The sequence below is a fragment of the Stenotrophomonas sp. YJH_SMC_54 genome, from assembly GCF_059368435.1.
The window spans coordinates 112131-227473 of sequence record NZ_JCAFRS010000005.1 but is presented as its reverse complement, the minus strand read 5'-3'; the positions used below and the strand labels follow the sequence as shown (position 1 = coordinate 227473).

Sequence of the window (115343 nt, the reverse complement as noted above, 5' to 3'; positions counted from 1 at the left end):
GTGGATGGTCTCGTTGGCGGTGATGTGCACGTAGGCGGCATCGCGCGACAGCTGCCAGTCGGCACGCGCCGGCAGCTCGCGGTAGCCGTGGGCCTCGCTGCTGGCGGCGATGTTGACGTCGACGTAGACCCCGGCCTGCTTGACCGCGGTCTTGCCCCAGTGACCACTGACCACGTAGTCGGCACGCTGGCCGGGGCTGGCGAAGTTGAGCGGGATCAGCGCCTGCTGGGTGGTGGCGCCACCGGACAGGAACAGCACCGCATAGTCGTCGGGGATGTCGAGCAGGCGACGCAGGTCGGCCTCGGCTTCGGCAGCCACGGACATGAATTCCGCGCCGCGATGGCTCATTTCCACGATCGAAGCGCCGGACCCGTGCCAGTCCAGCATTTCCGCCTGCGCCTGGCGCAGGACCGATTCCGGCAAGGTCGCAGGGCCGGCACTGAAGTTGAACGCGCGCGTCATGTCACACCTGTGGGGCAAGACCCCTAGTATGCCGCAGTGCACCAGCCTTGCGGCCTTGTGGCGCAAGGGAAATTTGGTTTCATTGGAATCCATTGGCGACGCGACCGGGTAGTGCCGGCCGCTGGCCGGCAACCTCATGGATTCGGGGCGGCGGTTGCCGGCCAGCGGCCGACACTACCGTCACCGCGCGACCGTCAGCGCGCGCCGAACCAGAGCAGCAGGCTGAGCACTGCTGCCAGCAACAAGGCGCTGGCCAGCAGCCACGGCCAGTGCCGGACTCTGCGCGGCGTCACAGGCAGCACCGGCGCCTGTTCCGCGTCCTCGCCGGACTCGTCCTCGGCCGGCAACGGCCGCCGACGTGGATCATGCGGCACTTCCAGCACGAAACGATGCTGGCCATCGAACACCACCTGGTCGCCGGCCTGCAGCCAGCAGTGGCGCACGGCCACGCCGTTGACCCGGGTGCCGTCGGCACTGCCGAGGTCGCGCAGCAGCACACGATCACCGTGCACTTCCACGCGGGCGTGCTGTTCGGCGAAGGCCGGATCGTCGATGGCGATGTCGGCGTCGCTGCCGCGGCCGATCAACCGTGCCCGCGACAGCGTATAGCTGCGGCCATGATGCAGGCCGCCGACACCGCGCAGCAGGCGCTGCTGCTCATCGGTGCCATCGTCGTTCTTCGGCGCGGGTGCCTGCAGCAGGCTCTCGACCTCGCCCTGCAGCACCATCTCCACGCCGTCCACATAGACCGCATCGCCTGCACGCAGCAGCGCCATGCGACGCACCGGCCGACCATTCACGTGGATGCCACGGATACCGTTGCCGACCTGCAGCCACAGGCCGCGATCGTCCATGCAGAACTGCGCCAGCAGCAGGGCGCCGTGGCCGGCGTCGCCGAGCCGCACACTGCCGTTGGCCTGGCGCACGATGCGTTGCACCCCGGGCCGCAGCGGCTGGTCGGGCTGTTGTTGTTGACTGAAGTGAACAAGCAGGTTCTGCACGCGGCGCAGCCTAGCAGGTTGGCCGCCAACGAAGAAGAACCTGCGATGAGTGCTTGGCGCGACGGCCCTCGATGCGCACAATGCTCGCCCTCATTGATCATCCCCGCCCGGCGCCAGGAGCCTGCATGTCCACCATCGATGTCCGCCACGCCCACGCCCTGCCCGACGCGCAGGCACGCGCCGCGATCGAACAGGTCGCCGCCAAGCTGTCCGAGCGCTTCGGCCTGAAGTCGTCCTGGACCGCCGACGTGCTGAACTTCTCTGGCAGCGGCGTGGACGGTGCGATCGAACTGCAGCCGGGCGCCGTGCGCGTCACCGCCAAGCTGGGCTTCCTGCTGTCGGCGATGAAGGGCATGGTCGAGGGCGAGATCCAGCGCGTACTGAAGGAAAAGCTGGGCTGAACCCCGGCGGCGGCCGTCACGGCCGTGCAACGCCAGTGCGCGCTACTCTCGGGGGCAGGCCCAACTCCCACGGGAAGTGCGATGAACCAGTACGAAAACGATGACCGCCGCAACGACGACGCCTCGTTCGGTGACCAGGCCGAGCGCTTCTCGCGCAAGCTGAGTGACTCGGCGCAGCAGGTCTGGCTGGCCGGCCTGGGCGCCCTGGGCCGTGCACAGGCCGAAGGCAGCCGCTTCTTCGACGGCCTGGTGAAGGAAGGCGAAGCCTGGGAGGCCCGCCGCCGTGAACGCCACGGCGAACAGGGCCCGGGCTGGCGCGACAACGTGGAATCCTCACTGGATGAGGCCCGCGAGAAGGCCTCTGGCACCTGGAACAAGGTCGAAAAGGCCTTCGATGACCAGGTGCAGGGCGTGCTCAAGCGCCTGCATGTCCCAACTGCGGACGAGGTGACCGCGCTGGAAGCCCGTATCGACGCCCTGCACGCGCGGCTGGCCAAGCTGGAAAACCGTGCGGCCTCGGGCACCGATGCTCCCGCCCCGGGCAGCCATCAGTCGCCAGGCAGCGTGCCCTGACCGGCCATTGTTGCAATGCAATAAAATTTGATTGACAATCGCGAGCAACCCGCCAATCGCTTCGGCTGCCGTTTGTTCCCTCCCCTCACGGCTTCAGGATTGGCGGGTTTTTCGTGCTCGCCGTATGCCGATCTGAGCGTTCCATCACGCTTCCTGTCAGGAACGTCCTGACCCAGCCGGATAGTGCGACCTTTACACTGTCGTCTTCCGCATTCGCCCCTTCCGCGCACCTCCTGCATGCTCCCTTGGATCCTGGCCCTGCTGTCGGCCCTGCTTACCTGTTCCCTGGCTGTTGTCTATCTGTGGTGGATCAAGCGGCGGCAGAAGGAGATGCAACTTGGCCTGCAAGCGCTGGCCGGCATGCACTGGCGCGAGTTCTCGGTACTGGTCAAGCGCATGCTGCGCGAACAGCGCGGCCTGCGTGAACTGAATGACCCGGCGGAGGAATCCCGCGAGCCGAGCAGCGACTTCCTGCTCAGCGACGGCCCCAACCAGTGGCTGGTGTCCTGCAAGCATGGCCTTGCCTACCGTATCGGCACCGCCGCAGTGAACGAGCTGGGGGCTGCTGCGCGCCTGGCCGGCGCCAAGGGCGGCGTGCTGCTGACCGAAGGCCGGATGGAACGCGACGGGCGCAGCGCTGCCGAGAAGCAGGCGGTCGAGGTGCTGGACGGTCCGCGCCTGTGGCCGCTGCTGCAGCCCTACCTGCCGGCGGAAATCGAAACCCGTGTGCGTGCCAGCGCCCGCCATGAAGCCCTGCGCCGGATCGCCATTGCCGCGCTCGGCGCGGTCACGCTGGGCCTGCTGGTGGGATTGAGCCTGCAAGGCTTGCATGTGCAGGACACCGCGCCTGTTGCCGAGGTGGCGGCCCCCCCCGCGCCGGTTGCGCCTGCGGTTGGAGCGGCGCCCGAACCGGCACCGGCCCCCGCCACCACGCCGCCGGCCGCTGCGCCTGCACCGGCCGCGCCCTCAGCCGACGCGCGCAGCAACCCCAACCCGGATGCCGCCACGCTGGAGCGCTTCCAGGCCGATCTGTCCCGCGCCTTGGCCGGCAAGCCCGGTATCGCCAGCGGGGTCTGGCTGACCCGGCAGACGCTGGCGATCAACCGCACGGGCGAGCTGGACGCGGTCTGGCCGCAGGTCTGCGAGGAAGTGCTGCACTACCCCGCCCTGCGCAACGTGCGCATCCAGCTCAACGCCCGCCCCGGCGTGGATGAGCCGGTGCGCTGGCGCCAATGCGCCACGTACTGATGGGGCCGCATCCACGCGTGGCGTGGATCTACTGAACCCCGATGCGCGACCCCTTGGTAGATCCACGCCACGCGTGGATGCCTTTGCAGAGTTGAGCCACGCGCGAACAGCAGCCGAGCATCGGCTCGGCTCCACATGGCGCCAGCTCAGCCCAATGCCGCGAGATGGGCGATGTAACTGGAGCGCGATTCACCCGCCGCTCTGGCCTGCGCATCCAGCCTCGCCAGGATCCGGCGTGGCAGGCTGATATTGACCCGCTCGATGGTATCGTCCAGCAGAGCCGGATCAATGCAGATGTACGCAAGAATCCAACGGATGTCCTTGGATGCCTCGGCGGCGATCTTCTGCGGCGCGGACGGTGTCGGAATCGAACGCCCCTCATCCAGGGCCGCATCAATCCAGGCGAGTGCAGCTTCCTCGGCAGCGCTGAGCGCATCATCAAGCGTATCGGCCGCCGAGAAGCACCCCGGCAGATCTGGAACGACCACACCCCACGCGGTGCGCTCATCGCCTGCCTCGATCAAGACTGGATATCGCATGGGCCCTCCTACGTCAGTCCTGCGAGCTTCCGCAACGCCTGCACCAGCCCTTTCCCCAGATCCTTCCTTTGGGTGAGGAAGGGTGATGATGTGAGGGTGCTGCGGGTGCACGAATACATGATGGGATCCGCGGATCCGACGACAGATCCAACCTGCCGCTTCCAGATCCCGGATGAGGTCCCTGCTCTTCATGCAGGGACGATACACATCGTACACACGCCCCGACAGAGCTCAAGGCGACAGTCGTTCCGGCCCAGTAGATCCACGCCATGCGTGGATGGAATCCCTATCGCGCGCCCGGCGCGAAACGCGCCACCAGGTCCCAGGCATCCCCCAGGAACACCTGGCGCACGCGGGTGATCGGCTGTTCGCCACGCCAGGTAAGGCGTTCGATCACCAGGCAGGCGGTACCGGGCTTCACCTCCAGCAGCTTGGCGGTGGCGGTATCTGCCCCCCAGGCACTGATGCGGTGCTGGGCACGGGTCCACGACACGTTCTGCAGCAGCCAGCTGCCCGGCGCGGTAGTGCTGAAGTCGACCTCCAGTACCTCAGGCACGCCCACCGGGCTGATCAGGCGATGCTCCAGCGCCAGCGGGCGACCATCGGCCAGGTGCAGGCAGCGCATCGCCAGCAGGTTTTCCTGCCCGGCCAGCTCGACTTCACCGGCATTGCCGGCATCGGCAAGGCGCAGGTCGCGCTGCAGCAGGCGATAGGCGTACTGGTGGCCGCGCGAGCCAACCTCCATCGCGATATCGGGAATCTCCAGCGCCACCTGCTCCAGGTGCGGGGGCTGCCGCGCGACGAACGAACCGGCACGGCGACGGCGTTCGATCATGCCGCTCTCGGCCAGCGCGGTCAGCACCTTGTTCACCGTCATCCGCGAGCAGCCGTACTGCTCCATCAGCTCGTGTTCGTACGGAATCCGAAAGCCCGGCGCCCACTCTCCACTGAGGATGCGGCTTTCCAGATCGCTGCGGATACGCTGGTTGAGCGTGGCGGACTTGCTGGCCTTCACGTAATGGGGTCTCGGTGGCGGGAGGCGATCAGCCCAGCACGCCACGCAGGGCGGCGGTAAAGGCGGTGGTGATCGCCTCGCGCTGCAGGTGGCGGCCCTCGGCCACGCATTGGCGGCCATGGCGCCAGACCGATCGCAGCGCGCCATTACGTGCGGCGAACACCCAGCTGTCAAGCCATGCGTCATCCTGTCGCGCCTGCAGCGCCGGGTGCCCGGCATCCAGTTCGACCAGGTCGGCACTGGCGCCGACCTGCAGGCCAGCGGCCACGCCCAGCGCCTGTGCACCACCGTGCAGTGCGCCTTCGAACAGGAAGCGGCCGGTGCTGCGGGTGGCATCCGGGGCCAGCACGTTGCGACCGCGCAGGGTCAGGCGCTGGCCGTATTCGAGCAGGCGCAGTTCTTCGGCCGCATCAATCAGCACATTGGAATCGGAGCCGACACCGAAGCGCCCGCCCTCGCGCGCGAACGCCTGCATCGGGAACAGGCCGTCACCCAGGTTGGCTTCGGTGATCGGGCACAGGCCGGCCACGGCCTGGCTGGCCACGATGGCGACGCGCTCATCGTCGGTGATGTGGGTGGCGTGCACCAGGCACCAGCGCGCATCCACCGGTGCATGGTCGTACAGCCACTGCACCGGACGCTGGCCGCTCCAGGCCAGGCAGGCCTCGACTTCACGCACCTGCTCGGCGATATGGATGTGCACCGGGCCGTCGGTCAGCGGCAGCAACGCACTCAATTCCTCGCCGGTGACTGCACGCAGGCTGTGCGGCGCGATGCCGAGCACCGCATCCGGCAGCGCGGCCAGTGCCGGCTTGGCGGCGTCCAGCAACTGCGCGAAACCGTTCACGTCGTGGATCAGGCGCCGCTGCGCTGGATTCGGCGCCGCCCCGCCGAAATCGGCATGCGCATAGAACACCGGCAGCAGGGTCAGGCCGATGCCGGTCTGCTCGGCGGCGGCAGCAATCCGTGCACTCATCTCGGCGCGGTTGGCATAGGCGCGACCATCGGCGTCGTGGTGCAGGTAATTGAATTCGCCGACGCGGGTGAAGCCGCTTTCCAGCATTTCCATGTAGGCCTGGGCGGCGATGGCCTGCACCGCGTCCGGGCGCAGATGGGCCAGGAAGCGGTACATCAGCTCACGCCAGCTCCAGAAGCTGTCACCGTCGCCGCCGCCGATCTCGGTCAGCCCAGCCATGCCGCGCTGGAAGGCGTGGCTGTGCAGGTTGGGCAGGCCCGGCACCAGGATGTCGACGCGGGTGTCGCCGTGCTGGGCGCCCTGCCCCATGTGGATCGCCGTGATGCGGCCGTCCTGCACCTGCAGGCGGACATCGCGGGCCCAGCCATCGGCCAGCAGGGCGTGGGCGGCATGGAAACAGTGTGGGGAACGCGAATCGGACATGGCTGGACAACCCGAAATGGACGCCTATATTGTATAGACATATAAGCACAGCCGCGTTGTGGATGCCATGCACGTCGATACCCTCTGGTCCAACGTCCACCTGATGACCCTCGATGGCGAGGGGCTGGGTGTCATCCGCGATGGCGTGATGGCCTGCGCCGACGGCCGCATCGTCCATGTCGGCCCGGCCGGCAGCGACGCCCACCTGCAGCCGACCACCCGCATCGATGGCGAAGGCCGCTGGATCTCGCCCGGCCTGATCGACTGCCACACCCACCTGGTCTACGCCGGCAACCGCGCCAACGAATTCGAGCAGCGCCTGCAGGGCGTCAGTTATGCCGAGATCGCCCGTGCCGGCGGCGGCATCGTCTCCACCGTGCGCGCCACCCGTGCTGCCACCCCGGAACAGCTGGCCAGCGAAAGCCGGCCGCGCCTGCTGGCGATGCGTGCCGAAGGTGTGACCACGATCGAGATCAAGTCCGGCTACGGCCTGACCCTCCCCGACGAACGCAAGCAGCTGCAGGTAGCGCGTGCGCTGGGCGAGGAGTGCCGGGTCAACGTGGTGACCACATTCCTCGGCGCACACGCGATTCCGCCAGGCCGCGAGGCGCAGGAATACACCGACGAGGTGTGCAACGTGATGATTCCAGCCATCGCCGCCGAAGGCCTGGCCGAAGCGGTGGACGTATTCTGCGAGAACATCGCCTTCTCGCCGGCGCAGGCGCGGCAGGTCTTCGAAGCGGCGCGCGCCAACGGGCTGGCGGTGAAGATCCATGCCGAGCAGCTGAGCAACCAGCATGGCGCCGAACTGGCAGCCAGCTTCGGTGCCCTCTCGGCCGACCATATCGAACATCTGGACGATGCCGGCATCGCCGCGATGGCCGCCGCCGGCACCGTCGCCGTGCTGTTGCCCGGTGCCTTCTATTTCACCCGCGATACCACCCTGCCGCCGATCGCTGCGCTGCGTGCGGCCGGCGTGCCGCTGGCGTTGGCCACCGACAGCAATCCGGGCACTTCGCCGCTGACCAGCCCGCTGCTGGCGATGAACATGGGCGCCACCCTGTTCCGCCTGACCGTGGATGAGTGCATCGCCGGCTTCACCCGTGAAGCGGCGCGCGCGCTCGGACGCAGCGACCGCATCGGCCGCCTCGCCGTGGGCCTGGACTGCGACCTGGCGATCTGGGACATCGATGCCCCCGCCGACCTGGTCTATCGCATTGGATTCAACCCGCTGCACGCGCGCGTGGTGCGCGGACAGCCCGACCTGCCTGCCTCCTGGAGCAACACATGAGCAACACCCTGGTTCTTCGCCCCGGCCATGTCACTCTCGCCCAGTGGCGGCAGGTCTATCGCGGTGCGCCGCTTGCACTGGACCCGGCCGCGCTGCCGGTGGTGCGCGCCAGTGCTGCGGCGGTGGCCGCCATCGTCGCCAAGGGCGCGCCGGTGTATGGCATCAACACCGGTTTCGGCAAGCTGGCCAGCGTGCGCATCGAGCGCGAAGATCTGGCCACTCTGCAGCGGAACATCGTGCTCTCGCATGCCGCTGGCGTGGGCGAGTCGATGCCGGCCAGCGTGGTGCGCCTGATGATGGCGCTTAAGCTGGTCAGCCTGGCGCAGGGTGCGTCAGGCATTCGCGAGGAGACGCTGCTGCTGCTGGAAGCGATGCTGATCAAGGGCGTGCTGCCGGTGGTGCCCGCACAGGGCTCGGTGGGTGCCTCGGGTGACCTGGCGCCGCTCTCGCACCTGGCCAGCGTGATGCTGGGCGTAGGCGAAGCCTTCATCGGCGGCGAACGCCTGCCGGCGGCCGATGCACTGGCACGTGCCGGCCTGCAGCCGATCGAACTGGGCGCGAAGGAAGGCCTGGCGCTGCTCAACGGCACCCAGTTCTCCACCGCCTATGCGCTGGCGGGCCTGTTCGAGATCGAGACCGTGTTCCAGGCCGCACTGGTCACCGGCGCGCTGTCGGTGGAAGCTGCCAAGGGTTCCGACACGCCCTTCGACCCGCGCATACACGCGATCCGCGGCCAGCGCGGGCAGATCGCCACCGCCGCCACCCTGCGCGCGCTGATGCAGGGCTCGGACATCCGCGAGTCGCATCGCGACAACGACGTGCGCGTGCAGGACCCGTACTGCCTGCGCTGCCAGCCGCAGGTGATGGGCGCGGCGCTGGACATCCTGCGCCAGGCCGCGACCACGCTGGAAATTGAAGCCAACGGCGTGTCCGACAATCCGCTGGTGTTCACCGACACCGGCGAAGCGCTGTCCGGTGGCAACTTCCACGCCGAGCCGGTGGCCTTCGCCGCCGACATGCTGGCGATGGCGGTGTGCGAGATCGGTTCGATCAGCGAGCGCCGCCTGGCGATGCTGGTGGACCCGGCCCTGTCCGGCCTGCCGGCGTTCCTGACCCCGCGCCCGGGCCTGAATTCCGGCTTCATGATTCCGCAGGTGACCGCCGCCGCGCTGGTCTCGGAAAACAAGCAGCGCGCCTACCCGGCCAGCGTTGATTCGATTCCGACCTCGGCCAACCAGGAAGACCATGTGTCGATGGCCGCGCATGGCGCGCGCCGGCTGATGCAGATGGCCGAGAACGCCGCCAACGTGATCGGCATCGAGCTGCTGGCCGCCGCGCAGGGCTGTGATTTCCATGCGCCGCTGCGCTCCAGCGCCGCGCTGGAAACGGTGCGCGCCACCCTGCGTGCGCAGGTGCCGACGCTGGAAGAAGACCGCTATTTCCACCCCGACATGGTGACCGCCACGAATCTTGTGCGCAGTGGCGCGCTGGCGCAGGGCCTGGGCGATCTGTTGCCGACTGTGGAACCGCAGGCATGACGACCCTTCCTGAATGGTTGACGGTGCACGAGGGCGATGCCCCCCTCATCGTCAGCTTCCCGCATACCGGCAGCGAGCTGCCGCACGACCTGATCGGCGACTACCACTCGCCGTGGCTGGCCCGCCGCGATGCCGACTGGTGGGTGCACGAGCTGTACGACTTCGTGCGCGGCATGGGCGCGACCACGGTGCGCTCGGCGATCTCGCGTTCGGTGATCGACCTCAACCGCGATCCCAGCGGCGTGTCGCTGTACCCGGGCCAGAACACCACCGGCCTGTGTCCGCTGACCACCTTCGACAACCAGCCGCTGTACCACGCCGGGCGCGAACCGGACGAAGCAGAAATCGCCCGTCGTCGCGACACGTATTTCCTGCCTTACCACGATGCGCTGGCTTCGCAGATCACGCGCCTGCGTGCACGCCACGGCACCGTGGTGGTGTACGACGCGCACTCGATCCGCTCGCATATCCCGCACCTGTTCGAGGGCGAACTGCCGCAGTTCAACCTGGGGACTGCCGGTCCGTCCGGCGCACCGGACACCTCCTGCGACAACGCCCTGAGCGACGTGGTGGAAAACCTGCTGAAGATCAGCGGCATGAGCCAGGTGCGCAACGGCCGCTTCAAGGGCGGCTGGATCACCCGCCACTACAGCAACATCGCCGGCGGCGTGCACAGCCTGCAGATGGAACTGGCCTGCCGCGGCTACATGCACGAACCCCTGCCGGACCAGGTGGACGAACACAGCTGGCCCACCCCGCTCGACCCCGACCACGCCGCACCACTGCGCCACACCCTGGCGCAGGTGCTCAACGCCTGCCTTGAATTCGCTACGAACCGGAGCGCCGCATGACCCGCAACGACCCGTCCCGCACCATCGCCGCGCCGACCGGCACCACGCTCAATGCCAAGAGCTGGCTGACCGAAGCACCGCTGCGCATGCTGATGAACAACCTGCACCCGGACGTGGCCGAGCGCCCGCAGGAACTGGTGGTGTATGGCGGCATCGGCCGCGCCGCACGCGACTGGGAAAGCTTCGACGCCATCGTCGAAACGCTCAAGCGCCTGGACGATGACCAGACCCTGCTGGTGCAATCGGGCAAGCCGGTGGGCGTGTTCCGCACCCACGCCGATGCACCGCGCGTGCTGATCGCCAATTCCAACCTGGTGCCGCGCTGGGCCAACTGGGACCACTTCAACGAGCTGGATAAGAAGGGCCTGGCCATGTACGGCCAGATGACCGCCGGCAGCTGGATCTACATCGGTGCGCAGGGCATCGTGCAGGGCACCTACGAGACCTTCGTGGAAATGGGGCGCCAGCATTTCGGCGGCGACCTGACCGGGAAGTGGCTGTTCACCGGTGGCCTCGGCGGCATGGGTGGTGCACAGCCGCTGGCTGCCGTGATGGCCGGTGCCTCCTGCCTGGCCGTCGAGTGCCGCAAGAGCAGCATCGACATGCGCCTGCGCACCGGCTACCTCGACACCTGGACCGACAATCTGGACGAAGCGCTGCGCCTGATCGATGAATCGTGCAAGGCCGGTACGCCGAAGTCGGTGGGCCTGCTCGGCAACGTTGCCGATGTGCTGGCCGAACTGCTCAAGCGCGGCGTGAAGCCGGACCTGCTGACCGACCAGACCTCCGCGCACGACCCGGTGAACGGCTACCTGCCGCAGGGCTGGACGGTCGAACAGTGGGATGAGAAGCGCGCTTCCGCCCCCAAGGAAGTGGAGAAGGCCGCGCGTGCATCGATGGCCAACCACATCCGCGCCATGCTCGGCTTCCATGCGCTGGGCGTACCGACCGTGGACTACGGCAACAACCTGCGGCAGATGGCGCTGGAAGAAGGCGTGGCCAATGCGTTCGATTTCCCGGGTTTCGTGCCGGCCTACATCCGCCCGTTGTTCTGCCGCGGCATCGGCCCGTTCCGTTGGGCGGCACTGAGTGGCGACCCGGAAGACATCGCCAAGACCGATGCCAAGGTGAAGGAACTGATTCCGGACAACCCGCACCTGCACCGCTGGCTGGACATGGCCGCCGAGAAGATCAAGTTCCAGGGCCTGCCGGCGCGCATCTGCTGGGTCGGCCTGGGTGATCGTGATCGACTTGGCCTGGCGTTCAACGAGATGGTCGCCAACGGCGAACTGAAGGCGCCGGTGGTGATCGGTCGCGACCACCTGGACAGTGGCAGCGTCGCCTCGCCGAACCGCGAAACCGAAGCGATGGCCGACGGCTCCGATGCGGTGTCCGACTGGCCGCTGCTGAACGCCCTGCTCAACACCGCCAGCGGCGCGACCTGGGTGTCGCTGCATCACGGTGGTGGCGTCGGCATGGGCTTCTCGCAGCACGCCGGCATGGTGATCGTCTGCGACGGCACCGAGGCAGCGGCCAAGCGGATTGGCCGCGTGCTGTGGAACGACCCGGCCACCGGCGTGATGCGCCATGCCGATGCGGGGTACGACATCGCGATCGACTGCGCGAAGGAAAAGGGGCTGGATCTGCCGGGCATCCTCGGCTGATCGCAGGGGTGCCGGCCAGCGGCCGGCACTACCGGAAACGTATGGTAGTGCCGGCCGCTGGCCGGCTCTCCCTGATGCGGGAATCGGTGCCCTTGACCCGCTCTTCCGACGTGACCAACATGCGCCATCACCGCTGATGGATCACCGCGATGTACCGCACCCTGGCCGTTGCATTGCTCTGCACGCTGTTTGCGATCCCACCCGTTTCGGCGCTTGAAACTGCCGGCGATCTTTCCAAGCAGCTCAGCACCCAGCTGCAGACCAACCGCGAGCGCTACGGCATCGCCGGCCAGGCGGTACTGGTCGCCCACAACGGCCAGGTGCTGTACCAGGGCGCCAGCGGTGAAAGTGATCCCGCTACCCATGCGCCCGCCACCGTCGAGACCATCTTCGCCGCGCAGTCGATGGCCAAGCTGCTGACCAGCACGCTGGTGATGCAATTGGTCGACCAGGGCAAGGTGGATCTGGACGCGCCGGCCAGCCACTATGTGCCGGACCTGCCATCAGCATGGCAGACCATTCACGTACGCGATTTCCTCAACCACAGCTCGGGTATCGGCGAGTACTACGACCGGGTGGACAACCGCTGGGTGAGTAAGGGCTACACCGGAGTGGCGCCGGACCTTGCAGCAGCACTGAAGGTGGCCGGCGCGACACCGATGCAGTTCGCCACCGGCAGCCGCGTGCAGTACACCCAGGCCAACTACCTGGTGCTGACCGCCTTGCTGGAAGCGCATTACCGCAAGCCTTACCCAGCCATCGCGCACGAACGCATCCTGCAGCCATTGAAGATGGCCAGCACCTCGTGGGGCGGTGCCAGCGTGCCAGCCACGCGCGCGGCGGTGCCTTACATCGGCAAGGATGGCCAACTGCAGCCGGCCAATGAAGATGCCTGGCCGGACTACGGCTGGGGCCATGCCGACCTGCAGACCACCGTGGGCGACATGAACCGTTTCCTGCAGGCGCTGGCGACCGGCAAGCTGCTGCATACGGCAACCCTGGAAAAACTCTGGCAGCCGCAGAAACTGAGCGGGGGCGGCAGCAATTTCTTCTCCACTGGCTGGGACACCACCCGCGGCGACGGCTACACCCAGGTCGGCCACGATGGTGGCACCCGTGTACGTGCGCGATTGGCCTACAAGGGCACGCTGGCCAGCGGCTACTGGGTGTTCGTGTACCTGACCAACGGCAGCGCCCGCAATGTCTGGTCCAGCACGTTGGTGGAGAGCACGATGGCGGTGGTTGCGCCCGGGGAGTTTCCGCACGCTGTGCTGTCCGAGCGGCTGATCGGCTATGCGCGGGATGACAGCACCGATGCGAAACCGCAGATGCGTAGCTGGCTGCGCGAAAGCAATGGCGTTCCCACCGGCGAACTGGAACGTGCGATCAATGCCGATGGCTACGCCATCCGCGAGAGTCTGGGTGCCAGCAAGGCACTGAAAGTGTTCGCGCTCAACGCCGAGCTGTATCCGGATTCGGCCAACGCGTGGGACAGCCTGGCCGAGTGCCATGCGGCATTGGGCGATGCAGAGATTGCCAAGGCGCTGTACGCGAAGGCCAAGGCGCTGGCGAAGCCCTCGCCCTAAACCCTGCTGCAGAGCCGAGCCCATGCTCGGCTGCTCTTCGTTGCAATCTCAGGAGACCCGCGCTGCGCGCGATAGCCGAGCATGGACTCGGCTCTACATGGATGTTGCGGGCGGCCATACGCCGCCGGTGGGTGACGTGACGCCGCCGAACTGTTAACTTGCGCGCCACTTTTGTGGTTTACAGCATTCCCGCATGCCGCTCTCGTCGTACCGCCCCACCCCCTCGCTGCTGTTCCTGGCCGTTTCCCTCGGCCTCTCTTCCACCGCCGCTGCGGCCCCACAGGCCACCACGCTGGATGCCGTGCAGGTCACCGCTGCCGCCGATGCCAGCGCGCAGGCGCGCGAGGCGCTGAAGCGCGTTCCCGGCGCCAGCAACCTGATCGACGTGGCCAAGGCCGACAGCCGACTGTCCACCAGCGCCGATGTGCTGGCCTACCAACCGGGCATCAGCGCGCAGTCGCCGGGCAATGAGGGCACCAAGATCTCGATCCGTGGCTCGGGCATCAACCGTGGCCCGGGCGCGCACGCCTCGGGCATTGCGGTGTCGATCGACGGCCTGCCACTGACCGGCCCGGGCGGCACGCCCTACGAGCTGCTGGAACCGCTGTGGCTGTCGCGCGTGGAAGTCCTGCGCGGCGCCAACGGCTTCGAGCGCGGTGCGTTGGCGCTGGGTGGTGCCATCGACTACGTCAGCCGTAGCGGTCGTGATTCGGCGGGTGTGCAGCTGCACTACGAAGCCGGCAGCCGTGGCTACCAGAAGCGCGGCATCAGCTGGGGCGGCGTCAGTGGTGATGTCGACTACTTCCTGGCCTACACCGATACCGAGTTCGACGGTTACCAGCGTCATGCGCGCGGCGACGGCAAGGGTGCGATGGCCAACATCGGCTGGCAGATCACGCCCGACCTGCAGACGCGCTTCTTCGTGCGCTATCGCGAAACCAATCATGAAACGCCCGGCCGCCTGACCCGCGACCAGATCCGCAACGATCCGCGTGCCGCGAATGCGGCCAACCTGGCCATCGATGCGCGTCGCCCGCAGCCGGGCAGCACCTGGGTGGGCAACGTCACCACGCTGCAGATCGATGAGGACTCCTCGTTCCAGGCCGGGCTGGTCTATCACAAGTACCCGATGGACTTGAACGAGAGCCTGTACCGGCAGCAGCTGGACTACGCCAACCTCAACGCCACGCTGGACTACCGCCGCCGCCACCGGCTGTTCGGCCTGGACAGCGAGACCACGGTCGGCCTGCGCGTCACCCACGATCTGGACGCCGATGTGCGCGAGTCGCTGCGCTTTGCCAGCAACGGCTATGCCGCGGGTACGCGCACGCGTGACTTCCGGCACCACGGCACCGACAGCACGCTGCACGTCAGCAATACCCTCACCTTCAATGACCGCCTGCGCATGCAGACCGGGCTGGCGCTGATCAACACCCGCCGCGATGTGCAGGTGACCTGGCCAAGCAGCGGTGGCCGCCTGCGCGACCACGACTGGGACTATGCGCCGCGACTGGGCTTCACCTGGCAGCACAGCGCCCAGACCCAGTGGTTCGGCAACCTCAGCCGCTCGGTGGAGGCGCCGCACCCCTGGTCGATGATCTGGGGCTCGAACCAGTACTTCGGTCCAGGCAATGGCCCGTCCAGCGACCGCCAGCGCGCGCCGGTGCCGATGCAGAACCAGACCGCCACCACGCTGGAACTGGGCGCGCGCGGTGACGCGGCGCTGGGCCGCTGGGAACTGACCGGCTACTACGCACACGTGAACCACGAACTGCTGAGCGTCGAACTGCAACCGGTGCCGAACCTGTTCATCGCCGAGAACAACGCCAGCCCCACCGTTCACCGCGGCATCGAGGCCGGATTGGACAGCACGCTGTGGCAGGCTGCACCGGGCCGCCTGTCGCTGCGCCAGGCGTATACCTTCAGCGATTTCCGCTATCGCCACGACGCGCGTTTCGGCAGCAACCGCCTGCCCGGCCTGCCGCGCCACGCCTACCAGGCCGAGCTGCGCTTCGATCATGCATCCGGCCTGTACGCCGCGCTCAATACCGAATACGCCTCGCGCATCGCCGTCGACTACGCCAACAGCTACTGGGCTGACAGCCATGTGATCTTCGGCAGCCGCATCGGCTACGACGCACCCGGTGGCCGCTGGCAGGCCTGGGCGGAGATGCGCAACCTCGGCAACCGCCACTACGCCGCCACGGTCACGCCGGGCTACGACGACGCCGGCAAGGATGTCGCGCGCTCGACCCCGGGCGATGGGCGTGGCGTCTATGCGGGCGTGCGCTGGCGCTTTGACTGATGACCGCAGGCGGCGCCGGGTGTGATCCGGCGCCGTCGTTCCAGGATCAGCCGATACGCCAGGCCGGCAGGCGCTCGCTGCGCTTCCAGATGGAAGGTGCGAAACCAATCAACGCCAGCGCCGCCAGCCACTTCGGTGAGGTGTTGAGCAGTGTCGAGGTAAGCGAACCATCGACAGGGGCGGCCATTTCCTGCCACGGGTTGTAGCCCAGGTAGACGACGCTGCCAGCCCACCACAGCAATGCCACACCGACACCCACCAGCAACAGAGCCAGCGTGCGGCAGGTCCAGCGCTGCGAGGTGGTGCCCCACTCGCGGGACGCCGCTACCAGCAGGCCCACCACCAGCAGCGACACCAGTGCAACCAGCCCGATATCGACCTTGTGCCCGATACGCTCGTAGGTGCAGGCGCGGCATCGCGCCTCTTCCGCGGCAGTGGCGGCTTCGGCGCCATCGGCCTCCCCGGCTGCGGGCTGCGCCAGTGCCGCAAACGGCATCAATACTGCCAGCAGCGTCACCATGATCCAACGAAACAACGTCCTGTTCCTGCGTGCAGCGACATCCATGCGCTCTTCCTCGTCAGTGGTTGTACGTCCAGGGCCGCAGTATGCGGCCGTCCCATACGCCGCCCAGACCCCGTTCCGGGGGTTCGGCCATCCAGCGTTCTTGTTCCCGATGCAGCACGACAAGCTCCCGGTAGACGAAATCGTCGGAACACGAATCCCAGGCGACCGCAATCATAGCCCACTGCCCATCGACGCTGAAAACAGGCCGGGTCAGATAGGCGACGTGGTCGTATGTCCGAGTCGGCCCATGCACCGTTGCCCCGCACCCTTGCTCCCGCAGCGCTCGAAGCCCCGCGCCGTCCATCCGCTGCGCACCGGCCAATGCGGCCGCAGGCACTGGCGTGGACCGGCGATTGACGGGAACCAGGTCCGCCTGCAGCTGCAACCGCAGCGCATGGATGTCCGGCGGCCACCGGTCGTCCAGCGGCAGGACCAGGTCGTCCACCTCCTGGCAGATGGAGGCACTGCTGCCCGGCCAGCAATAGGGCAAGGTCTGCTCCATCACGTAGATGTCCTCCCCCACCGGGTCGGTCAACTGCGGCTGTTCCTGCGGGCGCCATTGATCAACGCGCGTGGACGGTGTCTGCGGTGCGCTGGGCACCTCGCCCGGCGACGATGGCAGAACTGGCGTTGGCTGCGGCACTGGCGGGGGTGGAGGGGGGAATGGGGGGCTCTGCCGGATCGCCAGCGCCATCGCCTCCGCCTGCATCTGCGCTGTTCCCAGGTTGATCGGTAGCCGACCGATCTCCTGCTGCCACCTCGGGCGCAGGCTGCAGATCCCGGCCATGAGCGCCAAGGCCGACAGCGCCGCCGCCAGCGATGCAATGCGTCGCCAGGCGATCCGTTGTTGGCAGTCACGGTTTGGCTTGAACGAGGTATCTATCATCACGACTCCGGCAACGCGGGCCACAGGCCCTGTCCAAAGCTCATATGGCGGACAGGCTCCACTCGAACACGCTCCCAGCCGCCCTTCCTGCGATGCAGAAGGTAGAGGACACGCATCGCCGTTCCTCCACTGCACAGATCCGAGGCGACCGATGCCATTGCCCAGTTCCCATCCAGGCTGAACACAGGACGCTGCAGATAGACAACGCCCAGATCCGGATTGCCCGGGCCACCCGTGCATCCCTCGATACCGCGCGCGCGCCGTTGCTGAAGCTCGTCCCACGTCATCCGTTGCGCCCGCACGTGTGCAAGCTCGAACGCGAGACCGGGTACCCGTGAAGCCCGGCGGTTCGCAACCTGCAGCATCGACTCCAGATGCTGCTGCAGTTGAAAGGACGCCGCACTGTCATCATCGCGCCACTCGACGACGCTGTGACGAACCTGGCAGACCGGGGCGGGATATCCTTCACCGCAGGAAGGCGCAGTCCATTCCATCACAGCGAATGGAATGTCGGGCTCCCAGCCGCGCGGCTCGAAGTGTGCTGGCGCGACGTCTTCCAACCGCACCGCTGCGGTCGCGAACCCACTGTTACCGGCCAGCATCGGGGAGGAGACTCCTCTCATTGGAATCGGTGGAACCGGCGGCTTTCCTGGCGGTGTCGGTCGCAGGTCGATGAGCTCTGCCATCACTTCGGCCTGCATCCGTGCCGTTCCCAGATTGATCGGAGGCGGGCCGACTTCCCGCCGCCACTGCGGGCGCACGCTGACCATCAGCGCTACGACTGCAACCATCGATAGAACGACCGTTGTGGCCAGGACGCGTTTCCTTGCAATGCGCTGTCGCATGAAGATCCTGGAAAAAGTGAAGCACAGAGGAAATCGCCCGGAATTGCAGTACTACCCGGCCAGCACTACCGCCATCGGGTAGCGCAGCGGCATTGCATCGACAGCGGCCGCCCACTGCAGACCCGAGGCATGGAAAACGGTGGCGCCGGTCAACGCGACGATCATGGCCACCGCGTGCGCGGCCAGCCGCACGCACGACTTCACTGCCGCGGCTCCTGGGCAACTTCAATGCACTGATTGAAAAATGGCGCGAGTTCTTCATGCCGCCGCCAGCGGGCGCGTGGCATTGCGGCCAGGGACCTCAGAAACCTGATACTGCATGCGGACATCCTTGCCGGGCACGCGTAGGCGGTGGTGGACGGATTCTAGCGCGATGGGGCCGTGGGTCCATCACCCACAGGCCGCACTGGCGCCGGCCTTGTACCCGCGCGCCGGCGGCTGGATTATGATTTTCCACCAGAAGAGCTATGCGCCACGGCATGCACGCCTCCCAGTTCACCCGCGCCACCGCGCTCGTGATGTTCGTTCCAATGATCGGCCTCGCCGGTTGGGGTTCGTGGTTTGGTAGCCGCTGCTTCAGCGATGGCTGCCTCGGCGTCCTGGTGGCATGGCTTGCCGCCGTGGCCACCTTTGCGGTGCAGGCGTTGCTGGTGCTCCCGACGCATGCCTGGGCCCTCAAGCGGCAGGGATGCCCCGCCTCCCGCAGCTACCTGCGTTGGCTTGGCGCGTCGGCCATCGCTGCCTTCCTGCCCATCGTGCTCGGCTGGGGCTACCTGATGATCTTCCGATGACCTGCTGCGCGTCTTCCGCACACGTATAGCCGGATCAAGGAGGCGCGGCCGCCTTCAGCAACTGCGCTGCTACCCGATCAAACGGAGCGATGTCCTGCAGTGCGCGGCACATCGCCACGGCGCCTTCCACGCTGGCGATCACCAGGCTGGCCAGTCCATCCGCCGCCGCAGGTTCGTGGCCGTCGGCAATGAAGGCTGCGGCCAGATGCCCCTGCCAGCGCACGAACACCTCTGCGGCGGCCACGCGCGGTTGGCTGGTAACCGCCTCGACCGGCTCTTCGACGGCAACGGCCAGCACCGGACAACCCGCGCGGAACCCGGACCGCAGCAGGCGCTCGCGCCACATCGCCAGGAACTGCTGCAGGCCCTGCACGGCCCCGCCCTTCAACAACTCAACGAGGAGCGCCTCCACCTTGTCACCAGCCATGTGGGTGGCGCGCGCCAGCAGCTCCTGCTTGCCGCCGGGAAAGTGGTGATAGGTGGAACCCAGCGGCGCCTCGGCCAGCTTGGTCACCTCACGGATGCTGGTGGCATTGAGACCCACGCGCGCCAGCATCTGTGCCGCAGCATCAATCACGCGTTGTGGCGCATCAGAGGGGCGCGGGCTCACGGCAGGCTCCTTGCCAGGACAGTCGTCATAAATTAGCGTATCGGCGATTCTATAACAGTCGTCATAACCATGAATCTCTGGTTCCGCCTGCTCCACCTGCTGCTGTGCAGCCTGTTCCGGCCGAAGCTGGAGGCGCCGTTCGGGGTCTCGCGGCTGCAGTTCCGGGTGCTGCCCAACGACCTGGACAGCAACCTGCATATGACCAACGGCCGCTACTGGAACATCTTCGACCTGGGCCGGCTGGACCTGATCCTGCGCATGGGCCTGGGCCGGGTGGCACTGCGCGAGAAGTGGGCACCAATCGTCGGCGCCGGCACCATCCAGTTCCGCCGCGAGCTGAAGCCGTTCCAGCGCTTCACCCTGGAAACGCGCCTGGTCGGCTGGGTCGGCTCGCGCGGCATCATGGAGCAGCGCGTGCTGATCGGGCCCGAGCAGAAGATCGCCACCCGTGCGCTGCTGGTCACCGGCATCTACGACCGTCGCGCGCGCCAGTTCCTGGGCATGCCGAAGATGATGGAAGCGATCGGTGTGGTTGCCCCGCCGTCACCGCCGCTCAGTGCAGCCGCCGAGGCGCTGCTGGCTGCCGATGCCGCATTGAAGCAGGACGACGCCTGAGGCACCTCAGCCTACCTTCGGCATGTTCTTGGTCACGCAATGGATGCCGCCACCGCCACCGGCGATCGCATCGATGTCCACCTGTTCGATCACACGACCGGGATACATGTCTTCCAGTAGTTCACGGCAGTAGCCATCGGCTGCGTCGTCACCGAACTGCGGCGCGACCACCGCGCCGTTGATCGGCAGGTAGTTGATGTAGCCCATCGCCAGATCATCGTTGTCGCGGGTATGCACGTTGTCGCGCCCGTCCAGCGGCGGCGGCAGCGTGTGCACCTGCAGACGACGGCCATCGGCATCGGTGGCGCCGCGCAGAATCTCCAGGTGCTCGCGGGTCAGATCGTAGTCGTAGGACTCCGGATCGTCGTCCAGATTGGCGATCACCACGCCCGGACGCACGAAGCGCGCATAGAAATCCACGTGTGCGTCAGTGATGTCCTCGCCGGCGATGCCGGGCAGCCAGATCACCTTCCGCAGGCCGAGGTGGTGCATCAGCTCGGCCTCGATATCCGCGCGCGACCAGCCGGGATTGCGATTGCGGTTCACCCAGCAGCTTTCGGTGAGGATGGCCGTGCCATGGCCATCGACTTCGATGCCGCCACCCTCGCCCACCAGATCGCTTTCCAGCAGCGTGGCACCGGCCACCTGCGCCAGCCACGGCGCCACCGCACCATCGTTCCGTGCGCTCTGCTTGCCGCCCCAGCCGTTGAAGTTGAAATCAACCAGGCCCAGCCCGCCCTTGCCATCGGTGACGAAACATCCGCCGTAGTCGCGCACCCAGATGTCATCCAGCGGCCCCTCGAGGAACTCGATGTTGTCGCGGCCGCAGCGATCCTGCGCCAGCTTCCGCTGCGCCGGGCGGCACAGCACACTAACGGGCTGGTGGCGGGCGATGGTGCGGGCCAGGCGTGCCACGGCGGTGTTCACCGCATCGGCCTGCGCGCCCCACACCCGCGGTTGCGCGGCGAAGGCCAGGAAAACGCGTTCCTGCGGCCCGTGCTCGTCCGGCATGCGCCAGATACCCGCACCCGGCCCCGCTGCGGATACGCGCGTCGGCAGCCCCGTCAGGCCGAGGGCGGCCAGGCCGCCAAGGCCAGCGGCGCCCGCCAGCTGGGTGAGGAAGTGACGACGGCTGCTCATGACGGGCTCCAGGGCCGGTGTGGGATGGACCTATGCTGCGCTTGCGTATCGATAAGCACAAACGATAGATTCAGCCACCAATTGAACAGTTTTACTTATCTGAAATGCTGAAGCATTGGCCACCGCTGAACGCGCTGCGTGGTTTCGAGGCCGCCGCCCGCCTGGGTAGTTTCCACAGGGCGGCCGAGGAACTGCACCTGACCCAGTCGGCCATCAGCCAGCAGATCCGGGGTCTGGAAGCCTCGCTGCAGCAGCCGTTGTTCTTCCGGCAGGGCCGCAGCGTCACCCTCACCGACGCCGGCATCGACCTGCTGGAAACCACCCAGTCCCTGCTGCGGCAGCTGGCCAGCGGCATCCGCCGGCTCGATCAGTACCGCAAGCCGAATCAACTGATCGTCAACACCAGTCCAGCCTTTGCCCGGCATTGGCTGGTGCCGCGCCTGGCCAGCTTCCACCGCCTGCATCCCGACGCCGACCTGTGGCTGCTGACCAGCGAGGAGGCACCGGATATGACCACGCAGACGCTGGACGTGGCGGTACGCGATGACCTCGACTCACAGGCGCAGTGCCAGCATCGCGTGCTGCTGCAGGATCGCCTCTTTCCGGCCTGCCATCCGGCCCTGCTCGCCACGCCGGTGCACGAACGCCTCACCCTGCATGGCGAGCGCGAAATGGACTGGAGCCAGTGGCAGGTACAGGGGGGCGCCGATGTCGGCCAGCGCCGCGAAGGCATGAACTTCTCCGAACCCGGGCAGCTGCTGGATGCTGCCTGCCAAGGGCTGGGTATCGCCCTGGTCAGCGAGCTGCTGGCGGCACGCGCCTGCGATCAGGGGCTGCTGCAGCCGCTGGATGAGGCACGCGTGCGCGGCCCGCGCTGGAGCTGGCTGGTGCATGAGGACAGCGCGGCCGATCCGCTGGTGATCAGTTTCTGTGAGTGGTTGCTGGCGAGTCTGCCCGCAGAAGCTACTTCTGCTGCAGCGCGCGCTTGACCGCCGCCTCGGCCAACGGCGCCATCACCGCATAGCCCTTCGCCGTGGGATGCACGCCATCCTCGGCCAGCTGCGCATCGAGTCCTCCGGCGGCATTGGCCATCGGCGTGTAGTAGTCCAGATAGACCACCTGCTTCGCATCGGCATAGCGCTTCAACGCCGTGTTCAATGCACGCACCTTGGGCGCTGGCGTTGTTCCCGGCAACCAGGGGTAATCGCTGACCGGCAGCACCGATGCCAGCACCACGGCGATGCCATGTGCACGCGCCAGGTCCACCATCGCGTGCAGGTTGTCCTCGATCATCGCCTGCGTGGACGGGCCGGTGTTGCCGGCAATGTCGTTGGTGCCGGCCAGGATCACCACCACCTGTGGCTTCAGTGCCAGCACGTCCTGCGGGAAGCGCACCAGCATCTGCGCCGTGGTCTGGCCGCTGATGCCGCGGTTGAGCCAGCCCTTGCCGGGGAAGAATCCAGCGCTGCCTTCCGCACCCCAGCCTTCGGTGATCGAGTCGCCGAAGAACACCACGCGCGGCTGGCCCGGCACGGCCGCAGGCAGTTGCGCGTTGGCATCACGATAGCGCTGCAGCTCCGGAAAATCGGCCAGGCGCTGCTGCATGAAACGAACCTCGTCTGGGCGCAACTGGTCGATGGGCGTCTGCAGCAGCGGATTGACTGCGACGACTTCGGCGGCACCCAGCGGAGAAGCCAACGCGAGGCCCAACGTCACGACGGTTGCAGCGGCAAGCTCAACAGGTCCACGCATGCGGGTACTCCTGAAATCATCCTGCGCAGTCTAACGCCCTGCCCTGTGCTCAGCGTGCAGCCGTACGCGCCGCTACACCCGTGACTTTCGCCGGCATCCACATGCCCGGCGTCCAGCCGCTGGCGGCCAGGATCGTTTTCGGGTTGTCCTGCTGGATCAGCGCACGCACCGCATCACGCTTGTCCTTGGCCTGCAGGTAATAGGCCTTGGCGATGCGGTAACCCACCCAGTACCCCAGGTCGTAGGGTTCCTGCGAGCCAGGCTTGTAGTTGTACAGCCACGGCGACAGATCGGTGCTGTCCAGATCCAGCGCGAACGCGCTTTCGATATGCACTTCCCGGCCACGGGTCCAGGCCGCGTGACGCCCATTGCCGACGTTGCCGGAAATCAGCTCGGCGATGAACTCGGCGATGCCCTCGCCCAGCGAAACACGCAGCACCGTGGCACGCGGGTCACCCGGCTCGAAGTCGATCAGGCCGGTCTGCTGGATGTGCACGTATTCGTGTGCGATCACATGCACGAAGCGATCCTGCACATTGGCATTCATGAAGTCGGCCGCGCACAGCGCTTCCAGGCCAATGATCACGCCGCTTTTCGAGGTCAGCCCGACCGGCCGGCCGCGGCCCACCGCGATGGTCACCGGCGGGAACCGGGTCTGCGGGTAGATCGCCTGCAGGTTGGAAAACACCTGCGTCAGGCGTTGCTTCACCGCGGGCAGTTCGGCCAGGCAGTTTCGTCCCTGTGCATACAGCTCGGGCTGGCTGGCGATGGACTCGGCAATGCGTTCGGGAGTGACCCGGCGTGCCTTCGCCAGCTCGGCCAGGCCCGTCGAACCCTCGGCCATGTATCCCCGCAACTGCGCAACGCTGGGTTTACCGCCAGCGCTGTCGTAAAGCGCGTAGAAACGACTGACATCCTCGGTGACGATCTGTGGCCCGGCCGGAACCGCTGCCGTGGCCACGCCTACCGCCCCGGCACAGGCCAGGGCCAACAGGCCGCGCAGGATCATGAACATCGCTCCGTCCTTGGTGGAGTGCATGCGAAGCGCGCAATCTATCACTCCGCCCGGCCCACTGCAGCAGGCGGATGCGGGCGCACCGGCGCTGTGCCAGACTCGCTTCGGCACCTGCCATGGAAGATGGAGCACCGCACGATGATGATCGTTCCCGCGTACTGGGCCGAAGCCCGCCTGCAGGCCCGTTTCCGTGGCCGGCCGGTGGTCGTGCGCCGCTTCGGCTGGTCCGACGAAGGCCCTGCCGAGGCGCAGGTGCACGCCGATCGCCGCGCCAACGAAGCCCTCAATGCCATCCTCGCCGGGCAGGCGCTTCCGCGACGCGAAGTGCGCAGCAACTACGGCGTGGAGGGCGTGCCGATCCGCGAGCAGATCGTGCAGCGCGAAGGCGACGTCATCATTACACGCAACAGCTACGGTGCGCTGTGCCTGAACACCCCGGACGTGCTGTTCGCCGACATCGATCATACGCAGCCACCTGCCGGTTGCGTGATGCCTGCAATCATCGCCGCAGTGCTGCTGTTCGCTGGCGCCGTCATCGGCACTCTGCTCTGGCACTGGCTGGTGGGACTGGTGCTGGGGGTAGCAGCGGTGCTGCTGGTCAACACGGCGATGCTGATGCAGCGCAAGCGGCGCCTGGCCGCGGCCGGTGGCGCCGAAGGCGTAGCCCTGCAACGGGTCGGGGCCTTCAGCGAACAGCATCCGGACTGGCATCTGCGTGCGTACCGCACGCCGGCTGGATTGCGCGTGCTGGCCATGCATGCCACGTTCCTGCCCGAAGACGAGCAGCTGCAGGCGTTCTTCAGAACGCTGGGCGCCGACACCCTGTACGCGCGCATGTGCCGGCTGCAGCACTGCTTCCGTGCGCGCCTGACACCAAAGCCGTGGCGCGTTGGCCTGAGGTACCGCATCCGTCCGCCGGTGGCCGCGTGGTCAGCCGAGCAGGCCAACAACCCGGATCGCCTGGCCTGGATTGCCGAGTACGAAAAGAAGAGTGCCGGCTTCGCCGCGTGCGCCTACCTGCGCAGTTTCGGTGATACCACGCGCATCCATGCCAAGGCCGAGCACGTGCGCGAACTGCACGACCGGTTGGCACATGCGCAGGACCGCCTGCCGCTGGCGTGAGCTCGGGTGCTCAATCAGCGCTCTGCACGAACGGCTGCCCTGCCAGGGTAGTGCCCAGCCGCACCGCAATCTGCTGTTCACCCTTCTCGAAGGTCGTCGCGCACTGCTTCCCGCCCTTCTGGCACCCCACTTCCGGAAAGCCCTCCAGCGATTCCGGCGCGCCCTGCGCCGGCTTCACCTGCCATCCCGCAGCATCCAGCAGGCGCTTGGCCTTGGCGTAGGGCATGCCGGCGATGATCCCCAGCTGCGCCAGCTCGGTGGGCAGCGACTGGGCATGGGCGTTTGAAACCAGGACCAACGACAACGTTGCAGCAAGAACGATGGCTTTCATTGCACCGACCCGGGACGAACTCACAGGGTCAGCCTAGCCCATCTGCGTGGCATGCGAATGTGCCGGTAACACGTCGTTACCGAGTCTCCACAGTTGATTGCAGAGCGCGTGCGGCTGGTTACAGCAGGATGCAGGAAGGCCACCCGGAGGTGGCCTTCCTGTTCCTTCACTTGGCGTTCTTCACGTAGGTGTCGAACCAGTTCAGCATTTCCGATACCAGCTGCTCGTTCGACTCCAGCGCGGTGTACCAGTGCGGCTCGTTCGGCAGCATCACCAGGCGGGTGGTACCGCCGTTGCCGCGGATCGCCTGGTACAGCTTGCGCGAGTGGAACGGCTCGGTGCCCGGGTTGGCGTCGTCCTCGCCGTGGACCAGCAGCAGCGGCAGCTTGATCTTGTCGGCATAGAAGAACGGCGAGGCCTTCAGGTACACGTCCTGCGCCTGCCAGACCGAGCGGCGTTCGTTCTGGAAGCCGAACGGGGTGAAGGTCTTGTTGTACGAACCACTGGTCGCCACGCCGGCCTTGAACAGCTTGGTGTGCGCGATCAGGTTGGCGGTCATCAGGCCGCCGTGGCTGTGACCGGTCACGCCGATGCGGTTGCGGTCGACCACGCCCATGTCCACGGCCTTGTCCACCGCCGCCTTGGCGTCGGCTTCCAGCTGCTCCAGGTAGGTGTCGTAGGCGTTCTTCGGGTCACCCACGATCGGGAACGAGGCGTTGTCGATGATCGCGTAGCCGGCCAGCAGCATCAGGCGGTACGGCTGCAGACGGGTGAAGGTCTGCTGCGAACCGGACACCTGGCCGGCCTGCGCGGCATTGGCGAAGTCGGCCGGGTACGCATACAGGATCGCCGGCACGCGCTGGCCTTCCTTGTAGCCCGGCGGCGTGTACAGGGTGAACGACAGGTCCACGCCGTCGGCACGCTTGTAGGTCACCAGCTGCTTCTTGATCTGGCGCACCTCCGGGGTCGGGTCGACCAGCTTGGTCAGCGCGGTCGCGGTGGACGCGAACTGCGCCTCGCCGGTCTTCGCATCAGCCACTGCCTCACCCTGCTGGCGGATGAAGGCGTTCGGGGGATCGATCACCGACTGGTGCCAGGTCAGGTAGCGACCCGGCGTGCTGCTGAAACCGAGGAACTGTTCGTAGGCGTCGGCACTGCTGCGGAACAGGCGCTCGCTCTTCAGGGTGCCCAGGTCCAGGCGGTCCAGGAACGGACGGTCGCCCTGCGGCGACGCGCCACGGCCGCTGAGGAACACATGGTTGCCCTCACGGCGCACCACCTGCGCGCCATTCGGCAGGCGGGTAAAGACCAGGTTGCCGGGGTTGCCATACAGCTCGTCGCTGGACATGTCCCACAGCAGGCGGCCTTCCTTCTTCGGCTGGTCCACATCGACGATGCGGGTCTGCATCCAGTGGCGGTTCTCGTCGTTCTCGTACTGGAACGCCACGGCCGGATCGGCGGTCCACGCGAAGCCCTCAAATCGCTGCGCGGTACGGGTGATTTCGGTCGGCTTGCCGTTGAACGGGGCCTTCAGCATCAGCACGCGGTCGCGGTGCGGCACGTTGACCTTCCAGTCGCCCTTGTCCAGTGCCTCGGCATAGACCAGGGTAGCTGGATCGGTGGCACGCCAGTCGAAGCCACGCGGGCCTTCCGGCACGCCATGTACCGGCACGCGGTCGGCCAACGGCAGGCTGGCAATCTTCGTGGATTTGCCGCTGGCGATATCCAGCACGGCCACGTCGTTGGCGAAGCGCTGGTAGGTCACCGCATGCGAGTATGGCGCCTTGATCGATTCGGTCAGCACGTGCACGCCATCGGGTGCAGCGCTGACTTCGTTGAACAGCGCCGGCTGCCCGACCGGACGCACGCTGTTGGCGGCGGTATCGACCACGGCCAGCTGCGAGGCACCGTAATAAGCGAACAGCTTCTCGTCATGCACGCTGGTCAGCGTGTCGCGGGCCTCGTAGGTGCTGCTCTCGCCACTGCTGCCCAGCGACTCCTGTGCATCCGGGCCGGTCGGTACGCCGCCGTTGGAAGGTGCCGGGCCCTGGTTGGCCGGTACCAGTTTCACCAGCAGGTTCTGGCTGCCGCCCAGCCACTGCACGGTGTAGCCGAAGATCGGGTTCAGCTGCACGTTCGGCACCTGCTTCACCTGCCCGGTGGCCGCATCGCCCACCCACAGCTGCACGCTGGTATCGATCGCATTCTGGAAGGCGAAATGGCTGCCATCGGCCGACCACAGCGCGCCGGTGGCGCAGCCCTGCGGCAGGTTGACCTTGGTTTCCTTGCCGCTGCCGATGTCGACCAGGGTGAAGTCGGCCACGCAGGCCGGAATGCCGTAGCCACCTGGGGTGTCATGGCGGCTGCGGTTCTTCGGCTCCAGGCGCACACCCGCCAGCTTCAGGTACGGCTGGGCAACGCGGCTGATCGACGGGTAGGTCTGCGCGGTGGTCAGCAGCAGGCGCTGGCCACCCGGGGCCACGTTCGGCGCCGGCGGCGGCGGTGCCTTCAACACCTTGAGCAGGTGTTCCGGCGGCTTCGCGTAATCGGCAAGCGCCGGGCCAGCGGCCAGCAGGCCGACGGTGGCAACGGCAACCGCCGCTGCCAGAGAGGTTCGACGGATGAGCATCCTTATCCCCTGAGGTGTGAATGGGCGCCCGGAATCGGGCATGGACCCGAATCTAGCACCGCAGGGGTTGTCGTGAATGGGCCGGAAGGGCTAGTGGCCGGATGGGGCAAAGTGCGGCTCCGGGAGGTGCCGGGGAACTGCCGGCACCTGCCAGGCATGGCCTGGCACTACTGCTGCGCGTGCAGGTCCCAGGTGGCCAGGTAGTCGGGGTCGACCACGATCATGCCGCTGGTGCGCATGCGGTACTCGCCGGGTTCGGCTGGTTGGTACTGGTCCAGCATCGGTGGCAGGTAGCGCTCGTGGCCATCATTCTCGTCGGCCAGCACCACGCCCTCGTCGGCGCTGATGCGCAACACCGTGCCGGCGTACTGCTCCAGCCCCTTCACCTGGCCGTCGCCGCCATAGCGGGTGACCCCGACCAGGACGACCTTGCCGATCATTTCTTCCGCCTTGGCATCGTCCAAGGTCGGCAGAATGGGAGTGAATTCGTCGCTCATCGGTGCACCTCCGTAGCCTGCAGGACATCGTGGATGAGGTTTCCGCTTCGCAGTGCGCGTCGCTGGCAGCCGAGCAGGTACCCAGCCTGGAGCCTCTGCATCGAGAGTGCCAGTACGCCCATGAACCCAAGGGTTCCTGTAGCAGGATGCTGCCATCGCAGGCGGAAGGTACAGGTGAAGGCCGAAATCGGTCCTCGCCGGTCAGAGGGTTGCGCCTGCACCCACGCTAGAATGCACGCATGCGCACCGTACATGCCCTCCGCTACATCACGCCCTTGCGGGAAGGTGGCTCCCTGCCGGCCGTGGTCGAGACCGACGACGACGGCATGGCCGTGCTGAAGTTTCGTGGCGCCGGCCAGGGCCCGAAAGCGTTGATCGCCGAGCTGATCGCCGGCGAGATGGCACGCACGCTGGGCCTGCCGATTCCGGAAATCCTGTTCGTCGAGCTGGACCGCGAGTTCGCCCGCACCGAGCCCGACCCGGAAATCCAGGAGCTGATCCGCGCCAGCGAAGGCCTGAACCTGGGCCTGGACTACCTGCCCGGCGCGATCAACTACGACCCGGCAGCGATGCCGGTGGATGCCGACCTGGCCTCGCGCATCGTCTGGTTCGATGCGTTCACCAGCAATGTCGATCGCACCACGCGCAACCCGAACCTGATGGTGTGGCATCGAAAGCTGTACCTGATCGATCACGGTGCGGCCATGTACTTCCATCACGACTGGGCCAACGCCGGCGATGCGTGCGAAAAGCCGTTCGTGCTGATCCGCGACCATGTGCTGCTGTCGTTCGCCAGTCGCATCGCCGAGGTGGATGCCGAGCTGGCCGCGCGCCTGACCGATGCCGAGATTGAACGCATCGTCGGCCTGGTGCCGGACAGCTGGCTGGTCCACGAGCCGGCGTTCGACAGCCCCCAAGCCTACCGCCAGGGTTACATCGATTATCTCAAGCACCGCCTGAAAGTGCGTGCGGTGTTCGTGCAGGAGGCCATCCGTGCCCACGCTGCACACGTATGACTATGCGGTCATCCGCGTGGTACCGCGGGTGGAACGCGAGGAGTTCATCAACGTCGGGGTGATCGTCTCCTGCCCTGGCGCGCGCCATCTGGAAGCGGCCATCGAGATCGATCCTGCGCGCCTGCGTGCCTTCGCGCCGGCGTTGGACCAGGAGGCGCTGCAACCATGGCTGGATGCGATCGTGGCCATCTGCCGCGGCGACGCCAGCGCCGGACCGATCGCACAGCTGCCTGCGCGCGCCCGCTTCCACTTCCTCACCGCCAAGCGCAGTTCGGTCGTGCAGATGTCGAGCACGCATGTGGGCCGCGCGGCCGACCCGGCGGGTGTGGTGGAACACTTGATGACGAAGATGGTGCGGGTGCCGGCACCTAACGCGTAGCGGCGACTGGTAGAGTCGACTGTTAGTCGACTAACGCACGCAGTGCGGGCTCTTCGGCGGCATTGATTAAGGCAGGCGACTAACAGTCGACTCTACCGGGTCGACTCTACCCGGTCGACTCTACCCGGTCGACTCTGCCCGGCTGACTCTGCCCGGTCGGTTCCATCACCATGCGCGTTCGCCTGCCGACTCAAGCTCGCTCAACGGCCAGCGGCACCATCCGTACGGATGGTCACCGATCTGCGCGGCAAGACCGGCTCGAACGGGATTTGCCAGAATGTAGCAAGCGTGCCTGTGCAGCGACGCGTCACTGCGGATCGCATGATCGTGATAACCCGCCTGCCAGATTGCACCCTGGCTCCCTCGCCGCCGGTTGATTAGAAAGCTGCTGCGCGCCTTGAAGCGCTGCACGCAGTAGCCCAGCGAATGGCCACGAAGTTGAGCCAGCCAGTGGATGTGATCCGGCATGATCACCCAGGCAAACGATGCAGTCAGGCCTTCCCGATCCATCGATCCGAGGAGCTGCATGGCAAGGTCGGCATTGGCAGGGCTATCGAAAACACGATGGCGGTTCCGGCACACCATGGTGATGGTGTAGACGTTGCCGACTATGGATCGGCGGCCGGCAAGCAGTTGAGGGCTGGGCATGAGTTCGAGAATGCCCGCCAGGATGGATGCTCGACATCGGTTCACTGCCAACGTCAGGATCAGGGATCATCTTGATGCAGCGTCCGGGGATGTGGAGTCGCCTGGGTAGAGTCGACTGTTAGTCGACTATCGCGCGAAGCGCGGGCTTTCCAGCATGGGAGAGAAGAGCAGTCGACTCTACCCAGTCGGCTCTATCCAGTCGGCTCTATCCAGTCGGCTCTACCCAGCCGGTTCTACCCCGTCGGCCCTACCTGGGCAACGCAAACGCAATCACGTAATCGCCGTTCGGGGTTTCCATGAAATGGTGGCCGCCGGCCATGATCACCACGTACTGGCGCCCGCCCTGCTCGTACACCATCGGATTGGCCTGGCCGCCGGCAGGCAGCTTGGCGTGCCAAAGCTCCTTGCCGGTCTTCAGGTCGATGGCGCGCAGCAGGTCATCGGTGGCGGCGGCGATGAAGATCAGGCCGCTGGCGGTCACTACCGAACCGCCGTTGTTCGGCGTGCCGATCTCGATCGGCAGGCCGGAACGGATGCCGAACGGTCCGTTGCCGCGCGCACTGCCAAACGGACGGTCCCACAGCAGTTTGCCGGTGCGCAGGTCGATGGCACGGATACCGCCATAGGGCGGCTGCTTGCACAGCAGGCCGGTGAACGGCAGCCGCCAGCCGGCGTTGACCTGGATGGCGTAGGGCGTACCCACCTGCGGGTCGCCCGCGCCTTCGGCACCGCCCTTGTCGAACCGGACCTTCTCGCGCGGCAGCCAGCCCAGCCGGTCGGCCTCCGCGCGTGGCACCAGCCGGTTGTAGTTGGGCATGTCGTTGTAGTTGGCCACGATCACGCCGCGGCGCGTATCGATGGATACGCTGCCCCAGTCCGAGCCGCCGTTGTAGCCGGGGTACTCGATGGAATGTCGCTCGCTGCTCGGCGGCGTGTAGAACCCTTCGTAGTACGCCTTGCGGAACTGGATGCGGCAGACCAGCTGGTCAATCGGGGTGATGCCCCACATGTCACGCTCGGTCAGGTCATGTTCGCGGCGCAGCGTGTGGTACAGCGAAAACAGCTGGGTGGGAGAACGCTGCTCGGGTTCGACGCCGCCGACCGGCACCTTGCGCTCTTCGGCGGCAGTCAGGAGCTGGCCGTTGCGGCGATCGAGGATGTACATGTCACCCTGCTTGGTCGGCAGCAGGATCGCCGGCACCTTGCCCGCCGCCGTCGGGTAGTCGATCAGTCTGGCCTGCGAACCCAGGTCGTAGTCCCACACATCCTTGCGCACCGCCTGGAAATGCCAGGCCGGCTTGCCGGTGGCCACGTCGATCGCCACCAGCGAGGTGGAATAGCGGTTCTGGTTTTCCGTGCGCGAGCCGCTCCAGTAGTCGCCCGCGGCATTGCCCAGCGGCAGGTAGACCAGGCCCAGCGCTTCATCACCGGTGGCGGTGGTCCACATGTTGGGGGTGCCGCGCGTGTAGGTCTGCTCGCGCGGCGGCAGGCCGCTGCGCTCGGGCTGGTCCATGTCCCACGCCCAGCGCAGCTTGCCGGTGATGGCGTCGTACGCCTGGATCACGCCCGACGGCGCATCGCGGCGCTGCCCGTCCAGCACCTGATGACCGGTCACGATCACGCCGCGCACGATGGCCGGCGGCGAGTTGATCGACACGTAACCCGGTGGCACCTCGCCCATGCCCAGGGTGATGTCGACCTGGCCGTTGTTGCCGAAGTTGGCGCAGGGGCGGCCGCTGTCCGCGTCCACCGCGATGATGCGACCGTCCAGCGTGCCTTCAATGATACGCGCCCAGCACGCCGGTCGACTGCCCGGTGCAGCACTGCGGGTGACACTGGGCGGCGGCTCCGGCAGGGCCAGATCGGCAGCGACATCGGCCAATGCCACGTCGGCAAGGGTCGGCGTGCTGGGCTGCTCGTAATAGCTCACACCACGACAGGCAGCGGTATAGGGAATCGAGGCATCCTTCACCTTTGGATCGAACCGCCACAGTTCCTTGCCGCTGGCAGCATCAAGCGCGATCAGGCGGTTGCGTGCGGTGCACAGGTACAGGCGGTCGCCGATCTTCAGCGGCGTGGTTTCGGCACCCCAGCGCTTCTTCGGCATATCCCCGGTACGGAACTGCCAGGCCGGTTGCAACGTGGCCACATTGGCCGGGGTGATCTGCTGCAGCGGCGAATAGCGGGTGCCCGCATTGCTGCGGCCCCACGCCGGCCAGTCGCCCTCGGCGGGCTGGTCACCCGGCTGCAGGCCCGTGGTATCGCGCGTAGGTTCCAGTCCGGCGCTGACCGCGCCTTCCGGGAACGGCTGATGCCCATCCACTTCACCATGCGGCGCGAAAGCTAGGCCGAAGGCGGCCACGAACACCAGCATCAGCACGCCCGCCACGCTGCGCGACAGGCGTTTTGAAACCGGCTCGCGCAGTGTCGGCGCCAGCAGCGCCAGCACGATGCCGAGCGCAGTCACCAGCCCGAGCCGCGGTACCCAGCGCCAGTAGTCGCTGCCCGATTCCCACCAGGTCCACAGCAGCGTGCCGACGAACACCAGCGCATACAGCAGCGCGCCGCTGCGGTGGTTGCCGAACAGCAGGATTCCGCTGGCCAGCAGGCCGAGTCCGGCGATGGCGTAGTACGCCGAGCCGCCAAGGCTGAGCAGCCACGCGCCGAGCCCGCCGATGACCAGGCCGAGCACGACCAGCAGCAGCGACAGCACGGTGACGAGGGGATGCCGGGAGGCGCGGACAGGAGCAGGAGCGGACTGCGGCGTGGCGGACATCGTCGATCTCCGGGGGCAGCATGCGCCGTTATCCCACCGCCTGCGTGAAGCGCGCGCGTATGCGTGGCACCCGGATACGACGACGCCGGCACAGGGCCGGCGTCGTCGGTACCTCAGGCTCGCGGCAGGATCACTCCTGCGCGGCGTCCTCGCTGCTGGCAGCAGCCGGTGCGCCGTCGGTCGTGGCCGGGGCGGCGGCAACCACCTCGTCCTCGTCCTCGTCGATCGAGGCATCCATGCGCTCCACCGCCTGCAGCTTCTCGTCCTTGGAGAGGCGGATCAGGGTCACGCCCTGGGTGTTGCGGCCGACGCGGCTGATTTCCGAGCCACGCGTACGCACCAAGGTGCCACCATCGGAGATCAGCAGGACTTCGTCGCTGGAGCCCATCAGCACCGCGGCGACCAGCTTGCCATTGCGCTCGGTGGTCTGGATGCCGATCACGCCTTGGGTGCCACGGCCCTTGCGCGGATAGTCCGGCAGCGGGGTGCGCTTGCCATAGCCGTTCTCGGTCGCGGTCAGGATGTACTGAACGCTGGCGTCGTCGGCGCCTTCGATCACCGCATCGCCATTGGCGGCGGCTTCCTCGACACCGCTGTCGTCCTCGTTCTCGTCCTCGATGCCACCGGCACTTTCGGCCACGATCAGGCTGACCACCTCCTCGCCGGCCGGCATCTTGATGCCCCGCACGCCGGTGGCGGTACGGCCCATTGAGCGGACCTTGTCCTCGCCGAAGCGCACGGTCTTGCCGTTGGAGGCGAACAGCAGGATGTCGCGCTGGCCGTCGGTCAGGCCGACGCCGACCAGCGCGTCGCCCTCATCGAGGTTGATCGCGATCTTGCCGCGCGCCAGACGGAAGGCGAACTCACCCAGCGGGGTCTTCTTGACCGTACCGTTCTTGGTGGCGAAGAACACGAACTGGCCATCGGCGTAATCGCGCACCGGCAGTACGGCCTGCACGCGTTCACCCGGTTCCAGCGGGATCCAGTTGATGATCGGACGGCCGCGGGCGTTGGAGCCCGCTTCCGGCAGCTGGTAGACCGGCAGCCAGAACACCTTGCCCGAACTGGTGAAGGTCAGCAGCGTGTCATGCGTGTTGACCAGCCACAGCTGTTCGATGAAATCCTCTTCCTTGGTCGCGGCCGCACTACGGCCACGACCACCACGGCGCTGCGCGCGGTACACGCTCACCGGCTGGCGCTTCACGTAACCGGCATGCGACACGGTGACCACCACGTCTTCCGGCGCGATCAGGTCGAGGATGTCCAGGTCTTCTTCGCTGTGGCGGATCTCGGTACGACGCTCGTCGCCGAATTCGGCCTTCACACTGACCAGCTCTTCGCGGATCACCTGCAGCAGGCGGTCGGGATCTTCCAGGATGTGGATCAGCCCGGCGATCACTTCCAGCAGCTGCTTGTACTCATCGGTCAGGCGGTCCTGCTCCAGCCCGGTCAGGCGGTGCAGGCGCATTTCCAGGATCTGGGTGGCCTGGATCTCGGTCAGCTGGTAGCCGCCCTCGATCAGGCCCACGCCCTTGGGCAGGTCTTCCGGGCGCGAGGCTTCGGCGCCGGCGGCACCCAGCATCGCACCGACCAGGCCCGGCTCCCACACGCGGGCCAGCATGCGTTCGCGTGCTTCGTTCGGGTTCGGCGAGGTCTTGATCAGTTCGATCATCTCGTCGATGTTGGCCAGCGCGACGGTCAGGCCTTCCAGCACGTGGGCACGGGCGCGCGCCTTGCGCAGCTCGAACACGGTACGGCGGGTGACCACTTCGCGACGGTGGCGGACGAACGCCTCCAGCATCTGCTTGAGGTTCATCAACTGCGGGCGGCCATCGACCAGCGCCACCATGTTGATGCCGAACACCGATTCCATCTGCGTCTGCTGGTACAGGTTGTTCAGCACAACCTCGGCAGATTCACCGCGCTTGATCTCGATGTAGATGCGCATGCCGTCCTTGTCGGACTCATCGCGCAGCTCGCTGATGCCTTCGATCTTCTTTTCCTTGACCAGCTCGGCGATCTTCTCGATCAGACGCGCCTTGTTCACCTGGTAAGGAATTTCAGTGACGATGATCGATTCGCGGCCGTTGTCGGCCACTTCGATATCGGCCTTGGCACGGATGCGCACGCGGCCACGGCCGGTGCGGTAGCCGGCGACGATGCCGGCGGTGCCGTTGATGATGCCGGCGGTCGGGAAATCCGGGCCCGGGATGTACTCCATCAGGCCGTCGACGTCGATTTCCGGGTTGTCGATCAGCGCGATGCAGGCGTTGATCGATTCGCTCAGGTTGTGCGGCGGGATGTTGGTCGCCATGCCCACCGCGATACCGGCCGAACCGTTGACCAGCAGGTTCGGGAACCGGGTCGGCATGACCGTCGGCTCCAGTTCCTTTTCGTCGTAGTTGGGCTGGAAATCGACGGTTTCCTTGTCGATGTCCGCCATCAGCTCATGCGCCAGGCGCGACATGCGCGCTTCGGTGTATCGCATTGCCGCGGCGGAGTCGCCATCGATGGAGCCGAAGTTACCCTGGCCATCGACCAGCATGTAACGCAGCGAGAACGGCTGTGCCAGGCGCACCAGCGTGTCGTATACCGACTGATCGCCATGCGGGTGGTACTTACCGATGACGTCACCGACGATACGCGCCGACTTGAAGTAGGGCTTGTTGCTGTGCGCGTTGAGTTCATTCATCGCGAACAGCACGCGGCGATGCACCGGCTTGAGGCCGTCGCGCGCATCCGGGAGCGCGCGGCCCACGATCACGCTCATGGCGTAATCGAGGTAGCTCTTGCGCATCTCGTCTTCCAGGTTGACCTGGATGATTTCCTTGGCGGTTTCTGCCATTCGGGTTCCGTTGTCTGGTAGCGGTCCAGTCCGGCGCAGCCCCCTGCGGGAGGGGGTCGTGCCGGAACCTCGATTCAACCTGCGGATATTACCACAACAGGCCGTTTTCCGCCTCCCTTTACGGGTATTTTACCTGCACAAATCAGGAACTTAGGGGGTTGCCGGCCCGCGGCCGGCACCACCGGGGGCGGAGGTCACGCGGCCCCTCCCCCCGCGCGTCAGCCGCCGAAGGCGGCGCGCATGTTCTCCGGGGTCGGGTTCAGGATCACGCCGCGCTCGGTCACGATGGCGTCGATCAGCTCACCCGGGGTGACGTCGAACACCGGGTTCCAGGCAGCGATGCCCTCTGCCACCGTGCGGGTGCCGCCCACGCCGTACAGCTCGCCCGGATCGCGCTGCTCGATCTCGATCTGGCTGCCGTCCACGGTCTCCATGTCCACCGTCGAGGACGGCGCCACGACCATGAACTTCACGCCGTGATGGCGGGCGGCGATGGCCAGCTGGTAGGTCCCGATCTTGTTGGCGGTATCGCCGTTGGCGCAGATGCGGTCGGCACCGACGATCACCCACTGCACAGCGCCGGTCTTCATCAGGTGCGAGGCGGCTGAATCGGCGATCAGCGTGGCGTCAATGCCATCCTGCTGCAGCTCCCACACGGTCAGGCGCGCGCCCTGCAGCCACGGACGGGTCTCGCCAGCGAACACGCGGGCAATGCGGTGCTGGGCCATGCCGGCGCGGATCACGCCCAGCGCGGTGCCGAAGCCGGCGGTGGCCAGCGAGCCGGTGTTGCAGTGGGTCAGCACGCCGCTGCCGGCTTCGATCAGGCCTGCGCCCAGCGCGCCCATGTGGCGATTGGCGGCCAGGTCTTCCTCGGCGATGGCCTGCGCTTCGGCCTCCAGCTTCGCCTTCCAGTCAGCACCGGCGGCATTCAGGCAACGGCGCATGCGCGCCAGCGCCCAGGCCAGATTGACGGCGGTCGGACGCGAAGCGTTCAGACGCTGCAGCGCCGGTTCCAGCTGCTGCAGCGCGTGCGCACCGTCTGCGGCCTGCACGTCACGTGCGGCCAGCACCACGCCCCAGGCGGCGGCGATGCCGATGGCCGGCGCACCGCGCACGGTCAACGCGTGGATGGCCGCAGCCACTTCGTCACTGTCATGGCAGACCACATGCTCGACCACGAACGGCAGCTTGCGCTGGTCCAGCAGTTGCAGGGCATCGCCGGTCCACAGGATCGGGCGGATATGGTCGTAACGGGCGTAGTCGATGTCGGAGGCAGTGTTCATGGGCCCATTGTAGGGCCACGCCCCCCGGGGTTGGAGCCCGCCCGGGCTCAATTCACCGAGAACTCGGCGCGGCAGCCACCGTCCACCCAGATGCCGTTGCGGTTCCAGCCCCAGGTGTTGCCTTCCTCGCACGGGGTGCTGGACAGCTGCTCGGAGACGGCGGCACCGACCGAGATGCTGGCGCCGCAGAAGCGGCGCTTCTTCGACTTCGATTCACAGGTCAGCCGGCGTGGTACGTCAACGAATCGGCCGTCCTCGTCAGCCACTTCGAAATCCCCCTGGCAACCGCGGCTGGTCCAGACTTCATTGCGCTTGTAGCCCCAGCCCTGCCCTTCGCGGCATGGCAGCGCCGACAGCTGGCGCAGCAGGCGTACTGGCGCGCCATCCAGGCGCACCGGGCAGCTCTGCGGGCGACCATTGGATTCACAACGCACCACGCGACGGACCAGGCGCTTGCCCTCGCTTGCTACCGGCGCAGCACCCGCAGCGCGGCGTGCGCGGAACTCGGCGCGGCAGCCCAGCGTGACCCACACGCCACTGCGGTCGGTGCCCCATTCGCTGCCACGGATACAGCTGCTGTTGGAAAGCTGGCGCACCAGGTCGACGCCGTTGCTGACATCGATATCGCAATGCACCCAGCCCATGTCGCGTGATTCGCAGGTCACCACTTCACCGTCGTAGCCGGCCTGCTGGGCAGATGCCGATGACGGCAACCAGGCACCCCAGAGCGCGATGGAGTAAACCGGTGCAGCGACAACCGCAAACCACTTGACCAAAGCCTTCCCCAGCAGGAATGGATGAACTGCGTGCCAGTGTCCGGCATCTGCCGTGATAAGAGCATCATCCTGCTTACCGAAGCAAGCGCGGAATCGCGGAATTCCGTTCAGTCTTTGACGTTCAGGAACGCAGGTCGCTCATGCGTGGGCAAAGTCGTAGGCCAGCACGTCGGCGATGCGCGGCGTGCGGTTCATCGCCATCAGGAGGCGATCGACCCCCACCGCCACGCCCGCGCACGCCGGCATCGATGGCAGCGCGGCCAGCAGCGCCTCGTCCAGCGCCGGCTGCACCTGGCCACGTTCATGGCGTCGCTGCAGGTCACGCTGGAAGCGCGCGCGCTGCTCGTGGGCGTCGTTCAGTTCGTGATAGCCGTTGGCCAGCTCCACCGCGCCCAGGTACAACTCGAAACGCTCGGCCAGGGGTGGTGTACCGGCACGGATGCGCGCAAGCGCCGCCTGGCTGGCCGGCCAGTCATGGACCACGGTCATCACTGTGTCATCAAACTGCGGCTGGATGCGATGGGTCATCAACAGGTCCAGCCAGTCGTCGCGGGTCAAACCGACCGGATCGATGTGCACATCATCCATCGCGGCCCGCAATGCAGCCTCATCGGCCTTGAACGGGTCAACGCCCACATGCTGCTGGAACAGCTCGCGGTAGCTCAGCACGCGCAGGGTCGCACTGCGCCCGACCAGCGCCAGCGCCTGGCCGACCAGCTCGGCGGTCTCCTGCACCAGGCGATGATGATCCCAGCCAACCCGGTACCACTCCAGCATGGTGAATTCCGGGTTGTGGCGGCCGCCCGCCTCGCCATTGCGGAACACCCGGCCCAGTTCGTAACAGTCACCCACGCCCGCCGCCAACAGGCGCTTGAGCGGATACTCCGGCGAGGTGCGCAGCCAGCGGCGGCGTCCGCCGGCATCGACATGGCCGGTGAAATCGGTATGGAAGCTGTCGATGTTCGGCTCGGTGTTGCCGGCCACCGACAGGATCGGCGTTTCCACTTCCAGCACATCGCGTTCGGCGAAGAAGCGGCGGACCAGCGCATTGAGCGCGGCGCGCTGCTGCAGCGCGCGCAGCAGGGCCTCGCTCACAGGATGCCCTCCGGGCGCGGGTGGTCCAGCGGCAGGGTCAGCAGATCGCGGGTGTCATCGATGTAACCGCTCGCCAGATAGAGGCGACGGGCCAGCTCGTTGTGATGGTTCACTTCCAGGCGTAGGCGGCTTACGCCGCGGCCCCGTGCCCGCTGTTCGCAGATGGCCAGCGCCTGCTTGCCGCGGCCGCGACCACGCGCACGATGGCTCAGGTACAGCTCGTCCAGCAGCATGAAGTGGCCGCCCTGCTCCAGGCTGAAGCCCATCGCGATCACCGCGTAGCCGACCACCTCGGCCGCCTCGTCCAGCCACAGCAGCACTTCGCCGTTGCGTGGGTCGGCCAGCAGCGCATCCACGCCGCGACGCACGCGCGCGTCGTCGAAGTCGATCCTGTCTTCGGCATAGAACTCGCGCATCAACGCGATCAACAGTTCTTCGTCGGCACGGGTGGCCAGGCGGAAATCCAGTGGGGCAGTCTGCATCGGTGTTCCTTTGTGCTTCATGCCGGGTGCCGGGCACCCGGCGGCGTCATCATTCGTGTTCGGCAAGATAGGCCAGCAGGCGGTCCTCATCCCACACCGGCACGCCCAGCGACTGTGCCTTGTCCAGCTTGGAGCCGGCCTCGGTACCGGCCACCACGAAGCTGGTCTTCTTCGACACACTGCCGGAGACCTTGGCACCCAGCGCTTCCAGGCGTTCCTTGGCGGCATCGCGGGTGAGCTGGGCCAGGGTGCCGGTCAGCACCACGGTCTGCCCATCCAGCGGACCCGCCACGATCTCGGCCAGCGCCGGCGCCTTGGCCAGGATCTCCCGCATCGCGTTCTCGGCGGCCAACAGCATCGCACCGTGGCCATCAGCGTCCAGCCATTCGGCCAGACCGCGCGCGGTGTCATCGGGCAGGCCGGCGTTGACGAACTGGCCATGCTCGGCATCGAGCACCGCCTGTGCGCCGGGAAGCGCAGCCACCAGCTTTTCGGCGCGCAGACGGGTGATGCCGGGGATCTCCGACTCGACCAGCAACTGCGCCAGATCCAGCCCGTCGCGCAGCTTGGCACTGGGCGCATGCACGTCGCTGATGCGCACCTGGCCGACCTGCAGCAGGTCATCGATGGCCTGCTGGTTGCCCTGCTGCTCGAAGAAGTGGCCAAGCGAACGCGCCACTTCGCCACCGATGTCCGGCACACGCTTGAACAGCGGCCACGGCAGGTGGCGGATCAGCTCCAGGTCACCGAACCACTGCGCCAGCGCCTTGGCCGTGCTCTCGCCCACGTGCTCGATGCCAAGCGCGAACAGCACGCGCTCCAGCGTGGCCGCACGGCTGGCGTCGATCGCTGCGATCAGGTTGTCGGCCCACTTGGTGGCGATCTTCTTCGTGTTCCATTCGAAGCTGGCCGGCTGCGCCAGCGCCTGCGCGCGCCAGCCCGGATCGTTGCCGTCCAGCTTGAGCACCGCATTGAGCACCGCACCACTGCCCTCGGCGGGAAGGTGCAGCTTCAGCGCCGCTGCCAGCGCCGACGGCTCCTCGGCGTCCAGCACCAGCTTCAGGTGCAGCAGCGTATCGCGGCTGAGCCGGTACAGGTCGGCCACGCTCTTGACGATGCCCGCGTCGACCAGGGTTTCGATGTACTTGTCGCCGAGACCGTCGATGTCCATGGCACGGCGCGAGGCGAAATGGGCAATGGCTTCCTTGCGCTGCGCCGGGCAGGACAGTTCGCCCGAACAACGCCACGCCGCCGCCCCCTCCTCACGCACGATCTCCGAGCCGCACACCGGGCAGCGCGTCGGCATCTGCCACGGCGTGGTGCCCTGCGGGCGGCGGTCGAGAATGACGCTGACCACCTCGGGAATCACGTCGCCAGCGCGGCGCACGATCACGCTGTCGCCAACGCGCACATCGAGACGCGCGATCTGGTCGGCGTTGTGCAGGGTGGCGTTGGACACGATCACGCCAGCCACAGCCACCGGCGCCAGTCGCGCGACCGGCGTGGCAGCACCGGTGCGGCCGATCTGGATCTCGATCGCCTCCACCGTGGTGCTCTGTTCCTGCGCAGGGAACTTGTGCGCGATGGCCCAGCGCGGCGCACGGGAGACGAAGCCCATCGCCTGCTGACCCGCACGGTCATCCAGCTTGTAGACCACGCCATCGATATCAAACGGCAGGCCGTCACGGCGTTCACCGATAGTGCGGTAGTAACCGAGCAGGCCGTCGGTGCCCTCCACCACTTTGCACAGCTCACTGACCGGGAAGCCCCAGGCGCCGAGCTGGGCGAGGGTGCCCGAATGGGTGTCCGGCAGCTCGCCGCCCTGCACTTCGCCGGTGCCGTAGGCGAAGAAACTCAGCCTGCGCTGCGCACTGATCTTCGGGTCGAGCTGGCGCAGCGAACCGGCCGCCGCGTTGCGCGGATTGGCCAGCACCTTGCCGCCCTGCAGGCGCGCACGTTCGTTGTAGGCCTCGAAGTCGGCGCGGGCCATGTAGACCTCGCCGCGCACCTCCAGCACATCCGGCCAGTCCTTGCCGTGCAGGCGCTTGGGAATGTCACCGATTTCGCGCAGGTTGGCGGTCACGTCCTCGCCGGTACTGCCATCGCCACGGGTCGCGCCGAGCACGAAATGACCGTCCTCGTAGCGCAGGCTGATCGCCAGGCCGTCCATCTTCGGCTCGGCCGAGAACCGCAGGCTGCGACGCCCCAGGCGCTCATCGATGCGGCGCACGAAATCGGCCACTTCCTCGTCGCTGAAGGCATTGGACAGCGACAACATCGGTACCGCATGGCGCACTTCCGGGAAGCGGCCAGAGGGGCGCGCACCGACCTGCTGGGTCGGGCTGTCGGCACGGGCCAGTTCCGGGTGCTCGCGCTCCAGCGCTTCCAGCTCGCGCACCATCCGGTCGTAGTCGACGTCGGGAATCTCCGGCGCGTCCAGCTCGTGATAGGCGCGGTTGGCCTGGGCGATCTGCCGGCGAAGGTCTTCGGCGCGTTCGGCGGGGCTGGGGCTCATCGGGATCCGGTGGTTCTGGGATGGCCGGGGATTCTACCGCGCCCAGCCGTCAGGCCCTGTAACGCCTCCGCCTTTGCAGCGTCGAGCGTGCTCGACGGGCACTCTCCGCTCCGGCAGGTGCCAACCTTCTCCCTCGTTCCGGTAGGTGCCAACCTTGGTTGGCACATCTGCATGGCGCGACGCCCCAAAAAGCAGCTTGCCGCCCACCCTCGCCGGCGCTAGCGTGCGACGGTCTGCCCTTCGGAATCCTGCCCGTGACCCTGCCCGCTTCCCGTCGACGCTTCCTGCAACTGGCCGGAGCCGGCCTCGCCGTCGCCGGCAGCGGGCTGCCGCGGCCCGGCCATGCCCAACCCGCGACAGCCGTCGCCCCGGGCCCCGCCGAAGGTGCGGTGCTGCTGAATTTCAACGAATGCCCCTACGGCCCCTCGCCCGCAGCCCAGCAGGCGGCACGCGACAGCATCGCCGGTTGCGGCCGCTACCGTTTCGCACTGGCCGGTCAGGTGCGCGACGCCTTCATCGAACAGGCGCGCATTCCGGCCGATCACGTGCGGCTCTATCCGGGTTCCAGCGAACCGCTGAACCGGGCCGCCGTGCTGTGGACAAGCCCGCAGGCGGGACTGGTGGTGGCCGACCCGACGTTCGAGACGCTGGGCGAGGTCGCCGCCGCACACGGTGCATACGTGCAGAAGGTGCCGCTGCGCAACGATGGCGCACATGACCTGCGCGCGATGGTTGCCGCCGCACACGCGCGCCCGACCGGGCTGCTGTATGTGTGCAACCCGAACAACCCGACCGGCTCGATCAGCCCGCCGGATGAGCTCGCCTGGCTGCTGGCCCACAAGCCTGCGTCCACCCGCGTACTGGTCGACGAGGCCTACCTGCAGTACAGCGAGCAGCCGAGTCTGATCGCGCAGGTGGCGCAGCGCGATGACCTGATCGTGTTGCGCACGTTCTCCAAGCTTTATGGCATGGCCGGCCTGCGCCTGGGCGTGGCGGCCGCGCATCCCGACCGCCTGCGCGAACTGGCCAGCCTGGGCGACAACCCGCTACCCGTGCCAGCACTGGCCGCGGCACTGGCCAGCCTGCAGGATCCTCAGTTGATCGCGCAGCGGCGCCTGCAAAATGCCAAGGTGCGGCAGGCCACCATCGGGTGGCTGGGCAAGCGTGGTTTCAGCTGCGTGCCGTCGGAAGCGAACTGCTTCGTGGTGGATGTGCAGCGCGACGGTGCCGCCTTTGCCAAGGCGATGGCAGACAACGGCGTGATCATTGGCCGCAGCTGGCCGATCTGGCCGCAGCGCGTGCGCGTGACCGTCGGCACCGAAGATGAAATGGCCGCGTTCCGCAGGGCATTTGCCAAGGTCGCCGGCGTACCGGCCTAACCCTGTTGGTGGGGGCGAACCTTGGTTCGCCCCATCCACGCATGGCGTGGATCTACTGTTGTGGGTGCCGACCGCTGGTCGGGGTGGGTGCCGACCGCTGGTCGGGGTGGGTGCCGACCGCTGGTCGGGGTGGGTGCCGACCGTTGGTCGGCACACCATGGCGCTCACCAGCGCGGGGTCTTGGTCAGCGGCGGCGCCTGGTGCTGGCGATCATAGGCACGCAGTTCGTCACGGATGTGCGCGATGCGCTGCCGGCCGAGAGCGTTGCGGCTGTCGTCCAGCACCACGCCGTCGAGCAGCTCGGCCATGCGCTGCACGGTGGGCAGCATCTTCTCCCAGGCATCCAGCGCGGTCAGCGGCGCCGGCAGGGTCAGGAAGAAGGCGATGGCCGGGGTCTCCATGGCGCGGATGTTGGCCATGTCGAAGCTGCCCGGCTTCATGATGCTGGCCATCGAGAAGATCGGGCCGCGCTCGGGGTGGCCTTCCACCAGGCGGTGGAACACGTTCATGTGGCCGAACACCAGGCCGGTCTTCTCCGCCGCCACCACGATGTCTTCACCACGCAGCTGTTCGCCGGCGCGAGCGGCCACGAACAGCGACACGATCTTGTCGAAGTCCTGGGTGGCGCGCTTGCCAAGGTCGCTGGCCGCGCCGGCGTCGGTGTCGGCCAGGCCAAGCTCGGCCTGCTCGCCTTCCGAGCCCATGCCCGGCTCTACGCGGCCATCGGCCACAGTGACGCCATCATCGCCCAGCACCGGCTCGCGACGCTCGCCGCCGGTCGGTTCCGCGCTTTCCACGCGACGCCCCTGGGGCTTCTTCTTCGGACGGCCAAACAGGAAGATCGCAGCGATCAACAGCAGGCCGGCGGCCAGGATGCCGATGCGCAACAGTGCCGTGTCGGACATTCGATAGGTTCTCCGGCTAGTTCATTCAGGTAATTAGGATGGCACGTCAGGCCGCGCCCGCCAATCGTGCGGCTTCTTCCAGGTCCACGCTGACCAGGCGGCTGACGCCCGGTTCGCGCATGGTCACGCCCGACAGCTGGTGCGCAGCTTCCATCGTCGCCTTGTTGTGGCTGACGAACAGGAACTGCACCTTCTCGCTCATTTCCTTGACCATGTTGGCCAGGCGACCGACGTTGGCTTCATCCAGCGGTGCGTCCACCTCGTCCAGCAGGCAGAACGGTGCCGGATTCAACTGGAAGATGGCGAACACCAGCGCAACTGCGGTCATCGCCTTTTCGCCGCCGGACAGCAGCGAGATGCTGGACACGCGCTTGCCCGGTGGGCGCGCCATGATGGTCACGCCGGTGTCCAGCAGGTCTTCACCGGTCAATTCCAGGTAGGCGTGGCCGCCACCGAACAGGCGCGGGTAGAGCGCCTGCACGCCGGCATTGACACGGTCGAAAGTGTCCTTGAAGCGGCCGCGGGTCTCGCGGTCGATCTTGCGGATGGCATCTTCCAGGGTTTCCAGCGCTGTGGTGAGGTCGGCGTGCTGCGAATCCAGGTAGTCCGAGCGCTGCGAGGCCTCGCCATACTCGTGGATCGCGGCCAGGTTGACCGGCTCCAGCCGGCGCATGCGGCCATCGATCTGGTGCACGGCCTGCTCCCAGTCGCCCAGGCGGGCGTCCTCGGGCAGTGCATTGAGCACGTCCTGCAGCACGAAACCGGCCTTTTCCACCGCCGCCTGCAGGGTATCCGCGCTGAGCACCAGCGCCTGCTGGTCAAGCTTGCGCTGCGAAATGCGCTCACGCTGGGCCAATGCCTGTTCGTCGCGCTGGTGGCGGGTCTGTTCGTAGTTGCGCAGCTCGGCGTCGATGCCGTCCAGCAGCGTGCGCGCCTCGGTCAGCACGCGATCGGCCCGAACGCGCTCTTCCAGCGCATTCTGGTGCTCGGCCTGCAGCGCTTCGACCGGCGAATCACCTTCGTCCAGCTGCGAATGCAGCTCGCCCAGGCGCGAATCCAGCTGCCCGCGCTGGGTGCCCATGCGCTCCAGCGCCTGGCTCAACGAGGCCAGCTGCGCACGCTGCGATTCCAGGGTCAGGGCCAGCGAGTGCGCGCGCTCGCGTACCGCGCGGGCGGCGTCGCGAGCCAGGTCGCGCGCCTCGGTCAACTGGCGGCGCTCGCCCTCCAGCCGCTGCCGGGTCGATTCCAGGTCGCCCATGCTGCTGACCGCGTTCTCCAACCGCGAGCGCGCTTCACGCGCTTGTTCGTTGTTGGCTTCAATGGTTTCCTGCAGCTGCTTCAGCTCGCCTTCGATGCGATCGATGCGCGTGCGCGCTGCCTCCACCTTGCCCTGCTGGCCCTGCAGCTGGCCGGCCAGTTCGGACACCGCACGATGGGCCTGGTACAGCGCACGCTGCGCGTCTTCGCGCTGCTGTTCGGCAGCCTGCAGCTGCTCTCGGAAGCCGGCCAGCTGTTCTTCCAGTTCGGCCTCGCGGTCCTGCAGCTGCTCGATCTGCTCACGCAGCTCCTGGATCTCACGTTCGCGCAGCAGCGCGCCCTGCGCGGCGGCACCGGAGCGCGATACGCGCAGCCAGCCCTGGCCCAGGCGCTCGCCACTCTGGGTGATGATCGAATCGCCTTCCGGAAGGCTGGCCTGCAGCGCCTTGGCCTCGGACAGATCCCTGGCACCGTGCAGGTGCGCCAGCAGGCGCCGGATCGCTGCCGGGCCACGCACGCGTGCAGCCAGCGAGGTCGGCGCGACCTTCAGGTCCGCGCCATCGTTGGCGACCAGCGCAATGTGGCCCTCGCCCAGTTCGCCCAGCGCGTCGACCAGGCTGGCCGGGTCATCGACCAGCACGCCTTCGATCAACTGGCCGAGCGCGCTTTCCACCGCGTTTTCCCAACCGGCATCGACATCCAGGCGTTCGCCGACACGCGCCGCCGAATCCAGCCCACGCGCCTTCAGCCAGGCCACGGCGGCGCCCTGCTCCTGGCCCAGCGCAGCCTGCTGCAGGGTTTCCAGCGAAGCCAGGCGACCGCGCAGGCCATTGGCCTGCTTGCGCAGTTCGGCCAGTTCGTTCTGGCCATTGCGCTGCTGTTCCTGCACCGCCGCCACGCCCTGCTTGCGCAGCTCAACGTCTTCGCTCAGTTCATCCAGCGCGGTCTTCTGCGTGTCGTGCTGCAGGTGCAGCTGCTCGAAGGCTTCTTCCAGCGCGTCCACGTCCAGCCCGGCGCGCTCGGCGGCCAGGGCTTCACGACGCCGGTCGGCATCGAGGATCTGTTTGTCCAGGTAGTCCACGCGCGTGCGCTCGACGTCGCCGGCGCGCGAGGCTTCCGAACTCTGCGAGGTGTGCTGTTCCCAACGCTGCTGCCAGCTGGCCAGCCGGTCTTCAGCCTCGCGCAGGCTTTCCTGCTTTATCTCGTTTTCTTCCTGCAGTTCTTCCAGCTGCGGGGTCGCGGCCTCTACCGCCTCCCGCAGCACCCTCAGCTTGGCCTCGTCGCCACTGATGTGCTGCCCCAGTTCGGCCAGGGCCTGCTGGGTTTCGTCGCGCGCCTTGTGCAGGCGCTGCGACAGCTCGCGCTGGTGCTGGATCTGCTGCTCCAGGCGGGCCAGGGTGCTGCCGACCTGATAGACCGCCGCCTGCGCGGTGTTGAGCGCATCGGCGGCCTCTTCGCGACGCACTCGCGAGGTTTCGATGCGGGCCTCTGCGTCGCGCTGATCGGCGATCAGCTGCTGCAGCTTGGTCTCTTCCTGCGACAGGCCTTCGCGCAGCTTCGACAGGCGCCCATCGAGGCCACGGAATTCCAGCGCCTTCCACTCGGCATCCTTGATCCGGCGCTCTTCCTGCAGGGCCTGGTACTGCTCGGCCTGCCTGGCCTGGCGCTTGAGGTGTTCGAGCTGCTTGCTGATCTCGTCGCGCAGGTCACCCAGCCGGTCCAGGTTCTCACGGGTGTGGCGGATGCGGGTCTCGGTCTCCTTGCGGCGCTCCTTGTACTTGGAGATGCCGGCTGCCTCTTCCAGATACACGCGCAGGTCTTCCGGGCGCGCCTCGATGATCTGGCTGATCATGCCCTGCTCGATGATCGAGTAGCTGCGCGGGCCCAGGCCGGTGCCGAGGAACAGGTCGGTGATGTCGCGGCGACGGCACTTGGTGCCGTTGAGGTAATAGTTGCTGGTGCCGTCGCGGCTGACCGTGCGCTTGACCGAGATCTCGTTGAACGAGGCGTACTCGCCGGAAATCGTGTGGTCGGAGTTGTCGAAGATCAGCTCGACCGTGGCCTGCGACACCGGCTTGCGGGCATTGGACCCGGAGAAGATCACGTCGGTCAGCGAGTCGCCACGCAGGCGGCTGGCCGAACTCTCGCCCATGACCCAGCGCACGGCGTCGATGATGTTCGACTTGCCGCAGCCATTGGGCCCCACCACGCCGGTCATGTTGGTCGGCAGGTGCAGGGTGGTCGGATCGACGAACGACTTGAAGCCGGACAGCTTGATCGTGGAAAGACGCATAGGGGTTCCGGACTGGGGCCGGCAAGCGGCCTGCGTTTACCCTCCAAGCCATTGATCCTGTTGGGATCGATGCTCGTGGAACGGGTGTGACGCCCTGAGTATACCGATGTGGACGTGTTCTACGAATGGGCGTGGAACATTGCCCACCCCCACCCCGTCGGACGGACCTGGCCCGACACCGCGGAACGGCGCCAAAAACAAAACGGGCACCCTTGCGGGCGCCCGTTCTGCGGTGATGCCAGGCCTTGCGGCGTGGGATCAGGCTTCGGCGACGACGACGACCTTGACGGTGGTCTCGACGTCGGCGTGCAGGTGGACCAGCACGTCGTATTCGCCGATGTTGCGGAAGGCGCCTTCGCCCAGGATGACTTCGCTCTTTTCCAGCGGCAGGCCGGCGGCGGTGAAGGCCTCGGCGATGTCGCGCGGGCCAACCGAGCCGTACAGCTTGCCTTCGGTCGAAGCGTTGGCGGCGATGGTCACGCTCGCGCCTTCCAGCTTGGCCTTGCGGCCTTCGGCGTCAGCGTGGATGGCCTGGGCCTTGGCTTCGTATTCGGCGCGCTTGGCTTCGAACTCGGCCTTGTTGCTCTCGGTGGCCGGCACGGCCTTGCCCTGCGGCACGAGGAAGTTACGGCCGTAGCCCGGCTTCACGTCGACCAGGTCGCCCAGGTTGCCGAGGTTGGTGACTTTCTGCAGGAGGATCAGCTGCATGGTATTGCTCCAGATAAGTTATTCGTTAGCGAGGCGATGCCCCGCAACAAAGGCTGTCCGAATAGCTGGCACAGCGGGGGCGGCGCCGGGCCGCCCCGCTGGCATCAGACGTCGTGGTTGTCGGTGTACGGGATCAGGGCCAGGAAGCGAGCGCGCTTGACGGCGGTCGCCAGCTGGCGCTGGTACTTCGACTTGGTACCGGTGACGCGGCTCGGCACGATCTTGCCGTTCTCGGTCAGGTACTGGCGCAGGGTGTTGAGATCCTTGTAGTCGATCTCCTTCACACCTTCAGCAGTGAACTTGCAGAACTTGCGGCGACGGAAGAACTTGGACATGGGAAGGCTCCTTAGGCGGCGGAAGCGGCGTCGTCGCCGGCTTCGTTGTCAGCGGTGTTGTTGGACTCGCCTTCTTCGTCGTCACGACGACGGCGCTCACCGCGCTCCGGCTTGTCACCCTTCTCGTCCTTGCTCTTCATGATCAGCGACTGCTCGGTGTCAGCCTCGTCACGCTTGATGACCAGGTTGCGCAGCACGGCGTCGTTGAAGCGGAAGCTCTCGGTCAGTTCGTTCAGAACGGCCTGGTCGGCTTCGATGTTCATCAGCACGTAGTGGGCCTTCACCAGGTTCTGGATCGGGTACGCCAGCTGGCGGCGGCCCCAGTCTTCCAGACGGTGGATGGTGCCGTTGCCGTTCTCGACCAGCGACTTGTAGCGCTCGATCATGGCCGGGACCTGCTCGCTCTGGTCCGGGTGGACCATGAACACGATTTCGTAATGACGACTCATGTTTTTTTCTACCTTTCGGATGTGGCCTTGCGGCCGGACAGCCCCCCGCCGTTGAGACCGCGGTGGGGCAAGGATTCCCGCCGGGAGGCAGGAAGCCGCGCATTATGGCGCAGATGGGGGTGCCGGGCAACCGGCGGGTCACAGGGCAACCTGAACCGGGGGCGCAGCCCCCATGCCGACCCAGGCTGGCCGCTACCGGAGCCCCGCACAGCCCAAGAATCCGCCTGGATTCACCCCAGGTCGACGTGAAGGCGATGCTGGCCGCATTCCAGGCACTGGAACAGGCAGCCGACCATCATCCCGTCCCGGCTCAGGTGCGCCAGCACCCAGTCGGCGTCGCGCGGATTGACCTCCGCCACATCGGGCCGGACCTGGTCGAGGATGGGCAGCAGATCGTCGCTGCCGGCGAAACCGAGGAAGGCGCAGGGCCGTTCACAATGGCTCAGCCAGACCGATTGCTGCCAGGACGGGTAGCCCGGGGTGCGCTCGCAGATCTCCAGCAGCAGCTCACGGGCGATGCTCGGTGGCGGGTCGGCCGGGTCTGGCGAGCCCCCTTCGATATCACTCCAGCCGGTGAATTCACCCTCGTAGCTGGCCGCCGCCCTGCCGTCGGCGATACACCAGGGGCAAAGGTAATCCGGACGCAGACGGGTGTAGAACGGCCCGCGGTAGCGCAGTGTGCGCGGCTGGCCGCAGCAGTCACAGATTCCGTCGACCTCTTCGAAGGAGAGGGCGTAGGCGTTGGGGTGATAGGTAAAAGCCGGTCGTTCCATCCGTGGGGTCCCTGCCGAGCCCCGCGTGCCGACCAAGGTCGGCAGCTACCGGGACGCGCCGGGCCGTCAGGCCTTGTCGGCGTCGGTGGTGAAGCTCTCGCCGCAGCCACACTCGGCGGTGGCATTGGGGTTGCTGAACGTGAAGGTCTCGCTCAGGCCGTGCTTGCCGAAGTCGATCACGGTGCCGTCCACCAGCGCCAGGCTCTTGGCGTCGACATAGATCTTCACGCCGTCCTGCTCGAACACGGTATCGCCCTCGCGCTCGTCGCGTGCCAGGTCGGTGATGTGGCCCCAGCCGGAGCAACCGGTCTTGGTCACGCCGAAACGCAGGCCCAGCGCACCGGGGGTCTGGGCGACAAAGCGCTGCACGCGCTCGAAGGCAATGGGGGTCAGGCTGACGGCCATGGGGCTACTCCAGAGGTACGGGGACATTATAAGGAGCCGTTGCCGCGAAAAATGCCTCGCAAGCAGAACGCTGCAACCGGTAAACTCCCGTGTTCACAGATCGAGTCGATCAGCAGAGGATTCAAGTCATGACGGTGGTCAGCGTTGAACATGCGCTTGCCGGGAAGATCCCGGAAGGCGGCGAAGTCACGGTACGCGGATGGGTGCGCACGGTGCGCGGTTCAGCGAATCTGGCCTTCGTGAATGTGAGCGACGGCTCCTGCTTCGCCCCGATCCAGGTCGTGGCCGGCGACAGCCTGGCCAACTTCGACGAGATCAAGCGCCTGACCAGCGGCTGCTCGGTCATCGCCACCGGCACCCTGGTGAAGTCGCAGGGCAAGGGCCAGTCGTTCGAGATCCAGGCCAGTGCAGTGGAAGTGGTCGGCTGGGTCGAAGACCCGCTCACCTACCCGATCCAGCCCAAGCCGATGTCGCCGGAGTTCCTGCGCGAAGTGGCGCACCTGCGCCCGCGCACCAACCTGTTCGGCGCGGTCACCCGCATCCGCAACTGCCTGGCCCAGGCCGTGCACCGTTTCTTCCACGAGAACGGCTTCAACTGGATCAGCACCCCGATCATCACCACCTCCGACGCCGAAGGCGCCGGCCAGATGTTCCGCGTGTCCACCCTGGACATGGTGAACCTGCCGCGCGATGAGAAGGGCGCGATCGATTTCAGCCGCGACTTCTTCGGCAAGGAAACCTTCCTGACCGTGTCCGGCCAGCTGAACGTCGAGGCCTACTGCCTGGCGCTGAGCAAGGTCTACACCTTCGGCCCGACCTTCCGCGCCGAGAACAGCCACACCACCCGCCACCTGGCGGAGTTCTGGATGATCGAGCCGGAAATCGCCTTCGCCGACCTGGCCGAAGACGCACGCCTGGCCGAAGAGTTCCTGAAGTACCTGTTCCGTGCGGTGCTGAACGAGCGCAGCGACGACCTGGCCTTCATCGCCGAGCGCGTGGACAAGAACGCGATCACCAAGCTGGAAGACTTCATCAACGCACCGTTCGAGCGCATCGACTACACCGACGCGGTCAGCCTGCTGCAGAAGTCCGGCAGGAAGTTCGACTTCCCGGTCGAATGGGGCCTGGACCTGCAGACCGAGCACGAGCGCTGGCTGACCGAGGAACACGTCGGCCGCCCGGTGGTGGTGACCAACTATCCGGAGCACATCAAGGCCTTCTACATGCGCCTGAACGACGACGGCAAGACCGTTGCCGCGATGGACGTGCTGGCCCCTGGCATCGGCGAGATCATCGGCGGCAGCCAGCGCGAAGAGCGCCTGGACGTGCTGGACGCGCGCATGGCCCAGTTCGGCCTGGATCGCGAGCACTACAGCTGGTACCGCGATTTCCGCCGCTATGGCTCGGTGCCGCACGCCGGCTTCGGCCTGGGCTTCGAGCGCCTGGTGGTGTACGTCTGCGGGCTGTCCAACATCCGCGATGCGATCCCCTACCCGCGCGCCCCGGGCAGCGCGGACTTCTAAGCCCCATACGACCACGGAGGTACTGCCCCCATGACCCTGTTCTTCGCCCTCTGTTTCGTCGGCGTTGCAGTGGCCGGGTTCAGTGCCTTCGTGATCTTCTGGCCGCTGACCCTGGTGCACGTGCGCGACCGCCATCCGGCGCTCGCCGCGCGCTTCGGCAGCGGCGCCTTCCTCAAGCCCGATGCCCTGGCCTGGCTGCTGCGCCGCGACTATCGGCAGCAACCGGACCGCTCGCTGTCCGGGCTGGCGACACCGGCCTGGGTATCGCTGCTGACCCTGCTGGCCGGACTGGGCATGGCCGCCCTGCTCTGGCTGGCCTCGCTCTGGTAATACGCTCATGAACGACATCACCGCCTCGCGCGACAGCTGGTGGCTGGCCAGCCTCGGCAACACCCTGATCTGGGCGCGCCTGCGCGTTCGCCCGGCCGGCACCGCCGAAGTGCTCGACAGCGATGGCAACACGCTGAGCTACGACAGCGAAGACACCGCCCGTTCGCAGTTGTTCGACGCCGAGTTCGTCGAGTACGACGGCCTGGACGAGGAGGACGCACTGGTGCGCGGCTTCAGCCTGCACGAAGTGCAGCCGCCGCAGGCCGACAGCGACGAGGGTCTGCGTGGCCGCATGGTCCAGTCGCTGGGCGGGCGCGCCTGACCCCTGCATGTTCACCCCGCGCGCCTTCGCCGAGACCGACCTGCTCTGGCTGGACCGCCTGCTGGCACGCGACCCGTTCGTCACCGTGCTCACCCCCGGCAGCGATGGCCTGCCGGAGCTGACCCGGATGCCGGTGCTGTACCGGCGTGACGGCGACCAGATCGAACTGCGCGGCCACTGGGCCCGCGCCAACCCGCAGTCGCGCCACAGCGGCGCGGCCAAGGTACTGGTCGATGGCCCACACGGCTACGTCTCGGCCAGCTGGTATCCGGACAAGGAGCCCGCCGCGCGGGTACCCACCTGGAACTACGCCGCTGCCGAGCTGCGTGGCCAGCTGCAGACCTTCGACGACGCTGATGCGCTGGCCGAACTGGTCGGCGCGATCAGCGACCGCTTCGAAGCCAGCGTCGGCCAGGCCTGGCGGTTCGATGCCGCGCGCGCCGAACACGGCCCGGAGCTGCGCGCCATCGTCGGCTTCCGCTTCCAGGTGGAACACGTGCAGCTGAAGCTGAAACTCAGCCAGAACCATCCCGACGCCAACCAGCAGGCCGTGATCGCCGCACTGGAAGCGCTCGCCTCCCCGTCCTCCCATGAGCTGGCGCAGTGGATGCGCTGGCACCGTGAACAGTCCGCCTCCAGCGGCTGATCACCCCAGCTTCCCGCGACGGCGCGACCAGAACGGCCGCGCCTTGCCCCCACCCGACGCCAGGGATACCGCACATGAAAGACATCCACCGCCTGCTGCAGAACAACCGCGACTGGGCCGACCGCATCGCCAAGGAAGACCCTGAGTTCTTCCAGCAGCTGTCCAAGCAGCAGCATCCGGAATACCTGTGGATCGGCTGCTCCGACTCGCGGGTGCCGGCCAACCAGATCATCGGCATGGCCCCGGGTGAAGTGTTCGTGCACCGCAACGTCGCCAACGTGGTCGCGCACACCGACCTGAACTGCCTGAGCGTGGTGCAGTACGCGGTGGACCAGTTGAAGGTGAAGCACATCCTGATCGTCGGCCACTACGGCTGCGGCGGCGTGCACGCCTGCCTGCACAATACCCGCGTCGGCCTGGCCGACAACTGGCTGCGCCATGTCGGCGACGTGGTGCAGAAGCACCAGAGCATCCTCGATGCGATCGAGGATGACGAGCTGAAGCATGCCCGCCTGTGCGAACTGAACGTGATCGAGCAGGTCGCCAACCTGTGCCGTTCGACCATCGTCGAGGACGCCTGGGCGCGCGGGCAGAAGCTGATGGTGCACGGCTGGGTCTACAGCCTGAAGAACGGCCGGGTCAGCGAAATGGGCATCGATGTCGGTGGACCGGAAGAGCTGAAGCCAGCCTATGAAAAGGCACTGTCCTACGTGCCCCGCCAGGGCCGGCGCGACTGACCTCACTACGGACCACGACCATGCTCGCCTCGCCGATCAACCTGCACGCCTGGATCGAAGAAAACCGCCACCTGCTGAAGCCGCCGGTGGGCAACAAGATGATCGACAACGGCGACTTCATCGTGATGGTCGTGGGCGGGCCGAATTCGCGCACCGACTATCACTACGACGAAGGCCCGGAGTGGTTCTACCAGCTCGAGGGCGAGATGGTGCTGAAGGTGCAGGAGGACGGCGCGGTGCGCGACATTCCGATCCGCGCCGGCGAGATCTTCCTGTTGCCGGCCAGGGTGCCGCACTCGCCGCGGCGCCCGCCCGGCGGCATCGGCCTGGTGGTCGAGCGCAAGCGCCTGCCGCACGAGAAGGACGGCGTGATCTGGCATTGCGAACGCTGCAACCACAAGCTGCACGAAGAGTTCTTCCCGCTGCAGAACATCGAGACCGACCTGCCCAAGGTGTTCGCGCGCTATCACGCCAGCCTGGAGCTGCGCACCTGCAGCCAGTGCGGGCACGTGGATCCGCTGCCGGTGCCGGCGGCGGGCTGACGCCCACACCGGTAGGCGCCCACTTTGGTGGGCGCATGGATCCACGCGCGCCAACCAAGGTGGGCCACTACCAGAAAACGCGGCGCTCGAAGCGTGGCCGCGTCTACCGGGCCATGCCCCAGGCGCTACACTGGCGGTCCCGTTGCAGCCTGTTGCCCGACCATGTCCGACCTGCTCAGCCGCACCCACGCCATTGCCCTGGACGCCGCCGATCCGCTGCGCCCGCTGCGTAACGAATTCCTGATTCCGCGCCATGGCGGTGGCGAGCAGACCTACTTCGTCGGCAACTCGCTGGGCCTGCAGCCGCGTGGCGCCCAGGCCGCGGTGCAGGAAGTGATGAAGCAATGGGGCGAGCTGGCGGTGGAAGGCCACTTCACCGGCCCGACGCAGTGGCTGTCCTACCACCGTCTGGTGAGCGCGCAGCTGGCCCGCGTGGTCGGTGCACTGCCCAGCGAAGTGGTGGCGATGAACACGCTGAGCGTGAACCTGCACCTGATGATGGTCAGCTTCTACCGACCGACCGCGCAGCGCCCGGTGATCCTGATGGAAGCCGGTGCGTTCCCGACCGACCGACACGCGGTCGAAGCGCAGATCCGTTTCCACGGGTTCGACCCGGCCGAGTGCCTGGTGGAAGTGCAACCGGACGAAGCCAACGGAACGATCACGCTCACCGCGATCGAGCGCGCCATCGCCGAACACGGTCCGCGCCTTGCACTGGTGCTGTGGCCCGGCGTGCAGTACCGCACCGGCCAGGCCTTCGACCTCGATGCAATCACCCGTGCTGCCCGCCTGCAGGGCGCGCGCATCGGCTTCGACCTGGCGCACTCGGTCGGCAACCTGCCGCTGCGCCTGCATGACGTCGCACCCGATTTCGCCGTGTGGTGCCACTACAAATACCTCAACAGCGGCCCGGGTGCGGTGGCCGGCGCGTTCGTGCACGAGCGCCATCACCGCGACACCACGCTGCCGCGCTTTGCCGGCTGGTGGGGCCATGAGGAAGCCACCCGCTTCCAGATGGCACCGCAGTTCACCCCCGCCATCGGTGCCGAAGGCTGGCAGCTCAGCAATCCGCCGATCCTCGGCCTGGCGCCGCTGCGCGCGTCGCTGGACCTGTTCGAGCGCGCCGGCATGGAGGCACTGCGCAGCAAGTCGCTGGCGTTGACCGGCATGCTCGAAGCGCTTGTACGTGCACGCCTGTCCGGCGTGCTCGACATCATCACCCCGGCCGAGCCGCAGCGCCGCGGCTGCCAGCTGTCATTGCGCGTGATCGGTGGCCGCGAGCGCGGTCGTGCGCTGTTCGAGCACCTGCGCGGCATCGGCGTGCTCGGCGACTGGCGCGAGCCGGACGTGATCCGCATCTCGCCCACCCCGCTCTACAACCGCTACCTGGACGTGCACCACTTCGTCGAGGAAGTGGAAGCCTGGGCCGGCCTCTGAGCCGGTCCCTCCCCTACTGCTGGACAGTTCGTTGATCGCACATGCTTCCCGCTCGTTGAGCATTATCGGTGCCGGCCTCGCCGGGTCGCTGCTGGCCATCCTGCTGTCACGCCAGGGCTGGCGCATCACCCTGTACGAACGCCGTGGCGATCCACGCGTGGCCGACTACGAGAGCGGCCGCTCGATCAACCTGGCGCTGGCCGAGCGTGGGCGCAATGCGCTGCGCCAGGCCGGTGTGGAAGACGAGGTCATGGCGCGCGCGGTGATGATGCGCGGACGCATGGTGCATCCGCGCGAAGGCGAAGCGCAGCTGCAGCGCTATGGCCGCGACGACAGCGAAGTGATCTGGTCGATCCATCGCAGCGACCTCAACACCACGCTGCTGGAACTGGCCGAACAGGCTGGCGCGACCGTACACTTCCACCGCCGCCTGCACACTGTCGATTTCGACGCCGGCTACGCACGCTTCATCGACGACCGCGACGACAGCCCGCATGACATCCGCTTCGACACCCTGATCGGTGCCGATGGTGCAGGCTCGGCCCTGCGCGCGGCGATGAACCGGCGGGCGCCGCTGGGCGAGGACATCGCGTTCCTCGATCACTCCTACAAGGAGCTGGAAATTCCGCCGGCCGACGATGGCAGCTTCCGCATCGAGCGCAACGCGCTGCATATCTGGCCGCGCGGCCATTACATGTGCATCGCCCTGCCCAATCACGAAGGCACCTTCACCGTCACTTTGTTCCTGCCCAACCAGGGCGATCCCAGCTTCGCCACGATCAATACCGGCGCGCAGGCCGAGGCGCTGTTCGCGCGCGAGTTCGCCGACACCCTGCCACTGATCCCGAACCTGCGCGCAGACTGGGAACAGCACCCGCCGGGCCTGCTTGGCACGCTGACGCTCGATCGCTGGCACCAGCAGGGCCGTGCCGTGCTGATCGGCGACGCCGCGCATGCGATGGTGCCGTTCCACGGCCAGGGCATGAACTGCGCGTTCGAGGACTGCGTTGCACTGGCCCGCCACCTGATGGAGGCCGATGATCTGGAAGGTGCGTTCGCCGCGTTCGAAGCCGAGCGCAAGCCGAATGCACGTGCCATCCAGCAGATGGCGCTGGAGAACTACCTGGAAATGCGCGACCGCGTCGCCGACCCTGCATTCCTGCTGCAGCGCGAACTGGAACAGGAACTGCAGCGGCGCTGGCCGACCCGCTTCGTGCCGCACTACACGATGGTCACCTTCCTGCACACGCCGTACGCCGAGGCGCTGCGCCGCACCGAACTGCAACGCGACATGCTGGTGGCCGCCACCGCCGGCCATGATTCACTGGACAACATCGACTGGGCCGCGCTGGAAGCGCAGATCCACGCGCAGCTGCCGGTCCTGGAGGGCGCGCACTGATGGCTGACAGCTTCCTGTTCTACGATCTGGAAACCTTCGGCCAGGACCCGCGGCGCACGCGCATCTCGCAGTTCGCCGCCATCCGAACCGACGCCGATCTCAACGAAATCGACACCCCGGTCAGCTTCTTCGTGCGCCCGGCCGATGATCTGCTGCCCTCGCCGATGGCCACCCTGGTTACCGGCATCACCCCGCAGCAGGCACTGGCCGAGGGCATCAGCGAGGCCGAGGCCTTCGACCGCATCAACGAGCAGCTGTCGCGCCCCGGCACCTGCGCGCTGGGCTACAACACGCTGCGCTTCGACGATGAGTTCGTCCGCTACGGGCTGTTCCGCAACTTCCACGACCCGTACGAACGCGAGTGGCGCAACGGTAATTCGCGCTGGGACCTGCTGGACATGCTGCGGCTGATGCGCGCGATGCGCCCGGACGGCATCCAGTGGCCGCTGCGCGAGGATGGCGCCACCTCGTTCAAGCTCGAACATCTGGCCGAAGCCAACCACGTGCGCGAAGGCGATGCACACGAAGCACTGTCCGACGTGCGCGCCACCATCGGCATGGCGCGGCTGTTCAAGCAGTCGCAACCACGCCTGTGGGACTACGCCCTGAAGCTGCGCGACAAGCGTTTCGTCGGCGGCCTGCTGGACGTGGCCGCGATGAAGCCGGTGCTGCACATTTCCATGCGCTACCCGGCCAGCCGCCTGTGCGCGGCACCGGTGCTGCCGTTGGCCGTGCACCCGACCATCAACAACCGGGTGATCGTGTTCGACCTGGAAGGCGAGATCGACGATCTGCTGGAGCTGCCGGCGGAGGTGATCGCACAGCGCCTGTACATGCGTGCCAGCGAGCTGCCCGAAGGCGTGGCACGGGTACCTCTGAAGGAAGTGCATCTGAACAAGGTGCCGGCGCTGATCGCCTGGAACCACCTGCGCGCCGATGACCACGCGCGCCTCGGCCTGGATGTGGCTGCGATCGAAGCCAAGGTGGAACGCCTGCGCGCGTTCGCCCCGCAGCTGGCCGAGAAGGCCCGGCAGGTCTACAACCAGCCCCGCGCCGCCACCGTGGCCGACGTCGATGCCTCGCTGTACGACGGCTTCCTCGGCAACGGTGACAAGCCGCTGCTTGCGCTTGCACGCACCACTGCGCCCGAGCAGCTGGCCGCGCTGGAAGGTCGCTTCCGCGACCCGCGCCTGCCGGAGCTGCTGTTCCGCTACCGCGCGCGCAATCATCCCGACAGCCTCGCGCCGCCTGAACGCCAGCGCTGGCAGGATTACCGCCGCCAGCGCCTGCTCGGAGACGGCGGCCTGGGCGAACTCAACCTGCCCCAGTACCAGCAGCAGCTGGATGCACTGGCCGCCGAAGCGCCCGATGACACCCGGCGCCAGGCCCTGCTGCAATCGCTGCGCGACTGGGGCCAGCACCTGCAGGAGACGCTGTGAGCACTTATTTCTCGGACGCCAGCTTCAAGTTCCTGCGCAGCCTTGCGCGGCACAACGACAAGGCCTGGTTCAACGATCACCGCCAGCAGTACGAAGACCACGTGCGGCAGCCGTTCCTGCGCCTGCTGGGCGACCTGCAGCCGGCGCTGGCCGAGGTCAGCGAGCACTTCCGCGCCGATACCCGTGGCGTCGGTGGTTCGCTGTTCCGCATCCATCGTGACGCGCGTTTTTCCAACGACAAGTCGCCGTACAAGACCTGGCAGGGTGCACGCCTGTTCCATGAGCGCCGCCGCGAAGTGGCCGCGCCCTCGTTCTACGTGCACCTGCAGCCGGGCGAGAGTTTCGTCGGCGCTGGCCTGTGGCATCCGGAACCGGAAACCCAGCGCCGCGTACGCCACTTCATCCTCGACAATCCGGGCAGCTGGAAGGCCGCCGCGCATGCACCGGCCCTGCGCAAACGCTTCGATTTCGAGGAGAGCGAAAAGCTGGTGCGGCCCCCGCGTGGCTTCCCGGCCGACTTCGAGTTCATCGACGACCTCAAGCACCGCAACTGGGTGATGTGGCGCTCGCTGGACGATGCCACCATGACCGGCCCGCGCCTGCTGTCCACGCTGGGCAAGGACCTGGCTGGGCTCGGCCCGTTCGTTGACTACCTGTGCGCGGCGCTGGACCTGGAGTTCTGAGCCGCATCACCTGCCGTTCACCACTGGCTGCCTCACTTGCGGCAGTCTGGACAGCATGAAGAAGCTCACTGCACTGGCCGTGCTGCTGGTCCTGGCCTTGGCTGCGTGGTGGTTCGGCGGCCCGTACATGGCCGTGCATGGCCTGTCCAAGGCCATCGAAGAACGCGACACGGCGCGACTGGAACGCTATGTCGATTTCCCTCGCGTGCGCAGCAGCCTGCGCGCCCAGCTCAACGATTATCTGGTACGCCAGGCCGGCCCGGATGTAGCGGCCAGCCCGTTCGGCGCCCTGCTCTACGGCCTCGGCGACCAGCTCGGCGGTGCAGCGGTGGAAACCATGGTGACCCCGACCGGGATCGGCGCAATGCTGCAGGGCCACCTGCTGTGGAAGCGCGGCCGCAATGAACTGCAGGGCGGTGATGCCTTCGGCGCGACCGAGCCGGCACGGCCATTGAAGAACGCCGAGCATCACTTCGAAGCGCTGGACCGCTTCGTGATCGACGTCGATCGCGGCCCCGACCAGCCGCCGATGAAAGTGGTGCTGGAACCGCAGGGCCTGCGCTGGAAGGTGGTGGATCTGCAGTTGGGGATGTCCGGCAGCCCGTGACGGGTCATGCCCTTCGACGGCGCTGCTTTCGGTAGGTGCCCACCTTGGTGGGCGCCGATGCATGGCAGTGCCAACCAACGGTTGGCACCCACCCGGCATGGTCTCACCCCTCGTTGGCGACACCGTGCGGTACGTGGCCGGCGGCCACGTGTTCGCGCGCACTGTCGATGTTGTGCTGCGAATCATCGAAGAAGATGTCGGCACCGAACGCCTGCAGGAACGGCCCCTTGTGGCGGCCGCCGAGGAACAGCGCTTCGTCGAGGCGCACTCCCCACTCGCGCAGGGTGCGGATTACGCGCTCATGCGCCGGTGCCGAGCGTGCGGTCACCAGCGCAGTGCGGATCGGCGCGCTCTCGCCGGCCGGGAACACTTCCTGCAGCGTATGCAGGGCCGACAGGAAACCGCGGAATGGGCCGCCGCTGAGGGGTTCGCGGGCCCGTTCACGCTCGTGCCGGCCAAACGCCTCCACGCCCTGCTCGCGGGAGATGCGCTCGCTCTCGTCACCGAAGATCACTGCGTCACCGTCGAAGGCGATGCGCAACTGGCCGGCCGGGCGACCGGTATCGATCTGGTCGGCCGCCGCGGCGGCGGTCTCGCCGGGCGGCTTGGGCAGGATGGTTGCCGCGGCGATGCCATGGCGCAGCGCGCTGCGCACCGATTCCGGGTTGGCCGACAGGAACAGGTCGGTGCCGAACGGCTTCACGTACGGCCAGGTCGGCTCGCCGGCGGTGAACGTCGCGCGGATGATGCCCAGGCCGTAGTGCTGGATCGAATTGAAGATGCGCAGGCCGGTATCGGCCGAGTTGCGCGACAGCAGGATCACCTCGACGCGAGGATTCTCCGGGCTGGCCCCCTGGTTCAAAGCCAGCAGCTTGCGCACCACCGGGAAGGCCACGCCGGGGCCGAGGATATCGTCCTCGTGCTGGCGCTGGAATTCGGCATAGGCCGCCACGCCGTCGCTCTCGAACAGCGCGTGGCTTTCCTCGAGGTCGAACAGCGCGCGCGAGGTCACCGCGACGGTCAGCAAACGGGGGGAGTTGTCGCCCATCGGTGGGGGTCCTTCAAGCGGTCGGCACGGCCGGCTGCCCATTGTCCTCAAAAAACGAACTGTTCGCTCAGGATCCGGTCTTCCAGGTTGTGCTCCGGGTCGAACAGCAGGGTCACGCGGCGGTCCTTCGACTCACGGATGGTCACCTCGACCACGTCGCGGGTCTCGTGCGAATCGGCAGTCACGCTGACCGGGCGCTTGTACGGATCGAGCACGCGGAAGCGCACTTCGGTATCGGCCTTCAGGATCGCGCCGCGCCAGCGCCGCGGCCGGTACGGGGCCAACGGCGTCAGCGCGATGGTGTGCGAGCCCAGCGGCAGCACCGGACCATGCGCGGAATAGTTGTAGGCGGTGCTGCCGGCCGGGGTGGCCACCAGCACGCCGTCGCCGATCAGTTCGGCCACGCGCTCCTGGCCGTTCAGATCGATACCGATATGCGCGGCCTGCCGGGTCTGGCGCAGCAGCGAAACATCGTTGTAGGCCAGCGAACCGGTACTGGTGCCGGACTCGGTCAGCGCCACCATTTCCAGCGGGCGCAGGTTGGCCGGTTCTGCGCGTGCGATGCGGGCCTGCACATCGTCGTCTCCACGGTACTGGTTCATCAGGAAGCCGACCGTGCCCAGCTTCATGCCGAACACCGGCTTGCCCAGGTGCCCATGCCGATGCAGGGTCTGCAGCATGAAGCCGTCGCCCCCCAGCGGGCACAGCACGTCGGCCTGCTCCGGCGCGTGATCGCCATAACGCGAGATCATCGCCGCGCGGGCCATCTGCGCGGGCTCGGCGGTGCTGGCCAGGAAAGCGATGCGGGGGGTGTCGCTCATCGGTGGATCCGGGTGGGTGTGCCTGCAAGAGCATACCCGGTAGTGCCGGCCGCTGGCCGGCAGCTGCACCCGGTTGCGGTTCATGCGGCTGCCGGCCAGCGGCCGGCACTACCGTGCAATGCAGAACGGCCCCGCTTTCGCGGGGCCGTTCCGGTTCACGCATGCCAGGCATGGCCTGGCACTACTTCACTTACGCGCCGTGTGCCGCCAGCTGGCCCAGGCGCTGCACCGCGACCGAAACGGTCGGGTAGTCCAGGGTCTTCTGCTCGGCCAGTTCGGCCAGCATCGCCAGGGTGAAGCGCAGGCTGTTGTCGTCGCGGCCCATCCAGGCTGCGACCTTGGCCTCCGCGCTGCTGCCCTTGGTGCCCAGCACCTGGCCGGCCAGGCTGCGGTGGTTGGCGGCCAGCTCGTCACGCAGCACGCCACGTGCCACGGCGTGCCAACGACCGTTGACCTCCAGCGCATCGACCTGCTCGAACAGCCACGGCAGCTGCAGGGCATCGCCCAGGCGGAAGTGGACCTTGGACACGTCCACCGGCTTCAGCTTGCGGGTGCGGGCCAGTTCGATGATGTCGAACGCCGGCTCCAGGAAGTGCAGTTCGGCCAGCTGCTGCGCCAGCGCGGACGGCAGGCCCTTTTCCTTCCACTCGGCCACCAGGGCTTCGTAGGTCGGACGCTGCGAATCCGGCAGCACACCCGAGGCAACGCGGATGTCGTTGAACGGACCCTGGTAGCGGTTGACCGCTTCAGTGATGCCCGGCATCGCGCCCGGGCGCGACAGCAGCCAACGCACGAACGAACGCTGCAGCTTCCAGATCACTTCCAGTGCGTCGATCTGCACCGACTCCGGCACCTTGCCGTCGAGTGCATCGATCTGCGCCCACAGCGCGCGCGCATCCAGCGTTTCGCGGCTGATGGTGTAGGCCTTGGCGACCTCGGCGATGGAACGGCCGGTGTCTTCCTGCATGCGCATCAGGAAGGTGGCGCCCATGCGGTTGATGGTCTGGTTGGTCACGGCCGTGGCGATGATTTCGCGCTTCAGGCGGTGACGCTCCATCGCGTCGGCGTACTTCTTCTGCAGCGGGGTCGGGAAGTAACGCTGCAGTTCCTTGGACAGGTACGGATCTTCCGGGATGTCCGATTCCAGCAGCTGGGCGAACGCCACCAGCTTCGAGTAGGACAGCAGCACCGACAGTTCCGGGCGGGTCAGGCCCTGGCCGCGTGCCTTGCGCTGGGACAGCTCGGCGTCGGACGGCAGGAACTCGATCTGGCGATCCAGCAGGCCCTGCTGTTCCAGGGTACGGATGAAGTGCTGCTTGGAACCCAGGCGCTTGACCGCCATCCGCTCCATCAGGCTCAGCGCCTGGTTCTGGCGGTAGTTGTCGTTGAGCACCAGCTCGGCGACTTCATCGGTCATCGAGGCCAGCAGCTTGTTGCGCTGCTCGACGGTCAGCTTCTTGGCCCGCACTACATCGTTGAGCAGGATCTTGATGTTGACTTCGTGGTCGGAGGTGTCCACACCGGCCGAGTTGTCGATGAAGTCGGTGTTGAGCAGCACGCCGGCCTGGGCGGCTTCGATGCGGCCCAGCTGGGTCATGCCCAGGTTGCCGCCCTCGCCCACCACCTTGCAGCGCAGCTCGCCACCGTTCACGCGCAGGGCGTTGTTGGCGCGGTCGCCGACATCGCTGTGCTGCTCGCTGGCAGCCTTCACGTAGGTACCGATGCCGCCGTTCCACAGCAGGTCGACCGGTGCCTTCAGGATCGCGCTCATCAGATCGTTCGGCGACAGCGCCTTGACGTTGTCATCCAGGCCCAGCGCTTCACGCACCTGCGGGGTGATCTCGATCGACTTCAGGCTGCGCGGGTACACGCCGCCGCCCTTGCTGATCAGCTTGGCGTCGTAGTCCGCCCAGCTCGAACGTGGCACGGTGAACAGGCGCTCACGTTCGACGAACGTGGTGGCCGCATCCGGGTTCGGGTCCAGGAAGATGTGGCGGTGGTCGAAGGCAGCGACCAGGCGGATGTGGCGCGACAGCAGCATGCCGTTGCCGAACACGTCGCCGGACATGTCGCCGACGCCGACCGCAGTGAAGTCCTGGGTCTGGCTGTCACGGCCCAGCGCGCGGAAGTGGCGCTTGACCGATTCCCACGCACCGCGTGCGGTGATGCCCATGCCCTTGTGGTCATAGCCAACCGAACCACCGGAGGCGAACGCATCGCCCATCCAGAAGCCGTGCGCGATGGCCAGGCCGTTGGCGATGTCGGAGAAGGTCGCGGTGCCCTTGTCGGCGGCCACCACCAGGTACGGATCGTCCATGTCGTGGCGCACGACATCCACCGGCGGCACGATCTTGTTGTTGACGATGTTGTCGGTGATGTCCAGCAGGCCCTGGATGAACAGCTTGTAGCAGGCCACGCCGTTGGCGAAGATCGCGTCGCGGTCGCCGTTCACCGGCGGGGTCTTGGCGAAGAAGCCGCCCTTCGCGCCGACCGGCACGATCACGGTGTTCTTGACCATCTGTGCCTTGACCAGGCCCAGCACTTCGGTACGGAAGTCTTCGCGACGGTCCGACCAGCGCAGGCCACCACGGGCGACCGCGCCGAAGCGCAGGTGGGTACCTTCCACGCGCGGGCCGTAGACGAAGATCTCGCGGTACGGGCGCGGCTTCGGCAGGTCCGGCACCAGCGCCGAATCAAACTTGAAGCTGATGACATGGCCGTGCTGGCCGTTGGCATCGGTCTGGTAGTAGCTGGTGCGCAGGGTCGCGTCGATCACGCCCATGAACGAGCGCAGGATGCGGTCCTCGTCCAGGCTGGACACACGGTCCATCAGCTTCAGCAGCGCATCGCGCGCGGCCTGCATCTGCGCGTCGCGGTCACCCTTGCGGGCGTCGACCACGGTCTTGAGCACCTTCAGGGTGGCGTCGTCGCCAGCAGCCAGCACATCGAAGTGGGCCTTCAGCTGGGCCTGGCCGGCGGCGATGTCGTCCTTGCTCTCGTGGCCGGTAGCCGGATCGAAGCGCGCTTCGAACAGCTCGACCAGCAGTCGGGCCAGCAGCGGGTAGCGCGCGAAGGTGCCTTCCACGTAGGCCTGCGAGAACGGCACGCCGGTCTGCAGCAGGTACTTGCAGTAGCCACGCAGCATGGCGACCTGGCGCCAGTGCAGGCCGGCAGCCAGCACCAGGCGGTTGAAGCCGTCGTTCTCGGCATCGCCGTGCCAGACGCGGGCAAAGGTCTCGCCGAAGGCTTCATCGACGCTGGCGGCATCGATCGCGCCGGCGGTCGATTCGACCTCGAAGTCCTGCACGTACACCGGGGCGTTGTCGACCGACAGGCGGTACGGACGCTCGGCGATCACGCGCAGGCCCATGTTTTCCATCATCGGCAGCGCGTCCGACAGCGGGATGTCGTCCAGCTGGCGATACAGCTTCAGGCGCAGGCCATCACCGCTTTCGCGCGGCACGGTCTGCAGGCTCAGGCGCAGGTCGTCCGGGCCGGTCAGGGCATCAAGCTGGCTGACATCGTTGGCTGCAACCGCGGTGCTGTTGTCTTCGATGTAGCCGGCCGGCAGCGCCTTGCCGATACGCGCGGCGATGCGCAGGCCTTCGGTCTCGCCGTGGCGGGCCACCAGCGCTTCGCGCAGGTCGTCCTGCCAGTTGCGCAGCACCTGGGCCAGCTTCTGCTCCAGTTCGGCGGTATCAACGTCGAGCATTTCACCCGGCTTCGGGCGCACGATCAGGTGAACCTGGGCCAGCGGCGATTCGCCCAGCACCACCGAGCTGTCCACGTACTCACCGTGCAGCGCGTCCTTCAGCATCGCCTCGATGCGCAGGCGCACGTCGGTGTTGAAGCGCTCGCGCGGCAGGTAGACCAGCGCGGAGATGAAACGGCTGTACTTGTCGCGGCGCAGGAACAGGCGGCTGCGCACGCGTTCCTGCAGGCCCAGCACGCCCATCGCGGTGCGGAACAGTTCGTCCTCGCTGGACTGGAACAGTTCTTCGCGCGGCAGGGTTTCCAGGATGTGGCGCAGGGCCTTGCCACTGTGGCTGGCCGGGGCCAGGCCGGACTGCTTCATCACGTGCTCGTGGCGCTGGCGCACCAGCGGGATCTCCCACGGGCGGCGGTTGTAGGCGCTGGAGGTGAACAGGCCGAGGAAGCGCTGCTCGCCGATGATCTTGCCCTTGGCGTCGAATTCCAGCACGCCGATGTAGTCCATGTAGCCGGCGCGGTGCACGCGCGAACGGGCATTGGTCTTGGTCAGGATCAGCGCGTCCTTCAGGCCGGACGTGGCGTTCAGGCCCTGCGCGGCCAGGGTCTTGACCGGGCGGGCCGCGGACTTGTCCTTGCCGCGCATCAGGCCCAGGCCGGTGTCGTTCAGCGGCGCAAGTACGTCTTCCTTGCCCTGCTTCTCGACGCGGTACTCGCGGTAGCCGAAGAAGGTGAAGTGGTTGTCGGCGGCCCAGCGCAGGAACTCCTGTGCTTCCTTGCGCGATGCATCGTCGACCGGCAGCTGGCGCTTGCCCAGGTCGTCGGCCAGCGCCAGTGCCTTGTCCTTCATCGGCTGCCAGTCGCGCACGATCGCGCGCACTTCGTCCAGCGCCTTGTTGATGGCCTGTTCGATGGCGGCCATGGCTTCGGCCGGCTGGCGGTCGATCTCCAGCAGCATCACCGACTCGGCATCACCCTCGCCGACCTTGACCAGCTTGCCGGCCTTGTCGCGGGTGAAGCGCAGCACCGGGTGGCCCAGCACGTGGACGCCCACGCCCTGCTCGGCCAGCGACATGGTGACCGTATCGACGAGGAACGGCATGTCATCGTTGACGATCTGCAGCACGGTGTGCGGCGATTCCCAACCGTTGGCCTTCGCGGTCGGATTGAACACGCGGACGTTGGCCTTGCCGGCCTTGCGGGCACGCGCGAATTCCAGCGTCTCAGCCGCGAGAGCGGCCCACTCTTCAGCGCTGTGGTGCGGGAACTCGTCCGACTCCATGCGCTTGTAGAAGTCAGTGGCAAAGGCCACTGCTTCGGCCTGTGCGGCCGCGGGGTAGCGCTTGCGCAAGGCCGTGTACACCGGCTCCAGGGAGAAACCAGCGGTCACTGCGACCTCCGACTCTGCTGGTTTCGTCTTGTTCTTCACGGTCTTGGCTGCGGTTTTTTGCGGTTTCATGGCAGAGCGATGCGCTTGCTCAGTTGGGAAAATGAAATTGTAGCCCTACCGCGCGAAAAGGCCTTGCTGCAGGACGGAATAAGCAGATTCGGGTTTGCTGCGGTTCAAACGCCTATTCAGTTCGCACCGGTATGGTGCTGGCGCCTGTTTCAGCACTGCCGGCAGGATCGGCAAAACGTGTTACCGGAAGACACACGCGGCGACGCCGACGCGATTCCACAATCCTGAACTGGACGGTATAGTCCACCGCGTGAACCCGGCCTACCTACCCGTTGCCCTCGATGCACGCGATGAGCGTGTGTTCGACGCCGTACGCGAACTGCTGGCCCAGCAGGGCATGCAGATGAGCATGGAGGCGGTGGCCCAGCACGCTGGCTGCTCCAAGCAGACCCTGTACTCGCGCTACGGCAGCAAGCAGGAACTGCTGCGCCGGGTGATGCAGCGCCACGTCGGCCACGCTACCGGCGCCATGGTTCGTGCACTCCGCACTGACGACCTGCGTGCCAGCCTGCTCCAGTTCGCCACCGACTTCCTGGAGCACTTCAACCAACCGCACGTGGGCCAGGCTTGCCGGCTGATCGCCGCCGACGCGGCCCAGTTTCCCGAAGAGGCGCGTACGCTGTACCGGCACGGAGCCGGCGCACTGACGCTTCATCTTGCTGAATGGATTGAAACCGTTTGCATGCGTGGCCAGCTCCGGCATGACGACCCGCACTTCATGGCCGAACTGCTGCTGAGCATGATTGCCGGTCAGGATTTCGACAAACAGCGTTTCCATACCCCCCATCGTGATGACGCGCGGCTGCGTCGGCGCTGGGCAGAGTTCTCCGTCGACAGCTTCCTGCGCGCCTTCGCGCCTCAGCCGTCGCCGGCCCCGTCTTCAAACCAACCCCGGAGTTCCTCCTGATGACCGCCCCACTCCGCACCCTTGCCTTGACGTGCGCCGTTGCTGTCGCGCTGGCTGCCTGCAAGAAGCCGGAACAGCAGACGCCCCCGCCGCCGGAGGTGGGCGTGATCGACGCCAAGCCGCAGACCCTGCCGCTGCAGCGCGAGCTGGTCGGTCGCCTGTCGCCGTTCCGCAGCGCCGACGTGCGCGCGCGCGTGCCGGGCGTGCTGCTCAAGCGCGTCTACCAGGAAGGCTCGCAGGTCAAGCAGGGCCAGACCCTGTTCCTGATCGACCCGGCGCCGCTGCGTGCCTCGCTCAACGCCTCCGAAGCACAGCTGGCCTCGGCCCGCGCGACCTACGCCAACGCCAAGGTGGCCGCCGACCGTGCACGTTCGCTGGCGCCGCAGCAGTTCGTCTCCAAGTCCGACCTGGACAACGCTGAATCGGCCGAGCGTACCGCGCTGGCGGCGGTCAAGCAGGCCGAAGCAGCGGTGACTTCCTCGCGCATCAGCCTGGGCTACACCGAAGTAACCGCACCGATCAGCGGCGTGGCCAACAAGCAGCAGGTCACCGAAGGCGCGCTGGTCGGCCAGGGCGATGTGACCCTGCTGACCACCGTCGACCAGCTCGACCCGCTGTACGTGAACTTCTCGCTGAGCGTGGACGAGCTGACCCAGCTGCGCGCGCAACAGGCCAAGGGCGCGCTGGCGCTGTCGGGCGACGGCAAGGCCACGGTGAACGTCAAGCTGGCCGATGGCAGCACCTACAGCGAGCCGGGCACCCTGGACTTCTCCTCGACCACGGTCGACCCGGCCACCGGTGCGGTGTCGTTGCGTGCGTTGCTGCCGAACCCGCAGCAGATCCTGCTGCCGGGCGCCTTCGTCAGCTTCCAGGCCAACCTGGGCGAACGCAACAATGCCTTCCTGGTACCGCAGCAGGCCCTGCTGCGCGACACCACCGGCGGCTACGTGATGGTGGTCGGCGCCGACGGCAAGGTCGTGCGCAAGAACGTGAAGACCGATGGCGCGCAGAACGGCAACTGGCTGGTCAGCGACGGCCTGGCCGCCGGCGACAAGGTGATCGTGGCCGGCGTGCAGAAGGTCAAGGAAGGTGCACCGGCGGTGGCCAAGCCGTGGACCCCGGGGCAGGACGCCAACGGCAAGCCGGCCGCAGGCGGCGCCGCTCCGGCGGGCACCGCACCGGCTGCTGGCAAGGCACCGGCCGACGCGGCCAAGCCCGAGCAGGCCGATGCGGCCAAGCCGGCCGCCACCGATTCGAACAAGCAGTAACGGGAACCTTCCGTCATGCCTAAATTTTTCATCGAACATCCAGTCTTCGCCTGGGTGGTGGCGATCCTGATCTCGCTCAGCGGCGTGATCGCGATCCTCAACCTGGGCGTGGAGTCCTATCCCAACATCGCCCCACCGCAGGTCACCGTCTCGGCCACCTACCCGGGCGCCAGTGCCGACACCACGGAAAAATCGGTCACCCAGGTGATCGAGCAGCAGCTGACCGGTATCGATCACCTGCTGTACTTCAGCTCTTCCTCGTCGTCCAACGGCCGTGCGCAGATCACCCTGACCTTCGAGACGGGTACCGATCCGGATATCGCCCAGGTGCAGGTGCAGAACAAGGTCTCGCTGGCCACGCCACGACTGCCTTCGGAAGTGACCCAGCAGGGCGTGGTGGTGGCCAAGGCCAACGCCGGCTTCCTGATGGTGGTGGCGCTGCAGTCCGATACCCCGACCATCAACCGTGATGCGCTGAACGACATCGTTGGTTCGCGCGTGCTCGACCAGGTCTCGCGTATCCCCGGCGTCGGCAGCACCCAGCAGTTCGGTTCCGAGTACGCCATGAACATCTGGCTGAACCCGGAAAAGATGCAGGGTTATGGCCTGTCGGCCAGCCAGGTGCTGGCTGCGGTGCGCGCGCAGAACGTGCAGTTCGCCGCCGGTGCGCTTGGCTCGGATCCGTCGCCGGAAGGCCAGCACTTCACCGCCACGGTCTCGGCCGAAGGCCGCTTCAGTTCGCCGCAGGAGTTCGAGAACATCATCCTGCGCGCCAACGCTGACGGCTCGCGGGTGCTGTTGAAGGACATCGCCCGCGTTGCCTTCGGTGCCAACAACTACGGTTTCGACACCCAGTACAACGGCAAGCCGACCGGTGCCTTCGCCATCCAGCTGCTGCCGGGCGCCAACGCCCTGAACGTGGCCGAGGCGGTGCGCGCCAAGATGGACGAGCTGCAGCCCAGCTTCCCGGCCGGCGTGACCTGGTTCTCGCCGTACGACAGCACCACCTTCGTCAAGATCTCGATCCAGGAAGTGGTCAAGACGCTGTTTGAAGCAGTGTTCCTGGTGTTCCTGGTGATGCTGATCTTCCTGCAGAACTTCCGCGCCACGCTGATCCCGACCCTGGTCATCCCGGTGGCGCTGCTCGGTACCTTCCTGGGCATGTGGATGATCGGCTTCACGATCAACCAGCTGACCCTGTTCGCGATGGTGCTGGCGATCGGCATCGTGGTCGATGACGCGATCGTGGTGATCGAGAACGTCGAACGCATCATGACCGAGGAAGGCCTGGCGCCGAAGCCGGCCACGCAGAAGGCGATGACCCAGATCACCGGCGCGGTGGTGGCGATCACCGTCGTGCTGGCTGCGGTGTTCATCCCGTCCGCCCTGCAGGGCGGCGCCGCCGGTGAGATCTACAAGCAGTTCGCCCTGACCATCGCCATTTCGATGGCGTTCTCGGCGTTCCTGGCGCTGGGCTTCACCCCAGCGCTGTGCGCGACCTTCCTGAAGCCGACGCACAACGACAACCCGAACATCGTCTACCGCACCTTCAACAAGTACTACGACAAGATCAGCCACACCTATGTCGGCCACATCACCTCGGCGGTGCGCCATGCGCCGCGCTGGATGATCCTGTTCGTGGTGCTCACCGCACTGTGCGGCTTCCTGTTCACCCGCATGCCGGGCAGCTTCCTGCCGGAAGAAGACCAGGGCTATGCGCTGGCGATCGTGCAGCTGCCGCCGGGCTCGACCAAGGGCCAGACCAACGAAGTGTTCGCGCAGATGCGTGGCATCCTGGAAAAGCAGGATGGCTATGAAGGCATGCTGCAGGTGGCCGGCTTCAGCTTCGTCGGTTCCGGCGAGAACGTCGGCATGGGCTTCATCCGCCTGAAGCCGTGGGAGGAACGCAAGTTCACCGCGCCCGAGTTCATCCAGAACATGAACGGCGCGTTCTACGGCATCAAGGAAGCGCAGATCTTCGTGGTCAACCTGCCCACCGTGCAGGGCCTTGGCCAGTTCGGCGGCTTCGACATGTGGCTGCAGGACCGCAGCGGTGCCGGTTACGAGCAGCTGACGCAGGCCCGCAACATCCTGCTCGGCCAGGCCGCGCAGAAGCCGGACCACCTGGTCGGCGTGCGCCCGAACGGCCTGGAAAACGCGCCGCAGCTGCAGCTGCATGTAGACCGCGTGCAGGCGCAGTCGATGGGCATGTCGGTGTCGGACGTGTACAGCACCATCCAGCTGATGCTGGCCCCCGTGTACGTCAACGACTTCTTCTACGAAGGCCGCATCAAGCGCGTGACCATGCAGGCCGATGGTCCGTACCGCACCGGCCAGGAATCGCTGAAGAGCTTCTACAGCCCCTCCAGCCTGACCAAGAACGCCGATGGCACCAATTCGATGATCCCGCTGAACACGGTGGTCAAGTCCGAATGGGTGTCGGCACCGCCGTCGCTGAGCCGCTACAACGGCTACTCGGCGATCAACATCGTCGGCTCGCAGGCCCCGGGTACCAGCTCGGGCGAGGCGATGCAGACCATGGAGAGCATCGTCAACGACGACCTGCCGGCCGGCTTCGGCTACGACTGGTCGGGCATGTCCTACCAGGAAATCCTGGCTGGCAACGCGGCGACGCTGCTGCTGGTGCTGTCGATCGTAGTGGTGTTCCTGTGCCTGGCCGCGCTGTATGAGAGCTGGTCGATCCCGGTGGCAGTGCTGCTGGTGGTGCCGCTGGGCGTGCTCGGTGCCCTCGGCCTGTCGATGCTGCGCGGCCTGCCAAACGATCTGTTCTTCAAGATCGGCCTGATCACCGTGATCGGCCTTGCGGCGAAGAACGCGATCCTGATCGTGGAGTTCGCGGTGGAGCAGCGCGCCGCCGGCAAGAACCTGCGCGATGCCACCATCGAAGCGGCCCGCCTGCGTTTCCGCCCGATCCTGATGACCTCGTTCGCGTTCATCATGGGCGTGATCCCGATGGCGATCTCCACCGGCGCGGGCGCCAACTCCCGCCACGCCATCGGTACCGGCGTGATCGGCGGCATGCTGTTCGCCACCCTGCTCGGTCTGTTGATGATCCCGGTGTTCTTCGTGGTCGTGCGCCGCATGCTGGGCGACAAGCTGGATGAACCGTCCAAGGAGTTCATGGAACGCCAGCGCGACGCGGATGCAGCACACCGTCCGGATCGTTGATCCAGCGGTGAACTGAAACGAGAAAGGCCCCGGAGCGATCCGGGGCCTTTGTTGTTGCCGCTTCTGGATCCATGCCGCCCCAGGTTGGCATCTACCGGGGCAACGGCATACCCGGTAGTCGCCAACCTTGGTGGGCGCTGTCCGGGCAGCGTCTCAGCGCAACACTGCGATCACCACGCATGCCGCCACAATCGCCAGTGCAGGCCATTGCATCGGCAGGAAGAAGAAGTGATGCGGAGCATGCTGCCCAGGTGCACGCGGCTTTCGATTGAGCACGAAACCCAGCACCGTGTTGATTGCCGAGCCAAGGCCGAACGCCAGCAGGACCTGACTGAGTGAAGTATTGCCGCGACCTACCGCTGGATCCGGGAACAGGATGAGGATGAGCAGCACGGCAGCGATCGGTGTGAGCAGGGTCAGCAGCCCTGCGCCTCGATAGATGAGCATGTGGTGGCGTCCATGAACGGTGGAGCATTCTGCGACCAAGGAGCGGGAATGCCAATGGACCGTTGGCATGTCGACTGCCCGGAGACCGGTCGCATACGGCCTGTACTGAAAAGTCCCTTCCACTGCTGCGCCGACAACGAGGCGCTCAAGGCGTCTACCGGTTTCGCATAAGGCTCCCGCTTTGGATTCCTGGGCGCGCAGTAGTGCGGCACGCCCGGATCGTTGCTATCCAGATACCTCCACGGCAATCGATCCGATGCCGCCCAGGAGACAGTTCATGGAAAGAGCACCACTACGACGCTTCAGCCGCCCCGCCCTTCTGCTTGGTGCGCTCTTCGCGGCCAGCAGCGTCCAGGACGCACATGCGGCAGGCGTTCTCGTCTGCGACAACTGTCGCGATCCACGCGCGCTGGCGCTGTCCTCGGGCACGGGGCCCACCATCGTCGCCGACTTCCAGCAGCGCCGGCTCCATGGTTTCGATGTGGAATACGATCGCGAGCTGCGTCGCTATCGCGCCACCAGGGCGCAGATTCCCGGGCCAATCAACGCATCCTTCAATCGGATCATGGGGATGCTCGACAACAACGTGCCAACCGTACAGTTCGCGCCGCGGCAGTGGGCCGGAAGAGGAGTCCAGTACGAGGTTCATCCTGATGACCCGCAATACGCCAACGGCATAGGCTTCCCGGAAGAGCACAAGAACCTCAACGCCTACGATGTCGTGCAGATGGCAACCGAGCGATTCAGGCTGGAGAGCGCCATGGGCAAGGCATTCACTGGCGCCACGACATCGTCGAGGGCCTGGAACAGCATGGCGATATTCCTGTCCTCGATCGGCCTGAGCTTCGTCAGCAAGGCCCTCGGAATCGACGGTGCAATCTACAGGATCACCTGGCGCGATGGCTCGAAGACTACGCTGGTCATCGTCTCTTCGTCAGTGGACACCGCCAGATACGTGCAAGGCCAGAGCAAGGACGCCAATGGCAACATGATTCCCGACGGCGCGGCAACCAGCCCCGGCCTGGCCCAACACTTCGCCGGCACCTACAACTTCAACAGCCGGGACGATCTGGATCGATGGATCGACTCCGGTCGCCTCTATGGGATGAACATGTTCCCCGGCGCTCCACCTGAGTCGCTGCAGATCGTCTGTGAATGGAACGGAACGGATATCGTTTGCCGATTGCCACGTTGATCGCACAAGGGAAACGGGGCGGCAATCGCCGCCCCGTCGCGTCCATCAGCGCAACCCGGTCTCGTTGCGCGCGATCACCAGGCGCTGGATCTCCGAGGTGCCCTCGTAGATCTCGGTGATCTTGGCATCACGGAAGTAACGCTCCAGCGGCATCTCCTTCGAGTACCCCATGCCGCCGTGGATCTGCACCGCCTGGTGCGTGATCCACATCGCTGCTTCCGAAGCGGTCAGTTTGGCCACCGCTGCTTCGGTGCTGAAACGCTTGCCCTGGCCCTTCACCCACGCGGCACGCAGGGTCAGCAGCAGCGCTGCGTCCAGCTTGCACTTCATGTCGGCGATCTTGGCCTGGGTCATCTGGAAGGTGCCGATGGCCGCGCCGAAGGCCTTGCGCTCCTTCACGTATTCCAGGGTCGCCTCATAGGCGGCTCGGGCGATGCCGATGGCCTGCGAGGCGATGCCGATGCGGCCAGCATCGAGCACGCTCATGGCGATCTTGAAGCCCTCGCCTTCCTGGCCCAGCACGTCTTCGGCCTTCGCCACGTAATCGTTGAACTCGATCTCGCAGGTGGCCGAAGCGCGGATGCCCAGCTTCGGCTCGGTCTTGCCGCGACCGAAGCCCGCCTTGTCGGTATCGATGAGGAAGGCGGTGATGCCGCGCGCGCCCTTGTCCGGCTCGCTCATCGCGAACAGCACGATGTACCTGGCCACCGGGCCGGAGGTGATCCAGCTCTTCTTGCCGTTGATGACGAAGGTGCCGTCGGCCTGCTTCACCGCGCGGCAGCGCATGGCGGTGGCATCGGAGCCGGACTGCGGCTCGGTCAGCGCGAACGCGCCGATGGCCTCGCCCTCGGCGATGGCACGCACGTAGGTCTGCTTCTGCTGCTCGGTACCGTGGGTGAGGATGCCGTTGCAGAACAGCGAGTTGTTGACCGACATGATGGTCGAATGGGCTGCGTCGGCGGCGGCGACCTCCACCATCGCCAGCACGTACGCAACCGGGTCCATGCCCGCGCCACCGTATTCGGTCGGCACTTCGATGCCCATCAGGCCGTTCTCGCCCAGCAGGCGGATGTTGTCGAGCGGGAACTCGCCGGTACGGTCATGGTGCTCCGCGCTCGGGGCGATCTTCTCCTGCGCGATGCGCCGCGCAACGTCCTGCAGCATCAACTGCTCTTCGGTAAAGCTGAAATCCACAACACCCTCCCGGGTACATGAAGTTATGGGCTACATACGGCGCGCCCAGGTGTCCCGATTGTACCGGGGCCCGGCTGTTTCCGTACGCTGGCGACTTGACCGCGACGAGCCCTTTCAGCGAATATATCTCTATATCGCGATAGGTAGATATTTATGGATCTTGAAGACTGGTCGACCCGCCTGAAGGTGTTCGCCGATGCGACCCGCGTGCGCCTGCTGGCGCTGCTGGAGCAGGAGGAACTGACCGTGGCCGAACTGTCGGCGATCACCCGGCTGGCACAGCCACGCGTGTCCACCCACCTGGCGCGCCTGAAGGAAGCCGGCCTGGTCCGCGACCGCCGTGCCGGCGTATCGGCCTATTACCGCTTCGACGAGGCCCAGCTGGACCCGGCGCAGCGTGCATTGTGGCATGCCTTGAGCAACGGAAGCGATGACCCGCTGCTGCGCCAGGACGCTGAACGCGTCGCTGCCGTGCTGGCCCACCGCGCCTCCGACCAGAACTGGGCCGACAGCGTGGCCGGCGACATGGAACGCCACTACTCCCCGGGGCGCACCTGGGAAGCCCTCGCCCGCACCGCGCTGCCGCTGCTGGAGACCGGCGACGTGCTGGACATCGCCTCTGGTGACGGCGTGCTGGCCGAACTGGTGGCCCCGCATGCCAAGCGCTACATCTGCATCGACACCAGCGCGCGCGTGGTCGCCGCCGCCAGCGAGCGCCTGCGCCGTCTGCCCAACGTGGAAGTGCGCGAGGGCGACATGCATGCGCTGCCCTTCAAGGACAACAGTTTCGATCTGGTAGTGCTGATGCACGCGCTGACCTACGCCAGCAAGCCGGCGCAGGCGGTGACCGAAGGCGCGCGCGTGCTGCGCCCGGGCGGGCGCCTGCTGCTGTGCAGCCTGGCCCGCCACGAACACAAGGCCGCGGTGGAAGCCTACGGCCACGTCAACCTCGGCTTCAGCGACAAGGAGCTGCGCAGGTTCGTCGACAAGGCCGGCCTGCAGGTATCCAGCCTGGAGACGGTCACCCGCGAGAAGCGTCCGCCGCACTTCGAAGTGATTTCGCTGATCGCCCACAAACCCTGAGCCCGAGAACGCCATGCCTGCCCTGCCCTGGTTGCATCCTGAGCGTGCCAACGCCCTGCTCGACGCCCTGCGCGAGCGGATCCTGATCATCGACGGTGCGATGGGCACGATGATCCAGCGCCACGGCCTGCAGGAAGACGATTACCGTGGCGAACGCTTCGCCGGCGGTTACGATCACAGCCATGGCCCCGGCTGCGACCACGGCACGCCGGAGGGCCATGACCTGAAGGGCAACAACGATCTGCTGCTGCTGACCCGGCCGCAGATCGTCGCAGACATCCACACCGCCTACCTGGAAGCCGGCGCGGACCTGGTCGAAACCAACACCTTCAATGCAACCTCGGTCAGCCAGGCCGACTACCACCTCGAACACCTGGTGTACGAGTTGAACAAGGCCGGCGCTGCGGTCGCGCGCACCTGTTGTGACGCCGTGGCCGCAACCACCCCGGGGAAGCCGCGCTTCGTGATCGGGGTGGTCGGCCCGACCAGCCGCACCGCCTCGATCAGCCCGGACGTAAACGATCCGGGCTTCCGCAACACCAGCTTCGACGAACTGCGCGACACCTACCGCGAAGCCATCGAGGGCCTGATCGACGGCGGCGCCGACACCATCATGGTCGAGACCATCTTCGACACGCTCAACGCCAAGGCCGCGCTGTATGCGCTGGAGGAAGCGTTCGATGCGCGCGGCGCGCGGTTGCCGGTGATGATCTCCGGCACCATCACCGACGCTTCCGGTCGCACCCTGTCCGGGCAGACTGCGGAAGCCTTCCATGCCTCGCTGGCGCATGCTCGGCCGCTGTCGATCGGGCTGAACTGCGCGCTGGGCGCCGATGCGATGCGACCGCACGTGGAAACCCTTGCGCAGGTCGCCGACTGCTACGTCAGCGCACACCCCAATGCCGGTCTGCCCAATGCCTTCGGCGAGTATGACGAGACGCCGGAGGACATGGCCAGCACCCTGCGAGGCTTCGCCGAAGATGGCCTGCTGAACCTGGTCGGCGGCTGCTGCGGCTCCACGCCCGACCATATCCGCGCCATTGCCGCGGCTGTGACCGGGCTGCCGCCGCGCGCACTGCCCGGCACCCGGGAGCAGGCCGCATGAATGTCGCCGCCACCGTTCCGCACTTCCCGCCCTATTGCTGCTGAGCCGACGCCTGCCATGACGCCTGTCCGCCCTACCCGCCTGTCCGGCCTGGAACCCCTGGTCATCACCCCGGACCTGCTGTTCATCAACGTCGGCGAACGCACCAACGTGACCGGCAGCGCGCAGTTCCGCAAGCTGATCAAGGAAGGCCGCTACGAAGAAGCGGTGGACGTGGCCCGCCAGCAGGTGGCAAGCGGCGCGCAGATCCTCGACGTCAACATGGACGAGGGCCTGATCGATTCGGAAGCGGCGATGACCCGCTACCTCAACCTGATCATGTCCGAGCCGGACATCGCCCGCATCCCGGTGATGGTCGACTCCTCCAAGTGGAGCGTGATCGAGGCCGGCCTGAAGTGCCTGCAGGGCAAGAGCGTGGTCAACTCGATCTCGCTGAAGGAAGGCGAGGCACTGTTCCGCGAGCACGCGCGCAAGGTCCTGCGCTACGGTGCTGCCGCGGTGGTGATGGCCTTCGATGAAAGCGGGCAGGCCGATACCTGCGCGCGCAAGGTCGAGATCTGCACCCGCGCCTACCGCATCCTGGTCGACGAGATCGGCTTCCCGCCGCAGGACATCATCTTCGATCCGAACATCTTCGCCGTCGCCACCGGCATCGAAGAACATGACAACTATGCGGTGGACTTCATCGAAGCCACCCGCATCATCAAGCAGACGCTGCCGCACTGCCACGTCTCCGGTGGTGTCTCCAACGTCTCGTTCTCGTTCCGCGGCAACGAAACGGTGCGCCAGGCCATCCATTCGGTGTTCCTGTACCACGCCATCGCCGCCGGCATGGACATGGGCATCGTCAATGCCGGTGCCATGCCGATCTACGATGAGCTGGAGCCGGAGCTGCGTGAGCGCGTGGAGGATGTGATCCTCAACCGCCGCAGCGATGCCACCGAACGCCTGCTGGAGATCGCCGAGCGCTACAAGGGCAGGAAGGGTGCGGCGAAGACCGAAGACCTGGCCTGGCGCGACAAGCCGGTGGCGCAGCGCCTGGCGCATGCACTGGTGCACGGCCTGGATGCCTTTGTCGAGGAAGACACCGAGCTGGCCCGGCAGGCCTCCAGCCGCCCGCTGGACGTGATCGAAGGCCCGCTGATGGACGGCATGAACATCGTCGGTGACCTGTTCGGCGCCGGCAAGATGTTCCTGCCGCAGGTGGTGAAATCCGCGCGTGTGATGAAGAAGGCCGTGGCCTACCTGCTGCCGTACATCGAGGCGGAGAAGGCGCGCAGCGGCGACACTGCCAAGAGCAACGGCAAGATCATCATGGCCACGGTGAAGGGCGATGTGCATGACATCGGCAAGAACATCGTCGGCGTGGTCCTGGCCTGCAACAACTTCGAGGTGGTCGACCTTGGCGTGATGGTGCCGGCGCAGAAGATCCTCGATGCCGCGCGCGAGCACAACGCCGACCTGATCGGCCTGTCCGGTCTGATCACTCCCTCGCTGGAGGAGATGAGCCACGTCGCCCGCGAGATGGAGCGCCAGGGTTTCAATCTGCCGCTGCTGATCGGCGGCGCCACCACCTCGCGCGCGCACACCGCGTTGAAGATCGACCCGCACTACAAAGCGCCTACGGTGTGGGTGAAGGACGCCTCGCGCGCGGTCGGCGTGGCCCAGTCGCTGATCTCGCGCGACCTGCGCGAAGCCTTCGTTGCCGCCAACGAGGCCGACTATGCCGAGATCCGGGCACGGCACCGCAATCGTGGCGATGCCAAGCGCCTGGTGTCGCTGGAACATGCACGCGGGCAGAAGTTCCAGGGCGACTGGGGGAACTACACGCCGCCCGCACCGAAGCAGCCGGGCCTGCACGTCTTCGATGACTATCCGCTGGCCGAGCTGGTCGAGTACATCGACTGGACGCCGTTCTTCCAGGCCTGGGAGCTTGCCGGCAAGTTCCCGGCGATCCTCACCGACGAGATCGTCGGCAGCCAGGCCAGCGAGCTTTACCGCGATGCCCGCGCGATGCTCGACCGCATCGTCGGCGAGAAGTGGCTGACCGCCAAGGCCGTGTTCGGCCTGTGGCCGGCCAACAGCGTCGGCGACGACGTGCGCGTGCAGCACCCACAGGGCGAGACCACCCTGCACTTCCTGCGCCAGCAGGTGGACAAGCCGGCCGAGCGCCCGGATTTCTGCCTGGCCGATTTCATCGCCCCGACCGACAGCGGCAGGCAGGACTGGATCGGCGCGTTCGCGGTCACCGCCGGCATCGGCATCGATGCCCACGTGGCGCGCTTCGAAGCCGAGCATGACGACTACAACGCGATCCTGCTGAAGGCGCTGGCCGACCGCTTCGCCGAAGCCCTGGCCGAGCGCCTGCATCAGCGCGTACGCACGGAATTCTGGGGTTATGACCAGGCCGAGACGCTGGACAACGACGCCCTGATCGATGAGCAGTACCGTGGCATCCGCCCCGCCCCCGGCTATCCGGCGTGCCCCGAGCACAGCGAGAAGCGGCGCCTGTTCGATCTGCTGCGGGCCGAGGCCAACGCCGGCATGGAACTGACCGAGAGCTTTGCGATGCTTCCGACCGCCGCAGTGTCGGGCTACTACTTCAGTCATCCGCAAAGCCAGTACTTCGTGGTCGGGCGCCTCAGCCGCGAGCAGGTCACCGACTACGCCCGGCGCAAGGGCGTGGAGCGCGCCCAGGCCGAGCGCTGGCTGGCCTCCAACCTCGACTACGATCCCGAATGACCCGAAAAGGGGACGGAGGGGATTAAGTCGTTTGTGCCTCAAACGACTTGATCCCCTCCGTCCCCTTTTTGCTTCATCATTCCGCGATGACCGTTCCCGTTGCCCGTCTTTCCAGCTTCTACCTGTTCTATTACGCGGCGCTGGGCGCGTTCACTCCGTACTGGAGCCTGTTCCTCACTGCACGCGGGATGAGCGTGACCGCCATCAGCGTGATGATGGGGCTGTGGTATGCCACACGCGTGGTTGCACCCAGTGCCTGGACCTCGCTGGCAGCCACCTCACCGCGGCCGATCCGACTGTTGCGCATCGGCTGCGTGCTGACCCTGATCAGCTTCGCCGCATTCCTGCTGCCTCTGCCGCAGCCATGGATGTATCCGGCGATGATCGTGTTCTGCTTCTTCTACAACGCGGTGATGCCGCAGTTCGAGTCGATCACCCTCACCCATCTCGGCAGCGACAGCCATCGCTACGGCCTGATCCGGGTCTGGGGTTCGCTTGGGTTCATCGCCATCGTCACCCTGTTCGGCTGGCTGATCGAAGGTGACGGCACCGCCGGCCGCGCCGGGCTGCTGCCCTGGATGATGCTGCCGCTGTTCGTCCTGCTGGTCGCCTCGGCCTTCAGCAACCACTACGCACGCGACATCGGCAGGACCGGCGGCGATGCCAGCGGCTTCTGGCAGATCGTGCGCCGCCCGCCGGTGCTGGCGTTCTTCCTGGCCGCTTTCATGGAGCAGCTCTCGTTCGGCCCGTACTACACCTTCTTCTCGGTCTACATGGACCACCACGGCTATCGCACATCCACGCTCGGCCTGCTCTGGACCATCGGCGTGGTGTTCGAAGTGGGCGTGTTCTTCACCATCGGCCGCTTCTTCCGCCGCTATGACGCCAGCTGGATGCTGCTGATCGCGCTGGTCAGTTCCTGCCTGCGCTGGGCCGTGACCGCACTGTTCCCGGAAAACCTGCCGGTGATGCTGCTGGCGCAGACCGCGCACGCGCTGGGCTTTGCCGCGTTCTTCGCCGCGGCGATGCAGATGCTGGCGATCTACTTCCCCGGACGCCTCAATGGCCATGGCCAGGGCCTGCTGTACGGTTTCTCGTCCGGTGTCGGCGGCGTGCTGGGCGCGCTCATCGCCGGCCAACTGTGGAAGATCGACGAGGGACGCACGGCCTTCCTCGCAGGTAGCGGATTCGCTCTGGTCGGCGCACTGCTGTGCTTCTTCGCGCTGAGCCTGCCGTTGATCCGTGCACGCCACAGCACTGCGCGCGTCCGGTAACGAAAACGCCGGGCAATGCCCGGCGTTTTCATCGTGCAGCAGGTGCAGTTACCAGACCAGGTCGTCCGGTACCTGGTACTGCGGGTCCGCGTAGGGATCTTCCTCGGCAGGCGCGTTCGGATCGACCTTCAGTGCCACCGATGCGGCAAACACCGCTTCGGACTGTGCCAGCACTTCGGCGGTCACCAGCAGGTAACGGCCATTGAGCTGGACCACGCCCAGCTCACCGGCATTGAGCGCGGTCAGCTGTTCGGCGGTCACGTAGATGCGCTTGATCTTGCCGCCATACGGGAAGTGGCGAGCGATATCAGCCGCCTCGGAGTTCAGGCCCTTGTCCTTCAGCAGTTCTTCCAGCTTGGCCTTCGCCTCGCGGCGCACGCGTGCTTCTTCCTGCTTCAGGCGCTCGGTCTCGATGCGCTCCTCCTTCTCACGCTGCGCACGGATGGCATAGGCCTTGGCCAGATCCATCTCTTCGGCGCTGCGCGGCTTGCGCGGGCCCTGCTGGCCCGGGCCACGCGACTGGCCGGGCCTGCCCGGGCCACCGTGGCCATGCCCGCGACGCTCACCGGGCTTGTGCTCGCCCTTGCCAGCGCCCTGCGGCTTTCCATTGCCGTTGCCACCCTTGCCCTGCGGGCGGCCATCACGGCGGGGGCCATCATTCTTGCGCTCGGGCTTGGGCGCGGGCTTGAAGCCCAGGCCCATCAGCTGGTCGCGGAGGGTATCGCTCATAGGATTCGGATCAGTAGTGCGGCGGCGGTGGTTCGCTCGCCGGATCGGAAGAATTCAGTGCGTTGCGGACCTTGCCCAGGTCCTCCAGCAGCACACGCAGCACGTCGGCGTTGCGCATACCCTGCATGCGGGCATCGGCCAGCGCATCGCTCAATTCGGCAAGCGCCTGTTCCTGGAAGGACACGCGCATTTCCAGTTCGACCAGGCGCGCTTCCAGCGCCTGCTCGCGTTCGGTCGGCAGCAGGTCAGACATGCAACGAACGCCCCCGGCCAATGCCGTAGTACGCCAAGCCGGCAGCTTCCACTTCGGCAGGATCGTACAGATTGCGCCCATCGAACACCGCCGCGTCCTTCAGCTGCTCGCGCAGCTTCTGGAAGTCGGGGCTGCGGAACTGCTTCCACTCGGTGACCACCACCAGCGCGTCGGCCCCTTCGAGGGCCTCATCAGCACTGCTGCAGAACACCAGGTCATCGCGCTCGCCGAAGATGCGCTGCGATTCATGCATCGCTTCCGGGTCGTAGGCACGCACCGTGGCACCGCCCTCCCACAGCTGCGCCAGCAGGCGACGGCTGGAGGCTTCACGCATGTCGTCGGTGTTCGGCTTGAAGGCCAGGCCCCACACGGCAAAGGTCCTGCCGCGCACGCCTTCGTCCTCGCCCTTGTCGTAATGACGCTGGATGAGGGCGAACAGGTGGCCCTTCTGCGCATCGTTGACCGCTTCCACCGCGTTCAGCAGCTTCGGCTCAAGACCATGCTGCTGGGCGGTGCGGGCCAGCGCCTGCACGTCCTTGGGGAAGCAGGAGCCACCGTAGCCGGCGCCCGGGTAGATGAAGTGCCAGCCGATGCGCGGGTCCGAGCCGATACCCTGGCGGACCTGCTCGACGTCGGCACCGACGCGCTCGGCGATGTTTGCGATTTCGTTCATGAACGAAATCTTGGTCGCCAGCATCGCGTTCGCCGCGTACTTGGTCAGCTCGGCCGAGCGCACGTCCATCTCCACCACGCGGTCGTGGTTGCGGTTGAACGGCGCATACAGACGACGCATCACCGCGACCGACTCCTCGCTGGTCGCACCAATGATGATGCGGTCCGGGCGCATGCAGTCGGCGACCGCGTCGCCTTCCTTCAGGAATTCCGGGTTGGACACCACGTCAAAGGTAATGTCCGCGCCACGCGCGGCAAGCTCTTCAGCAATGGCCGCACGCACCTTGTCGGCGGTGCCCACCGGCACCGTCGACTTGTTGACCACCACGGTCGGCACGCTCATGTGCCGGCCAATGGTACGGGCCACGGCCAGTACGTACTGCAGGTCAGCGCTGCCGTCCTCGTCCGGCGGGGTACCGACGGCGATGAACACCACCTGGCCATGCGCGATCGCGGACGCGGCATCGGTGGTGAATGCCAGCCGCGACGCGGCGTGGTTGGCCTTCACCATCGGCTCCAGGCCGGGTTCATAGATCGGGATGATGCCCTGGTTGAGGCCATCCACCTTGGCCTGGTCGATATCGACGCAGACCACCTGATGACCGACATCGGCCAGGCAGGTACCGGTCACCAGACCCACATAACCGGTACCGAAAATCGCAACGCGCATGTCCGTGCAGGCTCCGTGGTGGCTTACGGCAGGACGCCCAGCAGCTCGACGTCGAACGTCAGAGTCGCGTTCGGGCCGATCGGGCCACCCGGCGTGCCGTTCTCGCCATAAGCCAGATTGCCCGGGATCCAGAAGCGGTACTTCGAACCGACCGGCATCAGCGCAACGCCCTCGGTCCAGCCCTTGATCACCTGGTCCAGGCCGAACTCGGCCGGCTGACGACCATAGGAGCTGTCGAACACGGTGCCGTTGAGCAGCTTGCCTTCATAGTTCACGCGCACCTTGCTGCTCGGCAGCGGGCGCTCGCCGCTACCCGGGCGGATGACCTGGTACTGCAGGCCCGAGGCCGTCGTCACGACGCCCGGCTGGGTCTTGTTCTTGGCCAGGAAGGCATTGCCTTCTTCGCGGTTGGTCTGCGCAGCAGCGGCAGCCTTGGCCTGCATTTCAGCCTGCTTGCTGCCCATGAAGGCCTGGATGGTGGCGGTCGCGTCAGCTTCCGTCATCTTCGGCTGGCCCTTGGTCAGGCCGGTGCTGATCGCGTCAAACAGCGAGGCAACATCGATGTCGTCCTTCAGCTGCGCCAGCGACGGGCCCACAGAGTAGGAACCGATCATCTGCGACACCTTGACGCGGTCGACCTTCGGCGGCTGCGAACCCGGCGCCATGCCCGGCACCTGCTGGCCGCTGCGGGCCATCACGACCTGGCGCAGGGCCGCGTCGGTGGCCTTGGCCTGTTCCTGGGTGATCTGCGGCTGCAGGCCTTCGAACGAACGCTCCACGGCGGTGCGCAGCGCGGCCACGTCGATCTCATCGGCGATCGGGGTGAACGACTTGGCCACGTCCAGGCCGATGGCGTAGCCGAGCTTCTGCTTGGGGGAATTCAAGGTTGCGGTCTCCTTGGCGGCTGCGGGGGCAGCCGATTGTTGCGACAGAGCGACACCTGAAGTGCCCATCGCCAGAATCAGAACCGACGCCGCGGCGCCGCGCATTCCCATCTTCATTCGCTGCATTCCTGGAAGTGTCTGGGCGCCGACGTCGGCGCGAAAAGAAGCATTGTCGCACGCATGCCGTCGATGTCGAGGCATCCGTGCCGGATATCAATGTGCGGCCGCTGTGGCCAGCGCCTTGTCGATGGCCGCAGTCAGCTGCGGATCATCCGGCGTCACCTTGCTGGCGAACTGGGCGATGACCTTGCCATCGCGGCCGACCAGGTACTTGTGGAAATTCCAGCCCGGGGCCACGCCGGTGGCCGCGGTCAACCGTTGATAGAGCGGCGTCGCCTCCGCACCGACCACGTGCACCTTCTCGAACATCGGGAACTTGACCCCGTAGGTGAGCGTGCAGAAATCCTGGATCTGCTTCTCGTCACCGGGCTCCTGGCCCTTGAAATCGTTGGACGGGAAGCCGAGCACGGCAAAACCTCGGCCGGCATAGCGCTTCTGCAGCGCCTCCAAGCCTTCGTACTGAGGGGTATAGCCGCACTTGCTTGCGGTATTGACCACCAGCAGCACCTGTCCGTGGTAGCGCTGCTGCAGGTTGACCTGCTGCTTGCTGGCCAGCGGGCGGTAGTCGAGGTCGAGAAGATCGGCCGCCAGCACGTGGGTGGAACCGGCCAGGCCGGCTACCAGCAGGGTCAGCAGGGACAGGCCGCGCAGGCGGCGCGGCATAACGGTCGGCAAAGGCATCGAGAGCAGTCCGCGGTGGCCATTCACAGGGCCGGCCGGTAGCGGCCGGAGTCGGCCGAACTATAGCACCGGGCCCCCTTCCCCCTTGCTGCAAGGGGCGCCTGTGGCTTTGCGCGGCGTGGCGCTTTCCTGCACGACCCGCCAGCAACGGCGCAGTAATGACATAGCATGGACAACGCTGAATGGAAGGCGGGCCTGGGTCGGCCCGCGCCAGAACCGGATTTCCCTTCCGAATCAATCGGATAAACGGATATTTCAGCGATTTGACCACCCCTGCCATCAGTTGGGGACGGCAAGGGGTTGCACGTAGGCGTGCCGGTGTTATAGTTGCATACAACACCAGTCACCTGAGACAGGGGGAAGCCATGAACGCCCGGATCCGTCGCAACCTCACCGCACCCGCGGCCGCTGCTGTTTCGACCCTGATCGTGCTGGCCTGGCTGGCCACGCCCACCGCCCCCGCCTCGTCCGACAGTGCGCAGGATGCAATCGCTACACCGGCCGGGAACGCCGATTCCTCCCCCCCTCCCCCGCGTCGGCTGCACAGCTCCCTGTCCATGCCGTATTTCTCGTTCGCCCAGCCGCTGACCCCACGGAGCTGAATATGAGCGACATCCAGTGGAGCGACGGCGCTCCCATCTACCGTCAGTTGAAGGAGCGCGTGATCGCCATGATGCTCGACGGAATCCTCAAGCCGGGCGATGCCCTGCCTTCGGTGCGCCAGGTGGCCGCCGATTACCAACTGAACCCCATCACCGTTTCGCGCGCTTACCAGGAACTGGCCGACGAAGGTCTGGTCGAAAAGCGCCGCGGGCTGGGCATGTTCATGACCGAGCAGGCCGCCACGCAGCTGCGCAGCAGCGAGCGCGAGCGCTTCCTCAATGAAGAATGGCCGGCCGTGCTGGAGCGCATCCAGCGCCTGGGCCTGAGCCCCGACGAATTGCTGCCCCAGGGGAAAGTCTGATGAATAGCACCGCAAGCGAACCGGTCATCACCGCCCGCGGCCTGCGCAAGGCCTACAAGTCCACCGTTGCCCTCGACAGTGCCAGCTTCAGCATTCCGGGCGGGCGCATCGTCGGCCTGATCGGTCCCAATGGCGCCGGCAAGACCACCGCGCTGAAGGCCATTCTTGGCCTCACCTCGGTGGAAGGTGAGTTGAGTGTGCTCGGGCGCGACCCGCGGCTGCACCGCGACGAACTGATGAACGACATCTGCTTCATCGCCGACGTCGCCGTGCTGCCGCGCTGGCTGAAGGTGCGCGAAGCCATCGATTTCGTCGCCGGCGTGCATCCGCGCTTCGACCGCGCCCGCTGCGAGCGCTTCCTGGCCAACACCAAGCTGCAGCCGAAGCAGCGCGTGCGCGAGCTGTCCAAGGGCATGATCGTGCAGCTGCACCTGGCACTGGTGATGGCCATCGATGCCCGCATCCTGGTACTGGACGAGCCCACCCTGGGCCTGGACATCCTGTACCGCAAGGAGTTCTACCAGCGCCTGCTGGAAGACTACTTCGACGAGCAGAAGACCATCATCGTCACCACCCACCAGGTGGAAGAGATCGAGCACATCCTCAGCGACGTCATGTTCATCCGTGATGGCCGCATCGTGCTCGATGCGGAAATGGACGAGGTCGGCCAGCGTTACACCGAACTGCTGGTCAACGCCGACCAGCTGGAGACCGCACGCGCCCTGAAGCCGATCGACGAACGCAGCCTGGCGTTCGGCAAGACCGTGATGCTGTTCGACGGCGTACCGCGCGCCCAGCTTTCCACCCTTGGCGAGACCCGCAGCCCGGGCCTGGCCGACCTGTTCGTCGCCGTCATGAAGGGGACCTACGCATGAATGCCGTCAACCATCCCGTCAGCCCCCTCGGCACGCTGCGCTGGCTGCTCAAGCGCGAGTACTGGGAAAACCGCGGCGGTTTCCTGTATGCCCCGCTGATCGCCGGCCTGATCTCGCTGGTGATGAGCACCGTCGGCATCGCCTTCGGCCTGTTCGCGCTGAACCGCGCGGCGCGCAACGGTGCGCTGCATGTCGATGGCGAGAGCGTGAACGTCAATGGCCTGGACCTGGCGCTGCTCACCCGCAACATCGACGGCAAGGACCTTGCCGACCTCGGTAACGGCCTTGACCTGACCCTGGTGCTCAGCTCGGCATGGCCGTTCCTGGTGCTGGCCTTCGTGGTGTTCTTCTATTGCCTCGGCGCCCTGTACGACGACCGCCGCGACCGCAGCATCCTGTTCTGGAAGTCGTTGCCGCTGTCCGATACCCAGACCGTGCTGTCCAAGGTCATCAGCGCACTGGTCGTGGCACCGCTGATCGCGGTGATTGCCGGCATCATCACCATGTTCGGCTTCATGCTGATCATCAGCATCGTCGCGCTGATGCACGGTGGCAGCCCGATGGCGCTGATCTGGGGGCCCGCCAGCCCGTTGACCCTGGCCGCTGGCCACCTGAGCTGGATTCCGGTCTACGCGCTTTGGGCCCTGCCCACTGCAGGGTGGCTGCTGCTGTGCTCGGCCTGGGCCAAGAGCAAGCCGTTCCTGTGGGCGGTGATGCTGCCACTGTTTGCCGGCGTCATCGTCAGCACCACCAAGATCATGCCGCTGTTCGGCCTGACCACCGGCTGGTTCTGGCAGAACATCGTCGGCCGCCTGCTGCTGGGCGGCGTGCCCGGCATGGACCTGCTGTACCGCCTCGGCGCAGGTGAAGGTTCGCGCCGCGACCTGGATTCGGTGGTCAGCCTGATGTCCCCCGCCTCTCAGCTGAAGTCGCTGGCGATGCCGGAGCTGTGGATCGGTGCGGCCGTCGGGGCACTGTTCATCTTCCTCGCCATCCGCCTGCGCAAGCGCGCCGGCGAGATCTGATTCCATCCACCCGGAGGCACCACCCATGCGTTCTTTGCTCGCCTGTTCTGCGTTGTTGCTGTTGCCGTTGTCGGCGCTGGCCGCCGATGCTCCGAACTGCAAGTTCACTGCCGCCCGCGCGCTGAAGCTGGACGTGGCCGGTGCCAAGACGGTGGTGTTCGAGGTCAACCAGCATGACCTGAAGGTGGTCGCCAGCGCTGGCGGCGGCCAGCTGGACGGCCGCGCCTGCGCGTCCAGCCAGGAATGGCTGGACCAACTGGTACTGGACCAGCGCAAGGTGGGCGACAAGCTGGTGGTGAGCCTGCGCCGCGAAGGCCGCCAAAGCGGCATCAGCCTGGGCAACAGCTACGCCTGGCTGGATATCCGTGGCAGCGTGCCGGACAACCTGCCGCTGCAGTTCAAGGTCGGCTCGGGTGACGCCAGCGTGGAAAACGCACAGTCGCTCAGCGTGGACGTCGGCTCCGGTGACGCGGTGGCCCGCGGTACCCGTGGCAGCATCCACGCTGCAGTGGGTTCCGGCGACCTCAACATCGATGGCGGCAGTTCGCTGAATCTGCTGTCGCTGGGTTCGGGCGACGTCAATGCCCGCAACATCGGCGGCGATGCCATCACCGGCACTGTCGGTTCGGGTGACCTGAAGATCACCGATGTGCGTGGCAACACACGCCTGGATACGGTCGGCTCCGGCGACATCGAGTTCAAGCGCGTGCAGGGCAGCGTCGAAGTCGGCGTGATCGGCTCCGGTGGCATCGATCTGGCCGATATCGGCGGCAACGTGCATGTGCGCAGCCACGGCTCGGGCGACATCCAGGTGGACGGCGTACGCGGCAGCCTGACCATCGATCACAGCGGCAGCGGCGATATCGAACACCGCAACGTCAGCGGCCGGGTCACCCTGCCGCGCAGCAAGTAATCCTCTTCCACACACGTCCAGGGGAACATCATGAACCTGTTGCGCCTGCTGCCCGCCACCCTGCTGTGCCTGCCGCTGATCGCCTGTGGTGGCACGTCCTCCGCCCCCGACAAGAGCGTCGGCAAGAGCGTCGCCGAAGCCACCAGCGGCGTCGGCCAGACCGTCAAGGAAGCCATGGACGATGCCCGCAAGGACATCGCCCAGGGCAACATCAAGATCTCGGCCGACAAGCAGCCGCGTGCGGAGATCACGCCGGATGGCCGCCTGCTGATCGCCGGCAAGGAGGTCGCCGCCAACGACGTCCAGCGCCGCCACCTGCAGGAGTACCGCGGTCACGTGGTCGCCGTTGCGATGGCGGGCATGGATGTCGGGCTGGCCGGCGCCAAGCTCGGCGCCAACGCCGCCGGTGAAGCGCTGAAGGGCATCTTCAGCGGCGACAGCGAAGGGGTGGAGAAGCGCATCAACGCCGAAGCCGCCAAGATCGAGGCCCAGGCCAAGCGCATCTGCGATCGCCTGCCGGCGATGCTGGCCAGCCAGCAGGCACTGGCGCGCGAGCTGCCGGCGTTCAAGCCCTACGCGACGATGGACCAGAGCGACGTGGACGACTGCGGCAAGGACAACTCGGTCACGTTCTCCAACTGAGACAAATCGACGCACCCGACCGGCTGCGGCCTTCCGTTGCCGGTCGGGCACTGTCGGCGGGCTTACAATGGGGGCCCCGGATGCCCCCGAACCGAACGCCATGAAGAAGTTGTTCCTGCTGCTGGCCACCCTGCTCTGCCTGGGTCTGGTCGGCTGCGACAAGGATTACCGCAATCACCGCGCCGAGCGCGGCAAGCCCAAGATTTCCGTCAGCGAAGGCATGGTGACCGTGCGCCGCCCGCCGGCACCGAACATCATCATCCTCGGCGACGGCACGATGAAGGTGGACGAGATCCAGATTCCGCTGGACGACGGGCAGAAGCAGATGCTGCAGACGATGTTCGGCAAGCTGCAGGTGCTGCGCCAGAACACGCTGGTGGCCGCACCGGCCGATCCGAACATGCAGCCGGTGAAGATCCAGCCGCCGGAGGGCATGGAGGTGATCCCGGCCGACCTGATCCAGCGCATCCCCGAGTTCAAGGATTACACCGACACCTTCGGCAACATCGTCGCCGACCGTCGCTGAAGAAAAACGCCGCCCGAGGGCGGCGTTCTTCGTTTCCGTAGAGTCGAGCCATGCCCGACTCCGGAACAACCGTCGAGCGTGGCTCGACTCTGCAACCGGCAGATCACCCCCCGGCGCCACCACCGCCAGCCTGGATGCCACCAGCAGTCAGCGCAGTCGGGTCCAGCAGGCGACGCAGCTCGGCCTCGTCAAGCCCGCTGTCTTCCAGCGCCACGTCCAGCACCGGGCGCTGTTCCTTGTAGGCACGCTTGGCAATCGCCGCTGCCTTCTCGTAGCCGATGATCGGGTTCAGCGCGGTGACCAGGATCGGGTTGCGCGCCAGCGCCTCGGCCACGCGGTCCTCGCGCACCTTCAGCCCTGCGATCGCGCTGTCGGCCAGCAGCCTGGACACATTGGCCAGCAGGCCGATGCCATCGAGCAGGTTCACCGCGATCAACGGCAGGGTGACGTTGAGCTGGAAGTTGCCGGTCTGCCCGGCCACGGTGATCGCGGTGTGGTGGCCGATCACCTGCGCGCAGGCCATCACCGTGGCTTCCGGAATGACCGGGTTGACCTTGCCCGGCATGATCGAGCTGCCCGGCTGCAGTGCCGGCAGTTCGATCTCGCCCAGCCCGGCCAGCGGACCGGCGTTCATCCAGCGCAGGTCATTGGCGATCTTGATCAGTGCCACGGCCAGCGCATTGAGCTGGCCCGACAGTTCCACCGCATCGTCCTGCGCGGCCAGGCCTTCGAACTTGTTCTCGGCGCTGTCGAACTTGAAGCCGGTCTGCTGCTTCAGCGCCTTGGCCACCTGCGCGCCGAAGCGCGGGTCGGCGTTGATGCCGGTACCGATGGCGGTGCCGCCCAGCGGCAACCGGCGCACGCGCTTGAGGCTGTCTTCGATGCGCTCCTGCGCCGAGGCCAGCTGCGCCGACCACGCACCGAATTCCTGCTCGAAGGTGAGCGGCATCGCGTCCATCAGGTGGGTACGGCCGGTCTTGACCACCTTGCGCAGGCTGCGGCCCTTCTTGTCCAGGGTCTTGCGCAGGTGCACCAGCGCCGGCAGCAGCTGCTCGTGCGTCGCCAGCACCGCCGACACCCGCAGCGCAGTCGGAATCACGTCATTGGAGCTCTGCCCCTGGTTGACGTGGTCATTGGGATGCACGGTGGTCTTGCCCGCCTTGCCGGCACGGTTGGCCAGGGTGGCGATGACCTCATTGGCATTCATGTTCGACGACGTGCCCGAACCCGTCTGGTAGACGTCGATCGGGAACTGCGCGTCCCAGTTGCCGGCGGCCACTTCGGCAGCAGCGGTCTGGATGGCCTTGGCCACATTCTTCGGCAGGTGGCCCAGCTCGGCGTTGACGCCGGCGGCTGCGCCCTTGACCAGGCCCAGGGCGCGGATGAAACCGCGCGGCATGCGCTGGCCCGACACCGGGAAATTCTGCACGGCGCGCTGGGTCTGGGCGCCCCACAGGGCATCCGCAGGCACCTGCAGCTCGCCCATGCTGTCGTGTTCGATTCTGAAACCCTTGCTTGCAGCTTTGCTCATTGCATCAACTCCGCACTACTTCAGTTGGGGAAAGGGAAGCGGCGGCTGGCAGGGTGTCGCTTCCCGGGCTGGCGGCTGCGGCCACAATACTCCCTTGCCCGCAGCATGGGATGACGAGGGCGGGCCAGATCGTTCCACCTGCACGGCCGTTCTGCGCGCGCAAGGGTAGTGCCGGCCGCTGGCCGGCAACCACGCCCGGCCTACGCCGCCATGGCTTGCCGGCCAGCGGCCGGCACTAGCTGACCGGCACGTCGTAGAATATGGCCCCCGCCGCTCGTCCCAGCCCTGCCGACATGTCCGATTCCGCCCTGCTCGCCCTGTCCCCGCTCGATGGCCGCTACGCCGGCAAGGTCGACGCCCTGCGCCCGATCTTCTCCGAATACGGCCTGATCAAGGCCCGCATCGTGGTCGAGGTGGAATGGCTGCTGGCGCTGGCCGCCGAACCGGGCATCGTCGAACTGGCGCCGTTCTCCGACGCCGCCGTCGCCCGCCTGCGCGAGCTGGCGGCCCGCTTCAGCCCGGCCCAGGCCGCGCGCGTGAAGGAGATCGAGCGCACCACCAACCATGACGTCAAGGCGGTGGAGTACTTCATCAAGGAACAGCTGAAGGACGACGCCGAGCTGGCTCCGGCGCTGGAATTCGTGCATTTCGCCTGCACCAGCGAAGACATCAACAACCTCAGCTACGGCCTGATGCTGGAACAGGCCCGCCGCGAGGTGCTGCTGCCGACCCTGGACGGCATCGCCACCACGCTGCGCAACCTCGCCCACGCCCAAGCCGGCCAGCCGATGCTGTCGCGCACCCATGGCCAGACTGCCTCGCCGACCACGCTGGGCAAGGAGCTGGCCAACGTGGTCGCGCGCCTGGAGCGCCAGCGCAGGCAGATCGCCGCGGTCGAGCTGACCGGCAAGATCAACGGCGCGGTCGGCAACTACAACGCCCACGTGGCCAGCTACCCGGACGTGGACTGGCCGGCCTTCGCCGAGCGCTTCGTGACCGGCCTGGGCCTGGTGTTCAACCCGTACACCACGCAGATCGAGCCGCACGACAATGTTGCCGAGATCGGCGATGCCGCGCGCCGCGCCAACATCATCCTGATCGACCTGGCCCGCGACATCTGGGGCTACATCTCGCTGGGCTACTTCAAGCAGCGGCTGAAGGAAGGCGAAGTCGGCTCGTCGACGATGCCGCACAAGGTCAATCCGATCGATTTCGAGAATGCGGAAGGCAACTTCGGTATCGCCAACGCGCTGTTCGAGCACTTCAGCGCGAAGCTGCCGATCAGCCGCTGGCAGCGTGACCTGACCGATTCCACCGTGCTGCGCGCACTGGGCACCGCGTTCGGCCACAGCCAGGTGGCGCTGGATTCGCTGGCCAAGGGCCTGGGCAAGCTGGAAGTGAACCCGCAGCGCCTGGATGCCGACCTGGACGCGGCCTGGGAAGTGCTGGCCGAGGCCGTGCAGACGGTGATGCGCCGCCACGGCCTGCCGAACCCGTATGAGCAGCTGAAGGCGCTGACCCGCGGCCAGGGCATCACGGCCGAGTCGATGCGTGCGTTCGTGCAGGGGCTGGAGCTGCCGGCGGATGCGAAGCAGCGCCTGCTGGAGATGACCCCGGGCAGCTACACGGGTCTGGCCGAGGCCCTGGCGAAGAAGATCTAAGGGGTTTCCTTTGCGGCGGCGGCCGCGGGCGCTGCCTGCGGCAGGCAACGGCAACGGCAACGGCGACAGCAACATCAACGTCCAGAGCGGCTCTGGATTGCTGCTAGCTGGGCGGGGCGGGAGGGGCCAGCGGGACACGCCGTGAACCCATCCATGGGGGCTCGATGGCGCCATCCATGGCGCCAACGGTCCCGCTGGCCCCTCCCGCCCCACCTCTGACAGATTTCCGGTGACGGATCGAAGAGCGTGGAGGTTGTCGAAACGGAATTTGAAAGAGGGACGCGGCTTCGCCGCGTCCCTCTTTTGTTTTGGGATGAGCAAGCGCAGCGCGCGACCCGCTGTTGCCTTTGATCTTCTTCTTTCCATTCCGTGGCGGGCCGCGCAGGAAACTGTCAGGGGCCGGGCGGGGTGGGTTCGCGGGACCGTTGGCGCCATGGATGGCGCCATCGAGCCCCCAGGGACGGGTTCACGGCGTGTCCCGCGAACCCACCCCGCCCGGCCCAGCCCATGAAGCCAGCGCTTTGCGCGACCAACCACCCCGCCACGAGGGGCTCCGCCGTTGGCCGGACACCCCGCGACAAACCCGCGCACGTGCGCAATCCCGGCGAACGGCGGACAATGGAGATCTCAGGCGGCCCGCTGCGCCGCCCCTCCCGCTTTCCGCTGCAAGGATTCCCCCATGGCCGCCCGCAAGTCCTCCGCCCCCCTCATCGAAGTCACCGCCCGCCCCGGCCAACCGCTGGGCATGGCGCCGGCCACCTTCCTGCGCGACTTCTGGCAGAAGCGCCCGCTGCTGATCCGCAACGCCTTCCCCGACTTCCAGACCCCGCTGCAGCCGGAAGACCTGGCCGGGCTGGCCTGCGAAGAAGGCGTGCTGGCGCGCCTGATCGAGCACGACAAGACCCAGGACGGCTGGCGCGTGCGTACCGGCCCGTTCCAGGAAGACGTGTTCCCCGCCCTGCCCGACCATGACTGGACCCTGCTGGTACAGGACGTGGACAAGTGGGACCCGGACGTGCGCGCCCTGATCGAGCACTTCAGCTTCCTGCCGCGCTGGCGCATGGATGACGTGATGATCAGCTTCGCCGCCACCGGCGGCTCGGTCGGCGCCCACGTCGACCAGTACGACGTATTCCTGCTGCAGGCCCACGGCCACCGCCGCTGGCAGATCGATGCCAGCGAATCGATCAAGGGCAGGCAGCCGCCGCTGGGCTTCCGCCCCGACGTGGAGCTGAAGCTGCTGAAGGTGTTCAAGCCCACCCACGACTGGGTGCTGGCGCCGGGCGACATGCTCTACCTGCCGCCGAACGTGCCGCACCACGGCGTCGCCGAAGACCCCTGCCTGACCTTCTCCTTCGGCATGCGTGCGCCGTCCTCGGCCGAGCTGATCAGCGACTACCTGGACACCCTGATCGCCGATGCCGACGAGAACATCCGCTACCAGGATGCCGACCTGAAGGTGCCGGCCGACCCGAACGAGATCGACACGGTGGCGATGGCGCGGGTGATCACCGCGCTCAACGCCATCCGCATGAACGATCCGGACAAGCTGGGTGACTGGTTCGGCCGTTTCATCACCACCTACCGTGCGGCCGGCGAAGTGATGGCTCACCAGGCCGCACCGGCACTGGAGGAAGTGGTCCAGGCCCTGGCCTCGGGCCTGCTGCTGCAGCGTCATCCGTGGGCACGCCTGGCCTGGCGCCGGGCCAAGCGCGGCGCCAGCCTGTACGTCAGTGGCCAGGACTTCGCGCTGCCGGTGAAGGACGCGCAGCGCCTGGCCGGCGCCGAGCAGCTCGATGCCGCCGCCTATCGCGGCCTGTCCGACAAGGGCCGCGCGGTGGTCCAGCAGCTGTTGGTCGGTGGCGTGTTCCAGCTGATCGATCCGAACGAGGTGTATGACGCTGAAGATGAGGATGACGGCGAAGACGCCGTGGTGCTCGGCGAAGTGGTCGAAGGCCGTGACCGTGTCGACGCGATCGACGCCGACGCGGTGTCCGACGATGTCCACACCGTGACCGTGCACGACGACGGCATCGAGGTCATCGTCAACTTCGAGGATCACGACGAAGACGACAGCGACGACGGTCGCGCCTGAGCCCTGCCATGGTCCGGGTCCAGCAGGTCAGCCACGCCGACGCCCACGTTGCCATCCACGACGTGCGCCAACGCGTGTTCGTGCAGGAACAGGGCATCGCCGCCGAACTGGAACGCGATGCGCTGGACCCGCTCAGCGCCCATGTGCTGGCGCTGGACAGTGACAACCAGCCGGTCGGCACCGGTCGGCTGGCCCCGGACGGCCGCATCGGCCGCATGGCGGTGTTGGCCAGCCATCGCAGCCACGGGGTCGGTGAGGCCCTGCTGGAGGCACTGGTCGATGCCGGGCGCAGGCTCGGCCTGGCCGAGCTGCACCTGCACGCCCAGCTGCCCGCCCGCGATTTCTATGCCCGCCAGGGCTTCCTGCCGGAAGGCGAGGTATTCGAGGAGGCCGGCATCGGCCACCAGCAGATGCGCCGCCGGTTGGGCGCGGCCAGTGCCATCGACAGCCGCGAGCAGGCGGTGGCCATCACCACGGCCATCGTCCACCGCGCCCGCCGCCAAGTGTGGCTGCACAGCCGTCAGCTGGACCCGGGACTGCTCGACGCGCCGCCGGTACAGGCCGCCCTGCGCCGCTTCGTCACCGCCCGCCACGACAAGCAGCTGCGGGTGATCGTGCACGACGCCGCCGCCATCGCGTCTGCCGGGGCGCCGCTGCTGGCCTTGGCTCAACGCCTGCCCAGTGTGATCCAGTTCCGCGAGGCCACCGATCCGGTCGACCGTGCGCTGGCCTCGGCCTGCCTGCTCAACGACGCCGGCGACTTCTACTTTCGTCTGATCGGTCATCGCCTCGACGGCGAGGCAGGCGTCGCACTGCCTGCACGTTCGCAGCCGTTCGAGCAGCAATTGCAGCGGGTCTGGGACCGTTCGCGCGATTGCAGCGAACTGCGTGCGCTCGGCATCTGAGCGGGTACCGCCCACTCAACCTGTCTGGAAGCGGCACCGGGGGACCCGGGATGCCCGTTTTGGTGCCCCTTCCTGTCCGGATGGGGGTACAATTTGGCTGTTTGAACGCGCCCGCGCAGGGCTATTCATCTTCCTGCCGGGTCCTTCTGAAGCCATACCCCACAAAGCGAATCAACACCCTCCATCGTGGACAATCAACTGAAGCAGTTTGCGCAATCTTCGCAGCTCGCCGGCGGCAACGCCTCCTATGTCGAGGACCTGTACGAGCAGTACCTGGTCTCCCCGGACAGTGTCGATCCCAAATGGAAGACCTACTTCGACGGCTTCAAGGGCCGCGAAGCAGGCGACATTCCGCACTCGGCCGTCATCTCCCACATTGCGGACGCGGCCAAGGAAGCGCTGAAGGCCGGCACCGGCAACGGTGCGGGCGACGAGCGTGAACGCAATGTCGGTCGTCTGATCACCGCCTACCGCTCGCGCGGCCACCTGGACGCCCGCCTCGATCCGCTGGGCCTGGCCGCGCCGGTCAACACCCCGGACTTGGGCCTGCCGTTCCACAGCCTGTCCGATGCCGACCTCAACAGCGAGTTCAGCACCGGCGGCGTCGGTGGCCAGCCGCGCATGAAGCTGCGCGACCTGCTGGCACGCCTGAAGGCGACCTACACCGGCTCGATCGGTGCGGAGTTCATGCACATCTCCGAGGTCGAGCAGCGCCAGTGGATCTACAAGAAGCTGGAAGCAGCCGGCGGCAACTACCAGCTGGACGCTGACACCCAGCGCCGCACCCTGGAGCGCCTGACCGCGGCCGAAGGCCTGGAGCGCTACCTGCACACCAAGTACGTCGGCCAGAAGCGCTTCTCGCTGGAAGGCGGCGACTCGCTGATCCCGATGATGGACACCATCATCCGCAACGCCGGCAAGGATGGCGTCAAGGACGTGGTGATCGGCATGGCCCACCGCGGCCGCCTGAACGTGCTGGTCAACACCCTCGGCAAGAACCCGCGCAAGCTGTTCGACGAGTTCGAAGGCAAGTTCGAGCACGACGAGCACGCTTCTGCCGGCGACGTGAAGTACCACATGGGCTTCTCGGCCGACGTGGCTACCGACGGCGGCCCGGTGCACCTGGCGCTGGCGTTCAACCCGTCGCACCTGGAAATCGCCGACCCGGTCGTGGCCGGTTCCGTGCGTTCGCGCCAGGAGCGCCGCAAGGACACCGCACGCAAGCAGGTCATGCCGATCCTGATCCACGGCGATGCGGCCTTCTCGGGCCAGGGCGTGGTCATGGAGCTGTTCCAGATGTCGCAGGCCCGCGGCTTCGCCGTCGGCGGCACCGTGCACATCGTGGTCAACAACCAGGTCGGCTTCACCACCTCCAACCCGCTGGACACGCGCTCCACGCGCTACGCCACCGACGTGGCGAAGATGATCGCCGCCCCGGTGCTGCACGTGAACGGCGATGATCCGGAAGCGGTGGTGTTCGCCGCGCAGCTGGCCTTCGAGTTCCGCCAGAAGTTCGCCAAGGACGTGGTCATCGACCTGATGTGCTACCGCCGTTGGGGCCACAACGAGGCCGACGAGCCGGCGATCACCCAGCCGCTGATGTACCAGGTGATCCGCAAGCACCCGACCACCCGCGAGATGTACGCCGAGCAGCTGGAAAAGTCAGGCGTGATCGCTGCCGGTGCCGGCAAGGCGATGGTCGATGCCTACCGCGAGAAGCTCGATGCCGGTGAAGTGACCACCGAGCTGGCCAAGGTCGAGAAGACCCCGCCGACCAGCCCGCTGTTCGTCGATTGGCCGAAGCTGCTGGAAGGCAAGCTGTCCGACCCGGTCTGGACCAAGGTCGAGAAGAACAAGCTGGTCGAACTGGCCAAGCTGATCAACACCATTCCCGAAGACGTGCAGCTGCACTCGCGCGTGGCCAAGGTCTATGACGACCGCCGCAAGATGGCCGCCGGCGAGATCCCGGGCGACTGGGGCTTTGCCGAGAACCTGGCCTACGCCACCCTGCTCGACGAAGGCCACGCACTGCGCCTGGTCGGCCAGGACGTCGGTCGCGGTACGTTCACCCACCGCCACGCGATCCTGCACGACCAGAAGACCGACAACTACTACATGCCGCTGCGGCAGCTGGTGGATTCGCCGGAGAAGGCCACCGTCATCGATTCGCTGCTGAGCGAAGAAGCGGTGATGGCCTACGAGTACGGCTTCTCCACCACCGATCCGAACACGCTGTGCATCTGGGAGGGCCAGTTCGGCGACTTCGCCAACGGCGCCCAGGTGGTGATCGACCAGTTCATCGCCGCCGGTGAAGCCAAGTGGGGCCGCATTTCCGGCCTGACCCTGCTGCTGCCGCATGGCTATGAAGGGCAAGGCCCGGAGCACAGCTCGGCGCGCCTGGAGCGCTTCCTGCAGCTGTGTGCACTGGAGAACATGCTGGTGGTGGTTCCGTCCACCCCGGCACAGGCCTTCCACATGCTGCGCCGCCAGCTGCACCTGACCACCCGCAAGCCGCTGGTGGTGATGTCGCCGAAGTCGCTGCTGCGCCACAAGCTGGCCGTGTCGACCCTGGACGAACTGGCCAACGGCGAGTTCCAGCACCTGATCGGCGACGCCAGTGCGGACGCCAAGAAGGTCAAGCGCGTGGTGCTGTGCTCGGGCAAGGTCTACTACGACCTGCTGGAAGACCAGACCAAGCGTGGCCAGGACGACGTGGCGATCATCCGCGTGGAGCAGCTGTATCCGTTCCCGCGTGCGCTGCTGGCTGCCGAGCTGAAGAAGTACGGCAAGGCCACCGACGTGGTGTGGACGCAGGAAGAACCGCAGAACCAGGGTGCGTGGTACCAGATCCGCCACCACCTGCAGTTCTGCCTGGCCGACGGCCAGAACCTGCACTACGCCGGTCGCGCACGTTCGGCGTCGCCGGCTGCCGGTCACATGGCTGACCACGTCCGCGAACAGCAGCAGCTGATCGCCGACGCGCTGGTCAACCCGTTCAACGACACGTTCGCTGAATAATCCTCCCCCTATTTAGAAGACAAACCAGGAAGCTCCCGCAATGGCCACCGAAGTCAAAGCCCCGGTACTGCCCGAATCCGTCGCCGACGGCACCATCGCCACCTGGCACAAGAAGGTGGGCGACGCCGTCAAGCGCGACGAAAACCTGCTTGACCTGGAAACCGACAAGGTCGTCCTGGAAGTGCCGTCGCCGGTCGACGGCGTGCTGAAGGAAATCAAGTTCGCCGAAGGCTCGACCGTGACCTCCAGCCAGGTCGTGGCGATCATCGAAGAAGGCGCCGTGGCTGCTGCCCCGGCTCCGGCTGCCGAAGCCGCTCCGGCTGCAGCCGCTGCCCCGGCCGCTGCTGCTCCGGCCGCTGCCGCCGCTCCGGCCCCGGCCGCCAAGTCGGCCGCCGATGCGCTGCCGCCGGGCGCCCGCTTCACCGCCATCACCGAAGGCGTGAACCCGGCCGACGTCGACGGCACCGGCCGTCGCGGCGCGGTGACCAAGGAAGACATCGTCAACTTCGCCCGCAACGGCGGCGCCGGCAAGGCCGGTGGCGCACGTCCGGAAGAACGCGTGCCGATGACCCGCATCCGCAAGCGCATCGCCGAGCGCCTGATGGAGTCGAAGAACTCCACCGCGATGCTGACCACCTTCAACGAAGTCGACCTGTCCAAGGTCTCGGCGGCGCGCAAGGAACTGCAGGACGAGTTCGTTAAGGCACACGGCATCAAGCTGGGCTTCATGAGCTTCTTCGTGAAGGCCGCCGCCAACGCGCTGCAGCGCTTCCCGCTGGTCAACGCCTCGATCGACGGCGACGACATCATCTACCACGGCTACTCGGACATCTCGATCGCCGTCTCGACCGAAAAGGGCCTGGTCACCCCGGTCCTGCGCAATGTCGAGCGCATGTCGTTCGCCGACATCGAGAAGACCATCGCCGACTACGCCAAGAAGGCGCGTGACGGCAAGCTGGGCCTGGATGAACTGCAGGGCGGTACCTTCACCGTGACCAACGGCGGCACCTTCGGTTCGCTGCTGTCGACCCCGATCATCAACCCGCCGCAGAGCGCCATCCTGGGCATGCATGCCATCAAGGAGCGTCCGATCGCCCAGAACGGCCAGGTCGTGATCGCGCCGATGATGTACCTGGCGCTGTCGTACGACCACCGCATCATCGACGGCAAGGACTCGGTGCAGTTCCTGGTGGACATCAAGAACCAGCTGGAAAACCCGGGCCGCATGCTGTTCGGCCTGTAAGACACCTCCCGCCCCTCCGCGCCTGCGCGGAGGGGTTCTGGTAATGCATCAAGGAATAATTCAATGGCTGAACAATTCGACGTCGTCGTCATCGGTGCCGGCCCGGCCGGTTACCACGCTGCCATCCGCGCGGCCCAGCTGGGCCTGAAGACCGCCTGCATCGACGCAGCGCTGGGCAAGGACGGCAAGCCGGCCCTCGGCGGCACCTGCCTGCGCGTGGGCTGCATCCCGTCCAAGGCGCTGCTGGATTCCTCGCGCCAGTTCTGGAACATGGGCCACATCTTTGGCGACCACGGCATCAGCTTCAAGGATGCCAAGATCGACGTCGAGGCGATGGTTGGCCGCAAGGACAAGATCGTCAAGCAGTTCACCGGCGGCATCGGCATGCTGTTCAAGGCCAACAAGGTCGCTGCCTATTATGGTTTTGGCGAACTGCAGCCGGGCAACGTGGTCAAGGTCACCCAGCATGACGGTTCCATCGTCGAGCTGAAGGGCACCAACGTCATCATCGCGGCCGGTTCGGATTCGATCGAACTGCCGTTCGCCAAGTTCGACGGCGAGACCATCGTCGACAACGTCGGCGGCCTGGACTTCACCGAAGTGCCGAACCGCCTGGCGGTGATCGGCGCCGGCGTCATCGGCCTGGAACTGGGCAGCGTGTGGAAGCGCCTGGGCGCGGAAGTCACCATCCTCGAAGCCATGCCGGAGTTCCTGGCGGCTGCCGACGCCGAAGTGGCCAAGACCGCTGCCAAGGAATTCAAGAAGCAGGGCCTGGACATCAAGCTCAATGCCAAGGTTTCCAAGACCGAGATCACCGGCAAGGGCAAGAAGAAGGAAGTCATCGTCACCTACACCGACGCTGAAGGCGAAAAGACCCTGACCGTGGACAAGCTGCTGGTGGCCGTTGGCCGTCGCGCCGCCACCAAGGGCCTGCTGGCCGAAGGCACCGGCGTCAAGATCAACGAGCGCGGCCAGATCGAAGTCGACGCGCACTGCCACACCGGCGTCAACGGCGTGTGGGCGGTCGGCGACTGCGTGCGCGGCCCGATGCTGGCGCACAAGGGCTTCGAGGAAGGCATCGCGGTGGCTGAGCTGATCGCCGGCCTGCCGGGCCACGTCAACTTCGACACCATCCCGTGGGTCATCTACACCGAGCCGGAACTGGCGTGGGTCGGCAAGACCGAAGCCCAGCTGAAGGCCGAAGGCATCCCTTACAAGGCCGGCAGCTTCCCGTTCGCCGCCAACGGCCGTGCCGTGGCGATGATCGAGCCGGCGGGCTTCGTGAAGATCCTGGCCCATGCCGAAACCGATCGCATCCTCGGCATGCACCTGGTCGGCGCCAACGTCTCCGAGCTGGTGCACGAAGGCGTGCTGACCATGGAGTTCAGTGGCTCGGCCGATGACCTGGCCCGCATCTGCCACGCCCACCCGTCGCTGTCGGAAGTGATCCACGACGCGGCGATGGCGGTCAGCAAGCGCGCCATCCACAAGGCGAACTGATCGGGATCATGGTCGGTGCCGACCGTTGGTCGGCACTCACCTGCAGACGAAAAACCCCGCCTTGGCGGGGTTTTTTGTTGCCCGTTTTCCTGCAGAGCCAAGCCCATGCTCGGCTCTCCGGTCGGCAGCCGCGGAGGGTGAAGCCGAGCGTGGGCTCGGTTCTACACCTTTCCAGCCGGCTTCTTCGGCGGATCGTCACAGATGCGGTGCTGGGCCACGGTTTCACCGGCCTTCCACTCCTTCACCACCCGGCAGCGCTCCTTGGGTTTGACCGCCTTGGCCGCTGCCGCATCCGCCTCATCGGCAGCGGCGGCCTGCTGGCGTTCCAGCCATGCGGACGGCGGGACCGGTGTGGCCAGTGCCGGCCCCGCGAGCAATGCCAGCGCGACCAGCAACACAGCCCTCATGCCGCCACCGGGCCGCCGCCGAGCAGGCGCGCGGGCAGCATGAACAGCGCGCGCAGGAACGCAAACAGCGCCGAGAAGGTGATGCCGACCATGCGGAACGGCAGGCTCAGCAGCCACACGAACGGCCAGGCGATCAGGGCGAGGATCGCCAGCGGCCAGCACAGCACGAACAGCAGGCACCACACACCGAGCGCGAACAGGGTCTTCATCACGGTCTCCTTGTGGCGGCACCTTGCCGCCTGCGGACACCTTGGCGCCCCGCTCTGGCCGCCCGCAAACGGTTTGCGACGAAACCCGGCTCGGGGCGATGAATCCGGTGGTGGGGAAACCGAAGATTGATCAGGTTGCCGGCCAGCGGCCGGCACGACCGAACGGATTCACACCGGCACTGCGCCCGGGCGGCCGTGGGTGACCTGGAAGCGCGCCGCAGTGCGCACCGGCGCATCCGCGTGCAGCACGCTGTCGGCGAAGCGCAGCTCCGCATCCACGGTCTGCCGGTTCAGCTGCAGCTTCCACCAACCACGGCGGTCACCGTCGAAATAGCGGATATGCGGGTTCTGCGGAATCGACGAACCGTAGTACGGGCCATAAGGCGTATCGTCGCCGCCGCTGCTGATCGCCGGAGCGATGAATTCGGTGGCGACGACCGGCGCGCTGGCCGCGTCGAAATCCAGCTTCAGGTCGTTGACGAAGGTGGAATGCCAGTCACCACCGAGCACGATGGCATTGCCCTGCCCGCCTGCCTGCATCGCCTGCAGCAACCGCTTGCGTGCGGCGGGATAGCCGTCCCAGGCATCGTTCCAGAAGCGCTCTCGCGCCGTGCCGCCGTCCAGCCGCAGCTGCGCCATCAGCAGCTGCTGCACCACCACGTTCCAGCGCGTGCCCCGTGCGGCCGCCATCGACTGCGCGAACCAGGCTTCCTGGCCCACGCCCAGCATGCTAATGCGTGGATCCAGCGCAGCGTCGCAGCGCGGCGACTCGCCCACCCCGCAGGGATTGGCCGGACGGAACTGGCGGCAGTCGAGCAGCGCAAGCTGTGCCAGATCGCCGTAACGCAGGCGCCGATGCACGCGCAGGCCACCGTTGCCCGCAGGCGTACTACGCATCGGCAGGTGTTCGTAGAACGCGCGGTAGGCCGCCGCGCGGCGAACGATGAAGTCCTCCGTCGAGACGCCGGGCTTCTCCGGATGGATGCCGGAGTAATCGTTCTGCACTTCGTGGTCGTCCCAGATCACCGCGAACGCGTGGGCGGCGTGCGCGGCCTGCAGATCGGGATCGAGCTTGTACAGCGCGTACTGGTCGCGGTAGCGCTCCAGGCCGACGGTCTCGCCACTGAAGCGTTCCGCATCCAGCGTGAGACCACGCGCGTTCTGCAGTGGGCTGTACTCGTACAGGTAGTCACCGGCATGCAGCACCAGGTCGACATCATTCTTCGCGATATCGCGCAGCACCGGGTAGTAGCCACTGTTCCAGGCCTGGCAGGTGCACAGGGCCAGCCGCAGCTGCTGCAGCTGCGTGTCGGGCAGCGGCGCGGTGCGGAAGTGGCCGACCGCGCTTTCCTCGTCACCGTCGCAGGCAAAACGGTAGTAGTAGTCGCGGCCTGGGCGCAGGCCATTGACCTCCACGTGCACCGAATGGGCCAGCTCGGGCACTGCCGCGGCGACGCCACGCTGCACCAGCCGGCGCATGCCCGGGTCTTCGGCCACGAACCAGCGCACCGGCACCGCCCGCGATGGCATGCCGCCGCCGTTGAGCGGGTCCGGCGCCAGACGCGTCCACAGTACGGCTCCCTGCGGATCCGGATCGCCGGCGGCGACGCCCAGGGTGAACGGATCACGCCCCAACCGCGGGCGTGGGCCGGCCGTGGCCAGCCCCGGCATCGCCGCCAGTGCGATCGCCGCCCCCGTGCCCTGCCACGCCATGCGCAACAGGCGACGACGGCTTTCCGGATCGACGGGGCCGCGCATCAGAAGTGCACGGTGGCGGTGGCCATCACCTGCCGCGGCGCGCCAACCTGCATGGTCGCCAGGCTGCGGGTCGGGTCGGCGGCGTAGGTGCCGTTGGTGTTGATCGAGGACAGGTAGCGCTTGTCGGTCAGGTTGGTCAGGTTCAGCGCCACGGTCAGGTTCTGCGCCGGGCCGAGCTTGCCGAAGTCATAGGCCACCGAAGCGTTGACCAGCCAGTAGCTGGGCACCGACACGTCGTTGGTATAGGTCACGTAACGCTTGCCGACATGGTTGGCGGCCAGGCGCAGGTCCCACGGGCCCGGGGTCCAAGCCAGGGTGCTGGCGAACATCCATTCCGGGGTGTCGACGGTCTTCTTGCCGCGGGTGGGCACCACGCCGTTGTTGACGTAGTCGTTGTCGTAGGTGCTGTCATTCCACGACAGCGCGTTGGACCAGGTCAGGTCCTGCATCGGCTTCAGCTGCAGGGTCGCCTCGGCGCCGCGGCTGGTTACCGAACCGACGTTGGAGAACAGCGCCGGGCAACCGAGGATGCCCACGCACTGCGCGATGGCCAGCAGACGGTTGTCGAACTTGACGTCGTACACCGCTACCGAGGCTTCATAGCCCTGGCCGTAGCCGCGCCAGCCCAGCTCGATGGTGCGCGACTGTTCCGGTTTCAGGTTCTTCGCGCTGGCATCGAAGGCGGCCTGCGGCACGTTGAACGGGCTGCCCACGCCCAGCGCGTAGGCGGCCACGTTCTTGGCGAACGAGCCGAAGATCTCGTTGCCCTCGTTGAGCTTGAAGTTGAAGCCCGCCTGCGGGAGCAGGCCCTTCTTCGAGGTCAGGCTGCTGTTGTTGGCATAGCTGCCCAGCGGCGTGCGCACGCGGGTGCGGGTGTGCGGCGACTTCGCGCCGATGTCGATGGTCAGGCGGTCATCGAACAGGCGGAAGCGGTCCTGCACGTAGAACTGGCGGGTGATGGTGGTGTAGCGCTGGTGCCACACGCGCTGGTCCGGATTGCGCAGGAAGAAGTCGTCAGTGATCGGGCCGTCGATGTAGTAGAAGTTGCGCTGCACGCTGTGGCCGTTGTCTTCGTACCACAGGCCCGCCTCCAGTTCGTGGCCCGCCACGTTCCAGGTGAACGCCGAGGTTACGCCGGTGCGGTCGATCGCATACTCGGTGGTGCGGATCGAGATCGGGATCTCGCGGCTGGTGCCCGGGTTGGACGGATTGGACGGGCTGAACCAGTGGCCCTGGCCACGGTTGCTGTGGTTGTAGACGTTGACCTTCAGGCGCATCGACTCGTTCAGGCCGAAATCACCGGCAATGCTGGACACATCGTCATTGCGCAGGCCGTGGCCGGAGTAATAGGCGTCCCACGGGCTGTTGACGCCACCACTGTACTTTCCGCGTGCAGCAGCCACCGCGCGATCCCAGTCCGGCGCGTAGTTGTCCCAGTCCCAGCCGAGGCGATCGATCATCTCCAGCGACAGGTCCTGGTAGTCGGCCTCGACACGGCGCGAAGCGTTGAACAGCGCGGTGATCCTGCTGTCCGTGCCGAAGTTGTAGGTGGCCTTGCCGTTGAACTGCTTCAGTTCCTGCGAGCCCTTGCCCTTCCACTTGTCGCCTTCGGAATACACGCCGGACAGGTAAGCGGCAAAGCCCTGGTGGTCGCCGGTATCGAGGCGCGCATAGCTGCGGCGCGCATTGTCGCTGCCGAAGCTCTGTGCCAGCACGACCCCATATTCGGTGGACGGATCGATCGAGTAGAACTGGAACACGCCGCCGAGGTTGCTGGTGGACGGCGTACCCAGCGCACCAATGCCGGTGGAGACCTCCGCACCGCCCAGGTTCTCGCTGATCACCGCGCGGCTGATGTGCAGGCCGTTGCTGTTGCCGTAGGCCATGTTGCCCAGCGGGATGCCATCGAGGGTGTAGCCCAGGCGATTCTGGTTGAAGCCACGCAGGCTGATGCTGGTGGACCATTCGTAGGCGCCGGTGGCATCGGCCGATTCGAAATGCACGCCCGGCTTGGCCGCCAGCAGCTTCAGCGGGTTGGCACCGGGCGGCAGGACCTTCATGTCCTCGGCGGTCACGCGCTGCACCTGGCGGGCTTCGCCGCGGCCGATCACCGAGATCGAATCGAGAGTCGTGGCCGACTGCGCGTCGGTCGCCGGGGCGGTTTCAGCGACAGCCAGCGACGGCAGCGAAGCACAGACCAGCAGGGCCAGCAGATTGCGGCGAAGCGGAGCGTGGGACGGCATGGAGGCGGATTCCTTGGGCACGCTGGACGCCGAAGGGCGGCGTCGAAGAGCAGCAGCGGCGGAATCGTAGAAGCCTCGCGTTACATGTCATTTACACGCCACGTACGGAAGATTGGCGTTCTGAATGGTTTGCAAGCCGTGGGGTGGTTGCCGGCCAGCGGCCGGCACTACGGTTATTCGAATGAGCCGACCGAGTCGTGGGCCAGGTTGTCGAAGCGGGTGTACTCACCGAAGAACTTCAGCTTGCACGATCCGGTCGGGCCACCACGGTGCTTGCCGATGATGATCTCGGCCAGGCCCTTGTCCGGCGAATTTTCCTTGTTGTAGTAATCGTCGCGGTAGATGAACACGATCATGTCCGCGTCCTGCTCGATTGCGCCCGATTCGCGAAGGTCGGCCATCACCGGGCGCTTGTCGGTACGTGTTTCCAGCGAGCGGTTGAGCTGCGACAGCGCGATCACCGGCACGTGCAGTTCCTTGGCCAGGCCCTTCAGCGAACGCGAGATCTCCGAGATTTCGGTGGCGCGGTTTTCGCTGTTGCCCGGCACGCTCATCAGCTGCAGGTAGTCGATCACCACCAGGCCCAGGTCGTGCTCGCGCTTGAGGCGGCGGCACTTGGAACGCAGCACTTCCGGCGACACGCCCGGCGTATCGTCGATGAAGATCTTGGTTTCCTTCAGCATCTTGATTGCGCTGGTGACGCGGCTCCAGTCTTCATCTTCCAGCTGGCCGGTACGCAGGCGCTGCGCGTTGATGCGGCCGTTGGAGGAGATCAGGCGCATCGCCAGCTGCGAGGCCGACATTTCCATCGAGAACACCGCCACGCCCTTCTTCGACTTGATCGCCGCGTACTCGGCGATGTTCAGTGCAAAAGTCGTCTTGCCCATGGCCGGGCGCGCGGCGAGGATGATCAGGTCGGTCGGCTGCAGGCCGGCGGTCATCGCATCGAAGTCGTTGTAGCCGGTCGGCAGGCCGGTGATGTTGCCGCCGTTCTCGAAGCGGTTGCGCAGTTCCTCGAAGGCATCCTTCAGCGCGCCAGGCATCGCCACGAAGTCGGTACGGCCGCGTGCACCCTGTTCAGCGATGGCGAACACGCTCTTCTCCGCAGAGGCCAGCAGCTCACTGCTGTCACGGCCCTCAGGCTGGAAGCCATCGTTGACGATGTCGGTGCCGACCTGGATCAGCTGCCGCAGCACGGCCTTGTCACGCACGATCTCGGCATAGGCCACGATGTTGGCCGCCGACGGCGTGGTGCTCGCCAGCTCGATCAGGTAGGCACCATCGCCCACCAGTTCCAGCTTGCCCTGTGATTCGAACCACTCGCCCAGGGTCACCGCGTCGAACGGCCGCTCGCGCTCGGACAGCTCACGGATCGCGCGGTAGATCATCTGGTGATCGCGGCGGTAGAAATCGCCCTCGGTCAGCTGGTCGTTGACCCGGTCGTAGGCCTCCGGCGCCAGCATCAGGCCACCCAGCACCGCCTGCTCGGCTTCCACCGAATGCGGCGGAACGCGCAACTGGTCGATACGCGATTCATCGCGATCACGATCAAAGCCATCACCGCGCTCTCTGCGGTTGGAACGGAAGCCGGAACGAGCGGACATGCTGCGGTGTTTCCTGCAAAAGTGGGCCGGACGAGTGTAGGCATGCGCCGACCCCGGCAGCCATGGACAAGCCTGTGGATAAGCCGTGGAGAAACGGGGGATATCCGCCAGTGCCTGGCCACTCTGGCGCGGGGGCGTCGCAGTGCCTGCGACGGGCGCCGTTGCGGCGCCCGGGTGGGTCATTATCGCAGATCAGGCGGCCAGGGTCGGATTCCGTGCAGCGCACGGACTCCGGTGCTCAGCGGAACGTAGGGCCAGGGCCCGCCGCTGCGCGCCGGGATCCGACCCGCGGCCTGGCTGCTGCTACCCCATCGGTCTCAGTCGCCCTTCACGTGCACCGCGATCAGTGCCAGGAACCGGTCCACGTACCCCTGCAGGAATTTCTGCGTGCCCTCGTTGTGGATCGTGCCGTCGGCGTCGATCAGGCCGTCCTTGAAATGGATGAACGCCTCGGGCTGGCCGAGCACGTGCATGTCCAGGAAGGCCAGGCTGTTGCGCAGGTGCTGCTGGGCCACGGCGGTGCCGATCTGGCCGATGGAGGCGCCGATCACCGCCGCCGGCTTGCCGGCAAACGCACTGTCACCGTAGGGGCGCGAGCCGACGTCGATGGCGTTCTTCAGCACGCCCGGCACCGACCGGTTGTATTCGGGGGTCACGAACAGCACCGCGTCGGCGGCGCGCACCTGATCCTTCAGCCGGGTGCCCTGAGGCGGGTACTGGCCATCGAAATCCTGGTCGTACAGCGGTAGATCACCAATCTGCACGTACTGGAAGCGCGCGCGGTCGCCAGCGATCTTCTCCAGCGCATGGGCCAGCTTGCGGTTGCAGGAATCCTTGCGCAGGCTGCCGACGAACACAGCGATGGTGGGGACGGACATAGGGACATACTCCTCACGGTGCGGGAGGCCCAGCCTAGACGCCGGGCCCGTGCCGTCCGGTGAAGATCAGCCCCCGGTCACGCGGGCCCGCACCTGCCGCCAATGCGCCTGCCAGGCCTGGAACATCAGCACGTTCCACAGGTGGGTATGCCACTTGCGCTGGCCGCCCAGGAACTGCTGCCACAGCGGCTGCACCGCCGCCGCCGACAGCACGCCTTCGCGCTCCAGGCGCGCCGGCTGCAACAGATCCTCGGCCCACGGCCGCAGGTCGCCCTTCAGCCAGTCGCTGACCGGCGCGCCGAACCCGCGCTTGGGCCGGTGCACCATCGACTGCGGCACGTAGCGGCCAAGCACGCGCTTGAGCAGCACCTTGCTGGTGGTTTCGCTGCGCTTGAAGCCCAGCGGCAGCGACCAGGCGAACTCGGCCACGCGCCAGTCCAGCAGCGGCGCGCGTGCCTCCAGGCTGACCGCCATCGAGGTGCGGTCGACCTTGCAGAGCAGGTCATCCGGCAGGTAGGTCACGTAATCGGCCAGCATCATCGCGTCGGCCGGCGTGCCGGCACCGTGCAGCGGATCGGCCAGGTCGTAGAAGCTGCCGGCGGCCTGTGCGCCGGGCACTGCCGCGGCGGGGTCGCGCCAGCGCGAGATGCGGTTGCGGTACACGTCGCCAATGCCACGCGCGCCGGACTCGGCCAACAGCGCGGCCAGTCCGCCGGTCCGCGAGGCCTCGCCCTGGTGCTGCGCGCGCGCGCCCATCCAGCGTCGCAGCGGGCCCGGCACGCGGCCCAGCATCTGCCAGTTGCGCAGCGCGCGCACGTAGCGGGTATAGCCGAAGAACAGCTCATCACCGCCGTCGCCAGACAACGCCACGGTCACGCCCTGCCGCGCCAGCCGGGCGACCAGCGCGGTCGGCACCTGCGAGGCATCGGCAAAGGGTTCGTCGAACATTGCCGGCAGCTGCGGCACGACTGCCAGTGCATCCGCGCCGCTGACGTAGAGCTCGGTGTGGTCGCAGCCCAGATGCGTGGCCAGTTCCCTGGCCAGCGGTGCCTCGTCGTGGCCCGAATCGGTGAAGCCGATGCTGAAGCTGTGCACCGGCTGCCCGCTTTGCGCCTGCATCAGCGCCGCCACCAGCGACGAATCGGTACCGCCGGACAGGAACACGCCCACCGGCACGTCGGCCACCATGCGCAGCGCCACCGCGTCGCGCAGCAGCCCGTCCAGCTGCTCCTCTGCTTCCTCGATGCGGCCCTGGAACGGCGCAGCCAGTGCGGCCTGCATGCGTGCACGCGCATCCCAGTACGGGCGCTGCGCCTGCTCCGGGCGATGCGCCGATGCACCCGCCGCTACGGCTTCGGCGTCCAGGCGCAGCACGCGGCCGGGCATCAGCTTGTAGCAGCGCTGGTGGATGCTGTGCGGGGCCGGAATGTAATCCAACCGCAGCAACAGAGTCAGCGCGTCGCGGTCGATGTCGTTGTCGAACGCCGGGTGCTGCCACAGCGCTTTCAGTTCGGAACCGAACACCAGGGTGTCACCGGCCCAGCCGTAGTACAGCGGCTTCTTGCCAACGCGGTCGCGTGCCAGCCACAGGCACTGCGCCTGGCGATCCCACAGCGCGATGGCGAACATGCCGTTGCAACGCTGCACGGTTTCTTCCATGCCCCACTGCAGGATCGCCGCGAGCAGCACTTCGGTGTCGGAATGGCCACGGAAGGCATGCCCCAGCGGCTCCAGTTCTGCACGCAGGGCGGCGAAGTTGTAGACCTCGCCGTTGTAGGCCATCACGTAGCGACCATCGGACGAGGCCATCGGCTGGTGGCCCAGCGGCGACAGATCGAGAATGCTCAGCCGACGGTGCGCCAGCGCGATGCCTGCCCCGGCATCGACCCAGCTTCCGCCATCATCCGGCCCGCGGTGGTGCAGCGCCTCGCCCATGGCCAGGACCTGCGCCTGCAGCACCTCGGCCGACGCCACCGGCGCCGGCAACAACATTCCCGCCAATCCACACATGCATCAAGGTTCCTGCGCCAGTTCAAGGGCGGCGCCAATCACCGCATTGTCGCTTGGAAGCCCGAACATTGCTGCCCCTGCCAGCGGGGTATAGGTATCGGCGCCGCAGACCCGGCGCAGCGGCAGGTGGCCGAAACCGGCCTCGACCAGTGCGGTGACCACACCCTCGCCCACCCCTCCACTGTGGCGGCCCTCGTCCAGCACCAGCACGCGCCGTGCGCTGGCGGCCTGGCGGGCGATGAAGCCGGCATCCAGCGGCACCAGCCAGCGCAGGTCGACCACCCGTACCTGCCAGCCCAGCTGCTGTTCGATGGCTCGCGCTGCGCGCAGCGCCATCGGCACGCCATTGCCGTAGGTGTAGACCACCAGGTCGCCAGCCTCCGGCCCGTAAACACGGCCTTCGCCCGGCACCAGTGCCCGGCCCTGGGCCGGGTAGTCGAACAGCCACTGGCCATCGCCCGGCTCATGCAGGTCCTTGCTCATGTACAGCGCGATCGGCTCCAGGAACACCGCCACGCGCCCATCCACCCGGGCCAGCGCCGCCAGCGTGCGCAGCATCATCACCGCGTCGTCGCCGCGCGATGGGCAGCCGACCACCAGCCCGGGGATGTCGCGCAGGGCGGTGACCGAGTTGTCGTTGTGGAAATGGCCGCCGAAACCCTTCTGGTAGCCCAGCCCGGCCACCCGCACCAGCATCGGGTTGCGGTACTGGTCGTTGGAGAAGAACTGCAGCGAACAGGCTTCGCCACGCAGCTGGTCGATGGCGTTGTGCAGGTAGGCCAGGTACTGGATCTCCGGGATCGGCAGCATGCCCATGTTGGCCAGGCCCTGCGCCATGCCCAGGATCATGGTCTCGTCCAGCAGGGTGTTGAAGACCCGGCGCGGCCCGAAGCGGCGCAGCAGATCCTTGGTGACGGTGTAGACACCGCCCTTCTGCGCCACGTCCTCGCCGAACAGCAGGCTCTGCGGATACTTGGCCAGCAGCTCCTGCAGACCATGATTGATCTGGATTGCGAGATGCCGCGGCGCCTGTCGTTCCGGCAATGCCTCGGCACCGCCATAGAGTGCCTCGCGTGCTTCGGCAGCGACCTCGCGCTGCGCTTCGGCCTGCACCGCTGCAGGGGTGTACGGTGCCAGCGGCGCCATCACCTCCCGCAGCGACTGCAGCTTCGCACTGCCTTCGGCATCGGCGGCAGCGGCCATGCAACGCGCGCGCATCGTTTCGTAGGCCACTTCGATGGCGGCCGCATCCATCCAGCCTGATTCCAGCGCGATCTGCGCCGAGCGCAGCAGCGGATCCTGCGCCTCGGCCGCGCACAGTTCCGGCAGCGCGCGCCATTCCACTTCAAAGTCGGTGCCGGCATGGCCCATCAGGCGCGTGGTGCGCAGATGCAGGAAGGTCGGCCGCCGCGTGCGCCGGCAGTGTTCCACCGCCGCCTGCACCTGGGCGTGCCCGGTGGCCAGGTCGAGGCCATCGGCAAAGAAATAGTCCAGCCCCGGCTGGTGGCTGAAGCGCTCGGCGATCCAGCCATCGGGGGTCTTCACCGAGATGCCCAGGCCATTGTCCTCGCAGACGAACAGGATCGGCGCCGGTAGTTTCTGGTAGGCCGACCACATCGCGGTATTGAAGGCGGTCTGCGCGGTGGCGTGGTTGGCCGACGCATCGCCGAACGAGCACAGCACGATGCTGTCGGTGGGAATGGGCAGCGCCTGCCCCAGCCGCTTGCCACTCTCGATGGCCAGCGCGGTACCCAGCGCCTTGGGCAGGTGCGACGCAATCGTCGAGGTCTGCGGCAGCACCCACAATGGCTTGCTGCCCCACACCTTGTGGCGGCCACCGCTGGCCGGATCATCCGCGCTGGCGGCGAAGGACAGTGCCGCATCGCGCAGCGGATCGATACCCGGCACCTGCCGCGAACGCTCGGCCATGAAGGCGCCGGAACGATAGTGCAGGAAGGCAGGATCGGTGTGCCGGCAGGCCCGCGCCAGCAGCGCGTTGCCTTCATGGCCGGACGAACCGATGGTGTAGAAGACCTTGTTCTGCACGCGCAGCACGCGCGCCATCAGGTCCAGCTGGCGGCTGGCCAGCTGCGAGTCGAACAGTTCATCGAAGGCGGCAGCGGTGAGCGTACTGCCCGGCAGGATCGGAGCATCTGCCGCGGGTCGCGGGCGCGGCGTCCCGCGCCACCCGCGCACCGCCTCAAGGAAATTGACGTCGCACACCTCGGCGCGGTTGAGCCCCCGCATGCGTGCGGGAATCGGATCCGGAACCACAGCGAACATCGAACACCCTCCGTGTCGTTGTTGCGTTCCGCCCGGCAATACCGGGCGCTACCCTGTGGGCATCAAGCCGCCTCGAAGCGCGAGCGCACCTCGGCGGTCACCGCCGGCATCGGCAGGAAGCGCGGCTGCGCACGCACGCGCTGCAGCCAGGCGCGAACTTCCGGGAACGGCTCCAGGCTGATGCCGCCCTCGCCCGCCACATCGGTATAGGCAAACAGGGCGATATCGGCAATGCCGTATCCGCTGCCGGTGAACCACTGCGCTTCGCGCAGGTGCTGCTCCATCACCGCCAACGCGGTGGCGGCACGCTCGTGCAGGCGTGGCAGTTCGGCACGGCGTGGCGAGTCGGGCGCCGTCCAGCCCCGGATGAAGCGCGCTACCGCCACGCACGGCTCGTGCGTGTACTGCTCGAAGAACATCCAGCTCAACGCCTGCGCACGCTCCCAGCCATCGCTGGGCAGGTAGGGCGTGCCTTCGGCCAGCCAGAACAGGATCGCGTTGGACTCGGTCAGCACGCGGCCGTCGTCGCGGACGATCAGCGGCACCTTGGCATTCGGGTTGAGCGCCAGGAATTCGGGCGTGTGGGTCTGGCCATGGGCACTGTCCACTTCCACCCAGCGGTAACGGCTGCCGAGCTGCTCAAGCAGCAGCCGGACCTTGTGGCAATTGCCCGAGACCGACATGCCATGCACCGTCAGCGGGACGCGCTCTTCCACCATTGCCTGCTCCATCGGATCCGGCCGGCGGCCGGCTGCGTGCAGTCTGGCAAGTGCGCCAGGGAATGCCAAGCGCGGATGCAGCATGGCACCCCGGTAGTGCTTGCCGCTGGCCGGCAATCGCACGAATCCTGCTGCAACGAGGTTGCCGGCCAGCGGCCGGCACTACCGGGCCACGTTCAGCGTGCACGCTGCCGCCACTGTTCGCGCGACTGGCCCCAGATCTGCATCGG

The 115343-nt window shown here is 66.7% G+C and carries 100 protein-coding genes and 1 pseudogene (2 of these 101 cut by a window edge); 48 read left to right on the top strand and 53 right to left on the bottom strand.

Annotated elements, in window-relative coordinates; translation table 11 throughout:
* Together serC and AC5P5S_RS08160 are read right to left on the bottom strand one after the other, a co-directional pair.
* On the bottom strand, positions 1 to 462 hold the beginning of the coding sequence (serC, locus tag AC5P5S_RS08165; RefSeq protein WP_060380285.1) for a 3-phosphoserine/phosphohydroxythreonine transaminase. 624 nt of this gene lie to the left of the window's left edge; 462 of the gene's 1086 nt are visible here — the first part of the coding sequence; its start codon is at positions 460 to 462; its stop codon lies off the left edge, out of view.
* A gap of 194 nt (positions 463 to 656) precedes the next feature.
* Positions 657 to 1463 carry an FHA domain-containing protein gene (locus AC5P5S_RS08160; RefSeq protein WP_495276303.1) on the bottom strand — a complete coding sequence of 269 codons (807 nt, stop codon included), beginning with the start codon at positions 1461 to 1463 and terminating at the stop codon, positions 657 to 659.
* Between the two features lie 125 nt (positions 1464 to 1588).
* Here AC5P5S_RS08160 and AC5P5S_RS08155 point away from each other — a divergent pair, with 125 nt between their 5' ends.
* From AC5P5S_RS08155 to AC5P5S_RS08145, 3 genes are all read left to right on the top strand, one after another.
* Positions 1589 to 1864, top strand: coding sequence for a polyhydroxyalkanoic acid system family protein (locus AC5P5S_RS08155; protein ID WP_005417302.1), 276 nt, complete (start codon positions 1589 to 1591; stop codon positions 1862 to 1864).
* Positions 1865 to 1945: 81 nt separating this feature from the next.
* Positions 1946 to 2437 (top strand): phasin family protein, encoded by a 492-nt coding sequence (locus tag AC5P5S_RS08150; RefSeq protein ID WP_012480721.1) that lies wholly within the window; start codon positions 1946 to 1948, stop codon positions 2435 to 2437.
* Positions 2438 to 2674: 237 nt separating this feature from the next.
* On the top strand, positions 2675 to 3685 hold the full coding sequence (locus tag AC5P5S_RS08145) for a restriction endonuclease (protein ID WP_062607335.1): 1011 nt from the start codon (positions 2675 to 2677) through the stop codon (positions 3683 to 3685).
* A 146-nt stretch (positions 3686 to 3831) separates the two neighbouring features.
* Here the strand turns inward: AC5P5S_RS08145 and AC5P5S_RS08140 are convergent, their stop codons facing one another.
* The 4 genes and pseudogenes from AC5P5S_RS08140 to AC5P5S_RS08125 form a co-directional block, all read right to left on the bottom strand.
* Positions 3832 to 4224: a type II toxin-antitoxin system HicB family antitoxin gene (locus AC5P5S_RS08140; protein ID WP_005410188.1), complete on the bottom strand. Its 393-nt coding sequence runs from the start codon at positions 4222 to 4224 to the stop codon at positions 3832 to 3834.
* 123 nt (positions 4225 to 4347) lie between these two features.
* Positions 4348 to 4416, bottom strand: a pseudogene (locus AC5P5S_RS08135) (type II toxin-antitoxin system HicA family toxin); the annotation flags it as partial.
* 94 nt (positions 4417 to 4510) lie between these two features.
* Positions 4511 to 5239: a histidine utilization transcriptional repressor HutC gene (gene hutC, locus AC5P5S_RS08130; protein WP_043034622.1), complete on the bottom strand. Its 729-nt coding sequence runs from the start codon at positions 5237 to 5239 to the stop codon at positions 4511 to 4513.
* 28 nt (positions 5240 to 5267) lie between these two features.
* Entirely contained in the window at positions 5268 to 6638 is a 1371-nt protein-coding gene (locus AC5P5S_RS08125) for a formimidoylglutamate deiminase (protein ID WP_062607339.1), read from the bottom strand.
* A gap of 67 nt (positions 6639 to 6705) precedes the next feature.
* Between AC5P5S_RS08125 and hutI the strand changes: the two genes are divergently transcribed.
* From hutI to AC5P5S_RS08095, 6 genes are all read left to right on the top strand, one after another.
* Positions 6706 to 7929, top strand: coding sequence for an imidazolonepropionase (hutI, locus tag AC5P5S_RS08120; RefSeq protein WP_062607459.1), 1224 nt, complete (start codon positions 6706 to 6708; stop codon positions 7927 to 7929).
* Positions 7926 to 9467, top strand: a complete 1542-nt coding sequence (gene hutH / locus AC5P5S_RS08115; protein ID WP_087803501.1) for a histidine ammonia-lyase — start codon at positions 7926 to 7928, stop codon at positions 9465 to 9467. The genes hutI and hutH overlap by 4 nt, the downstream gene beginning before the upstream one ends.
* Positions 9464 to 10318, top strand: a complete 855-nt coding sequence (gene hutG, locus AC5P5S_RS08110; RefSeq protein ID WP_012480727.1) for an N-formylglutamate deformylase — start codon at positions 9464 to 9466, stop codon at positions 10316 to 10318. The genes hutH and hutG overlap by 4 nt, the downstream gene beginning before the upstream one ends.
* The gene (hutU, locus tag AC5P5S_RS08105) at positions 10315 to 11982 is read left to right on the top strand and encodes a urocanate hydratase (protein ID WP_043034618.1); all 1668 of its coding nucleotides are present in this window, start codon (positions 10315 to 10317) and stop codon (positions 11980 to 11982) included. The genes hutG and hutU overlap by 4 nt, the downstream gene beginning before the upstream one ends.
* 149 nt (positions 11983 to 12131) lie before the next feature.
* Complete coding sequence (locus tag AC5P5S_RS08100) at positions 12132 to 13568, top strand: serine hydrolase domain-containing protein (RefSeq protein ID WP_495276302.1); 1437 nt, start codon at positions 12132 to 12134, stop codon at positions 13566 to 13568.
* A 193-nt stretch (positions 13569 to 13761) separates the two neighbouring features.
* Positions 13762 to 15873 (top strand): TonB-dependent receptor family protein, encoded by a 2112-nt coding sequence (locus tag AC5P5S_RS08095; RefSeq protein ID WP_062607346.1) that lies wholly within the window; start codon positions 13762 to 13764, stop codon positions 15871 to 15873.
* Positions 15874 to 15919: 46 nt separating this feature from the next.
* On the opposite strand, the gene AC5P5S_RS08090 is transcribed toward AC5P5S_RS08095, so the two are convergent.
* The 4 genes from AC5P5S_RS08090 to AC5P5S_RS08075 are packed head-to-tail and all read right to left on the bottom strand — an operon-like array spanning position 15920 to position 18373.
* The gene (locus AC5P5S_RS08090; RefSeq protein WP_043034615.1) at positions 15920 to 16438 is read right to left on the bottom strand and encodes a hypothetical protein; all 519 of its coding nucleotides are present in this window, start codon (positions 16436 to 16438) and stop codon (positions 15920 to 15922) included.
* A 13-nt stretch (positions 16439 to 16451) separates the two neighbouring features.
* Positions 16452 to 17324, bottom strand: coding sequence for a hypothetical protein (locus tag AC5P5S_RS08085; protein WP_062607349.1), 873 nt, complete (start codon positions 17322 to 17324; stop codon positions 16452 to 16454).
* Complete coding sequence (locus AC5P5S_RS08080) at positions 17324 to 18169, bottom strand: hypothetical protein (protein ID WP_024957211.1); 846 nt, start codon at positions 18167 to 18169, stop codon at positions 17324 to 17326. The genes AC5P5S_RS08085 and AC5P5S_RS08080 overlap by 1 nt, the downstream gene beginning before the upstream one ends.
* Positions 18170 to 18220: 51 nt before the next feature.
* Positions 18221 to 18373 carry a hypothetical protein gene (locus AC5P5S_RS08075; RefSeq protein WP_005410201.1) on the bottom strand — a complete coding sequence of 51 codons (153 nt, stop codon included), beginning with the start codon at positions 18371 to 18373 and terminating at the stop codon, positions 18221 to 18223.
* Positions 18374 to 18648: 275 nt separating this feature from the next.
* Between AC5P5S_RS08075 and AC5P5S_RS08070 the strand changes: the two genes are divergently transcribed.
* A complete protein-coding gene (locus tag AC5P5S_RS08070; RefSeq protein ID WP_225792049.1) occupies positions 18649 to 18960 on the top strand; it encodes a hypothetical protein in 312 nt (103 codons plus the stop codon).
* 34 nt (positions 18961 to 18994) lie between these two features.
* Here AC5P5S_RS08070 and AC5P5S_RS08065 read toward each other — a convergent pair whose 3' ends face one another.
* Positions 18995 to 19570 carry a TetR/AcrR family transcriptional regulator gene (locus AC5P5S_RS08065; protein WP_024957212.1) on the bottom strand — a complete coding sequence of 192 codons (576 nt, stop codon included), beginning with the start codon at positions 19568 to 19570 and terminating at the stop codon, positions 18995 to 18997.
* Between the two features lie 69 nt (positions 19571 to 19639).
* On the opposite strand from AC5P5S_RS08065, the gene AC5P5S_RS08060 reads away from it, so the two are divergent.
* Positions 19640 to 20185: a thioesterase family protein gene (locus AC5P5S_RS08060; RefSeq protein ID WP_049397600.1), complete on the top strand. Its 546-nt coding sequence runs from the start codon at positions 19640 to 19642 to the stop codon at positions 20183 to 20185.
* A 6-nt stretch (positions 20186 to 20191) separates the two neighbouring features.
* On the opposite strand, the gene AC5P5S_RS08055 is transcribed toward AC5P5S_RS08060, so the two are convergent.
* On the bottom strand, positions 20192 to 21325 hold the full coding sequence (locus tag AC5P5S_RS08055; protein WP_062607352.1) for an agmatine deiminase family protein: 1134 nt from the start codon (positions 21323 to 21325) through the stop codon (positions 20192 to 20194).
* 104 nt (positions 21326 to 21429) lie between these two features.
* On the opposite strand from AC5P5S_RS08055, the gene AC5P5S_RS08050 reads away from it, so the two are divergent.
* Positions 21430 to 22314 carry a LysR family transcriptional regulator gene (locus tag AC5P5S_RS08050; protein ID WP_005413886.1) on the top strand — a complete coding sequence of 295 codons (885 nt, stop codon included), beginning with the start codon at positions 21430 to 21432 and terminating at the stop codon, positions 22312 to 22314.
* Here the strand turns inward: AC5P5S_RS08050 and AC5P5S_RS08045 are convergent.
* Both AC5P5S_RS08045 and AC5P5S_RS08040 read right to left on the bottom strand, forming a co-directional pair.
* Entirely contained in the window at positions 22289 to 23077 is a 789-nt protein-coding gene (locus tag AC5P5S_RS08045) for an SGNH/GDSL hydrolase family protein (protein WP_062607354.1), read from the bottom strand. The two genes, AC5P5S_RS08050 and AC5P5S_RS08045, sit on opposite strands and share 26 nt — an antisense overlap.
* Before the next feature lie 49 nt (positions 23078 to 23126).
* The gene (locus AC5P5S_RS08040) at positions 23127 to 24092 is read right to left on the bottom strand and encodes a DUF2268 domain-containing putative Zn-dependent protease (protein WP_062607357.1); all 966 of its coding nucleotides are present in this window, start codon (positions 24090 to 24092) and stop codon (positions 23127 to 23129) included.
* 138 nt (positions 24093 to 24230) lie between these two features.
* Here AC5P5S_RS08040 and AC5P5S_RS08035 point away from each other — a divergent pair, with 138 nt between their 5' ends.
* Complete coding sequence (locus tag AC5P5S_RS08035; RefSeq protein ID WP_049459712.1) at positions 24231 to 25214, top strand: hypothetical protein; 984 nt, start codon at positions 24231 to 24233, stop codon at positions 25212 to 25214.
* Positions 25215 to 25224: 10 nt separating this feature from the next.
* Here the strand turns inward: AC5P5S_RS08035 and AC5P5S_RS08030 are convergent, their stop codons facing one another.
* The 3 genes from AC5P5S_RS08030 to AC5P5S_RS08020 form a co-directional block, all read right to left on the bottom strand.
* Positions 25225 to 25545, bottom strand: coding sequence for a hypothetical protein (locus AC5P5S_RS08030; RefSeq protein WP_005410210.1), 321 nt, complete (start codon positions 25543 to 25545; stop codon positions 25225 to 25227).
* 166 nt (positions 25546 to 25711) lie between these two features.
* Positions 25712 to 28174: a S9 family peptidase gene (locus AC5P5S_RS08025; RefSeq protein ID WP_062607359.1), complete on the bottom strand. Its 2463-nt coding sequence runs from the start codon at positions 28172 to 28174 to the stop codon at positions 25712 to 25714.
* A 167-nt stretch (positions 28175 to 28341) separates the two neighbouring features.
* Positions 28342 to 28671, bottom strand: coding sequence for a hypothetical protein (locus AC5P5S_RS08020; RefSeq protein ID WP_005413891.1), 330 nt, complete (start codon positions 28669 to 28671; stop codon positions 28342 to 28344).
* 239 nt (positions 28672 to 28910) lie between these two features.
* Here AC5P5S_RS08020 and AC5P5S_RS08015 point away from each other — a divergent pair, with 239 nt between their 5' ends.
* Complete coding sequence (locus AC5P5S_RS08015) at positions 28911 to 29687, top strand: HipA family kinase (protein ID WP_024957220.1); 777 nt, start codon at positions 28911 to 28913, stop codon at positions 29685 to 29687.
* Complete coding sequence (locus AC5P5S_RS08010) at positions 29665 to 30066, top strand: DUF3037 domain-containing protein (RefSeq protein WP_062607361.1); 402 nt, start codon at positions 29665 to 29667, stop codon at positions 30064 to 30066. Before AC5P5S_RS08015 ends, AC5P5S_RS08010 begins: the two co-directional genes overlap by 23 nt.
* Before the next feature lie 165 nt (positions 30067 to 30231).
* On the opposite strand, the gene AC5P5S_RS08005 is transcribed toward AC5P5S_RS08010, so the two are convergent.
* The 8 genes from AC5P5S_RS08005 to ligA all read right to left on the bottom strand — a co-directional run bounded on the left by AC5P5S_RS08005 (position 30232) and on the right by ligA (position 42492).
* On the bottom strand, positions 30232 to 30714 hold the full coding sequence (locus AC5P5S_RS08005; RefSeq protein ID WP_024957222.1) for an REP-associated tyrosine transposase: 483 nt from the start codon (positions 30712 to 30714) through the stop codon (positions 30232 to 30234).
* A 247-nt stretch (positions 30715 to 30961) separates the two neighbouring features.
* Positions 30962 to 33490, bottom strand: a complete 2529-nt coding sequence (locus AC5P5S_RS08000) for a membrane-bound PQQ-dependent dehydrogenase, glucose/quinate/shikimate family (protein WP_495276301.1) — start codon at positions 33488 to 33490, stop codon at positions 30962 to 30964.
* Positions 33491 to 33620: 130 nt separating this feature from the next.
* Positions 33621 to 36335 (bottom strand): DNA gyrase subunit A, encoded by a 2715-nt coding sequence (gene gyrA / locus AC5P5S_RS07995; RefSeq protein WP_005413900.1) that lies wholly within the window; start codon positions 36333 to 36335, stop codon positions 33621 to 33623.
* A gap of 218 nt (positions 36336 to 36553) precedes the next feature.
* Positions 36554 to 37618 (bottom strand): S-methyl-5-thioribose-1-phosphate isomerase, encoded by a 1065-nt coding sequence (gene mtnA, locus AC5P5S_RS07990; protein WP_005413901.1) that lies wholly within the window; start codon positions 37616 to 37618, stop codon positions 36554 to 36556.
* A gap of 47 nt (positions 37619 to 37665) precedes the next feature.
* Positions 37666 to 38394 (bottom strand): DUF3011 domain-containing protein, encoded by a 729-nt coding sequence (locus AC5P5S_RS07985; protein ID WP_024957225.1) that lies wholly within the window; start codon positions 38392 to 38394, stop codon positions 37666 to 37668.
* A 138-nt stretch (positions 38395 to 38532) separates the two neighbouring features.
* Entirely contained in the window at positions 38533 to 39489 is a 957-nt protein-coding gene (epmA, locus tag AC5P5S_RS07980) for an EF-P lysine aminoacylase EpmA (RefSeq protein WP_062607367.1), read from the bottom strand.
* Entirely contained in the window at positions 39486 to 39971 is a 486-nt protein-coding gene (locus AC5P5S_RS07975) for a GNAT family N-acetyltransferase (protein WP_005413904.1), read from the bottom strand. The genes epmA and AC5P5S_RS07975 overlap by 4 nt, the downstream gene beginning before the upstream one ends.
* Positions 39972 to 40020: 49 nt before the next feature.
* The gene (ligA, locus tag AC5P5S_RS07970; protein WP_172711800.1) at positions 40021 to 42492 is read right to left on the bottom strand and encodes an NAD-dependent DNA ligase LigA; all 2472 of its coding nucleotides are present in this window, start codon (positions 42490 to 42492) and stop codon (positions 40021 to 40023) included.
* Positions 42493 to 42740: 248 nt separating this feature from the next.
* Here ligA and AC5P5S_RS07965 point away from each other — a divergent pair, with 248 nt between their 5' ends.
* A complete protein-coding gene (locus AC5P5S_RS07965) occupies positions 42741 to 43865 on the top strand; it encodes a pyridoxal phosphate-dependent aminotransferase (RefSeq protein WP_062607369.1) in 1125 nt (374 codons plus the stop codon).
* A gap of 164 nt (positions 43866 to 44029) precedes the next feature.
* Here the strand turns inward: AC5P5S_RS07965 and zipA are convergent, their stop codons facing one another.
* From zipA to AC5P5S_RS07930, 7 genes are all read right to left on the bottom strand, one after another.
* A complete protein-coding gene (gene zipA / locus AC5P5S_RS07960) occupies positions 44030 to 44770 on the bottom strand; it encodes a cell division protein ZipA (protein ID WP_005410225.1) in 741 nt (246 codons plus the stop codon).
* A gap of 46 nt (positions 44771 to 44816) precedes the next feature.
* A complete protein-coding gene (gene smc, locus AC5P5S_RS07955) occupies positions 44817 to 48320 on the bottom strand; it encodes a chromosome segregation protein SMC (RefSeq protein ID WP_087803639.1) in 3504 nt (1167 codons plus the stop codon).
* Positions 48321 to 48578: 258 nt separating this feature from the next.
* A complete protein-coding gene (rplI, locus tag AC5P5S_RS07950; RefSeq protein ID WP_005410227.1) occupies positions 48579 to 49028 on the bottom strand; it encodes a 50S ribosomal protein L9 in 450 nt (149 codons plus the stop codon).
* Between the two features lie 104 nt (positions 49029 to 49132).
* Positions 49133 to 49363, bottom strand: coding sequence for a 30S ribosomal protein S18 (rpsR, locus tag AC5P5S_RS07945; RefSeq protein WP_002804494.1), 231 nt, complete (start codon positions 49361 to 49363; stop codon positions 49133 to 49135).
* Between the two features lie 11 nt (positions 49364 to 49374).
* Positions 49375 to 49812, bottom strand: coding sequence for a 30S ribosomal protein S6 (rpsF, locus tag AC5P5S_RS07940; protein WP_005410228.1), 438 nt, complete (start codon positions 49810 to 49812; stop codon positions 49375 to 49377).
* A 230-nt stretch (positions 49813 to 50042) separates the two neighbouring features.
* A complete protein-coding gene (locus AC5P5S_RS07935; RefSeq protein ID WP_062607372.1) occupies positions 50043 to 50585 on the bottom strand; it encodes a CbrC family protein in 543 nt (180 codons plus the stop codon).
* A gap of 66 nt (positions 50586 to 50651) precedes the next feature.
* Positions 50652 to 50990 carry a HesB/IscA family protein gene (locus AC5P5S_RS07930; protein WP_005410230.1) on the bottom strand — a complete coding sequence of 113 codons (339 nt, stop codon included), beginning with the start codon at positions 50988 to 50990 and terminating at the stop codon, positions 50652 to 50654.
* Positions 50991 to 51118: 128 nt separating this feature from the next.
* Between AC5P5S_RS07930 and asnS the strand changes: the two genes are divergently transcribed.
* From asnS to AC5P5S_RS07875, 11 genes are all read left to right on the top strand, one after another.
* Positions 51119 to 52513, top strand: coding sequence for an asparagine--tRNA ligase (gene asnS / locus AC5P5S_RS07925; RefSeq protein WP_005410231.1), 1395 nt, complete (start codon positions 51119 to 51121; stop codon positions 52511 to 52513).
* A gap of 30 nt (positions 52514 to 52543) precedes the next feature.
* Positions 52544 to 52843, top strand: coding sequence for a hypothetical protein (locus AC5P5S_RS07920; protein WP_005410232.1), 300 nt, complete (start codon positions 52544 to 52546; stop codon positions 52841 to 52843).
* Between the two features lie 7 nt (positions 52844 to 52850).
* On the top strand, positions 52851 to 53165 hold the full coding sequence (locus AC5P5S_RS07915) for a hypothetical protein (RefSeq protein WP_005410233.1): 315 nt from the start codon (positions 52851 to 52853) through the stop codon (positions 53163 to 53165).
* A gap of 7 nt (positions 53166 to 53172) precedes the next feature.
* Positions 53173 to 53811 (top strand): FMN-binding negative transcriptional regulator, encoded by a 639-nt coding sequence (locus tag AC5P5S_RS07910; protein WP_049448997.1) that lies wholly within the window; start codon positions 53173 to 53175, stop codon positions 53809 to 53811.
* A 74-nt stretch (positions 53812 to 53885) separates the two neighbouring features.
* A complete protein-coding gene (can, locus tag AC5P5S_RS07905; protein WP_005410235.1) occupies positions 53886 to 54548 on the top strand; it encodes a carbonate dehydratase in 663 nt (220 codons plus the stop codon).
* A gap of 20 nt (positions 54549 to 54568) precedes the next feature.
* Complete coding sequence (locus AC5P5S_RS07900; RefSeq protein WP_005413911.1) at positions 54569 to 55090, top strand: 3-hydroxyanthranilate 3,4-dioxygenase; 522 nt, start codon at positions 54569 to 54571, stop codon at positions 55088 to 55090.
* 162 nt (positions 55091 to 55252) lie between these two features.
* The gene (gene kynU / locus AC5P5S_RS07895) at positions 55253 to 56527 is read left to right on the top strand and encodes a kynureninase (RefSeq protein ID WP_062607377.1); all 1275 of its coding nucleotides are present in this window, start codon (positions 55253 to 55255) and stop codon (positions 56525 to 56527) included.
* A gap of 31 nt (positions 56528 to 56558) precedes the next feature.
* Positions 56559 to 57926 (top strand): FAD-dependent oxidoreductase, encoded by a 1368-nt coding sequence (locus AC5P5S_RS07890; protein ID WP_062607379.1) that lies wholly within the window; start codon positions 56559 to 56561, stop codon positions 57924 to 57926.
* The gene (sbcB, locus tag AC5P5S_RS07885) at positions 57926 to 59365 is read left to right on the top strand and encodes an exodeoxyribonuclease I (protein WP_012480766.1); all 1440 of its coding nucleotides are present in this window, start codon (positions 57926 to 57928) and stop codon (positions 59363 to 59365) included. The genes AC5P5S_RS07890 and sbcB overlap by 1 nt, the downstream gene beginning before the upstream one ends.
* On the top strand, positions 59362 to 60048 hold the full coding sequence (locus AC5P5S_RS07880; RefSeq protein WP_005410240.1) for a DUF2461 domain-containing protein: 687 nt from the start codon (positions 59362 to 59364) through the stop codon (positions 60046 to 60048). Before sbcB ends, AC5P5S_RS07880 begins: the two co-directional genes overlap by 4 nt.
* Before the next feature lie 55 nt (positions 60049 to 60103).
* The gene (locus tag AC5P5S_RS07875; protein WP_062607383.1) at positions 60104 to 60655 is read left to right on the top strand and encodes a DUF2939 domain-containing protein; all 552 of its coding nucleotides are present in this window, start codon (positions 60104 to 60106) and stop codon (positions 60653 to 60655) included.
* Positions 60656 to 60758: 103 nt separating this feature from the next.
* On the opposite strand, the gene AC5P5S_RS07870 is transcribed toward AC5P5S_RS07875, so the two are convergent.
* The 3 genes from AC5P5S_RS07870 to AC5P5S_RS07860 form a co-directional block, all read right to left on the bottom strand.
* Positions 60759 to 61703, bottom strand: coding sequence for a 5'-nucleotidase (locus AC5P5S_RS07870; protein ID WP_005410242.1), 945 nt, complete (start codon positions 61701 to 61703; stop codon positions 60759 to 60761).
* A 47-nt stretch (positions 61704 to 61750) separates the two neighbouring features.
* Entirely contained in the window at positions 61751 to 62524 is a 774-nt protein-coding gene (locus AC5P5S_RS07865) for an NAD kinase (protein ID WP_005410243.1), read from the bottom strand.
* A 190-nt stretch (positions 62525 to 62714) separates the two neighbouring features.
* Positions 62715 to 67691, bottom strand: coding sequence for an NAD-glutamate dehydrogenase (locus tag AC5P5S_RS07860; RefSeq protein ID WP_043034706.1), 4977 nt, complete (start codon positions 67689 to 67691; stop codon positions 62715 to 62717).
* Between the two features lie 250 nt (positions 67692 to 67941).
* On the opposite strand from AC5P5S_RS07860, the gene AC5P5S_RS07855 reads away from it, so the two are divergent.
* From AC5P5S_RS07855 to AC5P5S_RS07845, 3 genes are read left to right on the top strand one after another with little or no spacing between them, the layout of a single operon-like run.
* Positions 67942 to 68598 carry a TetR/AcrR family transcriptional regulator gene (locus AC5P5S_RS07855; RefSeq protein ID WP_005410245.1) on the top strand — a complete coding sequence of 219 codons (657 nt, stop codon included), beginning with the start codon at positions 67942 to 67944 and terminating at the stop codon, positions 68596 to 68598.
* Positions 68598 to 69866 (top strand): efflux RND transporter periplasmic adaptor subunit, encoded by a 1269-nt coding sequence (locus tag AC5P5S_RS07850; protein WP_049448991.1) that lies wholly within the window; start codon positions 68598 to 68600, stop codon positions 69864 to 69866. Before AC5P5S_RS07855 ends, AC5P5S_RS07850 begins: the two co-directional genes overlap by 1 nt.
* 15 nt (positions 69867 to 69881) lie before the next feature.
* Positions 69882 to 73055: a multidrug efflux RND transporter permease subunit gene (locus AC5P5S_RS07845; RefSeq protein WP_005413921.1), complete on the top strand. Its 3174-nt coding sequence runs from the start codon at positions 69882 to 69884 to the stop codon at positions 73053 to 73055.
* A 153-nt stretch (positions 73056 to 73208) separates the two neighbouring features.
* Here the strand turns inward: AC5P5S_RS07845 and AC5P5S_RS07840 are convergent, their stop codons facing one another.
* Entirely contained in the window at positions 73209 to 73571 is a 363-nt protein-coding gene (locus AC5P5S_RS07840) for a hypothetical protein (protein ID WP_231098239.1), read from the bottom strand.
* Between the two features lie 208 nt (positions 73572 to 73779).
* Between AC5P5S_RS07840 and AC5P5S_RS07835 the strand changes: the two genes are divergently transcribed.
* Entirely contained in the window at positions 73780 to 74697 is a 918-nt protein-coding gene (locus AC5P5S_RS07835) for a hypothetical protein (RefSeq protein WP_062607385.1), read from the top strand.
* A 45-nt stretch (positions 74698 to 74742) separates the two neighbouring features.
* Here AC5P5S_RS07835 and AC5P5S_RS07830 read toward each other — a convergent pair whose 3' ends face one another.
* Positions 74743 to 75891, bottom strand: a complete 1149-nt coding sequence (locus AC5P5S_RS07830; protein ID WP_059034788.1) for an acyl-CoA dehydrogenase family protein — start codon at positions 75889 to 75891, stop codon at positions 74743 to 74745.
* Between the two features lie 153 nt (positions 75892 to 76044).
* On the opposite strand from AC5P5S_RS07830, the gene AC5P5S_RS07825 reads away from it, so the two are divergent.
* From AC5P5S_RS07825 to AC5P5S_RS07810, 4 genes are all read left to right on the top strand, one after another.
* Entirely contained in the window at positions 76045 to 76974 is a 930-nt protein-coding gene (locus AC5P5S_RS07825) for an ArsR/SmtB family transcription factor (protein ID WP_005410251.1), read from the top strand.
* A 13-nt stretch (positions 76975 to 76987) separates the two neighbouring features.
* Positions 76988 to 78079: a homocysteine S-methyltransferase family protein gene (locus tag AC5P5S_RS07820; protein ID WP_012480774.1), complete on the top strand. Its 1092-nt coding sequence runs from the start codon at positions 76988 to 76990 to the stop codon at positions 78077 to 78079.
* 57 nt (positions 78080 to 78136) lie between these two features.
* Positions 78137 to 80821, top strand: a complete 2685-nt coding sequence (metH, locus tag AC5P5S_RS07815; protein WP_049448980.1) for a methionine synthase — start codon at positions 78137 to 78139, stop codon at positions 80819 to 80821.
* An 86-nt stretch (positions 80822 to 80907) separates the two neighbouring features.
* On the top strand, positions 80908 to 82095 hold the full coding sequence (locus tag AC5P5S_RS07810; RefSeq protein ID WP_062607387.1) for an MFS transporter: 1188 nt from the start codon (positions 80908 to 80910) through the stop codon (positions 82093 to 82095).
* 48 nt (positions 82096 to 82143) lie between these two features.
* Here the strand turns inward: AC5P5S_RS07810 and AC5P5S_RS07805 are convergent, their stop codons facing one another.
* From AC5P5S_RS07805 to AC5P5S_RS07785, 5 genes are all read right to left on the bottom strand, one after another.
* Complete coding sequence (locus AC5P5S_RS07805; RefSeq protein ID WP_005410255.1) at positions 82144 to 82824, bottom strand: DUF2058 domain-containing protein; 681 nt, start codon at positions 82822 to 82824, stop codon at positions 82144 to 82146.
* 10 nt (positions 82825 to 82834) lie between these two features.
* The gene (locus AC5P5S_RS07800) at positions 82835 to 83077 is read right to left on the bottom strand and encodes a SlyX family protein (RefSeq protein WP_005410256.1); all 243 of its coding nucleotides are present in this window, start codon (positions 83075 to 83077) and stop codon (positions 82835 to 82837) included.
* Complete coding sequence (locus tag AC5P5S_RS07795) at positions 83070 to 84419, bottom strand: UDP-glucose dehydrogenase family protein (RefSeq protein WP_005410257.1); 1350 nt, start codon at positions 84417 to 84419, stop codon at positions 83070 to 83072. The genes AC5P5S_RS07800 and AC5P5S_RS07795 overlap by 8 nt, the downstream gene beginning before the upstream one ends.
* A gap of 23 nt (positions 84420 to 84442) precedes the next feature.
* Positions 84443 to 85420: an FKBP-type peptidyl-prolyl cis-trans isomerase gene (locus AC5P5S_RS07790; RefSeq protein WP_005413927.1), complete on the bottom strand. Its 978-nt coding sequence runs from the start codon at positions 85418 to 85420 to the stop codon at positions 84443 to 84445.
* A gap of 96 nt (positions 85421 to 85516) precedes the next feature.
* Complete coding sequence (locus AC5P5S_RS07785) at positions 85517 to 86104, bottom strand: glutathione peroxidase (protein ID WP_062607389.1); 588 nt, start codon at positions 86102 to 86104, stop codon at positions 85517 to 85519.
* A 365-nt stretch (positions 86105 to 86469) separates the two neighbouring features.
* Between AC5P5S_RS07785 and AC5P5S_RS07780 the strand changes: the two genes are divergently transcribed.
* The 7 genes from AC5P5S_RS07780 to AC5P5S_RS07750 all read left to right on the top strand — a co-directional run bounded on the left by AC5P5S_RS07780 (position 86470) and on the right by AC5P5S_RS07750 (position 91049).
* Complete coding sequence (locus AC5P5S_RS07780; protein WP_062607391.1) at positions 86470 to 86706, top strand: hypothetical protein; 237 nt, start codon at positions 86470 to 86472, stop codon at positions 86704 to 86706.
* 2 nt (positions 86707 to 86708) lie between these two features.
* Positions 86709 to 87068, top strand: coding sequence for a GntR family transcriptional regulator (locus AC5P5S_RS07775; protein ID WP_231336600.1), 360 nt, complete (start codon positions 86709 to 86711; stop codon positions 87066 to 87068).
* Entirely contained in the window at positions 87068 to 87943 is an 876-nt protein-coding gene (locus tag AC5P5S_RS07770) for an ABC transporter ATP-binding protein (RefSeq protein ID WP_062607394.1), read from the top strand. Before AC5P5S_RS07775 ends, AC5P5S_RS07770 begins: the two co-directional genes overlap by 1 nt.
* A complete protein-coding gene (locus tag AC5P5S_RS07765; RefSeq protein ID WP_005410263.1) occupies positions 87940 to 88968 on the top strand; it encodes an ABC-2 transporter permease in 1029 nt (342 codons plus the stop codon). The genes AC5P5S_RS07770 and AC5P5S_RS07765 overlap by 4 nt, the downstream gene beginning before the upstream one ends.
* Positions 88969 to 88993: 25 nt before the next feature.
* Positions 88994 to 89881 carry a DUF4097 family beta strand repeat-containing protein gene (locus tag AC5P5S_RS07760; protein ID WP_231336601.1) on the top strand — a complete coding sequence of 296 codons (888 nt, stop codon included), beginning with the start codon at positions 88994 to 88996 and terminating at the stop codon, positions 89879 to 89881.
* Between the two features lie 30 nt (positions 89882 to 89911).
* On the top strand, positions 89912 to 90523 hold the full coding sequence (locus AC5P5S_RS07755; protein ID WP_005413931.1) for a YggN family protein: 612 nt from the start codon (positions 89912 to 89914) through the stop codon (positions 90521 to 90523).
* A gap of 100 nt (positions 90524 to 90623) precedes the next feature.
* A complete protein-coding gene (locus tag AC5P5S_RS07750; RefSeq protein ID WP_005413932.1) occupies positions 90624 to 91049 on the top strand; it encodes a hypothetical protein in 426 nt (141 codons plus the stop codon).
* Positions 91050 to 91152: 103 nt separating this feature from the next.
* Here AC5P5S_RS07750 and AC5P5S_RS07745 read toward each other — a convergent pair whose 3' ends face one another.
* The gene (locus tag AC5P5S_RS07745; protein ID WP_012480781.1) at positions 91153 to 92580 is read right to left on the bottom strand and encodes a class II fumarate hydratase; all 1428 of its coding nucleotides are present in this window, start codon (positions 92578 to 92580) and stop codon (positions 91153 to 91155) included.
* A 293-nt stretch (positions 92581 to 92873) separates the two neighbouring features.
* Between AC5P5S_RS07745 and purB the strand changes: the two genes are divergently transcribed.
* The 6 genes from purB (at position 92874) to lpdA (ending at position 103002) form a co-directional block, all read left to right on the top strand.
* Positions 92874 to 94241, top strand: a complete 1368-nt coding sequence (gene purB / locus AC5P5S_RS07740) for an adenylosuccinate lyase (RefSeq protein ID WP_012480782.1) — start codon at positions 92874 to 92876, stop codon at positions 94239 to 94241.
* 679 nt (positions 94242 to 94920) lie between these two features.
* A complete protein-coding gene (locus tag AC5P5S_RS07735) occupies positions 94921 to 96336 on the top strand; it encodes a ribosomal protein uL16 3-hydroxylase (protein ID WP_062607399.1) in 1416 nt (471 codons plus the stop codon).
* A gap of 8 nt (positions 96337 to 96344) precedes the next feature.
* Positions 96345 to 97241: a GNAT family N-acetyltransferase gene (locus tag AC5P5S_RS07730; protein ID WP_012480784.1), complete on the top strand. Its 897-nt coding sequence runs from the start codon at positions 96345 to 96347 to the stop codon at positions 97239 to 97241.
* 186 nt (positions 97242 to 97427) lie between these two features.
* Entirely contained in the window at positions 97428 to 100259 is a 2832-nt protein-coding gene (locus AC5P5S_RS07725; RefSeq protein WP_231336602.1) for a 2-oxoglutarate dehydrogenase E1 component, read from the top strand.
* Positions 100260 to 100299: 40 nt separating this feature from the next.
* Complete coding sequence (gene sucB / locus AC5P5S_RS07720; RefSeq protein WP_005410272.1) at positions 100300 to 101502, top strand: dihydrolipoyllysine-residue succinyltransferase; 1203 nt, start codon at positions 100300 to 100302, stop codon at positions 101500 to 101502.
* 63 nt (positions 101503 to 101565) lie between these two features.
* Positions 101566 to 103002 carry a dihydrolipoyl dehydrogenase gene (lpdA, locus tag AC5P5S_RS07715; RefSeq protein ID WP_005410273.1) on the top strand — a complete coding sequence of 479 codons (1437 nt, stop codon included), beginning with the start codon at positions 101566 to 101568 and terminating at the stop codon, positions 103000 to 103002.
* Between the two features lie 161 nt (positions 103003 to 103163).
* On the opposite strand, the gene AC5P5S_RS07710 is transcribed toward lpdA, so the two are convergent.
* The 10 genes from AC5P5S_RS07710 to AC5P5S_RS07665 form a co-directional block, all read right to left on the bottom strand.
* A complete protein-coding gene (locus AC5P5S_RS07710; protein ID WP_005410274.1) occupies positions 103164 to 103409 on the bottom strand; it encodes a hypothetical protein in 246 nt (81 codons plus the stop codon).
* Positions 103406 to 103618: a hypothetical protein gene (locus tag AC5P5S_RS07705; protein ID WP_049397919.1), complete on the bottom strand. Its 213-nt coding sequence runs from the start codon at positions 103616 to 103618 to the stop codon at positions 103406 to 103408. Before AC5P5S_RS07705 ends, AC5P5S_RS07710 begins: the two co-directional genes overlap by 4 nt.
* Positions 103619 to 103786: 168 nt before the next feature.
* Entirely contained in the window at positions 103787 to 105376 is a 1590-nt protein-coding gene (locus AC5P5S_RS07700) for an alkaline phosphatase D family protein (protein ID WP_012480785.1), read from the bottom strand.
* Positions 105376 to 107619, bottom strand: coding sequence for a TonB-dependent receptor family protein (locus AC5P5S_RS07695; protein ID WP_033835432.1), 2244 nt, complete (start codon positions 107617 to 107619; stop codon positions 105376 to 105378). The genes AC5P5S_RS07700 and AC5P5S_RS07695 overlap by 1 nt, the downstream gene beginning before the upstream one ends.
* Positions 107620 to 107792: 173 nt before the next feature.
* The gene (locus AC5P5S_RS07690) at positions 107793 to 109223 is read right to left on the bottom strand and encodes a replicative DNA helicase (protein ID WP_005410278.1); all 1431 of its coding nucleotides are present in this window, start codon (positions 109221 to 109223) and stop codon (positions 107793 to 107795) included.
* A gap of 317 nt (positions 109224 to 109540) precedes the next feature.
* Positions 109541 to 110101, bottom strand: a complete 561-nt coding sequence (locus AC5P5S_RS07685; protein ID WP_024956652.1) for an NADPH-dependent FMN reductase — start codon at positions 110099 to 110101, stop codon at positions 109541 to 109543.
* 66 nt (positions 110102 to 110167) lie between these two features.
* Entirely contained in the window at positions 110168 to 112111 is a 1944-nt protein-coding gene (asnB, locus tag AC5P5S_RS07680; protein ID WP_062607405.1) for an asparagine synthase (glutamine-hydrolyzing), read from the bottom strand.
* Between the two features lie 3 nt (positions 112112 to 112114).
* The gene (locus AC5P5S_RS07675) at positions 112115 to 114394 is read right to left on the bottom strand and encodes a transketolase C-terminal domain-containing protein (protein WP_231336603.1); all 2280 of its coding nucleotides are present in this window, start codon (positions 114392 to 114394) and stop codon (positions 112115 to 112117) included.
* A 62-nt stretch (positions 114395 to 114456) separates the two neighbouring features.
* The gene (locus AC5P5S_RS07670) at positions 114457 to 115113 is read right to left on the bottom strand and encodes a glutathione S-transferase family protein (RefSeq protein ID WP_005410282.1); all 657 of its coding nucleotides are present in this window, start codon (positions 115111 to 115113) and stop codon (positions 114457 to 114459) included.
* Between the two features lie 176 nt (positions 115114 to 115289).
* Positions 115290 to 115343 carry the end of a GNAT family N-acetyltransferase gene (locus tag AC5P5S_RS07665; RefSeq protein ID WP_005410283.1) on the bottom strand. The gene runs 489 nt beyond the window's last position, so the window shows 54 of its 543 coding nt (coding positions 490-543); its start codon lies off the right edge, out of view; the stop codon is at positions 115290 to 115292.

Coding starts and splice junctions, on each gene's coding strand:
- AC5P5S_RS08155 (WP_005417302.1), top strand. CDS start 1,589: ATGTCCACCATCGATGTCCGCCACGCCCACGCCCTGCCCGACGCGCAG.
- AC5P5S_RS08150 (WP_012480721.1), top strand. CDS start 1,946: ATGAACCAGTACGAAAACGATGACCGCCGCAACGACGACGCCTCGTTC.
- AC5P5S_RS08145 (WP_062607335.1), top strand. CDS start 2,675: ATGCTCCCTTGGATCCTGGCCCTGCTGTCGGCCCTGCTTACCTGTTCC.
- AC5P5S_RS08140 (WP_005410188.1), bottom strand. CDS start 4,224: ATGCGATATCCAGTCTTGATCGAGGCAGGCGATGAGCGCACCGCGTGG.
- AC5P5S_RS08125 (WP_062607339.1), bottom strand. CDS start 6,638: ATGTCCGATTCGCGTTCCCCACACTGTTTCCATGCCGCCCACGCCCTG.
- hutI (WP_062607459.1), top strand. CDS start 6,706: ATGCACGTCGATACCCTCTGGTCCAACGTCCACCTGATGACCCTCGAT.
- hutH (WP_087803501.1), top strand. CDS start 7,926: ATGAGCAACACCCTGGTTCTTCGCCCCGGCCATGTCACTCTCGCCCAG.
- hutG (WP_012480727.1), top strand. CDS start 9,464: ATGACGACCCTTCCTGAATGGTTGACGGTGCACGAGGGCGATGCCCCC.
- hutU (WP_043034618.1), top strand. CDS start 10,315: ATGACCCGCAACGACCCGTCCCGCACCATCGCCGCGCCGACCGGCACC.
- AC5P5S_RS08100 (WP_495276302.1), top strand. CDS start 12,132: ATGTACCGCACCCTGGCCGTTGCATTGCTCTGCACGCTGTTTGCGATC.
- AC5P5S_RS08095 (WP_062607346.1), top strand. CDS start 13,762: ATGCCGCTCTCGTCGTACCGCCCCACCCCCTCGCTGCTGTTCCTGGCC.
- AC5P5S_RS08090 (WP_043034615.1), bottom strand. CDS start 16,438: ATGGATGTCGCTGCACGCAGGAACAGGACGTTGTTTCGTTGGATCATG.
- AC5P5S_RS08085 (WP_062607349.1), bottom strand. CDS start 17,324: ATGATAGATACCTCGTTCAAGCCAAACCGTGACTGCCAACAACGGATC.
- AC5P5S_RS08080 (WP_024957211.1), bottom strand. CDS start 18,169: ATGCGACAGCGCATTGCAAGGAAACGCGTCCTGGCCACAACGGTCGTT.
- AC5P5S_RS08070 (WP_225792049.1), top strand. CDS start 18,649: ATGCACGCCTCCCAGTTCACCCGCGCCACCGCGCTCGTGATGTTCGTT.
- AC5P5S_RS08060 (WP_049397600.1), top strand. CDS start 19,640: ATGAATCTCTGGTTCCGCCTGCTCCACCTGCTGCTGTGCAGCCTGTTC.
- AC5P5S_RS08055 (WP_062607352.1), bottom strand. CDS start 21,325: ATGAGCAGCCGTCGTCACTTCCTCACCCAGCTGGCGGGCGCCGCTGGC.
- AC5P5S_RS08050 (WP_005413886.1), top strand. CDS start 21,430: ATGCTGAAGCATTGGCCACCGCTGAACGCGCTGCGTGGTTTCGAGGCC.
- AC5P5S_RS08045 (WP_062607354.1), bottom strand. CDS start 23,077: ATGCGTGGACCTGTTGAGCTTGCCGCTGCAACCGTCGTGACGTTGGGC.
- AC5P5S_RS08040 (WP_062607357.1), bottom strand. CDS start 24,092: ATGTTCATGATCCTGCGCGGCCTGTTGGCCCTGGCCTGTGCCGGGGCG.
- AC5P5S_RS08035 (WP_049459712.1), top strand. CDS start 24,231: ATGATGATCGTTCCCGCGTACTGGGCCGAAGCCCGCCTGCAGGCCCGT.
- AC5P5S_RS08030 (WP_005410210.1), bottom strand. CDS start 25,545: ATGAAAGCCATCGTTCTTGCTGCAACGTTGTCGTTGGTCCTGGTTTCA.
- AC5P5S_RS08025 (WP_062607359.1), bottom strand. CDS start 28,174: ATGCTCATCCGTCGAACCTCTCTGGCAGCGGCGGTTGCCGTTGCCACC.
- AC5P5S_RS08020 (WP_005413891.1), bottom strand. CDS start 28,671: ATGAGCGACGAATTCACTCCCATTCTGCCGACCTTGGACGATGCCAAG.
- AC5P5S_RS08015 (WP_024957220.1), top strand. CDS start 28,911: ATGCGCACCGTACATGCCCTCCGCTACATCACGCCCTTGCGGGAAGGT.
- AC5P5S_RS08005 (WP_024957222.1), bottom strand. CDS start 30,714: ATGCCCAGCCCTCAACTGCTTGCCGGCCGCCGATCCATAGTCGGCAAC.
- AC5P5S_RS08000 (WP_495276301.1), bottom strand. CDS start 33,490: ATGTCCGCCACGCCGCAGTCCGCTCCTGCTCCTGTCCGCGCCTCCCGG.
- gyrA (WP_005413900.1), bottom strand. CDS start 36,335: ATGGCAGAAACCGCCAAGGAAATCATCCAGGTCAACCTGGAAGACGAG.
- mtnA (WP_005413901.1), bottom strand. CDS start 37,618: ATGAACACTGCCTCCGACATCGACTACGCCCGTTACGACCATATCCGC.
- AC5P5S_RS07975 (WP_005413904.1), bottom strand. CDS start 39,971: ATGCAGACTGCCCCACTGGATTTCCGCCTGGCCACCCGTGCCGACGAA.
- zipA (WP_005410225.1), bottom strand. CDS start 44,770: ATGTCCGACACGGCACTGTTGCGCATCGGCATCCTGGCCGCCGGCCTG.
- smc (WP_087803639.1), bottom strand. CDS start 48,320: ATGCGTCTTTCCACGATCAAGCTGTCCGGCTTCAAGTCGTTCGTCGAT.
- rplI (WP_005410227.1), bottom strand. CDS start 49,028: ATGCAGCTGATCCTCCTGCAGAAAGTCACCAACCTCGGCAACCTGGGC.
- rpsR (WP_002804494.1), bottom strand. CDS start 49,363: ATGTCCAAGTTCTTCCGTCGCCGCAAGTTCTGCAAGTTCACTGCTGAA.
- rpsF (WP_005410228.1), bottom strand. CDS start 49,812: ATGAGTCGTCATTACGAAATCGTGTTCATGGTCCACCCGGACCAGAGC.
- AC5P5S_RS07935 (WP_062607372.1), bottom strand. CDS start 50,585: ATGGAACGACCGGCTTTTACCTATCACCCCAACGCCTACGCCCTCTCC.
- AC5P5S_RS07930 (WP_005410230.1), bottom strand. CDS start 50,990: ATGGCCGTCAGCCTGACCCCCATTGCCTTCGAGCGCGTGCAGCGCTTT.
- asnS (WP_005410231.1), top strand. CDS start 51,119: ATGACGGTGGTCAGCGTTGAACATGCGCTTGCCGGGAAGATCCCGGAA.
- AC5P5S_RS07920 (WP_005410232.1), top strand. CDS start 52,544: ATGACCCTGTTCTTCGCCCTCTGTTTCGTCGGCGTTGCAGTGGCCGGG.
- AC5P5S_RS07915 (WP_005410233.1), top strand. CDS start 52,851: ATGAACGACATCACCGCCTCGCGCGACAGCTGGTGGCTGGCCAGCCTC.
- AC5P5S_RS07910 (WP_049448997.1), top strand. CDS start 53,173: ATGTTCACCCCGCGCGCCTTCGCCGAGACCGACCTGCTCTGGCTGGAC.
- can (WP_005410235.1), top strand. CDS start 53,886: ATGAAAGACATCCACCGCCTGCTGCAGAACAACCGCGACTGGGCCGAC.
- AC5P5S_RS07900 (WP_005413911.1), top strand. CDS start 54,569: ATGCTCGCCTCGCCGATCAACCTGCACGCCTGGATCGAAGAAAACCGC.
- kynU (WP_062607377.1), top strand. CDS start 55,253: ATGTCCGACCTGCTCAGCCGCACCCACGCCATTGCCCTGGACGCCGCC.
- sbcB (WP_012480766.1), top strand. CDS start 57,926: ATGGCTGACAGCTTCCTGTTCTACGATCTGGAAACCTTCGGCCAGGAC.
- AC5P5S_RS07875 (WP_062607383.1), top strand. CDS start 60,104: ATGAAGAAGCTCACTGCACTGGCCGTGCTGCTGGTCCTGGCCTTGGCT.
- AC5P5S_RS07870 (WP_005410242.1), bottom strand. CDS start 61,703: ATGGGCGACAACTCCCCCCGTTTGCTGACCGTCGCGGTGACCTCGCGC.
- AC5P5S_RS07865 (WP_005410243.1), bottom strand. CDS start 62,524: ATGAGCGACACCCCCCGCATCGCTTTCCTGGCCAGCACCGCCGAGCCC.
- AC5P5S_RS07860 (WP_043034706.1), bottom strand. CDS start 67,691: ATGAAACCGCAAAAAACCGCAGCCAAGACCGTGAAGAACAAGACGAAA.
- AC5P5S_RS07850 (WP_049448991.1), top strand. CDS start 68,598: ATGACCGCCCCACTCCGCACCCTTGCCTTGACGTGCGCCGTTGCTGTC.
- AC5P5S_RS07845 (WP_005413921.1), top strand. CDS start 69,882: ATGCCTAAATTTTTCATCGAACATCCAGTCTTCGCCTGGGTGGTGGCG.
- AC5P5S_RS07840 (WP_231098239.1), bottom strand. CDS start 73,571: ATGCCAACGGTCCATTGGCATTCCCGCTCCTTGGTCGCAGAATGCTCC.
- AC5P5S_RS07835 (WP_062607385.1), top strand. CDS start 73,780: ATGGAAAGAGCACCACTACGACGCTTCAGCCGCCCCGCCCTTCTGCTT.
- AC5P5S_RS07825 (WP_005410251.1), top strand. CDS start 76,045: ATGGATCTTGAAGACTGGTCGACCCGCCTGAAGGTGTTCGCCGATGCG.
- AC5P5S_RS07820 (WP_012480774.1), top strand. CDS start 76,988: ATGCCTGCCCTGCCCTGGTTGCATCCTGAGCGTGCCAACGCCCTGCTC.
- metH (WP_049448980.1), top strand. CDS start 78,137: ATGACGCCTGTCCGCCCTACCCGCCTGTCCGGCCTGGAACCCCTGGTC.
- AC5P5S_RS07810 (WP_062607387.1), top strand. CDS start 80,908: ATGACCGTTCCCGTTGCCCGTCTTTCCAGCTTCTACCTGTTCTATTAC.
- AC5P5S_RS07805 (WP_005410255.1), bottom strand. CDS start 82,824: ATGAGCGATACCCTCCGCGACCAGCTGATGGGCCTGGGCTTCAAGCCC.
- AC5P5S_RS07800 (WP_005410256.1), bottom strand. CDS start 83,077: ATGTCTGACCTGCTGCCGACCGAACGCGAGCAGGCGCTGGAAGCGCGC.
- AC5P5S_RS07795 (WP_005410257.1), bottom strand. CDS start 84,419: ATGCGCGTTGCGATTTTCGGTACCGGTTATGTGGGTCTGGTGACCGGT.
- AC5P5S_RS07790 (WP_005413927.1), bottom strand. CDS start 85,420: ATGAAGATGGGAATGCGCGGCGCCGCGGCGTCGGTTCTGATTCTGGCG.
- AC5P5S_RS07785 (WP_062607389.1), bottom strand. CDS start 86,104: ATGCCTTTGCCGACCGTTATGCCGCGCCGCCTGCGCGGCCTGTCCCTG.
- AC5P5S_RS07780 (WP_062607391.1), top strand. CDS start 86,470: ATGAACGCCCGGATCCGTCGCAACCTCACCGCACCCGCGGCCGCTGCT.
- AC5P5S_RS07775 (WP_231336600.1), top strand. CDS start 86,709: ATGAGCGACATCCAGTGGAGCGACGGCGCTCCCATCTACCGTCAGTTG.
- AC5P5S_RS07770 (WP_062607394.1), top strand. CDS start 87,068: ATGAATAGCACCGCAAGCGAACCGGTCATCACCGCCCGCGGCCTGCGC.
- AC5P5S_RS07765 (WP_005410263.1), top strand. CDS start 87,940: ATGAATGCCGTCAACCATCCCGTCAGCCCCCTCGGCACGCTGCGCTGG.
- AC5P5S_RS07760 (WP_231336601.1), top strand. CDS start 88,994: ATGCGTTCTTTGCTCGCCTGTTCTGCGTTGTTGCTGTTGCCGTTGTCG.
- AC5P5S_RS07755 (WP_005413931.1), top strand. CDS start 89,912: ATGAACCTGTTGCGCCTGCTGCCCGCCACCCTGCTGTGCCTGCCGCTG.
- AC5P5S_RS07750 (WP_005413932.1), top strand. CDS start 90,624: ATGAAGAAGTTGTTCCTGCTGCTGGCCACCCTGCTCTGCCTGGGTCTG.
- AC5P5S_RS07745 (WP_012480781.1), bottom strand. CDS start 92,580: ATGAGCAAAGCTGCAAGCAAGGGTTTCAGAATCGAACACGACAGCATG.
- purB (WP_012480782.1), top strand. CDS start 92,874: ATGTCCGATTCCGCCCTGCTCGCCCTGTCCCCGCTCGATGGCCGCTAC.
- AC5P5S_RS07735 (WP_062607399.1), top strand. CDS start 94,921: ATGGCCGCCCGCAAGTCCTCCGCCCCCCTCATCGAAGTCACCGCCCGC.
- AC5P5S_RS07730 (WP_012480784.1), top strand. CDS start 96,345: ATGGTCCGGGTCCAGCAGGTCAGCCACGCCGACGCCCACGTTGCCATC.
- sucB (WP_005410272.1), top strand. CDS start 100,300: ATGGCCACCGAAGTCAAAGCCCCGGTACTGCCCGAATCCGTCGCCGAC.
- lpdA (WP_005410273.1), top strand. CDS start 101,566: ATGGCTGAACAATTCGACGTCGTCGTCATCGGTGCCGGCCCGGCCGGT.
- AC5P5S_RS07710 (WP_005410274.1), bottom strand. CDS start 103,409: ATGAGGGCTGTGTTGCTGGTCGCGCTGGCATTGCTCGCGGGGCCGGCA.
- AC5P5S_RS07705 (WP_049397919.1), bottom strand. CDS start 103,618: ATGAAGACCCTGTTCGCGCTCGGTGTGTGGTGCCTGCTGTTCGTGCTG.
- AC5P5S_RS07700 (WP_012480785.1), bottom strand. CDS start 105,376: ATGCGCGGCCCCGTCGATCCGGAAAGCCGTCGTCGCCTGTTGCGCATG.
- AC5P5S_RS07695 (WP_033835432.1), bottom strand. CDS start 107,619: ATGCCGTCCCACGCTCCGCTTCGCCGCAATCTGCTGGCCCTGCTGGTC.
- AC5P5S_RS07690 (WP_005410278.1), bottom strand. CDS start 109,223: ATGTCCGCTCGTTCCGGCTTCCGTTCCAACCGCAGAGAGCGCGGTGAT.
- AC5P5S_RS07685 (WP_024956652.1), bottom strand. CDS start 110,101: ATGTCCGTCCCCACCATCGCTGTGTTCGTCGGCAGCCTGCGCAAGGAT.
- asnB (WP_062607405.1), bottom strand. CDS start 112,111: ATGTGTGGATTGGCGGGAATGTTGTTGCCGGCGCCGGTGGCGTCGGCC.
- AC5P5S_RS07675 (WP_231336603.1), bottom strand. CDS start 114,394: ATGTTCGCTGTGGTTCCGGATCCGATTCCCGCACGCATGCGGGGGCTC.
- AC5P5S_RS07670 (WP_005410282.1), bottom strand. CDS start 115,113: ATGGTGGAAGAGCGCGTCCCGCTGACGGTGCATGGCATGTCGGTCTCG.